The sequence below is a fragment of the Brevibacillus sp. M2.1A genome (assembly GCF_013284355.2).
GTDB lineage: Bacteria > Bacillota > Bacilli > Brevibacillales > Brevibacillaceae > Brevibacillus.
The window spans coordinates 4,111,272-4,226,614 of record NZ_JABSUY020000001.1 but is presented as its reverse complement, the minus strand read 5'-3'; the positions used below and the strand labels follow the sequence as shown (position 1 = coordinate 4,226,614).

General features: G+C 45.5%; 119 protein-coding genes and 2 pseudogenes (2 of these 121 cut by a window edge). 83 read left to right on the top strand and 38 right to left on the bottom strand.

Annotation, left to right across the window (positions count from 1 at the left end):
• The 42 genes from HP567_RS20175 to HP567_RS19970 form a co-directional block, all read left to right on the top strand.
• Positions 1-602, top strand: partial view of a DHH family phosphoesterase gene (locus HP567_RS20175; protein ID WP_173607988.1) — the 3' portion only. Its footprint begins 394 nt before the window's first position; only the last 602 of its 996 coding nucleotides appear in the window; the start codon falls outside the window, past its left edge; the stop codon is at positions 600-602.
• Complete coding sequence (gene truB / locus HP567_RS20170) at positions 595-1,521, top strand: tRNA pseudouridine(55) synthase TruB (protein WP_173607987.1); 927 nt, start codon at positions 595-597, stop codon at positions 1,519-1,521. Before HP567_RS20175 ends, truB begins: the two co-directional genes overlap by 8 nt.
• 3 nt (positions 1,522-1,524) lie before the next feature.
• Positions 1,525-2,466: a bifunctional riboflavin kinase/FAD synthetase gene (locus HP567_RS20165; protein ID WP_173607986.1), complete on the top strand. Its 942-nt coding sequence runs from the start codon at positions 1,525-1,527 to the stop codon at positions 2,464-2,466.
• Between the two features lie 133 nt (positions 2,467-2,599).
• Positions 2,600-2,869: a 30S ribosomal protein S15 gene (rpsO, locus tag HP567_RS20160; RefSeq protein WP_015891708.1), complete on the top strand. Its 270-nt coding sequence runs from the start codon at positions 2,600-2,602 to the stop codon at positions 2,867-2,869.
• A 267-nt stretch (positions 2,870-3,136) separates the two neighbouring features.
• Positions 3,137-5,284 carry a polyribonucleotide nucleotidyltransferase gene (gene pnp, locus HP567_RS20155; RefSeq protein ID WP_173607985.1) on the top strand — a complete coding sequence of 716 codons (2,148 nt, stop codon included), beginning with the start codon at positions 3,137-3,139 and terminating at the stop codon, positions 5,282-5,284.
• Between the two features lie 158 nt (positions 5,285-5,442).
• Positions 5,443-6,420: a polysaccharide deacetylase family protein gene (locus tag HP567_RS20150; RefSeq protein ID WP_173607984.1), complete on the top strand. Its 978-nt coding sequence runs from the start codon at positions 5,443-5,445 to the stop codon at positions 6,418-6,420.
• 112 nt (positions 6,421-6,532) lie between these two features.
• Positions 6,533-7,786 (top strand): M16 family metallopeptidase, encoded by a 1,254-nt coding sequence (locus tag HP567_RS20145; protein WP_173607983.1) that lies wholly within the window; start codon positions 6,533-6,535, stop codon positions 7,784-7,786.
• Between the two features lie 72 nt (positions 7,787-7,858).
• Complete coding sequence (locus HP567_RS20140; protein ID WP_047067819.1) at positions 7,859-8,119, top strand: YlmC/YmxH family sporulation protein; 261 nt, start codon at positions 7,859-7,861, stop codon at positions 8,117-8,119.
• A 137-nt stretch (positions 8,120-8,256) separates the two neighbouring features.
• A complete protein-coding gene (gene dpsA / locus HP567_RS20135) occupies positions 8,257-9,159 on the top strand; it encodes a dipicolinate synthase subunit DpsA (RefSeq protein ID WP_173607982.1) in 903 nt (300 codons plus the stop codon).
• Positions 9,156-9,752, top strand: a complete 597-nt coding sequence (locus HP567_RS20130) for a dipicolinate synthase subunit B (protein ID WP_007719213.1) — start codon at positions 9,156-9,158, stop codon at positions 9,750-9,752. The genes dpsA and HP567_RS20130 overlap by 4 nt, the downstream gene beginning before the upstream one ends.
• Before the next feature lie 57 nt (positions 9,753-9,809).
• On the top strand, positions 9,810-10,850 hold the full coding sequence (locus HP567_RS20125) for an aspartate-semialdehyde dehydrogenase (protein WP_173607981.1): 1,041 nt from the start codon (positions 9,810-9,812) through the stop codon (positions 10,848-10,850).
• Between the two features lie 11 nt (positions 10,851-10,861).
• Entirely contained in the window at positions 10,862-12,088 is a 1,227-nt protein-coding gene (dapG, locus tag HP567_RS20120; RefSeq protein WP_173607980.1) for an aspartate kinase, read from the top strand.
• A 56-nt stretch (positions 12,089-12,144) separates the two neighbouring features.
• Complete coding sequence (gene dapA / locus HP567_RS20115; RefSeq protein ID WP_173607979.1) at positions 12,145-13,011, top strand: 4-hydroxy-tetrahydrodipicolinate synthase; 867 nt, start codon at positions 12,145-12,147, stop codon at positions 13,009-13,011.
• A 145-nt stretch (positions 13,012-13,156) separates the two neighbouring features.
• On the top strand, positions 13,157-14,833 hold the full coding sequence (locus HP567_RS20110; protein ID WP_173607978.1) for a ribonuclease J: 1,677 nt from the start codon (positions 13,157-13,159) through the stop codon (positions 14,831-14,833).
• 121 nt (positions 14,834-14,954) lie between these two features.
• Positions 14,955-15,779 carry a ClpP family protease gene (locus HP567_RS20105; RefSeq protein WP_173607977.1) on the top strand — a complete coding sequence of 275 codons (825 nt, stop codon included), beginning with the start codon at positions 14,955-14,957 and terminating at the stop codon, positions 15,777-15,779.
• Entirely contained in the window at positions 15,776-16,006 is a 231-nt protein-coding gene (locus HP567_RS20100; RefSeq protein WP_173607976.1) for a YlzJ-like family protein, read from the top strand. The genes HP567_RS20105 and HP567_RS20100 overlap by 4 nt, the downstream gene beginning before the upstream one ends.
• A gap of 220 nt (positions 16,007-16,226) precedes the next feature.
• Positions 16,227-18,605 carry an FtsK/SpoIIIE family DNA translocase gene (locus HP567_RS20095; protein WP_304502562.1) on the top strand — a complete coding sequence of 793 codons (2,379 nt, stop codon included), beginning with the start codon at positions 16,227-16,229 and terminating at the stop codon, positions 18,603-18,605.
• Positions 18,606-18,844: 239 nt separating this feature from the next.
• Positions 18,845-19,570: a GntR family transcriptional regulator gene (locus HP567_RS20090; protein ID WP_173608375.1), complete on the top strand. Its 726-nt coding sequence runs from the start codon at positions 18,845-18,847 to the stop codon at positions 19,568-19,570.
• Between the two features lie 57 nt (positions 19,571-19,627).
• Entirely contained in the window at positions 19,628-20,671 is a 1,044-nt protein-coding gene (locus HP567_RS20085) for a BMP family lipoprotein (protein ID WP_173607974.1), read from the top strand.
• Positions 20,672-20,764: 93 nt separating this feature from the next.
• The gene (locus tag HP567_RS20080) at positions 20,765-22,306 is read left to right on the top strand and encodes an ABC transporter ATP-binding protein (RefSeq protein WP_173607973.1); all 1,542 of its coding nucleotides are present in this window, start codon (positions 20,765-20,767) and stop codon (positions 22,304-22,306) included.
• Entirely contained in the window at positions 22,299-23,372 is a 1,074-nt protein-coding gene (locus tag HP567_RS20075; protein WP_015891691.1) for an ABC transporter permease, read from the top strand. The genes HP567_RS20080 and HP567_RS20075 overlap by 8 nt, the downstream gene beginning before the upstream one ends.
• Positions 23,372-24,331: an ABC transporter permease gene (locus HP567_RS20070; protein WP_173607972.1), complete on the top strand. Its 960-nt coding sequence runs from the start codon at positions 23,372-23,374 to the stop codon at positions 24,329-24,331. The genes HP567_RS20075 and HP567_RS20070 overlap by 1 nt, the downstream gene beginning before the upstream one ends.
• Positions 24,332-24,459: 128 nt before the next feature.
• Positions 24,460-25,638: a stalk domain-containing protein gene (locus HP567_RS20065; RefSeq protein WP_173607971.1), complete on the top strand. Its 1,179-nt coding sequence runs from the start codon at positions 24,460-24,462 to the stop codon at positions 25,636-25,638.
• A 53-nt stretch (positions 25,639-25,691) separates the two neighbouring features.
• The gene (locus HP567_RS20060; protein ID WP_007719195.1) at positions 25,692-25,847 is read left to right on the top strand and encodes a hypothetical protein; all 156 of its coding nucleotides are present in this window, start codon (positions 25,692-25,694) and stop codon (positions 25,845-25,847) included.
• Between the two features lie 210 nt (positions 25,848-26,057).
• Entirely contained in the window at positions 26,058-27,353 is a 1,296-nt protein-coding gene (gene yfmF / locus HP567_RS20055) for an EF-P 5-aminopentanol modification-associated protein YfmF (RefSeq protein ID WP_173607970.1), read from the top strand.
• 1 nt (position 27,354) lies between these two features.
• Entirely contained in the window at positions 27,355-28,647 is a 1,293-nt protein-coding gene (gene yfmH, locus HP567_RS20050; protein ID WP_173607969.1) for an EF-P 5-aminopentanol modification-associated protein YfmH, read from the top strand.
• A 7-nt stretch (positions 28,648-28,654) separates the two neighbouring features.
• Complete coding sequence (ymfI, locus tag HP567_RS20045; protein ID WP_173607968.1) at positions 28,655-29,392, top strand: elongation factor P 5-aminopentanone reductase; 738 nt, start codon at positions 28,655-28,657, stop codon at positions 29,390-29,392.
• 100 nt (positions 29,393-29,492) lie between these two features.
• Positions 29,493-29,762, top strand: coding sequence for a DUF3243 domain-containing protein (locus tag HP567_RS20040; RefSeq protein ID WP_048033399.1), 270 nt, complete (start codon positions 29,493-29,495; stop codon positions 29,760-29,762).
• A 108-nt stretch (positions 29,763-29,870) separates the two neighbouring features.
• Positions 29,871-30,650 carry a YmfK family protein gene (locus tag HP567_RS20035; protein ID WP_173607967.1) on the top strand — a complete coding sequence of 260 codons (780 nt, stop codon included), beginning with the start codon at positions 29,871-29,873 and terminating at the stop codon, positions 30,648-30,650.
• 12 nt (positions 30,651-30,662) lie between these two features.
• Positions 30,663-31,559: a helix-turn-helix domain-containing protein gene (locus tag HP567_RS20030; RefSeq protein WP_173607966.1), complete on the top strand. Its 897-nt coding sequence runs from the start codon at positions 30,663-30,665 to the stop codon at positions 31,557-31,559.
• A 111-nt stretch (positions 31,560-31,670) separates the two neighbouring features.
• On the top strand, positions 31,671-33,017 hold the full coding sequence (gene rimO / locus HP567_RS20025; RefSeq protein WP_173607965.1) for a 30S ribosomal protein S12 methylthiotransferase RimO: 1,347 nt from the start codon (positions 31,671-31,673) through the stop codon (positions 33,015-33,017).
• Positions 33,018-33,593, top strand: coding sequence for a CDP-diacylglycerol--glycerol-3-phosphate 3-phosphatidyltransferase (pgsA, locus tag HP567_RS20020; protein ID WP_173607964.1), 576 nt, complete (start codon positions 33,018-33,020; stop codon positions 33,591-33,593).
• 107 nt (positions 33,594-33,700) lie between these two features.
• Entirely contained in the window at positions 33,701-34,945 is a 1,245-nt protein-coding gene (locus HP567_RS20015) for a competence/damage-inducible protein A (protein WP_173607963.1), read from the top strand.
• A gap of 8 nt (positions 34,946-34,953) precedes the next feature.
• Positions 34,954-36,543 (top strand): DEAD/DEAH box helicase, encoded by a 1,590-nt coding sequence (locus tag HP567_RS20010; RefSeq protein ID WP_016743381.1) that lies wholly within the window; start codon positions 34,954-34,956, stop codon positions 36,541-36,543.
• Between the two features lie 168 nt (positions 36,544-36,711).
• Positions 36,712-37,770, top strand: a complete 1,059-nt coding sequence (gene recA, locus HP567_RS20005) for a recombinase RecA (protein ID WP_048033393.1) — start codon at positions 36,712-36,714, stop codon at positions 37,768-37,770.
• Positions 37,771-37,837: 67 nt separating this feature from the next.
• A complete protein-coding gene (locus HP567_RS20000; RefSeq protein WP_173607962.1) occupies positions 37,838-38,479 on the top strand; it encodes a RecX family transcriptional regulator in 642 nt (213 codons plus the stop codon).
• Positions 38,480-38,752: 273 nt separating this feature from the next.
• Positions 38,753-40,294, top strand: a complete 1,542-nt coding sequence (gene rny / locus HP567_RS19995) for a ribonuclease Y (protein ID WP_173607961.1) — start codon at positions 38,753-38,755, stop codon at positions 40,292-40,294.
• A gap of 109 nt (positions 40,295-40,403) precedes the next feature.
• On the top strand, positions 40,404-41,198 hold the full coding sequence (locus HP567_RS19990; RefSeq protein WP_173607960.1) for a TIGR00282 family metallophosphoesterase: 795 nt from the start codon (positions 40,404-40,406) through the stop codon (positions 41,196-41,198).
• Positions 41,199-41,316: 118 nt separating this feature from the next.
• Entirely contained in the window at positions 41,317-41,577 is a 261-nt protein-coding gene (spoVS, locus tag HP567_RS19985) for a stage V sporulation protein SpoVS (RefSeq protein ID WP_003385776.1), read from the top strand.
• Positions 41,578-41,686: 109 nt separating this feature from the next.
• A complete protein-coding gene (locus HP567_RS19980; protein ID WP_173607959.1) occupies positions 41,687-42,625 on the top strand; it encodes a dipeptidase in 939 nt (312 codons plus the stop codon).
• 193 nt (positions 42,626-42,818) lie between these two features.
• Positions 42,819-44,597 (top strand): 2-oxoacid:acceptor oxidoreductase subunit alpha, encoded by a 1,779-nt coding sequence (locus tag HP567_RS19975; protein ID WP_173607958.1) that lies wholly within the window; start codon positions 42,819-42,821, stop codon positions 44,595-44,597.
• Positions 44,569-45,435 carry a 2-oxoacid:ferredoxin oxidoreductase subunit beta gene (locus HP567_RS19970; protein WP_047067761.1) on the top strand — a complete coding sequence of 289 codons (867 nt, stop codon included), beginning with the start codon at positions 44,569-44,571 and terminating at the stop codon, positions 45,433-45,435. The genes HP567_RS19975 and HP567_RS19970 overlap by 29 nt, the downstream gene beginning before the upstream one ends.
• A gap of 46 nt (positions 45,436-45,481) precedes the next feature.
• Here the strand turns inward: HP567_RS19970 and HP567_RS19965 are convergent, their stop codons facing one another.
• The gene (locus HP567_RS19965; protein WP_173607957.1) at positions 45,482-46,516 is read right to left on the bottom strand and encodes a YkvI family membrane protein; all 1,035 of its coding nucleotides are present in this window, start codon (positions 46,514-46,516) and stop codon (positions 45,482-45,484) included.
• 53 nt (positions 46,517-46,569) lie between these two features.
• Between HP567_RS19965 and HP567_RS19960 the strand changes: the two genes are divergently transcribed.
• The 3 genes from HP567_RS19960 to HP567_RS19950 all read left to right on the top strand — a co-directional run bounded on the left by HP567_RS19960 (position 46,570) and on the right by HP567_RS19950 (position 49,177).
• Positions 46,570-47,319: an MBL fold metallo-hydrolase gene (locus HP567_RS19960; RefSeq protein ID WP_173607956.1), complete on the top strand. Its 750-nt coding sequence runs from the start codon at positions 46,570-46,572 to the stop codon at positions 47,317-47,319.
• 33 nt (positions 47,320-47,352) lie between these two features.
• Complete coding sequence (locus tag HP567_RS19955) at positions 47,353-47,913, top strand: tRNA (mnm(5)s(2)U34)-methyltransferase (RefSeq protein ID WP_047067757.1); 561 nt, start codon at positions 47,353-47,355, stop codon at positions 47,911-47,913.
• A 163-nt stretch (positions 47,914-48,076) separates the two neighbouring features.
• A complete protein-coding gene (locus HP567_RS19950; protein WP_173607955.1) occupies positions 48,077-49,177 on the top strand; it encodes a YheC/YheD family endospore coat-associated protein in 1,101 nt (366 codons plus the stop codon).
• Between the two features lie 67 nt (positions 49,178-49,244).
• On the opposite strand, the gene cbpB is transcribed toward HP567_RS19950, so the two are convergent.
• The 4 genes from cbpB to HP567_RS19930 all read right to left on the bottom strand — a co-directional run bounded on the left by cbpB (position 49,245) and on the right by HP567_RS19930 (position 53,434).
• Entirely contained in the window at positions 49,245-49,715 is a 471-nt protein-coding gene (cbpB, locus tag HP567_RS19945; protein ID WP_173607954.1) for a cyclic-di-AMP-binding protein CbpB, read from the bottom strand.
• 265 nt (positions 49,716-49,980) lie between these two features.
• A complete protein-coding gene (locus HP567_RS19940; protein WP_173607953.1) occupies positions 49,981-51,120 on the bottom strand; it encodes an acyltransferase in 1,140 nt (379 codons plus the stop codon).
• Positions 51,121-51,178: 58 nt separating this feature from the next.
• Positions 51,179-52,021, bottom strand: coding sequence for a lipoate--protein ligase family protein (locus HP567_RS19935; RefSeq protein ID WP_173607952.1), 843 nt, complete (start codon positions 52,019-52,021; stop codon positions 51,179-51,181).
• Positions 52,022-52,186: 165 nt separating this feature from the next.
• Positions 52,187-53,434: an S-layer homology domain-containing protein gene (locus tag HP567_RS19930; protein WP_173607951.1), complete on the bottom strand. Its 1,248-nt coding sequence runs from the start codon at positions 53,432-53,434 to the stop codon at positions 52,187-52,189.
• Between the two features lie 332 nt (positions 53,435-53,766).
• Here HP567_RS19930 and miaB point away from each other — a divergent pair, with 332 nt between their 5' ends.
• The 6 genes from miaB (at position 53,767) to mutL (ending at position 62,601) form a co-directional block, all read left to right on the top strand.
• Positions 53,767-55,278 carry a tRNA (N6-isopentenyl adenosine(37)-C2)-methylthiotransferase MiaB gene (miaB, locus tag HP567_RS19925; protein ID WP_173608374.1) on the top strand — a complete coding sequence of 504 codons (1,512 nt, stop codon included), beginning with the start codon at positions 53,767-53,769 and terminating at the stop codon, positions 55,276-55,278.
• Between the two features lie 6 nt (positions 55,279-55,284).
• Positions 55,285-55,728: a RicAFT regulatory complex protein RicA family protein gene (locus HP567_RS19920; protein WP_047067744.1), complete on the top strand. Its 444-nt coding sequence runs from the start codon at positions 55,285-55,287 to the stop codon at positions 55,726-55,728.
• A gap of 136 nt (positions 55,729-55,864) precedes the next feature.
• Positions 55,865-56,425 (top strand): outer spore coat protein CotE, encoded by a 561-nt coding sequence (cotE, locus tag HP567_RS19915; protein WP_173607950.1) that lies wholly within the window; start codon positions 55,865-55,867, stop codon positions 56,423-56,425.
• Positions 56,426-56,536: 111 nt separating this feature from the next.
• Positions 56,537-57,826, top strand: a complete 1,290-nt coding sequence (locus tag HP567_RS19910; RefSeq protein ID WP_173607949.1) for a putative amidoligase domain-containing protein — start codon at positions 56,537-56,539, stop codon at positions 57,824-57,826.
• Positions 57,827-57,915: 89 nt separating this feature from the next.
• Positions 57,916-60,504 carry a DNA mismatch repair protein MutS gene (gene mutS / locus HP567_RS19905; protein WP_173607948.1) on the top strand — a complete coding sequence of 863 codons (2,589 nt, stop codon included), beginning with the start codon at positions 57,916-57,918 and terminating at the stop codon, positions 60,502-60,504.
• Positions 60,505-60,528: 24 nt separating this feature from the next.
• Positions 60,529-62,601, top strand: a complete 2,073-nt coding sequence (gene mutL / locus HP567_RS19900) for a DNA mismatch repair endonuclease MutL (protein WP_173607947.1) — start codon at positions 60,529-60,531, stop codon at positions 62,599-62,601.
• Positions 62,602-62,947: 346 nt separating this feature from the next.
• On the opposite strand, the gene HP567_RS29900 is transcribed toward mutL, so the two are convergent.
• Complete coding sequence (locus HP567_RS29900) at positions 62,948-63,919, bottom strand: globin-coupled sensor protein (protein WP_173607946.1); 972 nt, start codon at positions 63,917-63,919, stop codon at positions 62,948-62,950.
• A 293-nt stretch (positions 63,920-64,212) separates the two neighbouring features.
• On the opposite strand from HP567_RS29900, the gene HP567_RS19885 reads away from it, so the two are divergent.
• The 4 genes from HP567_RS19885 (at position 64,213) to hfq (ending at position 67,729) form a co-directional block, all read left to right on the top strand.
• Complete coding sequence (locus HP567_RS19885; protein WP_173607945.1) at positions 64,213-65,415, top strand: hypothetical protein; 1,203 nt, start codon at positions 64,213-64,215, stop codon at positions 65,413-65,415.
• Between the two features lie 303 nt (positions 65,416-65,718).
• Positions 65,719-66,504: a class I SAM-dependent methyltransferase gene (locus HP567_RS19880; RefSeq protein ID WP_173607944.1), complete on the top strand. Its 786-nt coding sequence runs from the start codon at positions 65,719-65,721 to the stop codon at positions 66,502-66,504.
• On the top strand, positions 66,501-67,460 hold the full coding sequence (gene miaA / locus HP567_RS19875; protein ID WP_173607943.1) for a tRNA (adenosine(37)-N6)-dimethylallyltransferase MiaA: 960 nt from the start codon (positions 66,501-66,503) through the stop codon (positions 67,458-67,460). Before HP567_RS19880 ends, miaA begins: the two co-directional genes overlap by 4 nt.
• A 29-nt stretch (positions 67,461-67,489) precedes the next feature.
• A complete protein-coding gene (gene hfq, locus HP567_RS19870) occupies positions 67,490-67,729 on the top strand; it encodes an RNA chaperone Hfq (RefSeq protein WP_007719110.1) in 240 nt (79 codons plus the stop codon).
• 115 nt (positions 67,730-67,844) lie between these two features.
• Here hfq and HP567_RS19865 read toward each other — a convergent pair whose 3' ends face one another.
• The 4 genes from HP567_RS19865 to HP567_RS19850 form a co-directional block, all read right to left on the bottom strand.
• A complete protein-coding gene (locus HP567_RS19865; RefSeq protein ID WP_173607942.1) occupies positions 67,845-67,988 on the bottom strand; it encodes a hypothetical protein in 144 nt (47 codons plus the stop codon).
• A 97-nt stretch (positions 67,989-68,085) separates the two neighbouring features.
• A complete protein-coding gene (locus HP567_RS19860) occupies positions 68,086-68,517 on the bottom strand; it encodes a VOC family protein (protein WP_173607941.1) in 432 nt (143 codons plus the stop codon).
• Positions 68,518-68,638: 121 nt separating this feature from the next.
• Positions 68,639-69,862: a multidrug effflux MFS transporter gene (locus HP567_RS19855; RefSeq protein WP_173607940.1), complete on the bottom strand. Its 1,224-nt coding sequence runs from the start codon at positions 69,860-69,862 to the stop codon at positions 68,639-68,641.
• A 47-nt stretch (positions 69,863-69,909) separates the two neighbouring features.
• The gene (locus HP567_RS19850) at positions 69,910-70,377 is read right to left on the bottom strand and encodes a MarR family winged helix-turn-helix transcriptional regulator (RefSeq protein ID WP_217366854.1); all 468 of its coding nucleotides are present in this window, start codon (positions 70,375-70,377) and stop codon (positions 69,910-69,912) included.
• A 200-nt stretch (positions 70,378-70,577) separates the two neighbouring features.
• Here HP567_RS19850 and infC point away from each other — a divergent pair, with 200 nt between their 5' ends.
• On the top strand, positions 70,578-71,063 hold the full coding sequence (gene infC, locus HP567_RS19845) for a translation initiation factor IF-3 (protein ID WP_173607939.1): 486 nt from the start codon (positions 70,578-70,580) through the stop codon (positions 71,061-71,063).
• A gap of 21 nt (positions 71,064-71,084) precedes the next feature.
• Positions 71,085-71,837, top strand: a complete 753-nt coding sequence (locus tag HP567_RS19840) for a DUF4184 family protein (protein WP_173607938.1) — start codon at positions 71,085-71,087, stop codon at positions 71,835-71,837.
• A gap of 35 nt (positions 71,838-71,872) precedes the next feature.
• Here HP567_RS19840 and HP567_RS19835 read toward each other — a convergent pair whose 3' ends face one another.
• On the bottom strand, positions 71,873-72,823 hold the full coding sequence (locus HP567_RS19835) for an AAA family ATPase (RefSeq protein WP_173607937.1): 951 nt from the start codon (positions 72,821-72,823) through the stop codon (positions 71,873-71,875).
• Positions 72,824-73,327: 504 nt separating this feature from the next.
• Between HP567_RS19835 and hflX the strand changes: the two genes are divergently transcribed.
• The 4 genes from hflX (at position 73,328) to glnA (ending at position 77,854) form a co-directional block, all read left to right on the top strand.
• On the top strand, positions 73,328-74,620 hold the full coding sequence (hflX, locus tag HP567_RS19830) for a GTPase HflX (RefSeq protein ID WP_173607936.1): 1,293 nt from the start codon (positions 73,328-73,330) through the stop codon (positions 74,618-74,620).
• 7 nt (positions 74,621-74,627) lie between these two features.
• Positions 74,628-75,905: a methionine gamma-lyase family protein gene (locus tag HP567_RS19825; protein WP_173607935.1), complete on the top strand. Its 1,278-nt coding sequence runs from the start codon at positions 74,628-74,630 to the stop codon at positions 75,903-75,905.
• 168 nt (positions 75,906-76,073) lie between these two features.
• Positions 76,074-76,484: a MerR family transcriptional regulator gene (locus HP567_RS19820; protein WP_015891641.1), complete on the top strand. Its 411-nt coding sequence runs from the start codon at positions 76,074-76,076 to the stop codon at positions 76,482-76,484.
• Between the two features lie 35 nt (positions 76,485-76,519).
• Positions 76,520-77,854, top strand: a complete 1,335-nt coding sequence (gene glnA / locus HP567_RS19815; protein ID WP_047067708.1) for a type I glutamate--ammonia ligase — start codon at positions 76,520-76,522, stop codon at positions 77,852-77,854.
• Between the two features lie 118 nt (positions 77,855-77,972).
• On the opposite strand, the pseudogene HP567_RS19810 reads toward glnA, so the two are convergent.
• The 3 genes and pseudogenes from HP567_RS19810 to HP567_RS19800 form a co-directional block, all read right to left on the bottom strand.
• Positions 77,973-79,096: pseudogene (locus tag HP567_RS19810) on the bottom strand (tyrosine-type recombinase/integrase).
• Positions 79,097-79,148: 52 nt separating this feature from the next.
• The gene (locus tag HP567_RS19805; protein WP_173607934.1) at positions 79,149-79,352 is read right to left on the bottom strand and encodes a helix-turn-helix domain-containing protein; all 204 of its coding nucleotides are present in this window, start codon (positions 79,350-79,352) and stop codon (positions 79,149-79,151) included.
• Positions 79,353-79,654: 302 nt separating this feature from the next.
• A complete protein-coding gene (locus tag HP567_RS19800; protein WP_173607933.1) occupies positions 79,655-80,341 on the bottom strand; it encodes an aspartate/glutamate racemase family protein in 687 nt (228 codons plus the stop codon).
• A 70-nt stretch (positions 80,342-80,411) separates the two neighbouring features.
• On the opposite strand from HP567_RS19800, the gene HP567_RS30040 reads away from it, so the two are divergent.
• From HP567_RS30040 to HP567_RS19790, 3 genes are all read left to right on the top strand, one after another.
• Positions 80,412-80,552, top strand: a complete 141-nt coding sequence (locus HP567_RS30040) for a methyltransferase (protein WP_370648024.1) — start codon at positions 80,412-80,414, stop codon at positions 80,550-80,552.
• A 134-nt stretch (positions 80,553-80,686) separates the two neighbouring features.
• Complete coding sequence (locus HP567_RS30120; protein WP_441299787.1) at positions 80,687-80,860, top strand: sunset domain-containing protein; 174 nt, start codon at positions 80,687-80,689, stop codon at positions 80,858-80,860.
• Positions 80,861-81,177: 317 nt separating this feature from the next.
• Positions 81,178-81,585, top strand: a complete 408-nt coding sequence (locus tag HP567_RS19790) for a YolD-like family protein (protein WP_229088085.1) — start codon at positions 81,178-81,180, stop codon at positions 81,583-81,585.
• Between the two features lie 67 nt (positions 81,586-81,652).
• On the opposite strand, the gene HP567_RS19785 is transcribed toward HP567_RS19790, so the two are convergent.
• Positions 81,653-81,946, bottom strand: a complete 294-nt coding sequence (locus HP567_RS19785; protein ID WP_173607931.1) for a hypothetical protein — start codon at positions 81,944-81,946, stop codon at positions 81,653-81,655.
• A gap of 107 nt (positions 81,947-82,053) precedes the next feature.
• On the opposite strand from HP567_RS19785, the gene HP567_RS19780 reads away from it, so the two are divergent.
• Positions 82,054-82,641, top strand: coding sequence for a YiiX/YebB-like N1pC/P60 family cysteine hydrolase (locus HP567_RS19780; protein ID WP_173607930.1), 588 nt, complete (start codon positions 82,054-82,056; stop codon positions 82,639-82,641).
• Positions 82,642-83,384: 743 nt separating this feature from the next.
• On the top strand, positions 83,385-83,645 hold the full coding sequence (locus HP567_RS19775; protein WP_173607929.1) for a helix-turn-helix domain-containing protein: 261 nt from the start codon (positions 83,385-83,387) through the stop codon (positions 83,643-83,645).
• A gap of 274 nt (positions 83,646-83,919) precedes the next feature.
• Here the strand turns inward: HP567_RS19775 and HP567_RS19770 are convergent, their stop codons facing one another.
• From HP567_RS19770 to arsR, 6 genes are all read right to left on the bottom strand, one after another.
• On the bottom strand, positions 83,920-84,213 hold the full coding sequence (locus tag HP567_RS19770; protein WP_173607928.1) for a hypothetical protein: 294 nt from the start codon (positions 84,211-84,213) through the stop codon (positions 83,920-83,922).
• A gap of 156 nt (positions 84,214-84,369) precedes the next feature.
• The gene (locus HP567_RS19765) at positions 84,370-84,897 is read right to left on the bottom strand and encodes a hypothetical protein (protein WP_173607927.1); all 528 of its coding nucleotides are present in this window, start codon (positions 84,895-84,897) and stop codon (positions 84,370-84,372) included.
• A gap of 307 nt (positions 84,898-85,204) precedes the next feature.
• Entirely contained in the window at positions 85,205-85,615 is a 411-nt protein-coding gene (gene arsC / locus HP567_RS19760) for an arsenate reductase (thioredoxin) (protein ID WP_173607926.1), read from the bottom strand.
• Between the two features lie 25 nt (positions 85,616-85,640).
• Complete coding sequence (gene arsB / locus HP567_RS19755; protein WP_173607925.1) at positions 85,641-86,678, bottom strand: ACR3 family arsenite efflux transporter; 1,038 nt, start codon at positions 86,676-86,678, stop codon at positions 85,641-85,643.
• An 18-nt stretch (positions 86,679-86,696) separates the two neighbouring features.
• A complete protein-coding gene (locus tag HP567_RS19750) occupies positions 86,697-87,134 on the bottom strand; it encodes an ArsI/CadI family heavy metal resistance metalloenzyme (protein ID WP_173607924.1) in 438 nt (145 codons plus the stop codon).
• Positions 87,135-87,198: 64 nt separating this feature from the next.
• The gene (gene arsR, locus HP567_RS19745; protein ID WP_217366852.1) at positions 87,199-87,513 is read right to left on the bottom strand and encodes an arsenical resistance operon transcriptional regulator ArsR; all 315 of its coding nucleotides are present in this window, start codon (positions 87,511-87,513) and stop codon (positions 87,199-87,201) included.
• 359 nt (positions 87,514-87,872) lie between these two features.
• On the opposite strand from arsR, the gene HP567_RS30035 reads away from it, so the two are divergent.
• Complete coding sequence (locus HP567_RS30035; protein ID WP_173608370.1) at positions 87,873-87,989, top strand: hypothetical protein; 117 nt, start codon at positions 87,873-87,875, stop codon at positions 87,987-87,989.
• A gap of 153 nt (positions 87,990-88,142) precedes the next feature.
• Here HP567_RS30035 and HP567_RS19740 read toward each other — a convergent pair whose 3' ends face one another.
• Both HP567_RS19740 and HP567_RS19735 read right to left on the bottom strand, forming a co-directional pair.
• Complete coding sequence (locus tag HP567_RS19740; RefSeq protein ID WP_173607923.1) at positions 88,143-88,352, bottom strand: hypothetical protein; 210 nt, start codon at positions 88,350-88,352, stop codon at positions 88,143-88,145.
• Between the two features lie 79 nt (positions 88,353-88,431).
• Positions 88,432-88,650, bottom strand: a complete 219-nt coding sequence (locus HP567_RS19735) for a hypothetical protein (protein ID WP_173607922.1) — start codon at positions 88,648-88,650, stop codon at positions 88,432-88,434.
• Positions 88,651-88,899: 249 nt separating this feature from the next.
• On the opposite strand from HP567_RS19735, the gene HP567_RS19730 reads away from it, so the two are divergent.
• Positions 88,900-89,466, top strand: a complete 567-nt coding sequence (locus HP567_RS19730; RefSeq protein ID WP_173607921.1) for a DUF4062 domain-containing protein — start codon at positions 88,900-88,902, stop codon at positions 89,464-89,466.
• A 465-nt stretch (positions 89,467-89,931) separates the two neighbouring features.
• A pseudogene (locus HP567_RS19725) lies at positions 89,932-90,752 on the top strand (serine hydrolase domain-containing protein).
• Positions 90,753-91,174: 422 nt separating this feature from the next.
• Here the strand turns inward: HP567_RS19725 and HP567_RS19720 are convergent.
• A complete protein-coding gene (locus HP567_RS19720) occupies positions 91,175-91,999 on the bottom strand; it encodes a DUF6492 family protein (RefSeq protein WP_173607920.1) in 825 nt (274 codons plus the stop codon).
• An 852-nt stretch (positions 92,000-92,851) separates the two neighbouring features.
• Entirely contained in the window at positions 92,852-93,181 is a 330-nt protein-coding gene (locus HP567_RS19715; protein ID WP_173608369.1) for a DUF1259 domain-containing protein, read from the bottom strand.
• A gap of 96 nt (positions 93,182-93,277) precedes the next feature.
• Here HP567_RS19715 and HP567_RS19710 point away from each other — a divergent pair, with 96 nt between their 5' ends.
• Positions 93,278-93,655, top strand: coding sequence for a PH domain-containing protein (locus HP567_RS19710; RefSeq protein ID WP_173607919.1), 378 nt, complete (start codon positions 93,278-93,280; stop codon positions 93,653-93,655).
• Positions 93,656-94,370: 715 nt separating this feature from the next.
• Here the strand turns inward: HP567_RS19710 and HP567_RS19705 are convergent.
• From HP567_RS19705 to HP567_RS19695, 3 genes are all read right to left on the bottom strand, one after another.
• A complete protein-coding gene (locus HP567_RS19705) occupies positions 94,371-95,168 on the bottom strand; it encodes a putative protein N(5)-glutamine methyltransferase (RefSeq protein WP_173607918.1) in 798 nt (265 codons plus the stop codon).
• A gap of 275 nt (positions 95,169-95,443) precedes the next feature.
• Entirely contained in the window at positions 95,444-95,728 is a 285-nt protein-coding gene (locus HP567_RS19700) for a GNAT family N-acetyltransferase (RefSeq protein WP_229088084.1), read from the bottom strand.
• 307 nt (positions 95,729-96,035) lie between these two features.
• Entirely contained in the window at positions 96,036-96,674 is a 639-nt protein-coding gene (locus tag HP567_RS19695) for a flavin reductase family protein (RefSeq protein ID WP_173607917.1), read from the bottom strand.
• Positions 96,675-97,015: 341 nt separating this feature from the next.
• On the opposite strand from HP567_RS19695, the gene HP567_RS19690 reads away from it, so the two are divergent.
• Positions 97,016-97,963, top strand: coding sequence for an ABC transporter substrate-binding protein (locus HP567_RS19690; protein WP_173607916.1), 948 nt, complete (start codon positions 97,016-97,018; stop codon positions 97,961-97,963).
• A gap of 595 nt (positions 97,964-98,558) precedes the next feature.
• Here the strand turns inward: HP567_RS19690 and HP567_RS19685 are convergent.
• The 3 genes from HP567_RS19685 to HP567_RS19675 all read right to left on the bottom strand — a co-directional run bounded on the left by HP567_RS19685 (position 98,559) and on the right by HP567_RS19675 (position 100,559).
• The gene (locus tag HP567_RS19685; RefSeq protein WP_173607915.1) at positions 98,559-98,963 is read right to left on the bottom strand and encodes a hypothetical protein; all 405 of its coding nucleotides are present in this window, start codon (positions 98,961-98,963) and stop codon (positions 98,559-98,561) included.
• A gap of 803 nt (positions 98,964-99,766) precedes the next feature.
• Positions 99,767-99,853, bottom strand: a complete 87-nt coding sequence (locus HP567_RS19680) for a YjcZ family sporulation protein (RefSeq protein WP_083261501.1) — start codon at positions 99,851-99,853, stop codon at positions 99,767-99,769.
• A 568-nt stretch (positions 99,854-100,421) separates the two neighbouring features.
• Positions 100,422-100,559 carry a hypothetical protein gene (locus tag HP567_RS19675; RefSeq protein ID WP_173607914.1) on the bottom strand — a complete coding sequence of 46 codons (138 nt, stop codon included), beginning with the start codon at positions 100,557-100,559 and terminating at the stop codon, positions 100,422-100,424.
• Positions 100,560-100,795: 236 nt separating this feature from the next.
• Between HP567_RS19675 and HP567_RS19670 the strand changes: the two genes are divergently transcribed.
• From HP567_RS19670 to HP567_RS19655, 4 genes are all read left to right on the top strand, one after another.
• Positions 100,796-101,302 carry a TetR/AcrR family transcriptional regulator gene (locus tag HP567_RS19670; RefSeq protein ID WP_173607913.1) on the top strand — a complete coding sequence of 169 codons (507 nt, stop codon included), beginning with the start codon at positions 100,796-100,798 and terminating at the stop codon, positions 101,300-101,302.
• Positions 101,303-101,413: 111 nt separating this feature from the next.
• A complete protein-coding gene (locus HP567_RS19665) occupies positions 101,414-102,379 on the top strand; it encodes an SDR family NAD(P)-dependent oxidoreductase (RefSeq protein ID WP_173607912.1) in 966 nt (321 codons plus the stop codon).
• Between the two features lie 173 nt (positions 102,380-102,552).
• Positions 102,553-102,897 carry an ArsR/SmtB family transcription factor gene (locus tag HP567_RS19660; RefSeq protein WP_173607911.1) on the top strand — a complete coding sequence of 115 codons (345 nt, stop codon included), beginning with the start codon at positions 102,553-102,555 and terminating at the stop codon, positions 102,895-102,897.
• Positions 102,898-102,928: 31 nt separating this feature from the next.
• The gene (locus HP567_RS19655) at positions 102,929-103,444 is read left to right on the top strand and encodes an SRPBCC domain-containing protein (protein ID WP_173607910.1); all 516 of its coding nucleotides are present in this window, start codon (positions 102,929-102,931) and stop codon (positions 103,442-103,444) included.
• A gap of 59 nt (positions 103,445-103,503) precedes the next feature.
• Here the strand turns inward: HP567_RS19655 and HP567_RS19650 are convergent, their stop codons facing one another.
• The 4 genes from HP567_RS19650 to HP567_RS19635 form a co-directional block, all read right to left on the bottom strand.
• Positions 103,504-104,142, bottom strand: a complete 639-nt coding sequence (locus HP567_RS19650) for a FusB/FusC family EF-G-binding protein (protein WP_173607909.1) — start codon at positions 104,140-104,142, stop codon at positions 103,504-103,506.
• 157 nt (positions 104,143-104,299) lie between these two features.
• Entirely contained in the window at positions 104,300-104,563 is a 264-nt protein-coding gene (locus HP567_RS19645) for a CD3324 family protein (RefSeq protein WP_007718970.1), read from the bottom strand.
• A 315-nt stretch (positions 104,564-104,878) separates the two neighbouring features.
• The gene (locus HP567_RS19640) at positions 104,879-105,043 is read right to left on the bottom strand and encodes a hypothetical protein (RefSeq protein ID WP_173607908.1); all 165 of its coding nucleotides are present in this window, start codon (positions 105,041-105,043) and stop codon (positions 104,879-104,881) included.
• A 42-nt stretch (positions 105,044-105,085) separates the two neighbouring features.
• Positions 105,086-106,324, bottom strand: a complete 1,239-nt coding sequence (locus tag HP567_RS19635) for a YncE family protein (RefSeq protein ID WP_229088082.1) — start codon at positions 106,322-106,324, stop codon at positions 105,086-105,088.
• Between the two features lie 526 nt (positions 106,325-106,850).
• Here HP567_RS19635 and HP567_RS19630 point away from each other — a divergent pair.
• Together HP567_RS19630 and HP567_RS19625 are read left to right on the top strand one after the other, a co-directional pair.
• Entirely contained in the window at positions 106,851-107,741 is an 891-nt protein-coding gene (locus HP567_RS19630; RefSeq protein ID WP_173607907.1) for a GNAT family N-acetyltransferase, read from the top strand.
• A gap of 82 nt (positions 107,742-107,823) precedes the next feature.
• Positions 107,824-108,513, top strand: coding sequence for an SOS response-associated peptidase (locus HP567_RS19625; RefSeq protein ID WP_173607906.1), 690 nt, complete (start codon positions 107,824-107,826; stop codon positions 108,511-108,513).
• Here the strand turns inward: HP567_RS19625 and HP567_RS19620 are convergent.
• Positions 108,510-109,085 carry a DUF4269 domain-containing protein gene (locus tag HP567_RS19620; protein WP_173607905.1) on the bottom strand — a complete coding sequence of 192 codons (576 nt, stop codon included), beginning with the start codon at positions 109,083-109,085 and terminating at the stop codon, positions 108,510-108,512. The two genes, HP567_RS19625 and HP567_RS19620, sit on opposite strands and share 4 nt — an antisense overlap.
• 108 nt (positions 109,086-109,193) lie before the next feature.
• Between HP567_RS19620 and HP567_RS19615 the strand changes: the two genes are divergently transcribed.
• Positions 109,194-109,679 carry a DUF456 domain-containing protein gene (locus HP567_RS19615; protein WP_088907929.1) on the top strand — a complete coding sequence of 162 codons (486 nt, stop codon included), beginning with the start codon at positions 109,194-109,196 and terminating at the stop codon, positions 109,677-109,679.
• Positions 109,680-109,729: 50 nt separating this feature from the next.
• Here HP567_RS19615 and lexA read toward each other — a convergent pair whose 3' ends face one another.
• Positions 109,730-110,353 carry a transcriptional repressor LexA gene (gene lexA, locus HP567_RS19610; protein WP_007718939.1) on the bottom strand — a complete coding sequence of 208 codons (624 nt, stop codon included), beginning with the start codon at positions 110,351-110,353 and terminating at the stop codon, positions 109,730-109,732.
• 162 nt (positions 110,354-110,515) lie between these two features.
• Here lexA and yneA point away from each other — a divergent pair, with 162 nt between their 5' ends.
• The 4 genes from yneA (at position 110,516) to HP567_RS19590 (ending at position 113,876) form a co-directional block, all read left to right on the top strand.
• Positions 110,516-110,851: a cell division suppressor protein YneA gene (gene yneA, locus HP567_RS19605; protein WP_173607904.1), complete on the top strand. Its 336-nt coding sequence runs from the start codon at positions 110,516-110,518 to the stop codon at positions 110,849-110,851.
• A 76-nt stretch (positions 110,852-110,927) separates the two neighbouring features.
• Positions 110,928-111,125, top strand: coding sequence for a DUF896 domain-containing protein (locus tag HP567_RS19600; protein ID WP_007718933.1), 198 nt, complete (start codon positions 110,928-110,930; stop codon positions 111,123-111,125).
• A gap of 96 nt (positions 111,126-111,221) precedes the next feature.
• The gene (gene crcB / locus HP567_RS19595) at positions 111,222-111,587 is read left to right on the top strand and encodes a fluoride efflux transporter CrcB (protein ID WP_173607903.1); all 366 of its coding nucleotides are present in this window, start codon (positions 111,222-111,224) and stop codon (positions 111,585-111,587) included.
• 39 nt (positions 111,588-111,626) lie between these two features.
• The gene (locus HP567_RS19590; protein WP_173607902.1) at positions 111,627-113,876 is read left to right on the top strand and encodes a HelD family protein; all 2,250 of its coding nucleotides are present in this window, start codon (positions 111,627-111,629) and stop codon (positions 113,874-113,876) included.
• 61 nt (positions 113,877-113,937) lie between these two features.
• Here HP567_RS19590 and HP567_RS19585 read toward each other — a convergent pair whose 3' ends face one another.
• Positions 113,938-114,240 (bottom strand): HesB/IscA family protein, encoded by a 303-nt coding sequence (locus tag HP567_RS19585; RefSeq protein WP_015891593.1) that lies wholly within the window; start codon positions 114,238-114,240, stop codon positions 113,938-113,940.
• 124 nt (positions 114,241-114,364) lie between these two features.
• Here HP567_RS19585 and ltaE point away from each other — a divergent pair, with 124 nt between their 5' ends.
• Positions 114,365-115,343 carry the 5' portion of a low-specificity L-threonine aldolase gene (ltaE, locus tag HP567_RS19580; protein WP_173607901.1) on the top strand. It continues 47 nt past the right edge of the window, so 979 of the gene's 1,026 nt are visible here — the first part of the coding sequence; the start codon lies at positions 114,365-114,367; its stop codon lies beyond the right edge, outside the window.

Sequence of the window (115,343 nt, the reverse complement as noted above, 5' to 3'; positions counted from 1 at the left end):
ATGCAGCCGCAACAGCAGAAATTTTGTTTGATGTTGCAGAAGCAGCAGGGGTTTCTTTCAACGAAGAGCTTGCGCTGTCTATCTATACCGGCCTTCTGACGGATACTGGCGGTTTCCGTTATTCCAATACATCACCACGCGTCATGGAGATCGCAGCTCGATTGCTCGGATATGGTGTGAAGCCAGGAGACGTAGCAGAGCGGTGTCTGGAAGAAATCACATTTGCCCATGTGAAAGTACTGCGACGCGCTCTCCAAACGTTGCAACTGACCCATCAAAATTTGGTTGCCTCCATCACTGTTGCAGCCGCAGATTTTGCCGAAGTGGGTGCAGAGCGGGAAGATGCTGGTGGATTGGTGAATTACTGCCGTAACATTGAAGGAGTCGAGGTCGGCGTTTCTTTTGTGGAAGCGGAACCGGGAGTGGTAAAGGTGAGCATGCGCGCTCGCGATCGGGTTGACGTAGCTGTCATTGCGAAGCAGCTCGGTGGCGGTGGACACGCAAAAGCAGCAGGATGCACGATCAAAGGACCACTTTCAGAAGTACAGCAAAAAGTTTGGACTGTGCTGGACGATGCAGTAGGAGTGAAATTCGATGAGTAACGTGAACGGCGTGCTGGTTATCGACAAGCCAGCTGGTATGACATCCCATGATTGTGTAGCACGTATTCGTCGATTGTATGGAACGAAAAAAGTGGGGCATACGGGTACACTTGATCCAGATGTGACGGGTGTACTCCCCATTTGTGTGGGACACGCAACGAGGCTAGTTGAATATTTGCAAGAGCTGCCTAAGCGCTATGATGTAGTCATGCGACTCGGCTCAACTACCACGACGGAAGATGCTTCTGGAGAAGTGGTGGAGCATGACATAGTAGATGCAGCATCGATTACGACGGAGCGTATTCAAGCGCTGTTCGCATCCTTCTTGGGTGAAATGGAGCAGATACCTCCGATGTTCTCTGCGGTTAAGGTAAACGGCAAGCGGCTGTACGACCTGGCTCGTGAAGGCACGGTAATTGAACGGCAGGCACGGAAAGTGACGCTCTATGAGCTGACACTTCATAAGATTAGCGTAGATGGGGACACTGTCGATGTTGCATTCACGTGCACGTGCTCCAAAGGCACATACATGCGCACCTTATGTGTTGACCTCGGACGCGCTCTGGGTTATCCTGCCCATATGAAGCTGTTGCGGCGAATAAAAAGCGGCCCGTTCCAGGAGCAAGAGGCAATCCCGCTCCAGCAAATTGAGGAACAGGCAGCAAGCGGGGAAGACATTTCCCACTACTTGGTCTCCATCCCTCAGGCAATCTCGTTCTTACCATCGTTTCAGGTCAAGCCAGAACGGATCAAAGCAGTACGTAATGGACTTGCGACTGCGCTTCCGGGCGTCACTGCGGAGGAAGGAAGTTTGATTTGCTTGTTTGCGGGGGAAGAATTACTTGGCATTCATCGCATATGCCGTGGAGACAAAGGACTTTTCGCCAAGCCAGAAAAAGTCTTTCCAGCCGAGGTGTAATCCGTGAAAACGATCTACCTAACATACCCGTTTCCGTCTGACCTGCAAGCGAATCCTTGTGCGATTGCACTGGGGTACTTTGATGGTGTACATATTGGGCATCGCCGTGTAATCCAAAAGGCAATTGATACAGCGAAAGCAAACGGATGGCAAAGTACGGTAGTGACCTTTGATCCGCATCCTCGAGAAGTTTTGGGGCAAAGCGGTTATACCCGCTATTTGACACCACTTGAAGACAAGCTCGAGCAATTCGAAAAGATGGGCGTAGACACCACATATGTGATGAAGTTCGATATCAGCTTTGCGGCTATTTATCCAGAAGATTTCATCGCAGAGTGCCTTCTTCCATTGGAATGCCGCCATATTGTCGTTGGCTTCGACTACACCTTTGGTTATCGCGGGATGGGGACTGCCCATACCTTGCAAGAAATGAGCAAAGGTCGCTATGGGCTCGACATCGTGGGTCCGGTAAATCGCTTGGGTGAAAAAGTGAGCAGTACAATCATCCGTGAATATCTTCATCATGGGGATGTCGAGCAGGTTCGCCATTTGCTAGGCCGCTCCTACAAAGTGCGTGGAACAGTCGTGCATGGCGACAAACGCGGTCGAACCATTGGTTTTCCTACAGCGAACGTCCAAGTAAATCAGCCGTACTTAATCGGAAAGAATGGGGTCTACGGCGTTCGCTTTACCGTGGATGAACAAAGCTACTATGGTGTCATGAACGTTGGGATCAAGCCTACATTTGAACTGGAGAAAAAAGAAAAGTCACTAGAAGTGCACATTTTTGAGTTCTCTGGTGAAATTTATGACAAAGAAGTAGAAGTAGAGTTTTTGTTCTACATCCGGGAAGAGCAGAAGTTTGCTGGAGTCGATGCACTCATCGCGCAAATTGGACGAGATGTACAAACGGCGAAGCAAAAATTCGCAGAGGGAATCTCGTAAAGGATTCTCTTTGCTTTTCACAAAATGGTATGCTATAATTCAAAACGTTGTACAGATAACCGTAGCTTGGCTGTCCGATTCTCACCGACGGCAGACTCGGCGAACGGTATAAAAAATGAGGAGGTGAGTCATGATGGCATTGACTCAAGAACGTAAAACTCAACTGATTCAAGAGTTCCGTACTCATGAGAACGACACCGGTTCACCGGAAGTGCAAATCGCTATCTTGACCGAAAACATTAACAATCTGAACGGACACTTGCGTACGCACAAGAAAGATCACCACAGCCGTCGTGGTCTCTTGAAAATGGTTGGTCAACGTCGTAACCTGTTGACATACCTGCGTGAAGCAGATGTTCAACGCTATCGTTCGGTTGTAGACCGCCTGGGTCTGCGCCGCTAATCAGCGTTTTGTAGAAAGCGGGTTCTGCCCGCTTTTTCTATCGTGTGGGAGGGTTTAGCGCAAGAAATGCGCTAAGCCTATCCTAACGAGTAAAGGCTTAGAAACAAATGGTTTGCTTACATTAGCTTCACAAAAGAAGCTTTTTTTATTATCTAGAACGACTGCCAAAGGTACCCATTTAATTTTTATCATGGCAGGAAATAATACATATAGGTAGAAAACAAAGTGTGTAAACGCACATTGTTGTGAAGGAGGACTGCTAGCATCATGGAGCAACAATACCGTACATATGACTTCGAACTGGCAGGCCGAAAACTGACCCTGGAATTTGGCAAAATGGCTAAACAGGCGCATGGTTCGGTCTTGGTTCGTTACGGCGATACAGCAATCCTGTCTGCAGTTACAGTCTCGAAGGAGCCGAAACCACTTGACTTCTTTCCACTGACTGTCAACTATGAGGAACGTCTCTATGCGGTTGGGAAAATTCCTGGCGGCTTTATTAAAAGAGAAGGACGTCCAAGCGAAAAGGCGATTTTGGCTAGCCGCTTGATTGACCGCCCTGTCCGCCCTCTTTTTGCAGAAGGATTCCGTAACGATGTACAAATCGTAAATACTGTTCTGTCTGTGGATCAAGACTGCTCGCCTGAAATCGCTGCGATGATCGGTACTTCCGCAGCGCTATGCGTCTCGGAGATTCCTTTTGAAGGTCCGATTGCAGGGGTAATCGTAGGTCGAATTGACGGTGAGTTCGTCATTAACCCTACTGTAGCTCAAGCAGAGAAAAGCGATATTCACCTGACTGTCGCAGGTACGCACAAAGCGATTAACATGGTGGAAGCAGCTGCGAACCAAGTACCGGAAGCGGTCATGCTTGAAGCGATCATGGCTGGTCATGACGTGATTAAGCAATTGGTAGAATTCCAGAACATGATCGTAGCAGAAATCGGCAAGCAAAAAATGGAAGTCATCTTGCATGAGGTTGATCCTGAAATCGATCAAGCTGTACGTGCATATGCGGAAGCTCGCTTGAAAGAAGCTGTTCGCATCGAAGAAAAACAAGCGCGCTACGATGCTATTGATGATATCAAGGCAGAAACCAAAGAGCATTTTGCAGCCAAGGACCCTGAGGCATATCCAGAACAGGAAAAGATGATTAGCGAAGTACTTGGCAATATTGTCAAGGATGAGGTTCGCCGTCTGATTACTGACGAGAAAGTTCGCCCTGATGGACGAGCTTTGCACGAAATCCGTCCGCTGTCCAGTGAGACAAACATTCTTTCCCGTACACATGGCTCTGCTATGTTTACCCGCGGTCAGACGCAAGCGTTGAGCGTTTGCACATTGGGCGCGCTGGGAGATGTTCAAATTCTCGATGGACTCGGTCTGGAAGAATCGAAGCGTTTCATGCACCACTACAACTTCCCGCCGTATAGCGTGGGTGAAGCACGTCCGTTGCGTCCTCCGGGTCGTCGTGAAATCGGACACGGTGCGTTGGGTGAGCGTGCTATCGAGCCGATCATTCCATCTGAGACAGAGTTCCCATACACGATTCGTCTCGTATCCGAGGTCATTGAATCCAATGGTTCCACATCGCAAGCATCGATTTGCGCGAGCGTACTTGCCTTGATGGATGCAGGTGTACCGATCAAAGCACCGGTAGCAGGTATTGCGATGGGCTTGATCATGAGCAAAGATGAGAAATCTTTCTCGATCCTGACTGATATTCAAGGTATGGAAGATCATTTGGGAGACATGGATTTCAAAGTAGCGGGTACAGAGGCTGGTGTAACAGCTATCCAAATGGACATCAAAATTTCCGGTATTAACCGTGAGATTTTAGAGTTGGCCTTGGAGCAAGCGCGTGTTGGTCGTTTGCACATTCTGAACCATATGATGAGCACGATTTCCGAACCGCGTAAAGAACTGTCTCCTTATGCACCAAAAATCATGACCATGACGATCAATCCGGAGAAAATTCGCGATGTAATCGGTCCACAAGGTCGTGTCATCAATAAGATTATCGAAGAAACCGGCGTAAAAATCGACATCGAACAAGATGGAAGAGTCTTCATTGCATCCATCAACCACGAGGCGAATCTGCGCGCGAAACAAATCATTGAAGATCTGGTTCGTGAGGTAGCTGTTGGTCAGGTATACCTGGGAACAGTAAAACGCGTAGAGAAGTACGGTGCGTTCATCGAGTTGTTCGCGGGTAAAGAGGGCTTGTGCCACATCTCTCAACTGGCTGAAGAGCGTGTAGCCAAAACAGAAGATGTTGTCGCAGTTGGTGATAAAGTACAAGTGAAAGTGACCGAGATCGACGACCAAGGTCGTGTGAATCTCTCTCGCAAAGCAGTTTTGAAAGAACAAGCTGCTGCGGCACAAGCTGCTGAAACGCCAACAAAAGCAGAATAAAGGAAACCAAAAGGCTTCGTCACTCGAAGAAATTCGTGTACGGAAGCTTTTTTCTTTTCTATACCAGATGCTTCTGATTCGTATGTCTAAGTCGTTCCCTCCCTTCATACATTGGACAAGAGAGACTCGTACGATTGATAGAGGAGGGCGACGCCCTAATGACGAATAGGACCAGGAGACTTTTGTTCATCGTTATATATGGAGCTGCGCTGATTGTTCTCTTGAATTATCAGCCTATTCATCATTACATTAGCACGCTCAAAAATGTCCAGGTAGCAAATGGGGATCGAAACGACAATGAAAAAGCGCGTTTACGGGCGCAGATTGAAAAGTGGAAAGAGGGCAGAGAGGAAGAACCAATCGATGCCGTCGTCGATCAGACGTGGAAGGCGATTCCCGGCTATAATGGACGTGTAGTCGATGTAGAAGAATCACTCAATAAAATGCTGGCTGCGGGTGTGTCCAGCCCAGATTTGCTGGTATACAAGGAAGTACCTCCAGCGGTTTCGCTTGAGCAATTGGGAGCACAACCGATCTATCGAGGAAATCCAAATAAACCAGCGATTTCTTTTATGATCAATGTGGCTTGGGGAAATGAGTATCTCGATTCGATGCTCAATACACTCGATAAACATAAGGTAAAAACAACGTTCTTTCTGGATGGCTCTTGGGTAAAACGTTACCCAGAAGAAGCGAAAAAGATTATGGCACGTGGCCATGAGATTGGGAATCATGCGTATTCGCATCCTGATATGAACACACTGGGAACACAGAGGATTCATCAAGAGATAAGTCGTACGCAAGATGTTATTTTTAAAACGCTGGAAGTAAAGCCTTCCTTGTTTGCACCGCCATCTGGTGCTTTTAACCAACGCGTTGTACAAATCGCGCATTCGTCTTATCAAATGAAGACGATACTATGGACGGCAGATACCATTGACTGGCAGAAACCTTCGCCTGCTTATGTGATCAATAAAATAAGCCGGAAAATGGAGAACGGCGTCCTCGTACTCATGCACCCTACTTCTACCTCCGAGGCCAGTTTAGACCAGCTTCTGACGATCGCCAAAAAGAAGGGGTTACAGCCGACGACTGTTTCGGAGGTTATATCGAGTCGTAGACTCCCGTCACCGTAAATACATGTTCATTTATTGTGGAGACAAAGGAAGTTTGCTATAGTTAGACGTGTTTACAAGAAATTCCCCGAGGTTTCGGGTAGAGACAGATGAACAACCGAGGAGGATTTACGTGATACAACGTCATACGTGTGATAACGGTCTTCGAATCGTGACGGAACGGATTCCGTCCGTTCGCTCCGTTGCCTTAGGCATCTGGGTAGGGACTGGTTCGAAATATGAAAACGAGAAAAACAACGGGATTTCCCATTTTCTCGAGCATATGTTTTTCAAAGGCACAAAAACTCGTTCTGCAAAGGAAATTGCGGAAACCTTTGATGAGATTGGCGGGAACGTGAACGCCTTTACTTCGAAGGAGTATACTTGTTATTACGCAAGGGTGCTCGACCAACATGCTCCGATCGCTCTCGATGTTCTTTCCGATATGTACTTCAACTCGGTATTTGATGCAGATGAGTTGGAAAAGGAAAAGAACGTCGTCATTGAAGAGATCAGCATGTATGAAGACACACCAGATGATTTGGTGCATGATTTGATTGCACGCGCTTCGTACAGCACACACCCGCTAGGCTATTCGATTTTGGGTACGGAAGATGTCCTGCGTAGCTTGAAACGTGATGATTTGATCGGTTATATTGATCAGCACTACCTGCCAACGAATACGGTGATTACGGTAGCGGGAAATTTTGAAGACAGTTTGATTGAAGATATTCAAAAGCGCTTTCAAGCTTTCTCTCGTCCAGGCGCTATGCCGACCTTGTCTACTCCTGACTTTGCTGGAAATGTTATTGCACATCACAAGGCAACAGAGCAAGCGCATTTGTGCCTGTCTTTACCTGGGTTTAAGGTAGGACATCCCGAAGTATATTCCTTGATTTTGCTGAACAATGTGCTGGGTGGCAGCATGAGCTCGCGTCTATTTCAAGAAATTCGAGAAGAACGCGGCTTGGCATACTCCGTGTATTCCTATCATTCGTCCTATAAAGAAGCGGGTACGTTCCACGTGTATACAGGAACGGCACCAGAGCAAGTGGGACAGGTTTTTGATATCGTCTCGCGCGTCCTGCGCGATGTCGCTGATCATGGAATTACGGACAAAGAGCTGAACAAAGGAAAAGAGCAGCTGAAAGGCAGCCTGATGCTCAGCTTGGAAAGCACGAATAGCCGTATGAGTCGCCTTGGCAAAAATGAGCTTTTGCTGGGCCGTCATCTCAGTCTAGATGAGATCATCGCCAAAATTGACCGTGTTTCCCATGAATCTGTTTTGGCTGTGGCGCAGCAGCTGTTCCGTTCCAAGATGTCTATGGCGATGGTGAGTCCACTCGATGGCTTCCCTGAAAACGTGAATAACGATATTTTGTTGTAGGCAAAAATCCGGCATAGCCCGGATTTTTTTGCGTATATCAACAGTAAATGAAAGGACAAAGGGGGCTTCTCCATGCGCTTAAGCGAGTTGGGTGGGAAGGAGATTATCGGACTGGACAACGGGGAGAAAATGGGAGTCATCAGTGATTCCGATTTAGTCATCCATCCCGAAAACGGTGCGATTCAATCCATCATCTTGCCAGGAGGTAGTTTCTTTGGGTTCGGCAAGAAGCGAGAGGACCTCGTGATCCCATGGAGTTCCATCGTAAAAATTGGGCCAGATATGGTCATCATCCAGCTTCAAGCGCCTGAGGCACAAGCTTCTCAAAAGTAGGCGCTACTGTCACCGAAGTAGCAGGAGCGGAATAGGATGGGGGTAGACCGCATGGATTTCCGTCAACTTTTCCAAAAGGAAAACCTTTGCGTTCCGATCATTTAATGCAGTAAAATGTGTGGAAAGGGGAACGCAGCATGCTAACGGGCATACATGTTGCCTTCATCGGCGGAGACGCTCGCCAGTTGGAAGTCATTAAGCGATGCATACAACTGGATGCTAGCGTCACGTTAGTTGGCTTCGACAACCTGGAAAGTAATTTTACAGGGGCAACGAAGAAACCATTAACATGCGATGTGTTGAAAGACGTGGACGCCCTCATCCTACCCATCGTAGGGACCGATGATCAAGGATACGTGGAAAGTATTTTCTGCTCCAAACAACTGCAGTTGCTAGACGAACATGTGGCAAGTCTGCCGGGTCATTGCGTGGTTTACACGGGAATGGCAAAGCCTTATCTGAAAAAACTGTTGGCTTCCACACAGCTTCCTCTCGTGGAGCTTTTGGATCGTGATGACGTAGCTATCTATAACTCTATCCCTACTGTAGAGGGAGCGTTAATGATGGCGATTCAACATACGGATATTACGATTCATGGATCACAGTCAATTGTTTTGGGATTGGGCCGAACAGGTTTGTCCATGGCTCGAGCATTGCATTCGTTGGGAGCCCGCGTAAGAGTTGGAGCCAGACGTCAAGAACACTTGGCACGCATTTATGAGATGGGATTGACTCCCTTCCATATAAGCGAAGTAAGGCAACAGGTTACGAATGCTGATTTCATTTTTAATACCATCCCGCAATTATTACTCACGGCAGAAGTGATTGCTCAAATGCCTCAATCGGCGTTTATACTTGATCTTGCCTCCAAGCCAGGGGGAACAGATTTTCGTTACGCTGAGAGACGAGGTATCAAAGCTCTTCTTGCTCCCGGATTGCCTGGAATCGTTGCACCTAAAACCGCTGGACAAATTTTAGCCCAAACATTGTCTCGTCTGATTGCGGATCAAAGGAAAGCGCCAGGAGGGGATGCAACATGAGTAAGCTTCAGGGAAAGACCATTGGATTTGGTTTGTCTGGATCGCATTGCACCTTTGAGGAAACGATGCCGCAAATTAAGCGATTTGTGGATGCTGGAGCACGGGTGGTTCCGATCGTATCGAACACGATTATGACCACGGATACACGCTTCGGTACTTCGCAAAGCTGGCAGCAACAAATCAAGGAACTGACGGGGGAAGAGCTTATTTCGACTATTCCACAGGCTGAGCCGTTGGGACCTTCCAAGTTGTTGGATGTCATGCTGATTGCGCCTTGCACAGGGAGTACGACGAGTCGACTGGCAAATGCCATTACGGATAGTGCCGTACTGATGGCGGCTAAGGCGACCATGCGTAATTTGCGACCCATCGTGATTGCCATATCCACCAATGATGGTCTGGGATTAAATGCAGCCAATATTGCCAAGCTGTTGGCTGCGAAAAATATGTATTTCGTTCCGTTCGGGCAGGATGCTCCGGATAAAAAACCGAATTCGCTTGTAGCTCGTATGGATCTACTATTAGAAACATGCGAAGCAGCTTTGGAAGGTCGACAATTGCAACCCTTGCTCATCGAAAGATTTAACTACTAATAAGACTACAGAAAAAACAATTAACCTGCTTTTTCGCGATTAGGAGGAGAGTAAGAGATGGCAAACCAACTGACTTTCAATGTTGCTGTAGTCGGTGCGACTGGTGCAGTCGGACAGCAGATGATTCAACTATTAGAAAAGCGCAACTTCCCAATCAAACAGCTTAAGCTGCTTGCTTCTGGACGTTCTGCAGGAAAAACAGTCACCTTCAAGGGGCAAGAAATTGTACTGGAAGAGGCGACTCCAGACAGTTTTGCAGGGGTTGATTTCGCCCTGTTTAGTGCTGGCGGATCGGTCAGCAAGGAACTGGCTCATCACGCAGTACGTCATGGCGCGGTTGTCATTGACAATACCAGTGCATTCCGGATGGACCCAGATGTCCCTCTCGTTGTGCCAGAAGTAAACATGGATGCTGCGCTCGCTCATAATGGAATCATTGCGAATCCGAATTGCTCTACGATTCAGATGGTTGCCGCTCTAAAGCCCCTTTATGATCGTTTTGGTATAGACAGAATTATCGTTTCTACTTACCAGGCAGTATCCGGTGCAGGTCAATCTGCGATCAATGAATTGCTCGACCAGAGTCGAGACATTTTGGATGGGAAAGAACCGCAGTGTAACGTACTTCCCGTAGGCAAATTGCCTGTGCATCATCAGATTGCGTACAACGCGATTCCGCAGATTGATGTGTTCACCGACAATGGTTTTACTTATGAAGAAATGAAAATGGTCAATGAGACCAAAAAAATCTTCGGTGATGACACTGTACTTGTTTCAGCTACTTGCGTACGTATTCCAGTGGTCTACGGCCACAGCGAGTCGGTATATGTAGAGCTGAAACAGGATTACGATCTGGCAGAAGTAAAGGCCCTGCTGAAAGACGCTCCGGGTATCGTGTTAGTAGATGCGCCAGAGGAACAGCAGTATCCACTCGCTACTGATGCAACAGGCAAACTGGAAGTATTCGTGGGCCGGGTGCGTCGTGATCTCCATCATCCTCGTGGACTGCATATGTGGATCGTTTCTGACAATCTTCTCAAGGGTGCAGCATGGAATACAGTACAAATCGCTGAAGAACTCATAAAAGCAAGAGTATAGGGGAGAGGTTAGTGAAGATTCTCGTCCAGAAGTTCGGTGGTTCTTCCTTGACGACGGAGGATTGCCGGATGCGGGCAATCTACCATATGGAAAAAGCAATTGATGAGGGCTATGCCCTCGTCGTTGTCGTATCGGCGATGGGACGCAAAGGCGATCCATATGCAACCGATACACTTTTGCAGTTGGTTCGAGCGAACGGGAACCAACTGCCGAGTAGAGAAATGGATATGCTGATGCATACCGGAGAAATCATCTCTGCTACAGTCATGTGCAGCATGCTGAATGCACGGGGAATTAAAGCGACGATTTTGACAGGCGGTCAAGCAAATATAGTGACGAGCGACGACTTTACAAATGCACAAATCATGTCGATCGATCCAAGTCGCATTTTGCAAGACTTGCAGGAAAATCAAGTTGTGATCGTTCCAGGATTTCAGGGGCGTACAGCCGAGTGGGAAATTACGACACTGGGACGGGGCGGAAGCGATACGACTGCTACCGCTCTCGGTGTCGCCTTGAAGGCTGAAACGGTGGATATTTTCACCGACGTGGAAGGCATCATGACCGCAGACCCGCGTATCGTTGAAGAAGCGCAGCGGCTCGGTATGGTGACCTACACGGAAATTTGCAACATGGCTCACCTGGGTGCAAAAGTTATTCATCCTAGAGCGGTGGAGATCGCGATGCACGCAAACGTGCCGATTCGTGTTCGCTCTACGTTTTCGGACGACCCCGGTACACTTGTTACGACGATGCTGGAGATCGGGAAGATGGGCTACACTGTAAACGATAGAGTCGTTATGGGAATTGCTCATGTACCGAACATTACCCAAATCAAAGTCGCGAACAAAGAAGGGTCTTATGATACACAGCTACAAGTCTTCAAAACGATGGCAACCAATAACATCAGTGTAGATTTCATCAATGTGAACCCAATGGGTGTTGCTTACACGGTCCATGATGAAATGGGAGAAAAAGCTGCTCGTCTGTTAACAGAAATGGGATACGAGCCGCAGCTTTTGCCGCATTGCGCAAAAGTGTCCGTGATTGGTGCAGGGATGACGGGCGTGCCCGGCGTGATGGCGAGAATCGTGGAGGCACTTACACAAGAAGACATTCAAATTCTTCAATCGGCAGACTCTCATACTACCATCTGGGTACTCGTGCATGAAATGGATATGGTGAAGGCGGTTCGCGCTCTTCATCAGCAGTTCAACCTGCATGTTCAACATATGTAAGAGCATATCCTGACTTTAAATACCTACTGATCACGATAAGAGGAGTTGGAGAGGTAGTGGCACGTTTTGGTCGACTGGTTACCGCTATGGTAACGCCTTTTAATGAGCAGCTACAGGTCGATTACGATAAAACAGAGCGACTGATTGACCATTTGATTGCAAATGGTTCAACTGGAATCGTATTGAGTGGTACCACGGGTGAATCACCAACTTTATCCCGTACGGAGAAACTCGACCTTTTCCGACATGTGGTTTCTTACGCAAAAGGAAGATGCCACATCATTGCAGGAACAGGCAGTAATGATACAGCCTCAAGCATTGAGTTCACCCAAGCTGTACAATCCATTGGCGTAGACGCTGTCATGGTCGTTGCTCCTTATTACAGCAAGCCATCACAGGAAGGACTATACGCACATTTCAAGGTATTATCGGAAGCGACCGAGCTGCCCGTGATGCTTTATAATGTGCCAGGAAGATCCGTCGTCAATATGACTGCTGAAACGACACTTCGTTTGGCAAAACTGCCTAATGTAGTATGCATCAAGGAAGCCTCCGGCAATTTGTCGCAGATGGCGCAAATCATTGAGCATGCACCGGAAGGCTTTGAGCTGTACAGTGGCGATGATGGATTAACCTTGCCGATCCTGTCTATCGGGGGAGTGGGCATAGTCAGTGTGGCGAGTCATGTAGTTGGCCGTCTAATGACAGACATGATGGACGCCTTTTTTGCCGGTAACTTAACGGAGGCAGCAAGACTCCATCGCAAGCTGTTGCCGATTTTTGAGGGCCTCTTTGCATACCCGAGCCCAGGACCGACCAAGGTCGCTTTAGAAAAGCTCGGCGTTCAAGTTGGAGGCGTTCGACTGCCATTAGTCGAGCTGAACGAACAAGAAAAAGCATTCGTTCATTCTCTGCTTGTTTAACTCCATAGAAGATCAAGAGCCATTCCTGCCTGGGATGGCTCTTTTTCCTTGTGTTCATGATTTCACTTCGGGTATAATAAGAACAAGTGATTTGGGGCGGTTTTTTTGAGTGGACATGACAACTAAATATAGGAGGTTACACGTTTTGGCAAAGTCGAATCACTCTGTTCTCGTTTTCGCCCTGGGCGGAGTCGGCGAAATTGGGAAGAATATGTACGTGGTACAAAGCGGTGACGACATCGTAGTGATTGATGCCGGATTGAAGTTCCCAGAAGAGGAAATGCTGGGGATTGATATGGTTATTCCGGATATCACCTACTTGGAGGAACATCGCGACAAGGTTCGGGGTATTATTATTACGCATGGACATGAAGACCACATCGGCGGCCTCAGCTACGTGCTGAAGCATTTGAAAGTCCCGGTTTATGCGACAAAACTTACCCTTGGTTTAATTGATGCAAAGTTAAAAGAAGCGGGTATCCTAAACGAAACAAAACGCGTATTGATCAACAGCGACTCGGAAGTCGTTCTAGGAAAGATGAAGGCAACCTTTTTCCGTGTAAACCACAGCATCCCGGATTGTGTAGGGGTATGCTTGGATACGCCAGAAGGCTACATCGTTCATACAGGAGACTTCAAATTCGATCAAACACCTGTTAACAATCAGGTAGCTGATTTGGCAAAAATGGCGATGATCGGTGACAGAGGCGTTTTGTGCTTGCTCTCTGACAGTACGAATGCAGAACGGCCTGGATTTACCGGATCGGAACGCTCAGTGGGCAAAGCACTCATGGATGTGTTCAGCAAAGCACCTGGACGTATTGTTGTTTCTACGTTTGCATCAAATGTTCACCGCATTCAACAAGTGGTGGACGCTGCAGCACAGTTCAACCGTAAATTGACGGTTGTTGGCCGGAGCATGCAAAATGTCATTACTATCAGCAGAGACTTAGGGTACTTGTTGGTCCCTGAGGGCTTGATTGTTGAGATCGATGAAATCAACAAATTGCCTGCTGAACAAGTCGTTATTTTATCAACTGGAAGCCAAGGAGAGCCTATGTCCGCGCTCACTCGTATGGCCCGATCCGCCCATCGGAAAATTGACATCCTTCCAGGGGATACCGTTATTATTGCAGCCACTCCCATTCCAGGGAATGAAAAATACGTGGCGCGTACGATCGATCAATTATCGCGCATTGGTGCAGATGTCATTTATGGTGGCCATGGACCTAACGGAACCGTCCACGTCTCCGGTCATGGAAGCCAAGAGGAATTGCGCCTGATGCTTAACCTAATGAAGCCTAAATACTTTATTCCCGTTCACGGTGAATATCGCATGCTGAAAACACATGCTTTACTTGCTGAACAGGTTGGAATTCCTGAAGAAAACACATTCTTGCTCGATAACGGCGATACAGTTGAATTCTCAGGGGGCAAGGCCCGTTACGGTGGAAAAGTCCATGCTGGCAATGTTTTGATTGACGGCTTGGGTGTTGGTGATGTAGGAAACATCGTACTTAGAGATCGCAAATTACTGTCACAAGATGGCATACTGGTAGTTGTCGTTACACTCAGCAAACAAAATGGCACGATTTTGTCAGGTCCAGACATCATTTCTCGCGGTTTCGTCTACGTGCGAGAATCCGAAGAGCTGCTGGATGAGGCAAATCGCATAGTGACCCAAACACTTGTCAAATGCATGGAAGAAAATGTGAACGAATGGTCTTCACTGAAAAATAACGTAAAAGAATCATTAGGCCGTTATCTGTACGAGCAAACGCGCAGACGTCCGATGATCTTGCCGATTATCATGGAAGTGTAGGATCACGATAAAGAGCTGGAAATCCTTTTGAAAAAGGGTTTCTGGCTTTTTTTGCCTTTGTGGGCGCATGATTTTTCCTGTCCTTATCCATACTACAGAGGAAAGTGAGGGAGGATCATCCATGTCGAATCAACAATTTAGCGATTTTTTAAATAGGCCGCCGTTTGCAAACACAGCAGTAAATAGTAAGGAATCTCAGCCACAATCACCAACTGATGATCAGGAGCCTTCTGCCTCGCCGCCATCAGAAGCACCCGCACAGGAAGACCCGAAGAAAAAACTGCTGGATTCCATTACGCAACTGGGCCAGACAAACGTTCCACAGCTCGAAAGCAATATTTATTGTATGACCGTCATCGGACAAGTAGAAGGGCATATTCAGTTGCCCCCACAAAATAAGACGACCAAGTACGAGCACCTCATCCCTCAATTGGTTGCGGCAGAACAAAACAGTAAAATAGAGGGCGTACTCGTTATTTTGAATACGGTTGGCGGGGACGTGGAAGCAGGCTTGGCAATTGCGGAAATGGTATCGTCCTTGTCCAAACCGGTAGTCACACTCGTACTTGGCGGTGGTCATAGCATTGGTGTTCCAATTGCTGTAGCTGGTTCGTACTCGTTTATTGCAGAAACAGCCACGATGACGATACACCCGATCCGTTTGACGGGTCTTGTAATTGGTGTGCCTCAAACGTTTGAGTACTTGGACAAAATGCAGGATCGTGTAGTAAGCTTTATCGCCCGTCACTCCAAAGTTTCAGAAGAAAAGTTCCGTGAGCTCATGACCCGTACCGGTGAATTGACACGAGACATTGGAACCAACGTGATTGGTGTAGATGCAGTAAAATACGGATTGATTGATGAAGTAGGCGGTCTTGGTAGTGCACTGAAAAAACTGAACGAACTGATCAAAGCGCAAAAAGGCGAGGAGAGTGTACTCCAATGATCCTATACTCCATCATTCCGATGGAAACGGTGTTTGAGAACATGGAGCAAGTGGAGAAACAAGAGCTCAAAGAGATAGCCGTGGGTCATGCCACGATGCTCATTGAGCAAACCGGACCGTTTGAAGGAAAAATCGTCAGGCTGATTAGTCCCAATCCGCAAGACTACCTGAAGGAACAATACGCACCTGGACAAAAAATTCAGTTTCAACCTGAGTGGCTTGCCTAAGAAGTCCTGTATTTCTATGAATTTCCTGTGTTATACTAGAGAAGTACGAACAGCAGCCGAACACGCGACGGCTGCCTTTTTTAACGAATAGGAATATAGAAATTAAATTCCGGAGCGCATGGAAACTTTCCGCTATAACAGGGTCGCTCTACGTTGAAAAGGCCTCGATAGAGGTGTTCTAACCATTGGATACATAAGGAGTATAATGACGGGAGGAGGCGTGCCATTGAGTAGGAGAAAAAAAGAGCGTTCAAAAGCGGCATTGGCCTCAGTTGTCAAAATAGAGCTGCTGGGACTTCTCATCATCGTGCTGTCCTTGATCGGGCTTTTGGAGAGTGGATGGCTGGGCAAAAATGTACTGGCACTTCTATTTCGGTTTATTGCGGGCTCATGGGATTTTCTCATTCCTGTTCTGCTAATCGGTATGGCCATACATATGATGTTTACCAGAAAGTCACCGAAGCTTACTTACCGCGTCTTAGGCATAGCGCTCATAGGTGTGGCGATTTTGACTTGGGATCACATGATATTGTACAAACAAATTACCGCAGATGGAAAATTTGCAGAGCAAAGCATTATTAAGGTTACATGGGACAGAATTTGGCTCGATCATGGTCAGAAAGTGTCCACCACCGGGGTAGGCGGAGGAATGATTGGTGCCCTGTTTTTTGCGGTGACAAATGGCCTTGTTGGAACAATCGGTACTGGTCTCGTGATTGTGTTCCTTTTCCTCGTGGGACTGATGTTTCTGTTCAATCTCTCTTATGTAAACATTTTGATGTTTGCCAAGGACAAGCTCGCTTTGTTTTACGGAAAGGCGAAGCATACAGTGAAGGACTCTGTACAGCTTTTGCAGGAAGAGAGCGAGAAGAGAAAGAAAGAAGCAAAGGAAGCGGAAGAGGCTCGCAAGCAAAAAGAATCGGAGGCAGAGAACGAGGCCATTGCTGTTACGGCGTTGAAAGAGCAAAAATCTCATCCACAGCCTGTCAATCAGGAGGAAGAAGTACAGCAACTAAACGCCCCATTAATTCGTGATTTTACAGATCGCATTGCGCTGGAAGAGGATGAGGAACCGATTCATCCTAGTCATCAAGCGAGAGCTGCACAACCGAAAACTAATCAGGAAATTACGTTTGCGCTCGAAGGAGAAGAGGAAATCTTCGGTACAATAAATACCGGAGAAGAACAAAATACCATGCCGTATGAGCTGCCAAGTCTGCAAATGCTTGCAAGACCCAAAGCGAGTTCAACAGCTAAAGACGTCGATCATACCTCAAATGCGGCAAAATTAGTGCAGACACTAAAGAGCTTTGGCGTCAATGCAACTGTTTCCGAGGTACATCGAGGACCAGCTGTTACACGCTACGAAGTTCAGCCTGCTACAGGGGTAAAAGTAAGCAGGATTGTTAGCCTGACGGATGATCTGGCTTTGGCATTGGCAGCAAAAGATATCAGGATTGAGGCACCAATCCCAGGAAAATCAGCTATCGGCATCGAGGTTCCGAACTCGGAGGTAGCGGTCGTATCATTACGAGAAGTGTTGGAAGCACCCGAGTATCAAGATGCGCCAGGCAAGCTTACCGTTGCTCTTGGCCGAGATATTTCCGGAGAGCCGATCGTTGCAGATTTGACCAAGATGCCGCATTTGCTTGTAGCGGGTGCGACGGGAAGCGGAAAATCAGTATGTATTAACGGATTGATCATGAGTATTTTGTTCAAGGCCAAACCGGAAGAAGTCAAGCTGATGATGGTTGACCCGAAGATGGTGGAACTGAATGTCTACAACGGAATTCCGCATTTATTGGCTCCAGTTGTTACTGATCCGAGAAGGGCTTCTGTTGCATTGAAAAAAGTCGTGGCCGAGATGGAACGGCGCTATAATTTGTTTGCCAAAACCGGTAGCCGCAATATTGAAATGTACAATGCACAAGTGGAAGGCACGCCACTTCCCTATATCGTCGTTATCGTCGATGAGCTTGCGGACTTGATGATGGTAGCTCCGGGAGAAGTGGAGGATGCGATTTGTCGACTCGCGCAAATGGCTCGTGCTTCCGGGATTCATCTAATCATCGCTACCCAACGTCCTTCTGTAGATGTCATTACAGGTGTGATCAAGGCAAATATCCCATCTCGCATTGCCTTTGGGGTGTCTTCGATGGCGGACTCCAGAACGATTCTCGATATGGGAGGAGCAGAAAAGCTTCTCGGTAGAGGAGACATGCTATCGCTGCCGATGGGGGCATCCAAGCCGACCCGTGTCCAAGGAGCTTTTGTATCTGACAAGGAAGTAGAAGAGGTTGTTCGTTTTGTAAAAGAACAGCAAGAGGCTCGCTACAATGAAGAGATGATCCCGGGTGACGTGCAGGAGGAGCAGCAGCCAGTTGTGGATGATGAACTGTACGACCAAGCTGTCCAAATTGTTTCAGAAGCCCAAACGGCATCGGCATCCTTGTTGCAGCGTCGTCTTCGTGTCGGTTATACGAGAGCGGCACGATTGATTGATATGATGGAAGCTCAAGGAGTAGTCGGTCCTTATGAGGGAAGCAAGCCTCGTGAGGTTCGTCTTCCACGCCCGTCCATAGAAAGTAATATTTCATAAAGAGAGACCTTGCCAGCATTTGTGTTGGTAGGGTCTTTTTTCCTATTTTAGGAGAAAAATCCCTGTCGAAATTAATCATTTTGCATTATTATTCATAAATATTTGGCTTGCATGAAACTCGCCCCTCATGTAAAATTTCTAAGAGATTGACGGAAATTGTTGTTATTAAGTCTCATACGAATCAGAGGTCTGACGTCCTACCTGTTGGGATGGCTGAAGGACAGCAGGAGTGAATGATGATGAGCATCAAAGGGAATGTTCGATCACTGTTTCTCTTGGTAATGGACAAGATCAAGAGTGATATCGAAACCGGACTTCTTCGTCCTGGTGAACGCCTCCCTTCTGAAGCCGAACTATCGAAACAGCTTGGTGTAAGCAGGGCGACGCTTCGCGAGGCACTCCGACTTCTTGAGGAAGAGAAGATTGTCATTCGTAGACACGGTGTAGGTACCTTTATTAATTCAAAGCCTGTTTTTTCGGGTGGGATTGGGGAACTCTTTAGTGTGACGGATGCAATCGAGCGTCAAGGATATACGGCAGGAACCTTGATCCTGAAAACATCCTTTGGCGAATCTGCTGAAGAAGAGAGGAAGCGGCTGGCCTTAAATCCGGGTGAAGGCGTTCTCATCGTAGAGCGAATTCGAACGGCTGACGGTGAGCCTGTGGTTTATTGTGTGGACCGCATTCCTGCACATCTGGTGCCCGAGGGCTATGCGGCAAGTGGAGAGTCTATCTTCAAATGGCTGGAGAGCGTAACAGGGGTAAGGATCGCATACGCAGTAGCCGATATTGAACCCATAGGCTACAATGAAAAGGTTTCCAACCTACTGCATTGCGATAAATCTGCTCCCATGCTCTTGCTCAAACAGATTCATTACGACGAAAGTGAAAAGCCAGTGCTATACTCCCATAATTACTTCAGGGCTGACAAAATTCACTTTCATGTCGTACGGAGACGGTTGTAACAGTGGGGGCAACCTCACTCAACAATTTCATCAACTAAAAACAGGGGGTAATCTCAGATGAAGAAAGTTCTATCCGTGCTTTCTGTGGCAACACTCAGCCTGTCGCTCGTTCTCGCTGGCTGCGGAAGCAAAGAAGCACAGCCTCAAGGCCAAACTGGTAGCAATGGAGGCGCTCCAGCCGCTAAAGCTATCAAAGTAGGTATGGTTACAGACGTTGGCGGTGTAAACGACAACTCCTTTAACCAGAGTGCTTGGGAAGGGCTGCAAAAACTCCAAACCGATATGAATCTCCCGAAAGAAAACGTAAACTATCTGCAATCAAAATCAGATGCTGACTATGTACCAAACCTGACTCAATTCGTAAAAGACGGTTGGGATCTGACTTGGGGTATCGGCTTCCTGATGGGTGACCACCTGAAAAAAGTAGCAGATGAAAACAAAGATGCAAAATTGGCGATCATCGACGCTGAAGTAGATGCTCCTAACGTAACATCTGTACTCTTTAAAGAGCATGAAGGCTCCTTCCTTGCTGGAGTAGTTGCAGCGAAAATGACCAAAACGAAAAAAGTTGGATTCGTGGGTGGCGTTGACATCCCGGTAATCAAACGTTTTGATCTTGGTTTCGAAGCGGGCGTAAAAGCTGTAGATCCAAGCATTCAGGTAGTTAAAGTTTACACGGGTGCTTTTGACAAACCAGACATGGGTAAATCTACTGCTTCCTCTATGTACGGTCAAGGTGTGGACATCATCTTCCACGCTTCCGGCGGTACAGGCGACGGTGTGTTCAACGAAGCAAAAGACCGTAAAGCTAAAGGCGAAAACGTATGGGTAATCGGTGTTGACAAAGACCAATCCCTGACTTTCGGCGACGAAGTCACATTGACTTCCATGGTAAAACGTGTTGACGAAGCAGTTATTCGTGTATCGAAAGACCTGTCTGAGGGTAAATTCAAAGGCGGAGTACAATGGCTCGGACTGGCTGAAAACGGTGTAGGTCTGGCTGACACTTCCACGAAGAACGTTCCTGAAGACGTATTGAAGCTGGTTGAAGAATACAAGCAAAAAATCGTTAAAGGCGAAATCACAGTTCCTGACAAGTAAAAACTAAGGAAGCTGCAATTGGACAAGGCTGGTTCGAGCTACTGGCCTTGTCCTTTACCTTCACACTAGACCCGAAAAATGGGGTGAGCATGCATGAACTCGGTAAAAAAAGTGGTTGAAATGAGAGGGATCACGAAACGGTTCCCAGGCATTGTTGCGAACGACAGTATTACGCTGTCTGTAGGTAAAGGTGAAATTCATGCGCTGCTCGGAGAGAATGGCGCGGGTAAGTCCACACTCATGAATATCTTGTTCGGTCTATATCAGCCGGATGAAGGCGAAATTCTGATTAACGAGAAAGTTGTAGAGATCACAAGTCCAAGGATTGCAAACGAACTTGGTATCGGAATGGTTCACCAACATTTTATGCTCGTAGAAACATTTACAGTCACGGAAAACATTGTGCTAGGAAATGAACCGAAAAACGGGTTGAAGATAGATATTCAAAGCGCTGAGAAAGCGGTAGAAAAACTGTCGAATCAATACGGGCTCAAAGTTGATCCGAGAGCAAAAATTCAGGATATCTCAGTAGGGATGCAGCAGCGTGTAGAGATTTTGAAAACGCTTTATCGCGGTGCCGACATCTTGATTTTTGATGAGCCTACGGCTGTATTGACGCCGCAGGAAATCCATGAACTTATCGAGATCATGCATAACTTGGTAAAAGAAGGTAAGACGATTATCCTGATCACACACAAGCTGAAAGAAATTATGGCTGTATGTGACGCGGTTACAATCATTCGTCGAGGAAAAGTCATTGACTCCGTATTGGTAAAAAATACGAATCCAGACGATTTGGCTGCGAAAATGGTTGGTCGTGAAGTAAACTTCCGCGTCGATAAAACGGAAGCAAAACCAAAAGAAACGATTCTTTCCGTAGAGAATTTGACAGCGATGGGTAACCGTGGTGTGAATGCGTTGAACAATCTCAGCTTAGAGGTTCGCGCTGGTGAAATTCTCGGGATTGCAGGAGTCGACGGAAATGGCCAAAGTGAACTGATTGAAGTTTTAACTGGCTTGCGTAAAGCAACAAGTGGGCGTGTCCTTCTTAATGGCAAAGAAATTACGAATCAAAGTCCACGTAACATCTCGGAATCAGGATTGTCGCACATTCCTGAAGACCGACATAAACGAGGATTGGTTCTTGATTTCACCATGAGTGAAAATATGGTATTGGAAACGTACTTCCATCCAACGTTTTGCAAAAACGGTTTTCTTGATTATGGCGCCATTGACAAGCATGCGGCCAAGCTTATCGAAGAATTCGACGTTCGGACTCCGAGTATTTACACGCCAGCACGAGCGCTCTCTGGAGGAAACCAACAGAAGGCAATTATTGCCCGCGAAGTGGACAAGAACCCGGATTTGCTGATTGCGGCTCAACCTACTCGTGGCTTGGACGTAGGGGCTATCGAATTTATTCATCGCAGGCTGATTGATCAGCGCGATCAGGGAAAAGCGGTTCTCTTGCTTTCCTTGGAGCTAGATGAGGTTATCAATGTATCCGACCGGATTGCGGTTATTTATGAGGGAGCCATTGTGGGGATTGTCGATGCAAAATCGACAACGGAGCAAGAGCTCGGCTTGATGATGTCCGGCGGAAAAGTAATGCAAGGAGGGGGAAACGATGAATAAAGTTATTGCGGTCTTCACGAAAGAATCGTTTCTCGTTCCTGCCGTTGCGATCATTCTTGGTCTTTTGACCGGAGCAATCGCAATGCTGGCAGGTGGATTTGATCCAATCGCTGCCTATACGGCTTTGATTAAAAAAGTATTTGGTAGTGCGTATAACTTTGGTGAAACGATTCGCCAAATTACGCCTTTGATCTTTACAGGTTTGGCTGTAGCTTTTGCTTTCCGTACGGGTCTTTTTAACATCGGGGCAGAAGGCCAATTTATCGTCGGGATGATTGCTTCTACTGTCGTAGGTGTTTCTTTTGACCTTCCAGCTATCATTCACGCTCCACTTGCGATCCTTGCAGGTGCTTTAGCAGGTGGTTTGTGGGGTGCCATTGCCGGTTATTTGAAAGCAGCACGTGGTGTCAATGAGGTTATTACCAGCATCATGTTGAATTGGGTAGCACTTTACTTTGCAAACTGGATCATGAATGCTTTCTTTATTCCAGCAGGAAAACAAACATCGGAAGAGGTAAAGGATTCTGCGATCATTACTATCGGATGGCTCGCTGAAATGTTTGACAATGCTCGTTTGCACTGGGGTACACTCATTGCCGTACTCGCAGCTATTTTCTTCTATATCATCCTTTGGAAAACAAAATCTGGTTTTGAATTGCGTTCCGTTGGTTTGAACCCGCATGCTTCTGAGTATGCAGGTATGAATGTAAATCGTAATGTTGTAAAGGCCATGTTCATTGGTGGTATGTTTGCAGGGATTGGTGGAGCAACCGAGATTTTGGGCGTCTTCCACTATCAAGCGATTATGACGCAGCATACGGGCTATGGATTCGATGGAATCGCGGTAGCATTGATCGGCGGAAATACTCCATTCGGGGTTATCCTTGCTGCCATATTGTTTGGAGTTCTCACATTCGGTGCGAGCGGCATGCAGTTTAGTGCGGGTGTACCGTTTGAGTTAATCCGTGTCGTGATTGCTTCTGTTATTTTCTTCGTTGCTGCACATGGCATCGTGAAAATTTTCGTTAAGCCGATCTTGATGAAGAAAAAGGAAGGTGGAAACTGATGGATTGGGGATTAATTCTCAGCAACCTCGTTCATGATACCATCGTGTTTTCCACTGCCTTGATTTTTGCCGCATTGGGTGGATTGTACTCGGAGCGTTCTGGTGTCGTGAACATTGCGCTAGAAGGTATGATGATTATCGGTGCTTTTACCGGTGCCGTAATGACCTATGCTTTCCAAGATTCACTTGGTGCTTGGGCACCGTGGGTCGGATTTATAGCGGCAGGGATTGCTGGTGCTATTTTTGCACTCCCACATGCCGTTGCTTCCGTTACATTTAAAGCGGACCAGACCGTCAGTGGTGTGGCCCTGAACTTCTTGGCAGCTGGACTTTCCATCTACCTGACCAAAATTATTTTCAACGGAGCAGGTCAAACAACAACATTGACCACTGTATTTAACAAATTCAGTATTCCTGGATTGAGTGAAATTCCGTATATCGGACATGCCATTTTTGAGGCGTATCCTACTAGCTTTTTGGCTTTCATTGCTGTTTTCGTTACTTGGTATGTTGTATTTAAGACACCATTCGGATTGCGCTTGCGTTCAGTTGGTGAGCATCCGCGTGCTGCTGATACGGTAGGGATCAACGTTAAGAGAATGCGCTACACGGCTGTTATGATCAGTGGTATGCTGGCTGCATTGGGTGGAGCGACCATTTCTTTGACGACAACCAGTAACTTCTCCCATAACACGGTTTCCGGACAAGGGTTTATCGCGATTGCGGCCTTGATCTTCGGTAAATGGCATCCAATGGGTGCGATGGGAGCTGCATTGTTCTTTGGTGTCGCTCAAGCGATCAAGTCTTTGGTACAAATCTTCGGATTGACCAATTACATTCCTACTGAATTTATCTTCATGCTTCCGTACGTACTGACGATTCTCGTGATGGCTGGTCTGGTAGGACGATCCAGTGCTCCAGCGGCCCTCGGCAAACCTTACGATACGGGATCGCGTTAATCATTCGTTAACAACATTTGGCGTCTAGAACCTGTCACTTCCCCTGTGCGATAATTTTTGTGACTGCTTGCGGTCAGCAAAAAACGGTCCTGTCCGTTTTTACAAATTGTTTGTGGGGAGGGAAAAAGATGAACCGCTGTCTACATAAGTACAGCAGTTATCGATGGAACAGGATTCTAGGCGCTTTTGTTTTTTGCCTGATGATAGCAGTATCCGGTGGAATGGTTTCAGCAAAAGAGCCAGGACCTGTCATTTCTGTCGTTGTCGATGGAAAGGGAGTCCAATCAGATGTATTGCCCATCCATCGAAATGGCCGAATGCTTGTTCCGATACGGGTAGTAGCAGAGGCAACAGGCTCAGAAGTAAGCTATGATGCCGCCACTCAAAAAGTCATGCTCAACAAAAAAAGCAAGCATATATCCCTTGCGATTGGCAGCCAGACAGCGTACGTAGATGGAAAACGATTGAAGATGGATGTCTCTCCAATCATTGTGAATAAGCGGACGCTTGTTCCGATTCGTTTTATCTCTGAGGCATTTGGCTATCAAGTCCAATGGGATGAGACGTCGGCTGTTGCATACATACAATCCAAACCTGTGGAAGACAAGGCTATGAGTGTGAAATACTCCTTGAATCCCTATGTCGTTCAACAGGGTGATACCTTATCAAAAATTGCAGCTCGCCACGACACGAACATGAATGCCATACAGAAAAATAACCATCTTTCTTCTGATGAGGTACTGGTGGGTCAAATTTTATTTTTGCCAGAAGGTGCCCAAAGAGCTGAGCACCCCATTGCCACAACCGTTGCGGATGATCAATTGATTGGGAAACAATTTCGGTTTCCTTTCCACGATAATAGTTGGTATGAGCCGTATGGGGATAGCTTCGGATCCGATCGAGAGTGGACCGAGACAAATAGCGGCAGTGTTCGTAGTCACGAGGGCATCGACATAATGGCACCGAAAGGAACACCGATTTACTCGGTATCCGATGGGACGATCAACAAAGTGGGCTGGAATACGTATGGTGGCTGGAGAGTAAATATTACAGATGAGAATGGCCAATATCGGATGTATTACGCTCATTTGCAGGCGTATGTACCAGGATTGTATGCAGGGAAAACGATAAAAGCTGGGCAGCTGATCGGTTTTGTTGGAGATACAGGCTACGGTGGAACTGGGACAGTGGGAATGTTTGAACCTCACCTGCATTTTGGCCTCTATCGTAACAGCACGGGGAAAGCAATCGATCCGTATGATTACTTGCGAATTTGGGAGCAAAATAAAGTAGATAGCGCCCTCTAAAATTTGGACAAACTACTACGGAGTACCTTCACGAATAAAAGGAGGCCCTTTGTATGTGGACATGTCCGTACTGTGGGGGAAGTCACGGCTTACCCTTTCACGATGAGCAGCTGGATGGCATGCTTTGTCTCTCGTCTGATTGCGGTCGATTTGTTGAAGAGCATAGCACATCGGATGATCCTCGAGACTGGGATGCAATGGATATGTAAGGAGAAGAGTGAACGGCCTTCGTAAGAAAGGTGCTGTTCGCTCTTTTTTTGTTCCATGGAAGCGCTGTGATTTGCGTATTATGGGACTTGCGTGAGCGCATAGGATGAAGCACTGGGATATATAATGGAAGATTCTGATGCTTGATGCCCTGACAATTGGTTACAATAGAGAAGAGTATGAGTATGCTGATGGAGAAGGGAGATTGGACTATGACTGCTTCTACGACCGAAATTGCATTTCAAAGCTCCCAAATCAATGGGATGAACGTACATATCCTTCCAACCGAAAAGTTCAAGACCACGACAATCGTGACGATGATTGAACAGGCGCTATCGGAGGAGCACGTAACGAAAACAGCATTGCTTGCAATGGTTATGAAACGTGCCAGCGCTCGTTTTCCGGAAACGAAGCAATTGCGAGCACATTTGGATTTCCTATACGGTGCCATTTTTGATGTAGATGTCATGAAAAAAGGCGAGCGGCAAATTCTGCAAATTTATATGGAAGTACCGAATGAAAAATATTTGTCCAATGAAGCCTCGCTTTTGGAGCAGGCCATCGAATTCGTGGGAGATATGCTCGTCAGACCGTATGTACAGGACAACGCTTTTTCCGAAAAGTACTTGGCACAGGAAAAAGAGACGCTACGAAAACGGATAGAGAGTTTGATCGACGACAAAATGAAGTATGCAAACCAACGCGTAACCGAAGAAATGTGCAAAGGTGAACCATTCTCTCTTCTCGTCCAAGGCCGTGTGGCGGATTTGCCGAAGATCACTGGTCAGGAGCTGTATCAATATTTTCAAGAAGTAACGACGACCAATCCGATCAATATGTTCGTGGTGGGCGATGTTGATCAACAGGAAGTAAGCGAGGCTATTCGCAAGCATATCCCGTTGGAGCGCTCCCAAGTAGGGGAACTGCAAATCGCATCGACGGCGAAGGATGTGTCTGCTGAGCGCGAAGTGATCGATCGGCTCGATGTCAACCAGGCAAAGCTCAACATCGGCTGCCGCACGCAGATCACCTATAAGGATGATGATTACCCGACGCTGCTCTTGTTCAACGGGATTTTAGGCGGCTTTCCTCACTCCAAGCTGTTTGTCAATGTCCGTGAAAAAGAGAGTCTAGCTTACTATGCCGTATCCAGGCTAGAGAGCCATAAAGGGATTCTCATGATCATGTCCGGGATTGATGTTAGCAAATATCAGCGTGCGGTTGAGATTATTAAACAGCAGCTGGAACTGATGCAACAAGGAACCATATCGGACGAGGAAATGAGCCAGACGCGTGCCACGTTGTCTAACCAATTCCGCGAGCTTTTGGACAGTGCACGCGGCATGATTGATTTTACGTACAATGGTGTGATTAGCGGACGTCCTCGGAAAATCGAAGAGCTTTTGGCTGGGATCAATCAAGCAACAATTGAAGATATCAAGAAGGTAGCGAGCAAGGTGACGATCGACACGATTTATCTGCTGCGGGACAAGAAGGGAGAGGCATAAGATGCAGACCACTGTCTTTGATCAAGTAAATGAAACGGTATATCATGAAACTCTCCAAAATGGATTGCAAGTCTATCTGGTTCCCAAACAAGGCTTCAGTAAAACATACGCGGTATTCACTACGCGCTACGGCTCCATTGATAGCCATTTCCGCACCCGAAGCGGGGAAGAAATCAATGTTCCCGACGGTATTGCGCATTTTCTTGAGCACAAAATGTTTGAGAAAAAAGATCGGGATGTCATGCACGAATTCAGTAAAAACGGGGCGAGCTGCAATGCGTTCACGAGCTTCAATCGTACAGCTTATTTGTTCTCGTGCACAGATAAGTTGGATGACAATCTGAATCTGCTGCTCGATTATGTTCAGGACCCATATTTTACAGATGCCAGTGTAGAAAAGGAAAAAGGAATCATCGGTCAGGAAATCACCATGTACGATGACAATCCTGACTGGAAGGTGTACATGAACCTCCTAAAGGCCATGTATCAGAAGTATCCGATCAACATTGAAATTGCGGGTACGATCGAGACGATCTCTCATATTACAAAAGAATATTTGTATCAGTGCTATGAAACGTTTTATCATCCTGCCAATATGCTCCTGTTGGTCGTGGGCTCCTTCGAACCTGAAGCGATCATGAAGCTCATTCGAGAAAATCAGGGAGCTAAGGAGTTTCCTCCTGCGCCACAAATCACGCGCGTGTTTCCAGACGAGCCATCAGCGCCAGCAGAGGCGAAGGTAGAAGCGTTTCTAACAGTTGGTCTACCCAAATGCATGATCGGAATTAAGGAAAAGGAAAACGGTCTAACCAAGGAAGCCTTGTTAAAACGCGAATTGACTACTAAACTGGTATTGGACATTGCGTTCGGCACTAGCTCCGCTGTCTATGAGCGTTTGTATGATAGCGAGCTGATTACGGAAAGCTTTGATTTTGACTACAGCAGTGAGCAGGATTATGCGTATACGATCATTGGTGGTGATACACCTGATCCAGAGCGTTTGGTGGAAACAATCAAAGCGGAGATCGAACAATTGAAGCAAGCCGGTATAGCCCAGGATGATTTTGAACGTGCGAAGCGTAAAAAAATCGGAAACTTCCTGCGTTCTCTAAACTCCGTGGAGTTTATCGCTAACCAGTTTACCAGCTTCAAATTTAACGGGAATGATCTGTTTTCCGTAGTGCCGACCTTGGAGTCGATCACACGCGAAGATGTGGAAAAACGTTTGAAGGAGCATTTTTTAATCGAGCAGATGGCTGTTTCCATCGTTCGTTCCGCTTCGCCACAGGAGTAATGTATTCATGTTCAAGCAAGAGACGCCATGGGCGTTAATTACGGGGGCTTCCGGAGAGATCGGGCAGGCGATTGGTGCCTATCTGATTGATGCGGGGGTTCCCCTTTATCTGCATTACAATCGAAATATGGAAAAATTGGAGCCGTTGGCGCAAAAATGCCAGGAGCGGGGCAATCCGTACGTTATCCTCCAGGCTGATTTACGGGACCCACATCAAATTGCCGCGATGTTTGCCCAGATGCAGGTTGCACCACTGTTGATCGTAAACAACGCTTCAGTGGATGATGTCGGCTTATTTACGGATGTGACTGTCGACAAATTCGATGAACTCATCGCACTCAATGTTCGATCCACTTTTTTGGTCTGCCAAACTGCTGTTCCGGCCATGCTGCGTGCAAGGTATGGGCGTATCGTCAACATTTCTTCCATTTGGGGGCTGACGGGTGGTTCGTGTGAGGTGCTTTACTCCATGACCAAAGGAGCAATCAATACGTTCACCAAAGCCTTGGCAAAGGAAATGGCACCAAACGGAATCACGGTAAATGCCGTCGCTCCAGGAGCGATTGCTGGTGGAATGATGAAGCGCTTTTCTCCTGATGAAATGGAAATGATCGCCGAAGAAATACCAGCCAATCGTCTGGGACAACCATATGAGGTAGCCGCAGTCGTGCGCTTTTTGCTATCGGCGGATTCCAGTTATGTGACGGGGCAAGTGATTAGTCCAAACGGTGGATGGTACACGTAGAAGATAAGTATGCATGAATAAAATTCGAGAAATGATGGAATTCTACCTTTTGTGTGGGCAGCAAATCTGTTCGCAACGTACAAAAGGAGGGAATTTCCCTATGTCGATTCTTGACAATTTTAGCGACTGGAAAGCGTTTCTCGGAGATCGGGTAGAACAAGCGAAACAAGCCGGGATGGAAAGCGATACGCTTCAAAATGTAGCTTATCAAATCGGTAGCTACCTGTCTGAGCAAGTAGACCCGAAAAACGATCAGGAGCGTCTGTTGAAACAGCTGTGGGACGCAGGTGATCAACAGCAGCAACAAGCTTTGGCATCACTCATGGTGAAGCTTGTTCAGAATCGCAATGACGCGAACGCTGGCAGCTAGCCATTCAAATCCCCTCCTTTTGGGGATTTTTCTTTTCGCGATTGTCGAATGATACGAACGTGATATACTACATAAGAAGAGAATTCTGGTTGGCGGAGAGGATTGCATATGGAAGCGAAGAAAGAATGGTACATGGAGTATGAGATTGCCCGTAACCGTCCTGGTCTATTAGGGGACGTATCTTCTATTCTGGGGATGTTGAACATCAACATCGTGACGATCAATGGCGTGGATACCATGCGTCGAGGTATGCTGCTCTTGACCGATGATGATGAAAAAATGGAGGTTTTGCGCAACGTTGTGCAAAAAATGGACAACATAACCATAACGAGGTTACGTCCCCCGACAATGCTGGATCGTTTGGCTGTTCGCCATGGTCGCTATATTGAACGGGATAGCGAGGACAAAAAAACGTTTCGCTTTGTTCGTGAGGAGCTGGGCTTGCTGGTCGATTTCATGGCAGAAATCCTGAAGAAGGAAGGTCATCAGCTCATCGGGATTCGGGGAATGCCTCGCGTAGGAAAGACTGAGTCAATGATTGCTGCCAGCGTATCCGCCAATAAACGTTGGACATTTATTTCCTCTACTTTGTTGCGCCAGACGGTGCGCAGCTCCTTAGCCATTGATGAAATGTCTACTGATCATGTATATTTGATAGATGGAATTGTCTCAACGCTGCGATCGACAGAAAAGCACTATACCTTGCTTCGGGAGATTATGAACTTTCCTGCCGCAAAAATCATTGAGCATCCGGATATATTCGTAAGGGAATCAGAGTATCAACTAGATGATTTCCATTACATTATTGAGCTGCGTCATCATCCGGATGAAGAGATTACATATGAGCTTATCAACAATCGCGGCTTTGATAATTTCGAAATGAATTAAGGAGGGGCAGCTGTGTCTGAGCTAGGTCAAGTCCTGCAAAGGGCCCGCGAAGAAAAAGGAATCACGCTCGACGACATCCAACGTATCACCAAGATACAGCGGCGATATTTGGAAGCAATTGAAAGGGGTCATTTTCACGTACTTCCTGGCCACTTTTACGCGCGTGCATTTATAAAGAGTTATGCGGAAGCTGTCGGTCTAGACCCGAACCACATCCTGACTCACTTTCAGTCCGATTTGCCGGCCCAGCCACCTACAGAGCAAGTAGAGCGACTGCGTCGCAGAAGAGTTGCTTCAGCGAACAATCCATTACAAGCGGGGCGATGGGTTACCAAAACCTTGCTCGTATTGTTTATTGCCTTGATTATCGGGGTTATTTATTTCGCTGTCGTCAACAACAACGGTCAGTTGACTCAGCCAATGCCAGGTGGAACAGTTAACCCTGGAGCGGAAATTGTCACGCCTGACACTGGTGGTGGAGCGGCAACATCCCCGATTGCTCAACAACCGAAGCCTCCTTCTATTACCACACCGAATACTGAAACAGGAACAACCCCACCTGAGACCGTTACGGAAACTCCTCAGGCAACCATCACATTTGAATCGCAGCAAGGATCGATGTATAGCTATTCCTTGCAAGGTGGAGAAAAAATCACGGTTTATCTGAAGATAAAAGATGAAACGAGCTGGTTTGGTATTTCGGAAGGAAAAGGCAAAAAGTATGTTGAGCAGGGCACGCTCAAGAAGGATCAGGAAAAAACGATTGAGCTGGGGAAATCCGCTTATATTCGTTTGGGCAAACCGACTGTAGTGGAATTGAAAGTGAACGGAGTCTTGGTAGACACGTCTAAAATGAAGTCAATGCCGTCCAATATTACGATGAAAGTAAAAGAGGCGGTCACCCAGTAGGCAAGCATATGCTTGCCTTTTGTACTTTTCTCTTTTTTGACACTTCCTTTAGGCTTATATTATACTGGATAGGTGTAATATGGGTTGGTGTGACCAATTGGAGGAAAAAAGATGACAGAGAAGGTAGGCACGCGTGAAAAAGTAGCGATTGTTACGCTGGGCTGTGAAAAGAATCTCGTTGATTCGGATATGATGGCCCATCTGATAGATGAAAAAGGTTATGAACTGGTTGATAACCCGGAAGAAGCAACTGTGGTTATCGTCAATACCTGCGGTTTCATCGATGCAGCCAAGGAAGAATCCGTAAATAAGATTCTGGAAATGGGTGAATTGAAGGAAGCCGGCAAACTGAAATCGCTTGTGGTGGCAGGCTGTCTCACACAACGTTACAAAGAGGATATCTTGAATGAGATTCCTGAGGTGGATGGCATTGTCGGAACAGGCGATTTTATGTCAATTACAGGTATTATCGAAGAATCTCTGGAGGGCAAGCGACCGATTTTTGTAGGTAATCCCATTTTTACGTACGAAGATGTCGTGAAGCGGAAAGTAAAACAGGGCACGTACTCCGCATATATTAAAATTGCCGAGGGCTGCGACAACGCCTGTACGTTCTGCTCGATTCCTTTGATGCGTGGAGGATTCCGCAGTCGTACAATCGAGTCCATTGTGGAAGAAGCTCGTCATTTGGCGGCACAAGGGATCGTAGAAGTAAGTCTGATTGCACAAGACTCTACGAACTACGGAACGGATATTTACGATGGAAAATTGATGCTTCCCGAACTTTTAAACCGTCTGGCAGAAGTCGAGGGCATCGAGTGGATTCGTCTTCACTATGCATACCCTGGATTCTTCACGGATGAATTGATCCACACCTTTGCTACCAATCCAAAAGTGTGCAAATACGTAGATATGCCTTTGCAGCACTCGGAAGACCATATTCTGAAAAGAATGCGTCGCCCAGGTAGACAGACGGACATTCGTGCGCTGGTTGCAAAAATTCGCGCGCAGGTTCCAGACGTTGCTCTGCGTACCTCGTTGATCGTAGGGTTCCCTGGGGAAACAGAGGAAGACTTCGAGCGTCTTAGCGAGTTTGTGAAGGATATCCGTTTTGATCGACTGGGTGTATTTACTTACTCCAACGAGGATGACACGCCAGCTTCCCGATTGCCTGACCATGTAGACGAAGAGGTTAAGGAAAAACGTGCGAACATGCTGATGGAAATTCAGCGTGAAGTAGCTGGAGATCGTAACGGACGCTTTGTTGGTCAAGTCTTGGAAGTTTTGATTGAACGCTACGAAGGACGTAACGATATTTATGTAGGTCGAACACAGTATGACGCTCCGGAAATCGATGGTGAAGTATTCGTCACCGGTTTTAAAGGCGAACTGGGTACCATCGTAAAAGTAAAAATAACTCACTCCTATGAATACGATTTAGCCGGGGAGGTAGTCTAGGTGAATCTCGCCAACCGCATCACCCTCGCCAGGATTTTTCTGGTGCCGGTAGTTATGTTTTTTCTGCTGGTGCGTTACAACATCGGGACATTTTCGATTGGCAGCCTGACGATGACGTATAACGAGCTGATTGCGGCTTTGGTGTTTATCCTAGCAGCCAGTACGGACGGACTCGACGGTTATATTGCACGGAAAAAGAAAATCGTGACGAACTTGGGGAAGTTTCTGGACCCGCTTGCTGATAAGCTGTTGATTTCTGCAGCACTCATTTCACTCGTAGAGATGCAGCGTTTGGAAGCGTGGATTGCGATTGTCATTATCAGCCGGGAGTTTGCAGTAACGGGTCTACGGCTAGTTGCTGCGGCAGAAGGACAGGTAATTGCTGCGAGTGCATTGGGTAAACTGAAAACATGGGTGCAGATCGTAGCGATTACGGCTGTCATGATTCGCAACTTCCCATTTGGGTTCTTCGGTATTCCGTTCGACGAAGTAGCTACTTGGGCGATGGTGATCATCACGATTTACTCCGGGTACGACTACTTTGCGAAAAATCGTAACGTGATCCAATACTCGTAATGCGGGTATTGGTCTCTTTTTTCACAAGACTCTTCTCTTGAGCGTTTGCAAGTGATAAACTGTTAGTTTAGAGGCTTTTCTACTCTCAAAGAGAATGGATGAGGAAGATGAGAGCGGAGATTATCGCGGTAGGTACCGAGCTTTTGTTAGGCCAAATCGCTAACACCAACGCACAGTTTCTTTCTCAGAAGCTGGCGGAAATTGGCGTGGGAGTATACTTTCATACGGTTGTGGGAGACAACACGGAGCGATTGCTACAAGTGATTCGATTGGCATCAGGACGATCTGATCTCGTCATTTTCACGGGTGGGCTAGGGCCGACTCAAGATGATTTGACAAAAGAGACCTTGGCGGGGCATGTAGGCATTGGATTGGAAACGAATTCAGAGGCCATGGAGAGAATTGAAAAATTCTTTTCGCAACGTGGGATTGTCATGACGGAGAACAATCGTAAGCAGGCGCTGGTGCTTTCTGGCAGCCATGTATTCTCCAACGATTTCGGGATGGCGCCGGGGATGGCGATCCGTCATGACAGTAGTACGTTCGTGCTGTTGCCGGGACCACCAAGTGAGATGTATCCAATGGTGGAGAATTACGTGATGCCTTACTTGACTGATTTGCTCCCCGAAAAACAAGTGTTTCACTCTCATGTACTCCGCTTCTACGGGATAGGCGAATCCGCTTTGGAGGAAAAACTGCTCGATTTGATCGAAAAGCAGGACAATCCAACGATCGCGCCTTACGCCAAAGAATTCGAAGTAACGCTGCGGATTACGGCAAGAGCTACTACAGTCGAAGAAGGGGAAGCCCTGATTTTGCCTGTAGAAAAAGAAATTCTCAGCCGTGTTGGCCAGTATATGTACGGGATGGGCGAGAACTCGTCGCTGCATGATGTGCTGGTTGCTGAGCTGAAAAAAAGAAATGAGACGATTGCTTGTGCAGAAAGCTGCACAGGAGGAGCAATTGCCTCGTTGATTACCTCTGTACCGGGAAGCTCGCATGTGTTTCGTGGCGGGGTTGTCTGCTACACCAATGAAGTGAAAAACCAGCTACTCGAAGTACCTGATTCCATTTTGCAAACAGATGGGGCAGTCAGTGAGAAAACAGCTCAATTGCTGGCTGAGCATGTACGAGAAAAGCTGGGAGCTACTTACGGGATTTCTGTCACGGGAGTAGCTGGCCCCGATCCATCCGAGGGCAAGCCTGTTGGCCTTGTTTACGTAGGGATCGCGGCAGAAGGAATACCCACAGTTGTAAAAGAGCTGCGCCTTGCCGGAAGAAGGCATGCAATTGTTGGGCGTGCCGCTAAATACGCGTTGTTTTATGCGCTGCAAATGCAAAAAGAAAGGTGATTTTTTTCATGACGATTTTTTCTGATTTTCCTTTACATAAATCTATTCTGCAAGCGATTCACGATATGGGCTTCGAAGAGCCATCACCGATTCAGGCAGCTTGCATTCCAAAAGTTCTGGATGGCGGAGACCTGATTGGTCAAGCGCAGACAGGTACTGGTAAAACTGCTGCATTCGGGATTCCACTTGTAGAAAAGATTACGCCTGCCAATCGTGTTCAAGCGATCGTGCTGACACCCACTCGTGAGCTGGCTATCCAGGTTGCGGGAGAGCTCCTGCGCATCTCCAAATACAACAAAGTTCGTACGCTGCCAATCTATGGCGGACAATCGATCGGACATCAAATTCGTGCACTCCGTCAAGGTGTACAAATCGTCGTAGGTACGCCTGGTCGTGTCATGGATCACTTGCGCCGCAAAACATTGAAGCTGGATCACGTACATACACTCGTTTTGGATGAAGCGGATGAAATGCTGGACATGGGCTTCATCGAAGATATCGAAACGATCATCACACATATGCCGGAAGAGCGTCAAACCTTGCTGTTCTCTGCGACGATGCCGCCAGAAATCAAGCGTTTGGCTACCCGTTACATGAAACAGCCGCAAACGATCGCGGTGAGCCGTGAAGAAGTAACGGCGCCATTGATTGAACAGGTATACTACAAAGTGTTTGACCGTAACAAAGTAGAGAGCCTCTGCCGTATTCTGGACAGCGAGGATGTAGAGTTGGGAATCATTTTCTGCCGTACCAAGCGCGGTGTAGATGAGCTGTCCGAAGTGCTGCAATCCCGCGGATACCTTGCAGATGGTTTGCATGGCGACTTGTCACAGGCACAACGTGACAAGGTCATGAATGCGTTCCGCGAAGGCTCGATTGAATTCCTGATTGCAACAGACGTAGCAGCACGTGGTATCGACGTAGGAAACGTTTCTCACGTAATCAACTACGATATTCCACAAGACTCTGAGAGCTACGTGCACCGTATTGGCCGTACAGGTCGCGCTGGTCGCAAAGGAATTGCGATGACGCTGGTTACGCCTCGTGAAGTAAGACAAATGATGTTTATCCAAAAGCAGACAAAAGCACAAGTGCTCTCTCGCAATGTTCCTTCCCTGGAGGAAGTGGCTGAGCGCAAACAAGAGCAATTGCGCGAACAGTTGACTAGCCTTTTGGAAAGCGATGCAATCGCGGATATGTATCAAAAAGTAGCGGATGCTCTCGTAGGTCAATACCCGGCTGAAAAAGTAGCTGCTGCTGCATTACACCTCGCATTCCATACCGAAGCAGGACAAGGGCAGGAAGTAGAAGCGTACAACTTTGGTGAGACGGGTGCAGCAAAAGGCATGGTTCGCTTCTTCCTGAACGTAGGTCGCAATGCGAACATGAAGCCACAGGATCTGGTAAGAGAAATCTCTGAATCTGTTGGTATCCCGGGAAAATCAGTAGGTCGCATCGACATTTTCGAGAACTTCACATTTGTTGAGGTTCCAGAAGAGGTAGCGGCATTCGTATATGAGTCACTGCGTCAAACACGCATCAACGGAAAACGAATCAATCTGGAGCCTGCAAAGCCTCGCGGAGCGAAGCGTTCCTAATTAGGGTGCATGACACAAAGCAGCCATTTCACTGGGAATAACCAGGAAATGGCTGCTTTTTTACGATGCGAATATTTGTTCGTAAAAAATACTTGGCAAACACTTCTGTCTCGAGGTATGATGAAGACAAGCAAAACAGAAGCGAAAAATTGAAAGGGTGTGTACCATTTGTCAGATCGTCGCGCAGCTTTGGAGAGTGCATTGCGTCAGATAGAAAAGCAATTCGGAAAAGGTTCCATTATGAAGTTGGGGGAAGTATCCAACGTTCAGATTTCTACTGTATCGAGCGGAGCGCTTGCTCTTGATATCGCACTTGGTGTGGGCGGATTCCCACGTGGACGGATTATTGAGATTTACGGACCAGAGTCTTCTGGTAAAACAACAGTAGCACTTCATGCAATCGCAGAAGTACAAAGACAAGGCGGACAGGCTGCGTTTATCGATGCTGAGCATGCCCTGGATCCGGTTTACGCTGCAAAGCTGGGTGTGAACATCGACGAATTGCTCTTGTCCCAACCAGACACTGGTGAGCAAGCGTTGGAGATCGCGGAAGCATTGGTGCGTTCGGGTGCAGTAGATATTATCGTAGTGGACTCCGTTGCGGCACTCGTGCCAAAAGCAGAGATCGAGGGCGAGATGGGAGATTCCCACGTAGGTTTGCAAGCACGCTTGATGTCCCAAGCACTTCGCAAGCTGTCCGGTGCCATCAACAAGTCCAAAACGATTGCGATCTTCATCAACCAGCTTCGTGAAAAAGTGGGAGTTATGTTCGGTAACCCGGAAACAACTCCAGGTGGACGCGCTTTGAAGTTCTACGCGAGTGTTCGTTTGGATGTTCGTAAAGCGGAATCTATCAAAGTCGGCAACGACATTTTGGGTAGCAAGACAAAGATCAAAGTTGTCAAAAATAAAGTGGCTCCACCATTTAAGGTTGCAGAAGTGGACATCATGTACGGTGAAGGTATTTCCAGAGAAGGTAGCATTCTCGACATCGGTTCTGAGATTGATGTCGTGCAAAAGAGTGGTGCTTGGTATTCCTTCAACGAAGAACGTCTCGGCCAAGGTAGAGAAAATTCGAAAGTCTTCCTGAAGGAAAATCCGCACATTGCATCACAGATTGAAACGAAAGTGCGCGAATACTTCAGCCTGAACCCTGGTTCTGTTCCAGAAGTAGAGGCAGAGCATGACCCAGAGCAAGATGAAGAGCCTACATTTGATCTGGAGTAAGAAAGTAAAACAGCAGCCTGTCGATGAGACAGGCTGTTATTTTAGCTTTGCGAAGGAGTGAATCATCATGAAGAGCGGCCTGATCACTGCCGTTCATCGAGATATCAAACAAAAGCAACGCTACCATATCGATGTAGAAGGCGAGTATGCCATTACCGTACATGAAGACATACTGGTAAAGTACAACCTATTTAAGGGAACAGAATTAGATGAAGCTTTTTGCCGAGAAGTCCTGATAGCAGAAGAAAAGCATAAAGCGTATTTAGGAGCTTTGCGATACCTCGGTATACGCCCACGGACAAGCAGTCAGCTGCATTCTTATTTGGTAGAGAAGGGATTTTCTTCGCAAATTGCCGAAGAGATATGTCAACGCTGCAAGGATCACGGTTACATCGATGATGAAGCATTTGCGAAGCAATGGGTAGACGAGCGGTTGCGTTTGAAGCCGAGAAGCTCGTATATGCTGCGTATGGAGCTTACGCAGCGAGGAGTGGACAGAGCGATTGTAGAGGACGCAGTAAGTGGCGTGTCTAGGCAGGCTGAACTAGATGCTGCCCGCGCATTGATAGAAAAGAAGGCGCGACGCATAGAGGGTGCCCCGAACCCCGAGGAAGAACGCAAGCTGCTGTCCATGCTGATGCGCAAGGGATTCTCTCATGCGATCATTCAACAAATGCGTGAAGAATTGCGTCATAGAAGCGATAGTTAGGGCCAACTCTATTTGCATGATCTTGACAATTCTTGTTCACAAATAATAAAATAGGTTTGTATTTACTTGGTGTATCATAACTTTTTGTGATTTGCTCACTCGATGCCTATGAAACAACTGAAAAACCGTGCGAAAGCAGTACGGATTCAGCGGACCGAGTAAAATCGGTCTTGTTTTTTAGCCGAATGTTCAAATGTGAGAGCACTCCATGAAAAACAAATGCTTGGAAAGCGGGGAGATGTCTTACAATAAGGAGGTGAAACGAAAAAGCCTATGGATCCTATAATTACTGTTGTCATTGTGCTCGTTGCCCTGCTGATCGGCTTGGGTGCTGGCTACTTCACTCGTAAATCGATTGCCGAAGCGAAGATCTCCAGTGCAGAAGAAGCTGCACGACAGATCGTGGAGGAAGCCAAACGGGACGCCGAAGCCGTTAAGAAGGAGAAGGTGCTGGAGGCAAAGGATGAAGTGTTCAAGCTTCGATCCGAAGCGGAAACCGAATTGCGTGAGAGACGCAATGAGATCCAGCGTCAGGAACGACGAATTCTACAAAAAGAAGAATCGTTGGACCGCAAGATGGAACAGTTGGAGCGCAAAGAAGAAGAATTGTCTGAGCGTGACCGTGCCATCGCAGAACTGCAAAGCAAGGTAGAGCACTTATATAAAGAACAAGTATCAGAGCTAGAACGAATCTCCGGTTTGACGCAGGATGAGGCGAAGACGATCATTCTCACAGATGTGGAGAATACCGTCCGTCACGAAATGGCTGTGATGATCAAGGAGATTGAGACTCAGGCCAAGGAAGAAGCGGACAAACGTGCTCGTGAGATCATTACGACCTCCATTCAACGTTGTGCAGCAGACCACGTAGCAGAAACAACCGTTTCTGTGGTTACGCTGCCAAATGATGAGATGAAGGGACGTATTATCGGACGGGAAGGACGTAACATTCGTGCCCTGGAGACGTTGACTGGTATCGATCTGATTATTGACGATACTCCAGAAGCAGTCATCCTGTCTGGCTTCGACCCGATTCGTCGGGAAATCGCCAAGACAGCGTTGGATAAACTGGTCGCAGACGGTCGCATTCACCCAGCTCGCATCGAGGAAATGGTGGAAAAAGCGCGTCGCGAAGTAGACGAGCGAATCCGTGAATACGGTGAGCAAGCAACGTTCGAAACAGGCGTTCACGGCTTGCATCCAGATTTGATCAAGATTCTCGGACGCTTGCGTTACCGTACGAGCTACGGTCAAAACGTACTGAAGCACTCTATGGAAGTGGCACATCTCGCCGGTTTAATGGCGGCAGAACTGAAAGAAGATGTGAAGCTGGCCAAACGTGCAGGTTTGCTGCATGATATCGGAAAAGCGATTGACCATGAAGTAGAAGGTTCACACGTGGAAATCGGTGTAGAACTGGCTAAGAAGTACAATGAGCATCACGTTGTAGTGAACAGTATTGCGTCTCATCACGGTGATACCGAACCAACTTCCGTCATTGCTATGCTCGTGGGAGCTGCCGACGCTCTGTCTGCCGCACGCCCAGGTGCACGCCGTGAGACATTGGAAACATATATCAGACGTTTGGAGAAACTGGAAGAAATCTCTGAGTCGTTCGATGGCGTAGAAAAGTCTTATGCGATTCAAGCAGGACGCGAAATTCGCGTGATGGTTCAACCTGATAAGATTGACGATGCGGAAGCTACCCGTCTGGCACGGGAGATCACGAAACGAATTGAAAATGAACTCGACTACCCAGGTCATATTAAAGTAACGGTTATCCGTGAAACAAGGGCAGTTGAGTATGCAAAGTAAAGTGGCTGCGTGCCACTTTACTTTTTTTGTAGCACACCAGATGCTTGACGAAGTCAAGTTTTCTAATGAGCAGAGGAATTGTGTATACTAGCAATGAGGTGATTTGGTAATGAAGTTGTTATTCATTGGAGATATTATGGGCTCGCCTGGCAGAGAGATCGTGAAAACATATCTGCCGTTACTGAAACGAAAATATAACCCAACCTTTATCGTAGCGAATGGAGAGAACGCTGCGCATGGTCGCGGGATCACAGAGAAAATTACCAAGGAGCTTTTCGAGTGGGGTGTTCACGCGATTACGCTCGGGAATCATACGTGGGACCAAAGAGAAATTTTCGATTTTATCGATGATGAGCCGCGGATGATTAGACCGGCGAACTTCCCGGAAGGGGCTCCTGGAAAAGGGATTACATATATCAAACAACCTGAAGGGGAACTAGCCGTCATTAATTTGATGGGGCGTACGTTCTTGCCACCTCTCGACTGTCCGTTCCAAATGGCTGACAAGCTCGTAGAACAAGCACGAAAACGCACGAAGCTGATTTTTGTAGATTTTCATGCCGAAGCCACATCCGAGAAGCAAGCAATGTCATGGTACCTCGATGGAAAGGTAACAGCGGTCGTGGGGACACATACCCATGTGCAAACCGCTGATGAGCGTATTTTGCCTCAAGGAACCGGATTTTTGTGTGATGTAGGAATGTGCGGCCCAAGTAACGGCATTTTGGGAATGGAACGCGAAGCTGTTATTAAGAAATTTTTGACGCAGCTCCCTGTTCGATTTGAGGTAGCGCCAGATCCAGCGCAGTTGAATGCGGTGCTGATTACCCTGGATAAAGCGACAGGCCATGCGAAAAAACTAGAACGAATCAGAATTGACTCTGACCATCCGTTTATGGAATAATGGGAATAAGATTAGAATTTTTTGAATCTTTCAAGCAAGTTAGCAGGAATTTTTAGGGGTTATGCGAATATCATACTAATGATGACAGGATTCCTATCAGACGGGAGGTTCAAAAAGGATGGAAGTATTAAAAGTTTCAGCAAAGTCTAACCCCAATTCCGTTGCTGGTGCCCTTGCCGGAGTTCTTCGTGAACGAGGAGCGGCTGAGATCCAAGCCATTGGCGCTGGGGCGCTTAATCAAGCTGTGAAGGCAGTAGCAATCGCACGAGGGTTCGTAGCGCCGAGTGGAGTTGACCTCATTTGTATTCCAGCCTTTACCGACATCGTGATTGATGGAGAAGAGCGAACTGCAATCAAACTAATCGTAGAACCCAGATGATACAACTGCAAATGCATCACCTGCCTGTTTGTTCGAAGAATGAACAGGTTTTTTCGTTTGTCCAGAAGTATGACCCTCCGAAGTTATCGAAGAGAAGGAGCGTTTCCATATGAAAATCTTTGATGCGCATTGCGATGTATTATGCAAGCTATGGCAGAATCCCGAGCTGGACTTTTATAAAGAAGACAAGCTCTTGCAATCTGGTTTTACCGCTCTTGAAAAAGGGAATGTAGACATACAAGTGCTTGCCTGTTTCGTCCCATCTCAGGTGCCGTTTGGACGACGTTTTCATACTGTGCTAGAAATGATCGATATTTTTTATCAAAAGGTGGCAGGTGATCAATTCCGTCCCATTTTTACAAAGGCAGATTTGGCTGAATGCGTATTAAAGGGACAGAAAGGGGCTATTCTGTTTGTAGAAGGTGCGCATGCATTAGAAGAGAGCCTCGTTCAGCTACGTACGTGGTATCGGCTTGGTGTACGAGGAATGACACTGACCTGGAATCATGGCAATGCTCTAGCGAGTGGAAATGGAGAGCCGAATCCAGGTGGACTTACTTCATTTGGACGAGAAGTCATTGATGAAATGAATCGGCTGGGGATGATTATTGATGTTTCGCATTTAGCCGATCCAGGATTCTGGGATGTACTAGAATGCTCGAAAGCACCCGTGATCGCTTCACACTCAAACGTGAGAAGCCTATGTCATCACTCTCGCAATTTGACGGACGAGCAAATTCGAGCGTTAATCGCCAAAGATGGCGCGATTGGCTTGACGTTTGTAGACTTCTTTACCGTATCGGAGAAGCGCACGGTCTGGATCGACGACTTGTTGCGCCACTTGGATCATATCTGCGCATTGGGTGGCGTAGACCACGTAGGTTTTGGCTCCGATTTCGATGGGATTACCGAGACGTTTGGAGATATGGTATCCGCAGCAGATTACTCCCAGTTACTAGAAGCTTTGTTAAAACGTTATAAAGAGGCGGAAGTATTGAAATTTGTGCAAGGAAATTGGTTGCGTGTTTTCGGAAACGTGCTACAATAAAGCATGAGGATATTAATGTACCAAGTTCAACATTAAAATTCAGGTCAAAAGTAAGTTGAGTAAAAGCACTTGCAATTTGACATGGACAGGACTACAATTGTTACTGTCTATGCACAGAAATGTCACATCTTATCAGTCTTTTCAAGGTGTGATAGGCAGCTTTTCTCACAGTCACTGAAAGGGTGGAATCTGAATGATTAGTCAACTTTCCTGGAAAGTTGGAGGACAGCAAGGGGAGGGCATCGAGAGTACTGGTGAGATTTTCTCGATGGCGATGAACCGGATGGGGTACCATCTGTATAGCTACCGTCACTTCTCTTCCCGTATTAAGGGTGGACACACGAACAATAAAATTCGCGTGAGCACAACGCCTATGCGTGCGATCTCTGACGATCTGGACATTCTCGTAGCGTTTGACCAAGAGACGATCGATTTCAATGCGCATGAGCTTCGTGAAGGCGGTATCATTATCGCGGATGCGAAATTTAATCCAAAGTTGCCGGACGGCTTGAAGCCAGTTCGCTTCTTCACTGTACCACTGACTGAGATCGCTGATGAGCTGGGAACTTCCCTGATGAAAAACATGGTGTCGATTGGTGCTTCCAGTGCCATCCTCGGCATTGCAGTGGAAAGCTTCCGTCCCATCGTTGAAGATATGTTCCTCCGCAAGGGCGAAAAAGTGGTTGAAAAGAACATGGATGCCATTCGCCGCGGTTTTGATTTTGTAAATGAATTGACTGGTGGTCAACTGCCTGAGTTCCAAATGGAAAAGGCTGACCCACAAAAACAACTGTTCCTCATCGGTAACGATGCGATCGCTCTGGGTGCTGTAGCAGCAGGCTGCCGTTTCATGCCAGCTTACCCGATCACACCTGCTTCCGAGGTAATGGAATACTTGATTAAAAAGCTGCCTAAATTGGGCGGTACGGTTATCCAAACAGAAGATGAGATTGCTGCTATTACAATGGCAATCGGTGCTAACTTCGCAGGTGCTCGTTCCTTGACTGCTTCTGCAGGTCCTGGTCTGTCCCTGATGATGGAAGCAATTGGTCTGGCTGGTATCACGGAACAACCTGTTGTAATCGTGAACACACAGCGTGGTGGCCCATCCACTGGTATGCCTACTAAAATCGAGCAATCCGATGTGAATGCTATGATCTATGGTACGCATGGTGACATTCCAAAAGTAGTTATCGCGCCAAGCACAGTAGAAGAGTGCTTCTACGATGCAGTTGAAGCGTTTAACATTGCGGAAGAATACCAACTGCCTGTTATCCTGATGACAGACTTGACGCTGTCCTTGGGCAAACAAACTGTTGTTCCATTTGACTACAGCAAAGTAGAAATCCGTCGCGGAAAACTGCTTGCTGGACAAGAATTGCCAGAAAAAGAGCAAAACGACCTGTTCAAACGTTATGAAGTAACAGAAGACGGCGTTTCTCCTCGTGTAATTCCTGGTCAAAAATACGGTCTGCACCACGTAACTGGTGTAGAGCATGATCAAACTGGTCGTCCATCTGAGAATGCTGCAAACCGTATTCAACAAATGGATAAACGTATGCGCAAAATGGAAGGCGTCCTGAAAAACTTCAAAGGCGCTGTAACTGCAGATGCTCCTCACGCTGATGCGGATGTCCTGGTTGTGGGTATCAACTCTACAATTGGTACGATTCAAGAAGCAAAAGGCCGTCTGGAACAAGAGGGAATCAAAGTAAACCATGCACAAATTCGTTTGCTGCATCCGTTCCCAACTGAAGAAATCAAAGCACTCGTAGACAAAGCGAAGAAAGTTGTTGTTGTAGAGCACAACGCCCAAGCGCAAGTAACAAGCTTGCTCAAACAACACGTTGGAAACGCTGAAAAAATCGAATCCGTGCTTAAATATGACGGTAACCCATTCCTGCCGAAGGAAATCTATGCTGAAGTGAAGGAGCTGGTAAAACATGGCGACTATGAAAGAGTTTCGAAATAACGTTAAGCCAAACTGGTGCCCAGGCTGTGGAGACTTCTCCATCCAAGCGGCTATTCAACGCGCCGCAGCGAACGTAGGCCTGGAACCTGAAAATCTGGCGGTTGTTTCCGGTATCGGTTGCTCTGGTCGTATTTCCGGCTACATCAACTGCTATGGTTTCCACGGTATTCACGGACGTTCCCTGCCAATCGCACAAGGTGTGAAAATGGCGAACCGCGAGCTGACAGTTATCGCAGCTGGTGGTGACGGGGATGGTTTCGCGATCGGTATGGGCCATACTGTACACGCTATCCGTCGTAACATGAACATCACGTACATCGTAATGGATAACCAAATCTACGGTCTGACAAAAGGTCAAACCTCCCCGCGTTCTGCGACTGGTTTCGTGACTAAGTCTACACCGGCAGGTTCCATCGAGTCCTCCATTTCTCCAGTTGAACTGGCGCTGTCTGTTGGTGCGACATTCGTTGCTCAATCCTTCTCCAGCGATCTGAAGGGCTTGACTGAACTGATCGAAAAAGGTATCCAACACGAAGGCTTCTCCTTGATCAACGTATTCAGCCCTTGTGTAACCTACAACAAGGTAAATACGTACGACTGGTTCAAAGAGAACATCGTACCAGTAGACACGATCGAAGGATACGATCCACATGACCGTATCAAAGCAATGTCTACTTCCATGCAACACAAAGGCCTGATTACAGGTCTGATCTACCAAAACACTGAGCAAAAACCTTACGAAGCTCTCGTAAATGGCTTCAAAGAAGAAGGTTTGGCTAACCAAGACATTCGTTTGTCTGAAGAAGACTTCGAAAAATTGGTTAAAGAATTTGCTTAAGTTTGATAGAGTGAAAAACCTCTCCTTAACGGGAGAGGTTTTTTTGTTACATGCGATCGCGCCACTGCCTGTACACGAGCATGACAAGGAAAAAGACAACCAATTGACCAAAGAGTGGGTATAGAAAACGTAGAAGTGAGCTAAACCCGATAAAACTGATCAAATAGCAAATGAGCAAAATCCCTAGTAAAATAGTCGGACCTCGAAGGGGGATAACTTGTCTAATCTGTTGGGCAAGGCCAAATACGTTTGCCACAAGAGTCGAGAAAATTTCGGCGTACACCAATAGGGAGAACAAAAAGGGAATAGTTGGTCCCAAGCCTTGCAGGACAGCGATCATGGGCATTTCCGCGTGATGGATTCCCGGCATTTTTACAGACAGAGAGGCGAAAGCGAGCAAGAGTAGAAGGCCTATTCCTAACCCTCCTATGATTCCCCCTAGGATAAGAGGCTTCTCGCTGGGACTCTGTCTGCCCATCGGAATCAAAACAGCTTGTGTAAGTGTGACATTTAAGGCAACATAATAAAAGGGAGAACTAAGCCACGCCCAAGGCCGTAACGATTCAACGACGACATTCGTATCTAACCATGGCTTCGTGTAAAGGAAGACAAGTACAGTAAAGGCAATGAGCATCGGAACAAAAATGCTGTTCACTTGATGGATGGCAAACAGCCCTTTTTTCGTCACGAAAAAAATCAAAATCATGCTAAACCAAATGCCAATTTGGGGAGATAATCGAAAAGACTCCCAAAAGATCGCACCGGTGGCAGCGAGCATGACGGAGGTAGTGCCTAGCAATACGGTTAAAAGCAAGGTATTAAATACAGTGCCAAACGGATGCCCAAATAAATAGATGCTGACTTCTTGATAGGAATCGGCCTGAATTCGATAGGCAATCAGCATGACGCGGATGCCGGCCCAAATAAACAGCGTCGTCGCCAGAATGATGCCTACCAAGCCTTGTGTTCCATATTGAACAAAGAACTCTACAATTTCTTTGCCTGAGGCAAAACCAGCTCCTACGACTGTCCCAATATACGTAAAAGCGATCTGCCATGCGGCTCTCCATGTTCCTTGCATCCCAGACCTCCTGTCCCACCTTACTCCATCCTATGAGAGGAAGTGAACCGAATATGCGCGTTACCGTGTTAGGCTATCAATCTCCTTATCCTGGCCCAGGAGGTGCTACTCCGGGTTACCTGATCGAGACAGACCAAGTCAAAATTCTTCTCGACTGCGGCAGCGGTGTTCTTGGGCAGTTAGGCAAGCATTTGCCCATTTATGAGCTGGATGCCATGTTCTTATCCCACTATCATCATGATCATGTTGCGGATGTAGGAGTCATGCAGTACGGTTTGATGGTTCATCAGTTATTTGGCCAAAGACCTGCTGACAAGCCGCTTCCGATCTACGCCCCTGCGTTGCCAGTGGCTAATGCTCAGACATTGGTGTATCGAGATGCGACCACATTTACCCCCATCACCGAAGAAACGTCTGTTGCCATTGGGGATGTCTCGATCACTTTTTTACGGACAGACCATGGTGACGGAGATCCATGCTACGCCATGCGTTTGGAAGCGGAGGGACATGTCCTCGTATACGGAGCTGACAGTGGACCAGGAACAGGTTGGGAGGGCTTTGCCAATCAAGCGGATTTGTTTATTTGCGAGGGGACCTATCTGGATTACAATTTACCAGCGAAGCCAAATGGGCATCTGTCTGTTCGCCAAGCGGCAGAGTTGGCACAATCCCTATCCTGCCGCTCGCTATTAATTACACATTTGTTTTACGGCTATGAGGAGTCTCAAGTAATCGCGGAGGCAAATGCCTTTGTCGCAGGTCCAGTTTATGCGGCGAGCATCGGTCTGCAAATTGATTTATAACGCTATTTGTGTACATAGAGAGGAGAGGTGACTTTGTTTCCAAATGTATTAGAAGTCGCACGCAAATTAATTCGCGAACGCGTACAAGCAGGAGAAACCGTTGTTGACGCCACGATGGGGAATGGAAATGACACCTTATTTTTAGCGCAATTGGTACAAGAAGAAGGGAAAGTAATTGCCTTCGATATCCAGCCGCAGGCGATCGAGAAAACGCGCGAGAGACTCGAGAGAGAAGGTCTGGCAAACAGGGTAGAAATGAAGCTCGCCAGTCATGAGGAAATTGACAAGCTGGAAATTAGTGCCGCGGCGATCATGTTTAATTTGGGCTATTTGCCGGGTGGAGACAAGGAAATCACTACACAAGCGAGCAGTACCATTCAAGCGATTCAATCAGGGTTGAGGGTACTCAGACCAGGCGGAATCATGACAGTCATGATTTATTGGGGGCATCCGGCGGGAGAGACGGAAAAAGAGGCAGTGGAAGCATTTTGCCACGAGCTAAGTCAATTGGATTATTTGGTTTTAAAATACCAATACATTAATCAGCAAAACCAAGCGCCATTTTTACTTGCCATCGAACGCAGGGGACAATAGAAAGAACGCAACGCGATCCTTTCCCGGGCAAGCGCAGCATCCGACATCATTCCGATGGAAATGCAATATTTTGTCGTGTCGCTGATAGGTGTACAAAAATAGGCACGCTCTTGCCATTTCTGGCACATACCCTATGTAGAGCAATGTGGCAAGGGGGATCTACGTGGACAGAATCGGGATAATGTTGGATTGGGCCCTTATGGAGAAAGGAATTCATGGCATCAAGTCATATGAGCGTCTGCCTTATTATGTTGAAATCGGTAAAGAGCTTGGATTGGAGCCTGTTTTTTTCCATCCGCGGCATGTGAGGCCAGGAGATGAACGGGTTAAGGGATATTTTTGGAACGGAAACCGACTTGTTTCACAACTGGTTTCAGTCCCGCGAGTCATCCACAATCGTGTTTTGACAGGGGATGCAAAAGCGCGAAATGTGATTCGAAGATTGAGCCAAAAGAAGACGGTATTCAATGGCTTGGTTGTACGGGATAAGAGAAAAGTACATCAGATGCTCTGGAAAAACGAGCAGATTCGCAGCTATCTGCCGCATACAGTGCCTTATTCCATGGAGCAGTTACGTCTGTTCTTGGATAAATACCAGGTGGTGTACGTCAAGCCGTCAATTGGATCTGTTGGAATTGGGGTAGCACGTATTGAACGGCACGGAGGCAGTTATCACTTCATTGCATCGAAAAAACGGCAGATCTTATCTCGTTCGCAGTTACTCTCCACGGTGCGACGTTGGGTCGGCAACAAAAGATTTTTGATCCAACAAGGAATTCCTTTGGCGCACTATGGAGGAAAAACGTTTGATATTCGTGTTTCGGTACAGAAAAACAAAGAGAAACAGTGGACTGTGAGCGGGATGGTTGCCAAGGTTGCCAATAAGAAAAACAAGCTGAGCAATCTCTCTCGAGGAGGGACAGCAGTACCATTTTCGGAAGCTTTGGCCCCCATCTTTCCTGAGGTGAAACAACAACAAGCGGTTATCGAAAGAGTGAGCATAGCGGCGGTGGAAATTGCGAAGCAGTACGGTCGCCATTTTTCATCATTAGCAGACTTAGGGATGGATATGGGAATTGACGACCGAGGCAAACCGTATTTAATCGAAGTCAATGTGCGTGATCAACGCTATTCTTTTTTCAAAGCAGGAGAGAAGGCGATGTTTAAACAAACGTACCGTCATCCGCTGGAATATGCCCAGACATTGCTCGCTGAAAAAAAGAAACGGAAGCATCAGCTTCTAGCACCGAGCCAATTGCTCTAAGAAGAAATACAGAAGAATGTGAAAAAGACGGTGGCATTTAATGCCCCGTCTTTTCGTATACGGTGACCTACGATTCTGCCGGCTGTTGCTGGTCAGCCAAAGGAAAGGGCAGGTTGCGAAAGTGGCGATATACCAAAGCCAATATCGATTTTCGAGTCAAGATTCCTTGAAAATAGTGCTCGTCGTCTTCAATACAAACGAACGGGTGATTTATCGACACTTCTAAAGCTTTCAAAAATTCATCGGTGTCACGCAATCGAGGGACCTTCGTATCCATCACATCATCTACTGTATGTTCGGACATACGCTCAGTCTCGAAGCGCTCCAAACCAAGAGTCTTATTCATGATCATATTCGTGCTGATTAACCCATGCAACCGATACTGATGATCCAGTACAGGAACGGCTGAATAGCCTGACTTGATTAGAACTAGCAGGGCGTGCTCAAGCGAATTACCTAGCTGCACATGTGCGACCTTTGTGGACGCGATTATGAGGTCTTTGATCGGAATATGTAACAAAGGGATCTCTTGATTCATTCAGATCCACCACCTTTTCTTTCTGTCGTCTATAGCAGTAAGAACTGCCTGTGGTCCCCTTCTATGATACCGTAAGAGAGATACAAACGGTAGGGCTACATTTAGAAAACTTGGCGTTGCCAAGGCTTTGGAGAGGCTTCAAACAAAAAAAGCCCGGCAGTTACGCCAGGCAAGTAATCGAGGTGTGGAACAATCGTCCCTAGTTCTAGTATGCGAGATCCTGTTGTTTTTTACATTAGGAGCTTAGAGGAAACCAGTTCCTCCCTTACGCTTTATACGTTTGATTTTTAAAAATGGGTTTGGCTTCCACCCGTTTTTTTCGATTGAACCAAAAGGACATCGTCGTCAACTCGTAAAGGAAAATACAGAGTGGCGGTGTAATCACGAACATGCCGAGAACCATTGACGGCGTCGACCAGCCAAGTCGATGAATGACGTAGCTCTGCAGTAAAAACAAGATCAACGGATGGACCAAATAGATAGCCATATTTTGTTTGGCCAACCGGGCAAGCCATGGACCGAGTTTAGGCAGTTTGCCTAGATAACTGGATACAGGGTAAAAGCTGATGATTACACAGAGTGTGTAGACCAAGTAAAGCGGCTCGAAAATATTCATGCTCTCGTAATAGCTCTTGTACCCGGAAAGATAGCTGTAAGCCAGCCAAACGGCTGCACTTGCCATCACGACGATAGAAGGTATTTGAAGTCGTTTCACCCATGTTCGCCATTTATCCACATTCATCCCGGCATAAGCGCCGAGTGCAAAAGTAAATACGTACATGAAAACATAATGCTGTCCGTAAACATAAGTGTGCTTCATGAGGGACAAGAATGGGTTTGCTGCCCAATCAATAGCCCATAACGGCGTAATGAACAAATAGTGGTAGAGAACGTACAAACCCGCTTGTCCAATAAATAGAACGATGATCCAACGGAAATTCAAGTACCGTTCCATCCACGGTTTAATCAGGCAAAACAACAAGCTTAATTGCAAGTAAAGCGGAATGTAGTACAGGTGGTAGAAAGAGCTACCCGTAAACAGACTATCGAAAAACGGTTCTACCAGCACGGCAGGGTCAAAGGTTTGATGTTTAAAATAGGTGAAAATGGCTGTCCAAATTACGTAAGGCAAAATAACCGCGCGCCAACGTTTTTTCCAGAAAGCACGCCAATCCAATTGTCGGTTTTGATACCAGTAAAACAGCAACATTCCCGTTGCAAAGATAAACAAGGAGCGACCGAATTTTAATAAGATAATTAGAACGGCTTGCAAATCACTATTCCACGGATACGTCTTCTCATTTGCGAGAAAAAAACTGAGGATGTGAATCATCAAGACAGTAAGAGCCCCAAAAACAAAAAGGGCATTCAGATCCTGAAACGTCCCCTTTCGATTGCTATTCATAATTCCTCCAGAATTTTACCGGCAGCACCTGGAGAATCAAAAGCAAGTAAAATGCCCGTTATTCGGGTAAGTGCCAGTCAGGTGCGGCCAGTTCTTTTGCGGTATAAGAAAATAAGTGTAATCGCTGCGACAAATGTTGCCTCGACTCTGTCACTAACTCATTTTGCACATAAAAGGGGGTAGGTGATACAGCCCACTCAGAACGGATTGTCTCCAATAGACGTGCTTTTACATCATCCATGGTGGCCAATTTTCCAGTCAAACTTGCAATGCTGCCAACGGTCGAAGCATCGATGGAAGGAATTGGCTTATGACTCTGCATTTCATCCAAGCCGGCGAGACGGTAAAAGCGCTCCATCCATTCCCCGCGAGGTCGATCGTCTACGTTAATGCATAATTGCAAAATAGAGCCGTGTCGCGTGCGTCTTTGTGCCATGCCTCCGATTTTTTTACCGTGAATGGAAAAATCGTATTCCCCTGCACAGTACGAACCCGTCACTTCTCCAAATTCCAGCTTTCCGTAATCACGCAGGCCCACATTAAGAAGCTGGGCAACAAACGAGAAGAAGGAGTCAATGGAAATCGACGTGTCGGGCAATAAACAAGCCATATTGAGTACGCCAGCATCAAGCGGAACACAAGCGCCACCAGACGAGCGAAGAACACAACCAAAGCCATCTTGACCGAACTTGCGCAAGGCCTGCTGGAGATGGGGAAGCTTGGCGTCTCTGCGGCCGAGATACAGCGCCTGATCGTACACCCAGAGATGAATGACAGGTGTTGCTGATTCATGTTGCATACTTGCTGCCAACGCTTCATCACGAATTAAAGGCTCAAGTGGACTATCCTGGTAAGTACCGGAGTCCATCCAGCGGAACGGTTGATTAACAGAAAATGACATAGGAAGGCTCCTTCACAGGACAAGAATAGCTACCATTATAACATCTGAAATGCGTCTATTTCTACGTTTTCGCTATCTTTTTTCCATTTGGTAGAACATGCATATGGAGTAGAGTGAAAAATACCCGACAGGCCAAGATAGCTTGTCGGGTCAAAATATGGTTCTTTATTTGGTCTCTTTAAAGGAGAAATTGTCCAGGTAAGTCGTTTTGCGAGGTGCACCTTTCGTCGCATCTTCTTGCAGGTACAGACCGAGCTTTGTGCCTTCTTGTTTCACGTACTGTTGACCGAACAAGTATTGATCGTTCAGATAAATGGAAACAGTGTTCTCGTTAACTTCTACTTTTAAGCGATTGCTGGATTTCAGCTTGTAGGAGCTAGAAGTAATGATGTCAATATCGTCTTCTTCGACATCATTCACTTTTCCTAAAACAACACGATCTTTTTGGACGAATACAACATTGGCTTTTCCGTCTTTACCGTTGAAGTAAAGGCCTCCTAAACCTTCACTACCTACGACATTAACATCGACGCTCAATTCGTATTTTTTTACTTTGTCAGACTCGTTCCAATTCAATGGCAGGAAGTAGTGATCCAGATCATCGTCATCGGATTCAGCTGTCACTTGTTTGCTCGCGACCTCCCAGTTTCCTGTTGCTTTGTCTGTATTCCAGTTTTTCAATTTGGAATCAGAGAAGGAGTCGCTGATATTGATTCGCTCTGGTTCTGGCTGTGGTTTCGGTTGACCAGGGGTAGGGAAAACAATTTTGATCTCATCATCATCGTCGCGATCCAAAATAGCGCGATAGAGCAGAGAAGCAGCTTCCGCACGTGTAATTGGATCTTGTGGACGGAAATTGCCATTGTATCCTTTCATCAGATCGGTTTGGATTGCAATCGCAATATACGGACGCAGTGCTGACGAAATATCATCGTAATCACGGAACTTTTTCAATTGATTCAAGTCGGCTTTGTACTTTTGATCGTAGCCCAACAGGCGTACCAATGCGACAGCAATGTCTTCACGTACTGCCGCTTGATCTGGCTTATACGTGTAGGTAGAGCCGGATTTGTAACCAGTCAAGTAAGGCTTGGCGTATTCCACATACAGAAATGCCCAGTGATGACGCGGTACATCTTTAAAGGTTTGGTCGACGTAGCTTTTGTTTATATCTACATCTGCTGCTGCGATCATAATTTTTGCAAATTCGGCGCGGGTAACTTCATTGTTCGGTCTAAATGTCCGATTGTCGTACCCTTTGATGATCCCTTTTGCCGCCATCTCCGTAATTTCCTTGTATGCCCAATGGCTACGTGGAACGTCTGAGAACGAAGGGGTGGAAGCGGCACCGACGACCGGGATAACCGTTAAGAACATCAACACCGACAGGAATACGGCTAGTGCTCTTTTCATGTTAACCTCCTCAAAATGGCAATGTAGTTTTTGTTGACTGCTATTCAGACGGCTAGTGGGCTTGTATTGTTGCAGGAGAAAAAAATATTATGGTGAAAATAGGAAAAAAGACGGAGTTTCGAAAAAATTGGCGGGTAAGGAGGAGCATGTAGAAATGGAAGGACATGCTTCTTTGATTTGGATGGAACGCTTTTCGATCGGGAACGGTCTCTCGCCGTTTCGTACATATTTTGCCTCATAATGGTTATTATGCATTGGCTTTTGTAACACCCAAAATGATATAATTCTTTATTGGTTACTTATGTAGATGATTATAGCTGAGGTGATATATGATGAAGGAAACGAAAGAGGCGACTGTGGACTTAAAATCCGTTAAGTCTCCAAAGAAAACGGAAGACTATGCGAAATACTTCCAGGCCCCCTCTCTGAAAGATGCGAAAAAGCGTGGTAAGGAAGAGATTTTAGTCCATTACGATTTTAATATCCCAGAAGATATGCAGAACATCGGAAAAGGAAAGCGTTATCACGTTCGTACGTATGGCTGCCAAATGAACGAGCATGATTCGGAGACGATTTCTGGTATTTTGCAGGCAATGGGTTATACTTCGTCTGATTCTGTCGAAGATGCGGATGTCATCCTATTTAACACCTGTGCGATCCGCGAAAATGCAGAGGATAAAGTATTTGGAGAGCTCGGCCACATGAAGCGGCTCAAGAATAACAACCCAAATCTGATCCTCGGTGTTTGCGGCTGTATGTCCCAAGAAGAGAAAGTCGTCAAGAAAATCCTGAAAAGCTACCAGCAGGTCGACCTGATTTTTGGAACGCACAATATTCACCGACTGCCAGAATTGTTGCGCGATGCGATGTTCAGCAAAGAAATGGTGATTGAGGTTTGGTCCAAGGAAGGCGATATCGTCGAAAATATGCCGAAGCTCCGTGAAGGAAACACCAAGGGATGGGTTAACATTATGTACGGCTGTGACAAGTTCTGTACGTACTGTATCGTTCCGTATACCCGCGGAAAAGAGCGCAGTCGACGCCCGGAAGATGTCATCGCAGAAGTGCGTGATCTCGCTCGCCAAGGCTTTAAAGAAATCATGCTTCTTGGACAAAACGTCAATGCGTATGGGAAAGATTTTGAGGACATCGAGTACGGCTTTGGGGACTTGATGGACGAGATCCGTAAAATTGATATCCCGCGTGTGCGCTTTACGACAAGTCATCCGCGTGATTTTGACGACCACTTGATCGAGGTTCTTGCAAAAGGCGGCAACCTGGTTGAGCAAATCCATTTGCCTGTCCAATCCGGTTCGACAGAAGTGCTCAAGCGGATGGCGCGCAAATATTCGCGTGAACATTATCTGGAGCTCGTTCGCAAAATCAAGGACGCGATCCCGAATGTCTCGCTTTCTACCGATATTATTGTTGGCTTCCCAGGCGAAACCGATGAGCAGTTCGAAGATACCATTTCGATGGTGGAAGAGGTCAAATATGATTTTGCCTATACCTTCATTTACTCCCCACGTGAAGGCACACCGGCTGCTGTCATGGAAGACAACGTTCCGATGGAAGTGAAAAAAGCGCGCCTGTATCGACTCAATGAAGTTTTGGCTCGCATCGGACTGGAGCAGAACAAAAAACTGCAGGATCAGGTTGTCGAGGTACTCGTGGAAGGCGAATCGAGGACGAATGCGGAAGTGCTTGCGGGTCGTACGCGTACGAACAAGCTGGTCCATTTCACCGGCGACAACTCCTTGATCGGACAGTATGTTCACATAAAAATTACAGATGCGAAAACGTGGACACTCCACGGTGAACTCGTATCCAAAGTTGAGGTGTAGGTCATAATGGAACAAACAAACGTATATACCCAGAAAGAAATTCTCGATAAAGCTCGTGAGCTTGCAGCCATGATCGCGCGTACAAATGAAGTTGATTTCTTCAAACGTGCCGAACTGCAAATCAAGAACAATGAACGTGTGCAAGATTTGATTGATACATTGAAGCAGAAACAAAAGCAAATGGTGATGTTTGAATCCATCAACAAGCCGGAACTAGTGAAAAAAGTGGAAGGCGAATACAACCAATTGCATGAGGAGCTGGATTCCATTCCAATCGTTACGGAATTCAAGCAATCGCAGGTCGATGTGAACGATCTTTTGCAAATGGTTACGAACGTGATCACGAACACCGTTTCGGAGCGTATTATTTTGGATACAGGCGGAAACCCATTGACCGGAGAGACGGGTGGCGGGCCTGAAAAGAAAAAATCTGACGGCTGCTGCTCCTAATTCTTGATAGAAAGCCTTCCCGGCGCTGTTTTGATGAATACCCAACAACTTTCCCAAATATAAGGTGGTTGTTTGCACGCTAGTCGAATGCCCTGCATACAAATGTACAGAAACGTTGTATGGAGGAGGTAACGAAATGTCGGGTATAGACAAAGATCTACAGTGCCGGGAACTTATCGCGAAAGCAGTCTGCGGCAAAGGCCATAAATTTTCTACTACCACCCACACCATCATACCGTCGCAAACTCCTTCGACGATCCTCGGATGCTGGGTTATAAACACGAACTTCCAAGCAGAGAAAGTCGGAGATGCCGTTGAAGTATCTGGTACGTATGACGTCAACCTGTGGTTTTCGTTTGCTAATAACACGCAAACCGAAGTCAAGCGGGAAACTGTTCAGTTCTCCGTACTCGTACCGCTTACGTTCTTCGACAAAAACTGCAGAGGCGATCTGGAAATCGTTGCACGCGCCGTGGAGCAACCGAAGTGCATAAAAGCGGAGTTAAGTGGTGGTAGCACAATCACGGTCAGAGTTGAAAGCGAATATGCAGTAGAGGTCATTGGAGAAACAAAGGTGTGCGTTGTTGTCTGCAATAGTTGTGATGACAAAGAATTCCATCTGGTTGACGACTTTGAAGATAACAGTGACGAGTATGATGACTTTGATTCCGCTACGCTACTCGACGAGCTCGACTAAAGAGGAGAAATTATCTCCTCTTTTTTCTTTTTTTTCGGATACGTACCATTCACACGTTTTTCTGGGCGCATTCATAAGATAACGAGAGAATAGCGGGGGAGTGTGGAAGGCATGATTCTACGCACAAGGGCGAGTCAGCGAGCAAACAAGCAGGAAACGCCAGCAACACAACCGATGACGGCCAACGCTAAAGAAGTGGTAGCGTATTTGCATCGTCCTGAAATCGGTCGCTGGTTGCTACGGCAAGGGAGAATACCTGTAACAACAGGAAAAGCAGCGCGACCGGGCTGGCGAACATATAGGATATGCCTTTACCAAGACTATGTACTGGATATCGCCAGAAGCGAGGAGCAATCACAATGGCTACTGCACCGCCTACAGGAACCCGAGTGGCATTCTGTCTCCTTGCCTTCCGCTGAACCAGAGATTCAGGTGGTGCAAGGGCTGGCTGTGCGCAGTTTGTATGCCGCCGGAGCCGATGCGGGTCAAGTGACGGTCATGGCGGCCTCTCCCCATCGACTTAAGGTCGTCGAGGTAGAACCGAATTGGCCAGCCAAGCAAGCTGACGAATATATGCAGCGGGCTCGAGAGTGGTGGGAAGCTCGGATGCGCAAACAGCCGCAAAAGCTGCAAAGTATGGGGGCAGATCCCGAATTTGCTTTACGCAAGCCCACAGGAGAGATGGCACTTGCTTCTGACTTCCTGAGCATCAATGGGACGGTTGGATGTGATACGACACGTTACCGGGAAGAATTAGGTCTCCATCAGCACCCGGTTGCAGAGTTGAGACCTGCTCCGTCGGAGGACCCTGATCAATTATTTATGCATATCTACGATAATTTGGCACTCGCATACAAAAAAATAGGGAATTCGTCTATCGAATGGCTCGCTGGCGGAATGCCGTTTCAAGGTTATCCAATCGGTGGGCATATTCATTTTGGCGGGCTCACACCGACTTTTTCTCTTCGGCGAAAGCTGGATGCGTACTTGGCTCTTCCCCTTGTTCTGATTGAGGATGCAGGCTGTATGAGCCGCAGAGAGCGCTATGGATTTTTGGGGGATGTAAGGGAGAAGGACTATGGTTTCGAATACCGTACACTCCCTAGTTGGCTCGTTGATCCCCTCGTCGCTCGAGGTATTCTTCATTTGGCCCATTTGGTTGCAACCAATCATGGGAAACTACAAGCGATGCCCCATCTAAAGCTCCCACTTATCAAAGCGTACTACCAGGGCGAAAAAGAAAAGCTCCTGCCGTACGTAGTCCAAGTCTGGAAAGAAGTAAAGGAACTACCAGGCTATACGCTGTCACGTATACATTTGGATCGATACTTTTCTTTTTTAATCGAGTGCCAATCTTGGAAAACGGATGAAGACCTGCGCAAGATATGGAAGCTATCATAAACGGATACTGCCATCGGATGTAGGGTCAACATTACCGTTCAATCATGTTATAATAGCGACGAGAATGAGTAGGCTAGGAGAAGAAAATCATGGCTCAATATACCCCGATGATTCAACAGTATCTGGCTATCAAAAAAGATTATCCGGATACTTTCTTATTTTTTCGCTTAGGCGATTTTTATGAACTGTTTTTTGATGACGCCATCCTTGCGTCCCGTGAGCTGGAAATTACACTGACGGGACGTGATGGTGGAGGTTCTGAGCGCATACCAATGTGTGGTGTTCCACATCATGCGGCAGACGGCTATATTGCAGAGCTACTAAAAAAAGGACATAAAGTAGCCGTTTGCGAGCAAGTCGAAGATCCCAAAGAAGCAAAAGGGGTCGTTCGCCGGGAAGTTACACGTGTCATTACTCCAGGTACGATGATGGAAGGCAAATGGCTGACGGATAAGGAAAACAATTACATGGCGGCGTTGGCCCAAGTAGAAGGGCGAACGGGTGTTGCTGCGTGTGATATGAGTACAGGCGAGATGTACGTTACCTCTTTGGTGGGACAGGCAGAGGGTGTTCTGGATGAAGCCTTGCAATATCGCCCCAAGGAGCTCGTCTTTTTTGGCCTCACTGTTTTGCCGAAGACAGCACTGCCATCTACTGTCGTGGATGCGCACCAACTGGACGCATTTGCGGTAGATAGTCAATATGCGGAGCAGGCCAAAGGGTTGGATCTATCCATGCGAGCGGCGGTCAATGCTCTCTTGTTCTACATAGGGACGACGCAAAAACGCAGCCTTGCTCATATGCGCCTGTTAAAGCAGTACGATGCAAAGCAGTTTCTCCAAATGGACGGCTTTTCCAGACGTAACTTGGAATTGACAGAGACTATTCGCGATAAGACGAAAAAAGGCTCTCTGTTGTGGCTGTTGGATCGGACTCAAACGGCAATGGGTGGTCGTCTTTTGCGCAGATGGATTGAGCGTCCATTGCTCAGTCGCGATCAGTTGGAAGCACGTTTGAGCGCTGTGGAAGCCTTGAAGGGTGACATGCTGCTTCGGTCCGATTTGCGGACTTGCTTGGATCGTGTCTATGATTTGGAGCGTCTGGCGGGTCGTATTTCCTACGGGAATGCGAACGCACGAGATCTCATTCAGCTACGGATGTCTTTGGAGGCAGTTCCAGAGCTAAAGCAGTATATGATCCAAACGAATACCCCAGTATTGATGGAACTGGCGCAAGGGATGGATGAGTGTACAGATATCGTCAACTATTTGGCTCATGCGCTCGTGGATGATCCACCGATATCGGTTCGTGAAGGCGGCATGATTCGGACGGGATATGATGAATACCTGGACAAGCTCCATACAGCAAGTCGTGAAGGGAAGACGTGGATTGCCCAACTGGAGCAGGGGGAACGGGAAGCGACTGGAATTCGTTCACTTAAAGTAGGCTTTAATAAGGTGTTCGGCTATTACATCGAAATATCGAAATCCAACATTGCCAACGTTCCGGCTGGTCGGTATGAGCGCAAGCAAACTTTGGCCAATGCAGAGCGGTACATCACGCCAGAGTTAAAGGAACGTGAAGCCCTTATTCTGGAAGCGGAAGAAAAGATGATTGAGCTGGAATACCAACTGTTCGTGGCGGTAAGAAGTGAAGTCGCGAAGCATATACCAAGACTGCAAAACCTCGCGGAGCGCATTGCATCTGTGGACGTTCTTCAGGCGTTTGCTACGGTAAGTGACGAGCGGGGATTTGTACGCCCTGAGCTTGTGGAAAGCGGCGAATACGTTATTACAGAAGGGCGTCATCCAGTAGTAGAAGCCGTTCTGGAGCGCGAAAAATACGTGGCAAATGACGTGGAGATGGATCAGACCAATCGTCAAGTTTTGCTCATTACGGGCCCGAATATGGCAGGTAAGAGTACGTACATGAGACAGATTGCCTTGATCACGGTGATGGCACAGATCGGTTGCTTCGTTCCGGCTAAACAGGCCAAACTGTCGATTGTCGATCAGATTTTTACTAGAATCGGGGCAGCCGACGACTTGGTAGGCGGGCACAGTACGTTTATGGTGGAAATGCTGGAGACCAGACACGCTCTGCAAAAAGCAACAGCGAAGAGCTTGATTCTGCTCGATGAGATTGGCCGCGGGACTTCGACGTACGATGGAATGGCGCTTGCACAAGCAGTCATTGAGTACATTTGTCAAAAAATCGGTGCCAAAACGCTCTTCTCCACGCACTACCACGAGTTGACCGGGTTGGCAGAGACGTTGAGTGGTGTCGTGAACGTCAATGCTCGATGCGAAGAACGGGAAGGAAAGCTCTTGTTCCTTCACAAAATTGAAGAAGGACGAGCAGATAAAAGTTATGGAATTCATGTGGCAGAGCTTGCGGAAATGCCGAGCTGGGTCATTGAGCGGGCGCGCAGTATCTTAACCGGGCTTGAAGCGAATGGAAGCGCAGGGAATGGAAATGCAGCGAGTGACGTGCAAATGTCGCTCGAATCGCTATGGACGGCTCCAGTTGCTGCGGTGCGTGAAGAACCGATGCAGTTTGCGTCAGCGGAGGAAGAAGCGATTATGGCTGAACTGCGCGAGCTGGATTTGAATTCAACGACGCCAATGGACGCCATGATGAAGCTATATGCATGGAAACAGCAATTGAAAAAGCGATAGGGTTCGTCCGGAGGGGAGGCACTCATGGGAACCATTCACGTTTTAGATGAGCATCTCGCTAATATGATTGCTGCAGGGGAAGTAGTGGAAAGACCGGCTTCTGTTGTCAAAGAGCTGGTCGAAAACGCAATTGATGCCAGTGCAACGACAATCGAGATCCACGTAGAGGAAGGCGGTCTGGAGATGATTCGGATCGTTGACAATGGGAAAGGGATGGATCGGGAAGATTGCCAGCTGGCTTTTGAGCGCCATGCCACGAGTAAAATCAGCAACGCTCGTGATTTGTTCCGCATTCGTACGCTGGGCTTTCGTGGAGAGGCACTGCCGAGTATTGCAGCAGTCTCGCGTATGGAGCTGACGAGCAGTACATCCAGCAGTGAGGTAGGTACTCATCTCTTAATTGAAGGTGGGCAGCTCGGAACGATTTCCGATAAAGCCGCTGTTAAAGGGACGGAAGTATGTGTACGCAGCTTGTTTTTCAACACACCTGCTCGCTTGAAATACATGAAGTCGATCGCTACGGAAGTCGGACATATTTCCGATTATGTGAACCGGCTTGCACTCACGCATCCGTCGATCTCCTTCCTGCTGACTCATAACGGCAAGACACTCTTGCAAACATCTGGCGACGGAAAGCTGTTGCACGTCATGGCGGCAATCTATGGTGTGCAAGTCGCGAAGCTGTTGCTTCCAATTGCAGGGGAGACCCTTGACTATAAGTGGTCTGGTTTTCTTTCGAAGACGGAAGTGACAAGGGCGAATCGCTCTTACCTTTCGACACTGGTAAACGGTCGGTACGTGCGCAGCTATTCGATCAACAATGCGATTATGCGTGGTTATCATACATTGTTACCGATCGGCCGTTATCCGATTGTGGCTTTGCAGATCGAAATGGATCCGTCACTGGTCGATGTGAACGTACATCCTGCCAAACTAGAGGCGAGATTCAGTAAAGAAGATGAATTGTGCAGTGCAATAGAACAATCGGTAAAAGAGACTTTGAGACAAGGCTTGGGGATTGTCAGACCCATGATTACGCAACCAAAAGCTAAGGTCGTCACCCAGGTCGTTCAACCGCAGTTTGACCTGCAAATCACCAAGCCTGATACTCCACAATCGCCGTTATTAGCTGCGAGTCCCCGACTCCAGGAATGGATGGCCAAGCAAGAAACGCCAAGTAAGCAAGTAGATGTGGTGGCCCATACCGCGCCATCCATTGAGAACGGTACGGTGAAAGAGACTGCAGCCAACTATGAAAAGCTGGAAGCTGCAAAGGTAGAGACTACCTCGCATGAAATCGTGCAGGCGACTTTGTTGGATCAAACGGACACGAGGGAAGCTTTCCAACCTCACGAGACTCAGATTCCGGTACAATTGGACATTGCCCAGGCACCATCTCCTGTGCATCCATCTAATGAAATCAGCAGCGAGGACAATTCAGCAGTGGCAGGTACTGAACAAGCGCCGCCACTCCTGGAATCCACCAATGAAAATGAAACGGATTCGCCTGTTCCGGTTATGTACCCAGTTGGTCAAGTCCATGGCACCTACATCGTCGCGCAAAATGACGAAGGCATGTATTTAATTGATCAACATGCCGCGCAGGAGCGGATTTTTTACGAGTACTTCATGGACAAGCTTGCAGAAGAGGACATTTCCAGCCAGATTATGCTGTTTCCTCATACGGTGGAATATACGGCTGCAGAGGCAAGCAAACTGGAGAAGCGACTTTCGCTTTTGCAATCGTTTGGTTTGGAGATCGAGGCGTTTGGTGGGCGGACCTTTATCGTTCGCGCTCATCCACATTGGTTCCCAGAAGGGGCTGAGCTGGAGGTCATTGAGGAGCTCATTCAGTTTGTACTGGAAACGGGAGAAAACGCCCAAGCCAATGTCGTGCTGATGCGCGAAAAAGCTGCCATCATGATGTCCTGCAAAGCATCGATTAAAGCGAACCGCTTCCTGACGCATGCAGAAATGGAAAGCTTGCTGAACCAACTGCGTAATACGAGCAGTCCGTATACGTGTCCACACGGAAGGCCGATTGTGATTCATTTTACTGGATATGACTTAGAAAAAATGTTTAAGCGTGTGATGTGAACTGTGCCCTCTTGCGGAGAAATCCGGGGAGGGTATTCTGCTGTAAAAGAAAGCGGAAAAAACAAAAGTCAATAAAACAAATCTCATGCTGGAACAGAGCTTCTTCTATCGAGGCAAATGACAAATGGGATTATTGGATACGAATACAGATATATTTCTTCTTTTATTGAAAAAACGAAAGGTAGGGGAGTATCAGTTTATATAATATTGAGTTCTGTACTTTTGTACGACAGCGTGGAAACGTTTTGAACCAGATAACATGACGGTCCTGGTAGCGTGGGATAGGAAGGAGCTACATAATAGAACACGGCCAAAGAAGTAAGCTCCTTTGGCCGTTCTGAAGCAGTTAATGTTTATTCTGAAGACGACGAGAAATTTCGTCTAGTTTATGGATGATAGAAAATAATTGCTCGGAAGTAGTATCTAATTGCTCAGCGGAAACAGTTGTTAATGAGACCTGTTGATCAATTTTAAGTAATTGATTGTTAATGTTCTGTAGAGATTGGTAAATGTCTTTCGATGAGGCATTTGATTTATCGGCTAATTTACGTACTTCATTAGCAACAACGGTAAAGCCACGTCCGTGCTCTCCAGCTCTAGCAGCTTCAATCGCAGCATTAAGGCCTAGAAGATTGGTTTGTGTAGAAACATCTGCTACGAAGCCGCTAAGTTTCTCAATCTCCTCATTCTGCTCCTTTAACACATTCATGGAATGAGCGATCTCACCATTGTATTCATATAGTTTGGTTGCGGAGTCGGTGAAGACGGAAGAGATTCTAAGCGCTTCCTGGGTTGTAGCTGTCAATTCGGCTGCCATTTGCTCCATATTGTGGCGGTAGCTTACATTTTCACGCATCGTGTCACCGATATACTGTTCAAGAATAATTGCAGAATCAAAAAAAACTCTTTTGATAAGAGCCTGATAAAATGCAGTTGAGTTTTCTAGCGATTGAATTCTTTCTGAAAAAAGACGTAAATACAGTGAGTATCCACCCAAAAACCAAGAAGCAGACAATCCAATTCTCGCGTGGGTTGTTCCAATTCGTTTTCGGCTATTTACATATTCTTCATCAATAACAGGAGAAGAAAGTGTTTCGATATACCAAATCTGCATGTTCTTTAATTGGTCCATAGTTACATTTGTACGAATCAATTGATCCAAGTTGGGATGTTTTTCTAATTCTTCATAAAAACAATCTACGATTTCTTTTGAGTGAGTGCTGAAGAATTCCTTGTGTGAATACAAAAGGTCTAAGTCTTCTTTTGTTAGGCCGTAGAACAGCCTAAGTGAATTCCATTTGTTATCCAGTACAATCATGATACCAACCCCTATTTTCTTTATATGTAATGTGAAACTCTTTCAGATTCTAACAAAAATAAAATGGTAGATTATAATAAAATGTTAAATAAAAATGAAATATTTATGAAATATATACTGATGTGATAAACATAACGTGTTTAAGAAACAAGTATCCCTGCAACTAAGAACATGGAAGATGTATGGGATTTGGGGGTATTAGTTTGGGGATGTTGTTCAGAAAATTCGAAAATTCGGATTGATTTTAGGCAAACACTGACTTATGATTACTTGCAAAAACGAGGTGAAACGAAATGAGTCCATCACGACAAAACGGGATGTTTATTTATCCGTGGGATATAGCAGAGAGTGGTATCGAGGCAGTAATGCAAACCTTGCAAGAAGTCAGATGCAATACAGCAGTGGTCAATAGCAGCTATCATCAGGGGAGATTTTTTCACCCGCGAAGCAAAACGTTTCGCAGGCTGCCGTTTTCAGGAGTATCGTTTACGCCTGATTGGTCGAAGTACAACCGTTTGCGCCCGACTGTACACGAGCAAATCGCACAAGCGGGCATTCTTGCCAAAATGAAAGAGGCTTGTGAGCAGGCAGGGATGGGATTTCATACATGGTGGGTTGGCCTGCACAATTCTACACTTGGTTTGGCTCATCCAGAGCTTTGTGTGCAAAACATCTGGGGGGATACATACACATACTCATTATGTCCATCGCAACCTGAGGTACAGCATTATGCCAAGGCGCTTTTTACCGATACGTTGGAGCAGGTCAAGCCAGAGCGGATTTTGATGGAAGCGACTGCCTTTTTGCCGATGAAGCATGGTGAGCATCATGAAGTATGCCTCCTACCGCTAGGAGAATCACTGCAATGGTTACTCTCGTTCTGTTTTTGCGGGGCGTGCATGGGGCGTGCCGAATCGAAGCGAATTGATGTAGGAGCAGTCCGATTGCTTGTATCGAGGCTAGTCAGTCAGATGGTGGATGCCGATTCTATCTCGCAAGTATCAGCCGAAGCGAGAGAAGTTGCTTTTTTACTGCTGGAATATCCGGAATTGTATCACTATCAGCAATCCCGTTTGGAAGCGGTAGATCAGATATGGAGGAGCCTGAAGGAGATCGCGCAGAGTATGGGGACTGCGTTGGATGGTTTTCCGTCCTCGACACCATTTTTTGTGAACCAGTCTTATTGGGAAGGGGTTTCATTGCGAAAAGCAGCGGCTACTCTCGATCGTGTCGTTCCGCTCGCTTATGGAGACAGTGTCGGTGATGTGGCATATACGTTCCATGCCATCAAGCTTGTAGCCCCAGAAGCTTCGCTGGGAGCGGCTTTTTCCCTGCATCATAGTCAAATCCGGTCAGCAGTCGATTTGGCAGCGAGGGTGAAAACAGCAGTGGACGCAGGCGTTCAATCGATTGTTTATTACAATCTCGGTCTGTTAAATAACCGGAGGCTGGACTGGATCAAACAGGCGAACCTTGCAGTTGAGGAGTGGAGATAGCTTTCTCATTCGCATGGGGTATGCCGACATGTAACAATACCCATAGAACTTCGTGGGTCTCTTTTACATGGGTGAAACTGATGGACTGGAAAATCATACTACAGTCTGACTGGGTTTCATAAAAAATGGTATGATTGTCATAGCGGAGAGGAAAAAAGTTTGGTTCAGATTCTATTTGACCGGCAAATTAATCCTGCTTACAATAATATGATCGTTACCGTTTATGTAAAAACCGTCGAGTCGCTTTTCTAGAACAGCAGTTCTTATTAAAAAGGGCGAAGACGTAAGGAAGGGAACAAAGGCGTGATTGTTACGACAGGACTTGAGCCTGGTGAAGAAACCTTGCGTCACGCAGCTGAATTGGCTAGTACATTGGGGCTACAAGTTGTGAATCGACGCGATTTTTCATTGGGTCAAATGCGCAAGCGATATGGGGTAGAAGAAGTATTGGTGGTTTCCGCTCTCGGAGCACGTCTGGAAGTGCCGGGAAAAAAACCATTCTTTTTTCATCCGAACACATCTGCTTTTCGTATAAAGCGGCTCATGCGCGGCGATACTGATACTATGCTTGTTGCTTGCCAAATTCATCCAGGGGATGAAGTGTTGGACGCCACCTTGGGTTTGGGTGCAGATGCGATTGTATTTTCGCATGCGACTGGCGCAAATGGGAAAGTCGTTGGCATCGAATCAGAGCGACTGCTAGCCATCTTGGTAGAAGATGGGTTACGGCACTGGTCATCTGATGCGGAAGAATTGGAGCAAGCCATGCGTCGTATTGAGGTGCGATGTGGCAACCATTTAGAAGTACTGAGAGGACTGCCCGCCCGTTCCTTCGATGTCGTTTATTTCGATCCCATGTTCGAAGTAACTGTACAAAGTTCGTCGGGGATCGCCGGAGTCCGTGAGCTCGCCAATCCAGATGCTCTTTCCGAGGAGGCTGTTTTGGAAGCGCAGCGAGTTGCGAGAAAACGTGTGGTAATGAAAGAAGGAAAAGAAGGTAGGATGTACGAGCGCTTTGGTTTTACGCCGTTTCGCTCCCGCGGCCAGCAGGTCGTGTACAGCTACAAAGAGATAGGTGGAGGGGAGTGACCTTGCAACAGAGAGAAAGGCTAGTCGTGATTATTGGCCCAACAGCGGTCGGCAAAACCCAGCTTAGTCTGGAGCTGGCCGAACAGTTCGACGGTGAGATTATTTCCGGAGATTCCATGCAAGTATACCGTGGGATGGATATTGGCACCGCAAAAGCAGAACCTGAGGAGCTTGCGAGCATACCGCATCACCTCATTGATATTAAAAATCCAGACGAGGAATACTCTGTTGCGATGTTTCAGGAAAGTGCCGCAGGATTGATTACAGACATCAACCAACGTGGCAAACTTCCGTTTATCGTCGGCGGAACAGGTCTGTACATAGAATCGGTTACCCATCGATTTCAGTTTTCCACCACTTCTCAAGACCCTGAGCTGCGTGATCGACTGCAAAGATTGGCTGACAGTGAAGGCGTGGAAGCACTACACGCCCGATTGGCCGATGTCGATCCGATTACAGCCGAACGCTTGCATCCCAATGATGTAAAGCGGGTGATTCGCGCACTGGAGATTTATGAAAGCAGCGGGTACAAAATGTCCGACTTTCAGCTGCGGGCGCAGCATTCCCCTTATGATTTGGTGATGATTGGTCTCACGATGGACCGCGCAAAGCTGTATGAACGAATCAACCACCGGGTCGAACTCATGATCGAAGCGGGACTGGTTGAGGAAGTGAGGGAGCTTTTGGATGCTGGCTATGACGCGTCACTGGTCTCCATGCAAGGCTTGGGGTACAAAGAGCTCATTCCTTATCTGTATGGAGAAATCACCCTAGAAAAAGCGGTGAATGACATACAGCAGCGAACGCGGCATTTTGCCAAACGCCAACTTTCCTGGTTCCGTCGCATGGAAGAAATTCAATGGTTTGACATGACTGATCCAGCTGAACAGAGGAATAACGTGGAAACTATCAAGCGAATATTGGCAGGAAAGTTTCAACAATTGCCGAATATATAACATACAAGTCCTTTTAGGGGGTAGTGTACATGAAACAGACGATCAACATTCAAGATACGTTCTTGAATCATTTGCGGAAAGAAAACATCGCGGTTACCATTTACCTTGTGAACGGATTTCAATTGCGCGGGTATATTAAAGCATTCGATAATTTCACGATTGTGATTGATAGCGAAGGCAAGCAACAATTAGTATACAAGCATGCGATCTCCACTTTCACTCCGCAACGCCCTGTATCGCTCATGTCTCAGGAGAACAACCAACAGTAAGCGAAGTAACACCAACAGCCAGGATACATGTGATCCTGGTTCTTTTTTATAATTTGGCTCGAATGAGGGTAGGGATGATGGAAATCAATAATGATGCTGATTACAAAACGTACTTTTATCGCAGGATATTGACGACCACGGCCATCATTCTGTTCATTTCGACTTCAGTGGATGGATTTTGGAGTTCTGAGTCCGGAGAGAATACGTGGGGGATGATTTTATTTTCTGCTGTTTGGTACTCTGGCGCATCTTTTTTCATTAGTGCATTTCTCATCAATCAGAGGTGGAAATACCTTCAACGCAAAAAGTATCAATAAAAAAGCCCTGACGCCGTTGAAGCGAACAGGGCTTTCACATTACTCCATGCGATGATTATTCGTGTAAATTTGGAACGTGATGCCGAACTTGTCCTTCACATTGCCGTATGCCGGGCTGAAGAACGTCTCTTGCAGAGGCATAATCACTTGACCGCCTTCTTGCAGGGCATCAAAAATCTTATGCGATTGCTCTTTATCATCGGTCGAGATGCAAATGGTCACTTGATCACCAAGCTGATGCGGTTGTCCTGGAAAGGTATCGGAAAACATCAGTTCAGTTTCACCAACGCGGATAGTAGCATGTCCGATACGATTCTTGGCTTCTGCTGGTAATGGGAACTCCGGATTTTCCGGCATTTCACCGAAGGTTTGCTTGAACAGCACTTCAGCACCTAACGCACCCTCGTAAAAGCTAATCGCGTCACCAGCAGTACCATCCAAAACGATGTAAGGAATCAAACGCAATGCCATGTGTCAACATCTCCCTTGGTTTTCATATGACCAACTTGTCAAATCCACTTACTATTATTGCCTATAATTTGATTGTAATGCACAGAACGTATGTTTGCAAGTGGTGAATTGATCACGACGCTCAAGAACTCCGGCGAACCATAACTACGTAGCAGACAATGGCGCCGATCGTAGAAAGAGCAATGATGATCCCCATCGGTACTGCTGTATGTTCGCCGCTGATTCCCACAAGTGGCGCGACAATGCCGCCGCTAATGAAGGAGAGAAGCCCCTGAAGAGCAGATGCGCTTCCTGCCGCCTTGCTTTGATTTTGCATGGCGAGAGAAAAGCCTGTTGCCCCGACAATCCCTACGCTGGATACGACAAAGAATAAGGGAACGAGCACAGCAATAAGACCAGCTTGTAGGAGAATCATTGCCAGAAGGAGGATTCCGCCGACCCCGGCAATGGTAATCCCTGCAATGAACAAGGAAGTTTCTTTCACTTTCCCTGCAAGCTTCCCTGTGATTTGACTCGCAATAATAATACCTACCCCATTAATCGCGAAAATGAGACTAAACGTTTGTGGAGACACTTCAAATATTTTTTGAAAAACAAATGGAGAACCGGCGATGTAGGCAAACATAGCAGCAGTCACCAGCCCCTGTGCCATGGCGTAACCCATGAAAACGCGATCCTTTAACAAGGTGCCAAACGTCGCCAGTGTGTTGCCGATTCCCGCCTTGGATCGGCGATCTTGTGGCAATGTTTCTGGAAGAGCAAGCAGCACGACGAGGAACATGATAGCGCCGATCAGGCCCAGGACGACAAACACGCCGTGCCAGGTAGTGAATTCCAGAATTTGTCCCCCTAGGATAGGTGCCGCAATCGGAGCAATCCCGTTAATGAGCATCAAGAGGGCGAAAAACTTCGTCAGTTCTGTCCCCGCGTACAAATCGCGAACCGTAGCGCGAGCGATAACAATTCCAGCAGAACCCGCAAGGCCTTGTACGAAGCGAAGCAAGACGAACGTATAAATAGAGGGAGCTACCGCACATAAAAAGGAAGAGACGGCATACAAAATGAGTCCAATAATCAAAGGGATTCTTCGACCGCGTACGTCGCTGATCGGCCCCGCGAACAATTGACCAATGGACAGGCCGAGCATGCATGCTGTCAAACTCAGTTGGGTCATGGAGGTGCTCGTTTGCAAATCATCGGCAAGCATAGGAAGTGCAGGTAAATACATATCTAAGGATAGTGGGCCGAATGCAGAAAGCGATCCTAGTATCGCAGCCATCCACAGTCGGCGTGATTTGTTGCCGGTAAGGGACGTGGAATCAAGTTCTTTTGCTAGTTTATTCACGGCAAGCTGTCAAACCTTTCTCATTATTTTTCCGGAAAAGAAGCTTTTTACAACGCAGAAGTGGGCTGCGTATTTTGCGAGTAAAAAGCTTGGAGGTTGCTGTGCATGCGATCGAGCAAGCCACGCAACACATCCTTTTCTTCCTCAGAGAATCCGATGAAACAGTTTTCCTCAATGACGCGTAATACTTCTTTGACATGTTTGGTAGCCATCCGACCTTTGTCGGTAAGATAAACGCGGGAGATACGTTGGTCCCGTTCGTCTGCTCGGCGCTCGACAAGTCCCGATTTGGCCATCCGATTAATCATGACGGTAAGCGTAGCGGGCTTTACCCCGATTTTCCGGGCCAATTCTCTTTGGATCATTCCATCTTTTTCAATCAAGCGCATCAAGAGTATAGGCTGACCGGGATAGACGTCGTATTTTTGAATCAGAAATTCTACATTTTGCCGATGCAATTTCATCACATGCGACGCAGAATGGGTTAATGCGGTTGCATAACTAAACTCCACCAAAGTACCCCCAATTAATTAGTTTGCTAATGAATATTCTGTTAAAGACGTCCGTAAGTTCACACCTTGTCCTATTATACAAAAACGATGGGTCTTCGTCATGAAAATGATTTGCATGTACGAGCTTTGGAAGGATACGCTGCATTCTTTGGAGAAGTAATAATGTCCTTGAAAATCGAATGAACAGGTTAGGTGAGATCAAGATGATCCTGAATGAAAAAATAAAAGCGGCAGTCGTACAATTAACAGGAGTAAACGGGGAAGATCTTGGAATCATCTCCACAAAAGAAGCGCTTCAAATGGCAAAAGAACAGGGAGTGGACCTGGTCTGTCTTTCTTTGGCTTCGAGTCCGCCGCCTTGTCAGTTAGTGAATCGAACGAATTATAAGGAACAGCTAATCAAAGAAAACGCCAAAAACCGAAAAGCAGAAAAAGGCGTAAAAGTAAAAGAAATTCGACTAAGTGCCTACATCGAAGACCATGATTACGATACGAAAAAAAGACAGGCAGAACGAATTCTTTTATCTGGGGATGCTGTGCAATTGATTGTAAAACTGGAGAAAAAGGAAAATCAGGAAGCCAAGCGATTACTTGAGCAGCTCATCAAAGATCTGAATCATTGTGGAAAACAGGATAAAGGGATTCAAGTAAGCGGCAAGCAGGTAGTTGCCAATCTATTGCCGCTCTAATCAAGAAAAGGGAGTAAGCGCATGCCTTTTACTTTTGCTCATCCGGCTATTGTTCTACCGTTACGCAAATGCAAGTGGTTTTCGTTCTCTGCCCTCGTTTTCGGCAGTATCGCACCCGATTTTGAGTATTTCTTGCGGATGCAGCCATTCAGTGTGTACAGTCACACCATGCCCGGATTGTGGCTGGTTGATTTGCCAATCGCGATCCTATTAGCGTTTTTGTACCAGCACGTGGTCAAAAAGCCGTTGCTTGCACGTTTGCCGGAGTGGATGGGACGAGGGCTCGACTACACAAACAATGGGAGCGGAATGCCAGCGTGGCGAACAGCAATTGTATTTATATACTCCGCGATACTCGGTAGTCTGAGTCATATCGCATGGGATGCCTTCACCCATGACGGTGGTCGTATGGTTGACCACTTTTTGTTCTTGCAACAATCCCTCTTGATCGCTCATTATCAAGTCCCAGTTTACAAACTGCTGCAGCATGGTAGTACCCTTCTCGGCGGGTTGGCCATTTTGTATGTTATTGGACAAAGGGCGCGGAAAAACAGACAGATCGTCATGAGACAAGTACCTGTCTTGGAAAAATGGTTGTTCTGGTTTGGTGTAGGGTTGTTTGGTATCGTGACGGTCTTTTTGCACGCATTCGTGGTAAAAGGAATTTCACCCTTCGTCCATCCTATGCAGCAAGTCGTCCCGTTTCTCTCTGGATCACTGCTTGGAATCGTGGTGCTCTGCTTCGCCTTGGACAGGCTCAGGTTGAAAAAGTAGAATCCCTCAATATGATATGAGGGATTTTATTGTTTCTAAATGGAAAAATCCTCAGACTTCAAATTCATTAAATCATCACGGGTTGGGTCAGGAATTTTCAGCAATCTAACCGCTTGCACACGTATTGCCTTTTCAATATTATTTCGTACATATCTTGCATTACTGAAATTTACTTGAAACGGATCACTCGTTACTGTTATCAGTCTTCTTCTCAGTTTTTCACTTGCTTCAGCAGAGATTCTATACTCCTTGTTCTTTGCCATTACATTTGCAATTTCCATCAACTCATCCACCTCATAATCAGCAAAGTTGATGTGGACGGGAAAACGGGAAGGCAGTCCCGGATTTAACTCAAGAAATGTATCGATTTCATCATTGTACCCGGCAATTATACAAACGAAATCATTGCCAAAGTCCTCAAGGCATTTTGTAAGGCAATCGACAGCCTCTTTTCCAAAATCTTTTTCACCGCCGCGAGCTAATGAGTAAGCCTCATCGATAAATAGGATTCCTCCCATGGCTTTCTTAACAAGATCACGAGTCTTTTGTGCCGTGTGCCCAATAAATTCACCAACGAGGTCTGCACGTTCAACTTCAGTTAGATGGCCCTTCGTTAAAACACCCATTTCCTTAAAAATCTTTCCGAAAAGGCGTGCAATTGTTGTTTTCCCAGTACCGGGATTTCCTTTAAAAACCATATGGAATACTTGCTTCTCAACTTTAAGTCCGTGTCGTTCCCTTGCTTTATTCATTTTGATGAGCGCATAAATTTCATAAATCGTTTTCTTGGCTTCATGTAAGCCAATCAGACTTTCTAATTCTTCAAAAACGGTTGTTAAATTTGAACTCGACGTGGTGCGAACTATTTCAGGTAAAGTATTTAACTGCTTAACACTTACTGGTCGATTGAATACAACTTGAATTCGATTATTACTACTTGAAGATTCGAGCACCTCCGTTTGAGGAATAGCTCCTGCTTGCTTCACATGTTTCACCTGCCTTGACCTTCATACAGAAAGTATACTCAGGAACATCGGAAAACCTGCCAATTTTTACGCGAGAGATTGAATAGGACAAGTCTTTGAAGGGGTTGTTGTGAAAGCCAGAAGATTTCGCATAAATGGGATCAGTAGATAAACGACCATTACTCCGTTAGCGAAGAGTGATGGTCGTTCTGTTTTCATCAAGGAATGCCGTTCAAAATTCCACAATATGATATAATCTTCCAAAACAAAGGACTTTACCAAACCTACAAATTGATTGATTTCATGAAGATCTCCTCAAGGAAGAGGAGGATACCTTGCCTGATGGATATGATGACAAGGAACTTCGCAAAGCAATTAGCAAAGTGATTCCGCTTTTCGTCAAGGAGATTTTCTCAGAGAAAGCGGCAGGTAACCCATGACATATGTTGATTTCAGTTGGCATGCCCCACTGCCGTAACGTTTTGGGCAAAATGTGGTATGATAGTCATGAAGGGGCGTGAATCGGTGAACGATCTGATCAAAACGCAAGAAACAGCCATACTGGTTGGTTGCTATTTAGATAACCGGGATGAAGAAAGAACCCGTCTTTCCATGGAAGAGTTGCATGAGCTGGCTGATACTGCTGGTGTAGAAGTACTGGACGTCATCACGCAAAATCGGGACAGGGTTGATTCTGCCTGGTATTTGGGGACTGGAAAAATTGATGAAATCGCGCAGAGGGCTGAAGAGCTTGATGTGGACGTCATCATTTTCAATGATGAGTTGTCTCCGAGTCAGACTCGTAATTTGGATAAAGTGTTTGATTGCAAAGTGATTGATCGCACGCAGCTCATTTTGGATATTTTCGCAGGACGTGCACAGTCGCGTGAAGGGAAAATCCAGGTAGAGCTGGCGCAGTACAACTACTTGCTGCCGCGGCTTGCCGGGCAAGGGAAACAGCTTTCCCGACTCGGAGGCGGTATCGGTACACGTGGCCCAGGTGAAACCAAGCTGGAAAGTGACCGCCGTCATATACGCAAGCGCATCAGTGAACTTAAGCAGCAATTAGAGGATACTGTTCGGACGAGACAATTGCATCGGGAGCGTAGGAAGAAAAACAACGTGTTCCAGATTGCGTTGGTCGGTTATACAAACGCCGGGAAGTCGACGATCCTCAACAAGCTTACGAATGCAAACACGCTGCAGGAAGACAAACTGTTTGCCACTTTGGACCCGACGACCAGGCAATTGGAGTTGCCGAGCGGACTGGATGTGCTATTGACGGATACGGTTGGCTTTATTCAAGACTTGCCAACGAGTCTGGTTGCTGCATTCCGTTCGACGCTGGAAGGTGTAAAGGAAGCAGACCTCATCCTGCATGTGGTGGATAGTCATCACCCTGATTTCCAAGTACACATGGAAGTCGTAGACAAGATCTTGCGCGAGCTAAAAGCAGAAGAAATTCCGCAGCTAGTCGTTTTCAACAAGGCAGACATGCTTGCAGAAGGCTCTTATTTGCCGCGTGCAGAAGAATCGATTTTGATTTCTGCCATGCGGGATGATGACCTGAAGCAACTGCTCACCCGGATTGAGTCATTTGCGCTGCAATCATTTAATGAAATGAAGCTGCGCGTTCCTGTCGAGCGCGGAGATATTCTCTCCCTCCTGCATCGGGATGGGGTAGAGATGGAACAAGAGTTTAATGAAGAGGAAGCGGCCTACTTGATCACCGTCCGTGTGAACAAGGAAAATCCGATATACGGAAAGATTGTTCCTTTCCTCCTGGATAAACCAGAGACTGTTGAAGAGAGTTGGTAAGTAACAGATGTTTTCATATTTTTCCCATGGAGAAAAGCTTCGTCCCCTCGTGATGGAGGTGGAAGCGACGATCTCAGAGAGACATCGTCAAATTTCCGCTTTGGTGGATACGAATCAACTGAAAGTATTGCGTTCCTTCCAAAAGCACGAGGTCAATGAATTTCATTTTTCAACATCCACAGGATATGGCTACGATGATTCTGGACGGGCAACGTTAGAATCGATTTACGCCGAAGTATTCGGTGGAGAAGCGGCTTTGGTGCGCAACCATATCATCTCGGGTACACATGCGATTGCGATTTCTTTGTTTGGCATTCTTCGTCCGGGCGACGATCTTCTCTATATTACGGGCAAACCGTACGATACGCTTGAAGAGGTAGTAGGTGTGCGCGGCGAAGGGCAAGGTTCGCTCAAGGATTACGGCATCGGTTATAGCTACGTGCCTTTGACGCCAGAAGGAGAAATTGATTTTGTGGCAGTTGCACAAGCGATTACGCCTAATACGAAGGTCATTGGGATTCAACGTTCGCGAGGCTATGCAGACCGTCCTTCTTTCACCATCGCGAAAATCCAAGAGATGATTCGGGTTGTAAAAGAAATCAAGCCTGATCTGATCGTATTTGTAGACAACTGCTACGGAGAGTTCACGGAGGAGCAGGAGCCATTGCACGTAGGTGCAGACATCATGGCTGGCTCTCTCATCAAAAACCCGGGTGGCGGCTTGGTCAAAACAGGCGGTTATATAGTAGGACGCGAGGATTTGGTTCAGCTTGCTTCGTATCGGATGGCAGCACCGGGAATTGGCGCAGAGGGGGGCGCATCGCTCTACTCGCTACTGGAGATGTTCCAAGGCTTTTTCTTGGCTCCACATGTCGTGGGAGAAGCTCTCAAGGGAGCGGTATTCTCTTCGGCAATGCTGGAGCGTTTGGGCTTCAAAACAAATCCACTGTGGCATGAGCCGCGAACCGACCTGATTCAATCCGTGGAATTCGGCAGTGCTGAACGACTGATCACGTTTTGCCAAGGGATACAAAAAGCAGCACCAGTCGATTCACACGTTACTCCGTATCCAAGCGAAATGCCTGGATACGCTGATCCTGTGATTATGGCAGCCGGTACGTTTATTCAAGGGGCGAGTATCGAATTCTCGGCAGATGGTCCGATTCGTCCACCTTACTTGGGCTTCGTTCAAGGCGGTTTGACGTACTCGCACGTAAAAGTGGGGATTTTGACAGCGTTGAATGGGATGCTGGAAAAAGGCTTACTCGAAATACCGGGTGAATAGGATAAAAGTGCAAGGAATGGACGGCATTCTCTGGATGATGGGGGATGTCGTTTTTTATGTAAAAAAACTGTACATAACTTTCTATGTAATATTATCTAACATCTATTGACAGGGATTTTGTTATAAAATAGAATAAGACTAAGAAATACGAAACAGGAGGGACAAGTCATGAGTGATGACCTTCGCCGGAATATGGCCCTCTTTCCCATTGGGATCGTCATGAAACTGACGGATCTCACTGCGAGGCAAATCCGTTATTACGAACAAAACGACCTGATTCAGCCCGCCCGCACAGAAGGGAAGCAGAGGCTCTTTTCTTTCAACGACGTAGATCGCTTGTTGGAGATCAAGGCTCTGATTGAAAAAGGACTGAATATTGCAGGGATCAAGCAAGTCCTGCAAATGCAAGAGCCTGCTATGGAACAAACAGAGATTACCACCACGTCCGAAGAGAAACGCAAGGACATGTCCGACAAAGAGCTGCATCAGCTCCTAAGGCAGCAGATTATGTATCGCGATGCCACTCGCCATGGCGAGGGTGCATTGATACGTGGAGAGCTTTCCCGCTTCTTCCACTAGATAGAAAGCCGAAATAGAGACTGGAGGAGAGAAATGTGAGCAAGTTTACAAGAGAAGACATCATGCGCATGGCCAAAGAAGAGGACGTAAGGTATATTCGACTGCAGTTTACCGACCTGATGGGGATCATTAAAAACGTAGAAATCCCGCTGTCCCAATTGCCAAAAGCACTCGATGGCAAAATGATGTTTGATGGTTCTTCCATCGAAGGCTTCGTTCGCATCGAGGAGTCCGACATGTACCTGGTGCCTGATCTGGATACATGGGTTGTATTCCCATGGGGCAATGAGTTTGGTAAAATTGCACGTCTGATCTGTGATATCCACATGCCAGATGGCTCTCCGTTCGAAGGAGACCCGCGCTACATCCTGAAGCGTGCCTTGAAAGAAGCCGAAGAAATGGGCTTCACAGCTTTCAACGTAGGTCCAGAGCCTGAGTTTTTCCTGTTCAAGCTGGACGCAAAAGGTGAGCCTACGCTGGATTTGAACGACCAAGGCGGATACTTCGACTTTGCTCCACTCGACTCCGGTGAAAACTGCCGCCGTGATATCGTATTGACGCTGGAAAAAATGGGCTTTGAAGTGGAAGCATCTCACCACGAGGTAGCTCCTGGTCAACACGAAATCGACTTCAAGTATGCAAATGCACTCCAAGCCGCTGACCAAATCTTGACGTTCAAACTGGTTGTTAAAACCATCGCGCAAAAGCATGGTCTGCATGCGACCTTCATGCCAAAACCGCTGTACGGTGTAGCTGGTTCCGGTATGCACGCGAACCAATCGCTGTTCCGTGGGAAAGAAAATGCTTTCTATGACGAGTCCGATGTAATGGGACTGAGCCAAACAGCGAAGCATTACCTGGCAGGTATTTTGCAACATGCGCGCAGCTTTACTGCGATCACGAACCCGCTCGTAAACTCCTACAAGCGTTTGGTTCCTGGTTACGAGGCTCCTTGCTACGTAGCGTGGTCTGCGAAAAACCGCTCTCCATTGATCCGTATCCCTGCTTCCAGAGGTTTGAGCACGCGTATTGAAGTGCGCAGCCCAGACCCTGCAACGAACCCATACTTGGCGTTGGCAGTGATGCTGAAAGCTGGTTTGGACGGAATCAAAAACAAGCTTACACCACCACCTGCTATCGATCGCAACATCTACGTGATGACCGAGCAAGACCGCGAAGCAAACGGAATCGAGAACTTGCCTGCTACTTTGAAGGAAGCAATCGAGTGCCTGAAAGCAGATCCGGTGATTTGTGAAGCATTGGGCGAGCATGCATTGGTACACTTTATTGAAGCGAAAGAAATTGAGTGGGATATGTTCCGCACACGCGTTCACGATTGGGAGCGCGAGCAATACATGACTGCTTACTAATAAGCGAAACCCCTTGTGCCTGTAGGTGCGAGGGGTTTTTTCTATTTGGTGGGTGCGGCTGTAAAAATCGTTTCACCCACAAACGCACCCACAAACGCACCCACAAATCACCCACAAATTACTCATAAATTTTCTCCATATGGTCTTCAAATTTTCTCATGTTGTCGCTTTCGATTTTTTTAGAAATATGGGCATACACATCTGCGGTAATTTGCATGCTGCCATGACCTAGACGCTCCTGGATGTATTTCATATCTGCACCGGTTTCCATGAGCAAGACTGCATGTGTATGTCTTAATGAGTGGATAGGCATTGAGGGAATGTTCACTTTTTTTAACGTTCGTGAAAATGCGTTAAACAGAGAGGATTTTGGTATAAAGTTTCCATCTTTCCTGCACAATACTAGATTTAGATCATGGTGGTAGAGTTCCCCGAATCCTAATTTGTTTTGGTTCTGGTAGGATAAGTGATGCTTCAGATCATTGACTAGTGATTGACTAATTTTGATTGTTCTATTCGAGTTAAATGTCTTAGTATCACCAAAAAGCTCGTTTTTATTTTTTGCTCCGAAGTCGAGAGTCTTATTAATGCTAATCGTATATTTTTTAAAGTCTATGTCTGTCCACTGTAAAGCAGCTGCTTCACCTTTTCGCATACCTGTTTCAATTAATACTTTGAAGAATATCCAGTAGATGTAATCGTATTGGCGGGTTGCCTGTAAAAATTTTGGGATATCATTTGATTCCATAAATTTAATACCATCATTTTGGGACTGACCTTTGATTGTAACCCCTAAGCACGGGTTTTTTTCGATTTTAGCTAATGTTACTGCTTTTTCCATAGCGTTATTCATAGTTGTGTGGACGATTTCTACAGATCGTTTGCTGTAGTTATTCTCTGTAAGTTGGTTTAAAAATTCTTGATACATAATAGGTTTTACGTCTCTAAGCATGATGTTTTTAAAGTGTGGGAGAATATGGTTTTCGATATTTCTTCTGTGCAATTCGTAAGTGTTTTTGCGTACAGTCTCCTTTTTATATTCCTCAAGCCAGACCGTTAAATAATTCTATCGCCTTGTTCATATTGTTCTAGTAGTCTCTTTTGGTGTTCGGCTGCTGCTAGCTGTGCTTCCTTTTTAGTTGCGAAGCCACGTTTGGACTTTTCTTTGTGTTTCTGTGTAAAGGGGTCTTTATACCGAAATCGATATTCCCACTTTCCCTCGAACTTTCTGAAACTTGCCATGTAATCAACTCCTTTAATCGAATTCAAAAAAGCGCATCCAGCTGGGTGCGTTTTATTTGTTGTCAGGAATGTGTTCAATGATGTCTTCAATGCGGCAATTTAAGTGATTGCATATCTTGTCCAAAACATCCATAGCTACAAACTCGTCTTTTCCCATTTTTGCTACTGTTGCCCCTGATAGAAACTCCCGTAACTCCCCTTTTTTTATTTCTCTCTCGATCATAAGTTTCCATAGAGGCTTGTAACTAAAAGCCATATAAATGCACCTCCTTATTAGATGTATTATAAAACAAAAGTTTTACTAAGTAAATTTATGTTCGCGTTCACAAACAAAGTTATTGACGACTAGCAAGTTATGGATAATAATATGTTTAACTGCAAGGGGTACCGCCAACAAAATGCGGACTAAGCCCCGTTTGATCAAAAAAGGGCCGGTATCCTGTACGCTAAGGATTACCGGCTATTCCTGTTATGGCTACTTCATTTGTGTTCCCACAGTGGTTTGATTTAGGGCCGAACGGAGACCATGAACTAAAAACTTTCATCTAATAAGAAAGATTAACCTCTGTCCATTAATGATAAATATTTATGTACAACGGCTTGAGCGAGACAAGTTGATGAATCAATAAAGGCAATATCATTGGATTTTTTATCTGTAACAACATTTAAATCTGTACATGCAATGATAGCGGTATCAATCGTTTCAGCTAATTCTGAATAGAATTCATCCCATAATAGAAGGGACTCATCGATTTGACCTTGTTTAATCTTTGCTATTATTTGATTCACGCAGGTTTGCCAACGATCTTGATGTGAAAAATCGTAACCTTCTCTTACTAAAGCATCTTGAAATATTCCAGACTGAACCGTTGGATTGGTGGCTAAAAGAGCTACCTTTTTTGAGTTTTTTGGTATTTCCCTTATTGTTTCATCAATCATGTTTAATATGGGAACTGAAACTGAGTTGTTTATTTGGTTAAAATAGATATGTGCCGTATTACATGGGATGGCAATAAAATCAACATCTGTTTTTTCAAGTCTGCGAGCCCCATTAATAATTGCCATTTCCATGTCCGTATGGTTGAGAGGTTTATCAATGTAGAAAGGCGTTGGACATGAATAAATCATCATGTGAGGGAAATCAATGTCATTTATTGCTCCATATATCTTTTGGCACTGGTCTACAACTTTATCTACAAATGGCCCAGTAGATTTTGGACCCATTCCTGCTAATATTCCAATCATAGTTGTACCTCCTAAAATAATGTCACCATCTTCTCTATAACTTTAACATAAGTATCCAATTTCCTTCTATGTGCTTAAGTACATCATGCATAACTGGCCCGACGAGCAGGCAACTCAAATCTTGCGACGTTGTTGGGAGGCGATGGCTCCTGGCGGTCGGGTGCTCATCATGGACCCAGTTCTCCCTCCAGGAGATACGCCACTAAATTAATGGATGTCCTTTGCATGGCGATCTACGAAGAGGTCGAGAACGTACGGAAGAGGAATTCCGCCGATTGCTGGCTGGGGCTGATTTACGGTTTTATCGCGTCATCGATACCGGTTGCTATGTTTCGATCGTAGAAGCTGTGGCCAACTGAGACTCGAATCCAGGAGACTTCCCAAGACGATCAGCCTTTCACAAGGCCCACTTACCATGTTCTCGGCGGGATGTCCTACGAAAAAACTACTGCAAACATTGAATTGTTCTGTACAGAAGCGGAAGCACAGGCTGCAGGATATCGGAAGGCAAAAACGTAGTGGTAAACAACCCGTCTCCACATTAAAAGGAAACGGGTTTTCATTAGTACATGTCTAGCTAAACATATAGATGAGTTTATAAGCTACATGCGTGTTCTTGTTTTGTTCGCATATAATACAAACAAACGTTCTAGTTTCTTCGGGGTGGTTACTTTGGCCTTGTCTGACATCGAGCGGAAGGTATTAAGAGTGATCGGCAACTATTCGGCAGGGAGGCGCAGAACTCCAACAGTAGACTAACTGTGTATTAAGACAGGTCGAACTCGCGGTGGCATATTGGAAATTTTAGAGGTCCTTGCAAAAGAGGAATACATTGAGTGGAAGAGATCGGAACCCGACAACATCGAAGTAATTACATCGTGGGAGCGAAAGGAACGATAACAATGGCGAAGAAAATCGATAACTTGTTTGCATCAATGCGGATGGTGTTGCCAGAACACAGAACGGAGCTTCTCAAACACAACGAAGAGCGCAACCTAATTAAGCGCCCGGAAGTCGACGACGATGATTTCGGGGAGATGTGTTTTCGCATCTATGACAGCACGCAATACGACTACGCCATCACCGTGAAATGGTTCGTACCGAAAAAAGGCGAGCTTGGAATGATAGAGGAAGCATGGGGGGTAGTGCGTGAGATTGACGCAAGACGCAAACAATTCAAACTGGTGAGCGATTGGGCAGCAGATTGGATCGATGTAAAGAACCTCGTCAGTGTAGTGAAGTGATTGTAAATAAATGGGCATTTAAAAAACAAAGGAGGCATGTTGTTTAGACACATCCCCTTTGTTTTTTTTAATTGTTTTGAAGTTGTTTTTTTCTAAATGTAAGTGCTAAGTCAATTAACAGTCCAAACAAGAAGTAAGTAATGACGTGCAGTAAATACCCAGTAGGAAGAATGGTACTATTAGCATCCTGATGTACTTCAATTATCCAATGTTTGAATGGTTCGATATAAACAATTTCATTGAGGATAGGATTTGTTATCGAAAGCAAGATGTGTTTTTCATCATTCCCTAAAAAATCGAAAAGGCAAATCAAAATACTGACCAAAGTTAGCCAAAAACTAAACTTTTTAAGCAGGGTCATTTTGTTCACTCTCCTAAATATGGGGTGCTAGTTATTATTATATACCAAATATATTGAAAGTAATGTCATTTTATGGTAAAAATAATAAAATACTATTTAAGGGAGAGATGGAAGTTTTTACCAAGAAAAGTTCGACTATCCTGCTTCTCTTTATTATGATTTTTACTTTATGTACATCTGTTAGTTTTGCGGCCGAAGCGAAACCGCTAGCCGATGATCCAGGTGTCTTTTACCCCGGTACATACACTAAAGCAAAGCCAGGTGATATGTTAGTTTCTAACTCTACCTCATCCAAAGGATTGACAGGACATGCTGCAATTGTAACTGATAATTTAACTGTCGTGCATATAGGAGGAATCGGTGAGAATCCAGAAGAGATATCCCTTTCCAGATTTTTTAAACGCTATGATAATAGCGTGAAAGTAATTCGATATACTAGTAGCCGAGATGCAAAAAAAGCTGGTGAATGGGCTAGAACATATGCAGAGGAATATTCAGATGCAAAGTACGATTTAGCAGTTAAATTAAGTGGATTTACCCGCACCTATTGCTCGAAAATAGTCTGGCAAGCCTATTACTACGGAGCAGACGTTAATTTAGGGAATAAAAGACCGAACAGCACACAGTTATTCGAACCTTACGCTATTTTAGATCTTGACGACACTCGTGAAGTTGAGGGAACTGGAAACTGGTAATTAAATTACTGACAATTGACATTAAGTAGACTTTATTCTAGCTGCATAAAAACAACCCGCCTCTTTAAAAGGGAGACGGGTTGTTTTCTTACACAAGCATCTTGGCTAAAATACTTTTAAATTCCGCGATATCTAAATGAACTTTGTCGAATGTCTCTATCTGATCGTCCTTTACATAATGGCTCTGGCACATGATAAGTTTGTCATAGCTTATGATGGCAACAGTTCTCCGGGAAGTGTTGTCACGTTCATCTACCTGGTCGAAGATTTTGCGGAGGTGGCGATTCTCTATTTCTAAGTTCCTTGTCATTTCCTCCAACTGTTTAAACATCATCTTATCTCCCTTAATTTACTAATTGTGTATATTGTAACCTACTTATATGCCGAGCAACAAATAGTTTGTAAAATTAGTACCTGTCCAAGTAATCAGAAGTATATACGAAATGCTTTCCACTGGCGATCATGTACCGTTTCAACCTCTCCCGAAAAGAATGGTCTGCAAGTGCCAATTCAACAACAAACGCCTGGGCACTCCCTAATGACTGATTCCGTTTCGCTCTTCCATGAAATGTGGGAGTGTCCATTTTTTCGCGAATGAGGGCTTGAATAATCTTTAGAGTCCTTGTCTAAACTGCTGATAAGGTCAGTTAAATAATTTTAAAAGGTGAATATAATTGAACAAATCCGTAGATATTTTCGAAGTAATACTTCTTCAACTATTAGAGGATGATAGGCTGGTAAGGATGTTGATACCGAGATTACTAGAAAGGATGGAGACGAGAGGCGAGCCTACGATTGAAAAGTGGTTAACTGTTAACGAAGCAGCCAAATACCTGAATATTTCTTCTGACACGATCTACGTTATGGTACGTGAAGGTACATTACCAGCATCTCGACTCGGATCATTAAGTTCACGAAAACCAGCACTTCGCTTTCAACTCAGTAAATTAAATGATTGGATGGAAGCTGGAGGGGTTCGCGATCCTGTTAACAAGCTTGCATGATAGAGAAAACAAATACTAAATGAAGACAAAAGCCCTCCAATTTTGGAGGGCCAATTCAGCATTATATCGGGCATTTCTATATGTATAGCCCACCCACAAACGCACCCACAATTCACCCACAAAATCATGAAATCATTTGATGTCATTTGAAACAGCAGTAGGTAAAACTGTTGATATTATGCGGTTTCATGGAGTTTTAAAACTGATTGAAAGCCAAGAATATGTTGCGCACACGCGTTCATGACTGGGAGCGCGAGCAATACATGACTGCTTACTAATAAGCGAAACCCCTTGTGCCTGTAGGTGCGAGGGATTTTTCTACATCTGATGCAATACACAGATAAGTACTGAACGGTAACGACCAAATAAAAGGTACCAAGATTAACGGTGCGGCTACAAAGGACGTAACTAAAGCGCAAATGGCAGGAAGCAAGATCAGCAAAAATAGCAAGAAGTCGAGACCTTTAAAGGACTCACAAAAAATATAGTCATAGCAAACAATTAATGACATCAATGATCCACTAAGACCAACCAATAAACCTCCAATGGAGAACCAATTCTTTAGCATCGTATCAACCCTCCTTTATGGACCAAATAGTACCATCCGAAACTTTAGGAGGAAAGAAAACGAGCTCAATCGCTTTACAAAATGTTTAATGAAGAAACGCAAATAGCCGTTTTCGTTACCGAAACGGCTTAGAAACAACGTTGTGTAATATATAACTTAAAAGGCTATATACTTCATTTCCTGGTTCGATAAAAGGCTGGCAACCTGATGGAGATTTAAGGGGATTGCAAATCGTTCCATATTAGATCTGTCTTCCCAGTCCATTGCATTCCCTACCCATGTATTGGTTGTTCCACAATAGGCTACACGACCACCGAAACGAACAAATGTTAGGGCCCATTCTAATATATTCTTTGGATTGTCACCGTAAAGAAATTGTGGAATTTCCATGCCTAATTGTTGAGTGACAGTTTGTTCGGTATTAGGACTACCGATCATTTTAACAAGCCTTCCTTTCACCAAGCCATTTACCCCCTCTCCATTAAAAAACATAGTGGTTTGGATACCGAGACGTTGCCAATATGCTGCTGAAATAAAGCTAGAGAAATACTTTGCCCCTTGATCCGGGGGTGAGGAAAGATGGATTAAAATTGGAGTTTGCGTAAAGGAATTTTCGTCACGATAAATGGGGTGGTTAACAGAGCGAGCCCAATAATGAGGCAGGGAATATTCATGAAATATCATGTTAGTTCCTTCCTAAGTCATATTTTTTGTATGGTATGTTATTAGGTCGGAATAGGTGTGTGTCTTGTAGCAAGCGGAGGAAGGTATGAGCCTGGTATTCCAGGAGGCAAGGGGAGCTAGATGCTAAATTGAAGCGATTGAGTCTCGAGCTTAACACATCGGTAATTGAGATGAACGGAGGCAAGACGGTGTACAGCCCAATTAATGCTTCGGTAATGTCTAGGGGTAGCCTCGCCTGCCAAAGAAAAAAGAGCCGCAAGGTAGCTCGGCTCTTAATATAATCTTAATGGTCTCTCTAATATTAAATTTATTCTCCGGTCTCGTTGAAACTCTTAATGCGAGCGCCGATTTCATCACGAACTCGTTGAAACTCAGACCATTCTTTTCCCGCAGGATCGTCAAATCCCCAATGGACGCGTTTTACATGAGAAGGAGTAGCTGGACAAACGGAATCTGCATGGCTGCATAATGTCACGACGAGATCCGTATTGTTCAATATATCAGGGTCAATGACATCAGATGTTTGACTGGAAATGTCTATGCCAACTTCTTTCATCGCTTGAATGGCATTTGGATTGACCCCATGGGCTTCAATACCAGCTGAAAAGACGTTCCACTTGTTGCCCAAGTATTTCTTTCCCCATGCTTCTGCCATTTGGCTTCGGCAAGAATTTCCTGTACATAAAAAGTAGATTGTTTTTTTGTTTTTGTTTTCCATGATGTACCCACCTTTTCAGCTTCAATTAGGAAATGCTGGCAAAATACTTGCGCTTGAACCATAAAGCTACATAAACCAATGCAATCATCACAGGTACTTCAACAAGAGGACCGATGACGGCTGCAAAGGCGGCGCCTGATTGAATCCCAAACACGCCGACTGCCACAGCGATAGCTAATTCAAAGTTATTACTGCCTGCTGTGAAAGCAAGCGTCGTAGTAACGGGATAATTTGCGCCAATCTTTTTCCCCATATAGAATGAGATAAAGAACATGAGGATGAAATAGATAAGAAGTGGAATGGCGATGCGAACAACATCAAGAGGAACGCTTACGATGTTTTCTCCTTGTGTTGAGAACATGACAATGATGGTAAAGAGTAAGGCAATCAGAGTCATAGGGCTAATTTTTGGGATGAACACTTTCTCGTACCATTGTCTGCCTTTCACTTTTACAATAGTAAAGCGTGTCAGCATCCCAGCAAGAAAAGGAATACCCAGGTAAATAAACACCGATTTTGCCACTTCCGCCATCGTAATGCTAATGACTGCCCCCTGAATCCCAAGCCATTCCGGAATTACGGTGACAAAGACATAGGCATATACTGAAAAGAAAAGCATCTGAAACACAGAATTGAAAGCCACAAGCCCCGCAACATATTCTGTATCTCCTTTTGCGAGGTCATTCCACACAATTACCATAGCGATACATCGTGCCAGCCCAATCATTATCAGCCCAACCATATATTCTGGTTTATCTGGCAAGAAAATGATGGCTAGTAAAAACATCAAAACCGGGCCTATCACCCAGTTTTGAATAAGGGATAGTACAAGAACCTTAAGGTCTTTAAAGACACGTCCCATTTCTTCATATCGAACTTTTGCTAAAGGGGGGTACATCATTAGGATTAAGCCAATGGCAAGCGGTATGGATGTTGTACCAATTTGTAAGCTGTTTAATCCATTTGTGAAAGTAGGAAAGAAAGTTCCGATAATAATCCCTACTGCCATAGCAAGAAAGATCCAAAGGGTCAAGAAGCGATCTAAAAATGATAATTGTTTCATTGGGCCTCCCACTTTGTCTTAGCAGCAAGAATTGGTTGCTTCTGTTTTTGAATCTACGCAGCAGGATGTGGATTCGATTTTATGAATGTCACTGTCAGACTTTGTGTAGAAAAATTCCCACTCATTACCGTCTGGATCAGTAACCCAAAATTTATCCTGCACAGCATAACAACATGTCGTATCCATCTCGTCCCGAGCGAAAAAGCCTTCTTTTTCTAGTCTTTCCTTATGAGTTAGGATTTCATTTGCAGTTTCAACCTGGAATCCGAAGTGGTTAACCTGATTTCCACTTACTGTATCCCGAACATTCAATGTGAAATTTAGTCCTGGGGTTTCAAGCAAGAACTTAGCATAATCAGGTTTTACCTTTACAGGATTAACTCCAAAAACCTTCTGATAGAACTCAATAGATTTCTCCAGAGTGGTAACGTTAACGCCAACATGTACATACTTCATTTCATAATCCTCCTTTAATTAAAAACTATTAATCAAAAAAAGTTGATGTAAGGTCTAAAAAAAATTAGCAGCAGCTTCCTTTACCTGTTTTCCTGAAAATACAGCAAAGCTCTTCCGATAACAGATGATTCACTTCACCATCATTTAAATCATAGTAACTCCATGTGCCTCTTGTCTCTTTCATAATCAGATTAGCGTCCAATAAGATTTTGAGATGGTAAGATAACTTTGATTGAGGCATGTCAAAAACCTCGGTAAGGTCACACACGCATGTTTTACCTCTCTGGCAAAGCTCATACATAATTTCTAAACGTTTCTGATCGGCGAGAGCTTTGAATTTTTTCTCATATAGCTCCAAATTATGCTTGATGTCATTCATGGATTACGACCTCATTCATCAATTTTTCTTGATGCATTTATTATATGTATGATTACCAAGAAGATGCAATAATTAAATCAACTTTTTTTGATGTAAGCTTTTTTTCATTTAGTATCGATCCATGTAATCGGATAAATAAACGAACTGTTTTCCACCACCAATAAACTGCGGATAAGGTCAGTTACATAATTTTAAAAGGTGAATATAATTGAACAAATCCGTAGATATTCTCGAAGTAATAATTCAGCAACTATTAGAGGATGATAGGTTGGTACAGATGTTGATACGGAGATTACTAGAAAGGATGGGGACGAGCCTGCAATTGAAAAGTGGTTAACTGTTAATGAAGCAGCAAATACCTGAATATTTCTTCTGACACGATCTACATTATGGTACGCGAAGGTACATTACCAGCATCTCGACTCGGATCATTAAGTTCACGAAAACCAGCACTTCGCTTTCAACTCAGTAAATGATTGGATGGAAGCTGGAGGGCGCCGCGATCCTGTTAACAAACAAGCATGAAGGAAAGAAATTATTCCATATAGTAAAGTGCACCCAGGAGTTTGATGCCTCACGGGTGCAGTGATGGCTGATGGGGATTCTAACTACCTTTACAATCTAGCGCCTTATCTTACATCGTTATCCTTTGCAATTGGATAGGTTCCACTATCTTCAGACGAATTGGTTAGCGTTTGAAAACCATTGAGGATACTCTTCATCTGTTTTATGTCCTCGCTTAGTTCATTTGGGGAGTTTACATGCTTTTTAATATTCGAAGCAAGACCCTCCATTTGGTCAGCTAGCCTGTGAACCAATCCAACATCGAATTGAGTCATTCTAATCACTCCTTCATCTGTTTTTACATTCCTTGCTTATAATACTGGTGTGAGAAAGAAAATCCCCGAATCTCGAGGGTTACAGTCTACCAATATGCTTGCTTACTTCAAAGCCGCTTAGACTTACCTTGGTCCCAGATTGGTTCGCTTCATAATTCGACGGAATCCCAATGTCTGGTCCAAATTCCTCACTTGCTCCGGCGGGGAGCGACTGTTCCAACGCCTCGACGTAGTCGACATCTGACTGAAATATACCCTTTTTATCGCTTTGATCTTTCGTTTCTTTTTGGTTAGTCATCGAAGCACTCCTTTCTAACGTAGTTTTTCCAAGCAAATAAAAATGAATTCCTTCTAGACCCGTTGTAACACAACATTACGCTTATACATGGGGGAAGAGAATAGCATGGAGACTCAAGCGCCTAGAACTGTTTATAGTGGCATATGGCACAGGTGCAACCTTGCTGCATGAAAACATCAGTCAATTTTGACAAATAAAGTGAGTGAGTGGTAGATTTTATTTATACTATTTCTTAATATGGGTGGGCTTATGAGAAAAAAATTACAAATATACATATCGTCTACTTACTACGATCTTATTGAGGAAAGACATACCGCTGTTGAAGCCGTACTCCAAGCCGGTCATATCCCTGCTGGAGTCGAGCAATTTTTCAAGGAAAGTCCAATGAAAATTAGGAAGAGATGGATCGACGAGTCCGATGTATATATCCTGATTCTCGGAGGATTCTATGGTTTAACACTTCCTGATGAATCCAAGAGCTATACGCAATGGGAATATGAGTATGCCGGAGAAGCGGGCAAACCTAGATTTGCTTTTGTTGTCACAGATGAAGCATTAAGACAAAAGCCTTACGACTTCGCAGCAATTGAATATTATCAGAAATTTCAAGAGTTTAAGCAATCGGTCATGGAACAAATTCCTATCTACTATGTTGAAGATGTACGGCACATTAAAATGGTACTTCGTGATCAATTGCCAGAGTATGCAGCAAGAGACGATTTGTATGGCTGGTTTTCCGGCAAGGATGTCCCGGACGTTCAAAAGCTGTTGGAAGAGAATGCAAGATTAAAGGCGGAGTTGGAGAAAAAGAAATGAAAGAGGGGCTGGCAATCAGCCCCTTTCTTCTGTCTTCGCTTAATGTTCTCCTTTAATGACAAAGAACGAACCCCGAATGGTCCCTGTAGTTTTACCGTGTAAGATATGTAGACTACAATGATGGTTTCGATGAGTGATTAATCTCATCACTTGCTTATCTATGTGTAATCGTTTTATTTGAATTAAGAAATAAAACAGGCAAGAATGCCTCTGGTGATTAGGGGAACTTGCAACCGAAAAGACCCAACTCCTTAATCGTAGGAGTTGGGTCTTTTCCATTATTTCGGGGGAGCGTCGCCGGCGTGGTTTGCATCAGCTTCACACTCGATCACATCTTTATCAATAACCGTGCTGCCCATCTTTATTGTTTCTACCCGTTCCTGAAACGCTGTTGCTACAAGACCCATCCCATTTTGCTTTAGCTTGTGCTTCCTGAATTGCTCGGTCTTGAGGAAACGGCATCTGATGACGCATAACGCAGGCTTAACTTACCGTTTCTTCCAGGAAGAAAAGAGAACTTATGAGCTTGCCGGGGTATCGGACGGCATGGATCTGACGGGAATTACACTTGAAGAGAATCTGCAAAGACTTGCTTCTGTCCCGCTTCTATATGAGCCGGGGAAAATGTGGAGGTATTCCATAGCAACAGACGTGCTCGGAGCGGTCATCGAAAAGGTTACTGGAATGCCGCTAAGTGAAGCTGTACGGATGCTTGTAACTCATCCGCTTTCCATGATGGACACGGATTTCAAGGCCGTGGACACGGACAGATTGACTACGGCTTACGCAGACAGCGCTGGAGAGCCCCGGCGCTTGCGCGATTTTGATACCGTTCCATTCGTGGAGGGGACGGCAGGATTCCTCCTTTCCCCAAACAGGTTTACCGATAAGACAGCTTATCCTTCCGGGGGAGCTGGCATGATTGGCAGCGCAGAAGATTTCTCAAACTGCTGGAAGCTTTGCGGCAGGGAGGAAATCCGATTTTGCCGGAGGCTCTTGTGACGAAAATGACAACCAATCAAATTGGTAACCTTGTAATGCCCTACTGGCCGGGGAGAGGCTTTGGACTTGGTTTCACGCTGCTTAAAGACCCAGCGGCTGCTAATACACCGGAAGCGCCGGGAACTTGGCGGATGGGCGGCACCTATGGTCACTCATGGTTTGTTGATCCGAGAGAGGAGCTTAGTGTTGTAGGGTTCACCAATACGGCGCTTGAAGGAATGTCAGGCAGGTTTACAGCAGAGCTGTGCGAATCTGTCTACAAGGGTATTCGAGGAGTTAAGTAAAGAGTAAGAGGGTTATCTTGAACAAATATTCGGAGTATGCAGACCCTAGATGGCTATCAGATTACACTTACAAAGTTAATTTGAGATGAGAATTTATCATGCAGTACAATCGGTCGTTCAATTTAACGGAGAACGAGTTCAATAAACCAGCCGCAGTCTAGGACTTGGTTTTGCAATGCTTGGATGGAAGCGGGGGAGTTCGCGATTCTGTTAACAAACAAGCTTGAGAGAAAAGGCCATTTACTATAAAGCAAAGTGCACCCAGGAGCTTGGATAGCCACCTGGGTGCACTTAGTTGAAGAATAGTTCTTTCGAATATTGCCCACTATTTTTTTCTGAGTACACAAATTCCATGTAGCTTCAAACTTGTCCATGTTATCTAATTCAACTTTCTTTGAGAAGTGGGCATACACATCAGCTCTTTATTTCCTCACGTTCTTCTTCTTCCGGATATACCAGCCGCGTTTATGAAAGGAGATGGACCTGTATTTCTGGGCCAGTCTGATGATTCGTTTGCGAGTAAGTGATGCCGGTTTTGAAGATAAGCTTTTGTTAAGGGAACTTCTTACAACCAGATGACCGGGGTAGTGAGCTTTCACGAAGTTACCGTAAGTTTCGAACTCGGAAAAGCCGGCATAACTCTGCTTGTTTGTTTTCTTGATAATCGCCCAATACCATCTAGTCTTATGCCTGGCCTCAATTTTAGACTTTAGCCGGGAGAGCTTCGATTTGTCGAACAGCATATAGTGGGCAACGAAAGAGCGCGAAGCGGTTGGTCTGGTGCCCATTAATTTCTTATAGGTGCGAAAATACTCGGGACGACTCCAGTTACGGCAGTAAAAAATGGTTTTCCCGTTGACGAGAAAGACATGAGGTCGAATAAGAATGGTGTCGGCGTCAATCACAAGATAATACCTTTGCTTGGTCAAGTTTCCTCCCGCCAGCTTCAACAATTGTTGGAGCAGCCAGCCTGATCGATTGGTGCGTTTGGTTTGGTAGTGAATGTCTTTTTTAGTAATCGGTAGGACGCGTCTTTCATTGATGAAGGTGCAGTTTTTACGCCGGCAAAGGGCTTGGATTCGTTTGCTTGGCGGCGATACAACCATGATCTTGCCGATCGGATGCTTCACTTTCTTACGGATACTGTCAATGACATAGGGAAGAGTGCCAAGATCTTTCTCAATAGCTGGGATCAGGACATCAATTTTAATAGAGCTGTTGAAGGTGCTTTTCGCTGAACGTGTCAACTTCTCAACTCCTTTTCGCTAAGCAGTTTCAAGCATATTTGTCTGAAAAGGTTGGCCAAAGTGTCCGACTTTCCAGATAGGATATGATTTTTTTTCTTAGCGGGAATATGACAGATATGGAAATCCTGCGAAATGTGTGTTTGTCAAACCTACTTGAGTCATGGAGCAACTCCTCACTCACTTTGTCTCGTCGAAATTGTTGATCTATAACAATGGCAGTTCAATCCGACTCAGATGGTACTGACTGGATAAATACGTTTCTCTGAAGGTAGACGGGAACACATGGAGTTGGCAGAAAACCAGGAGCGCTATGATGGCCGAGATGAAATCAGAGGAAACAAGCAAAAGGGTCTTTGACCATGAAAGACCTATGCCAAATTCATATCGGGATGATTTCATTCATTCTGTGTACAAAGTAAAATAGCCGTTCGAGTAGAACGGCATGTCGGATGGATTAGTTACGGTTACGTGGTGAAATGATGATTCTTTTGTGGTCAATCCGCCTATCTGGGTCAGGAAACGCAAGCATTACCAAGCATCGGGATTCTTACCTATCGGGACTTAGAACATGATGTGATAAATGAAGAAAAAGAAGATAGAAAGCTACTTTTATTGTCCCAGTATTGAGAGTCTTGTAAAAGTAGAGCTTAATACCGAGGGTGAGCCCTTTGAAACGTAAAGTATGCACGAAATGCCTGTCAAAGCAAAAAGACGGCCAAATGAGGACGTCTCGCTGTATTTATCCCGATACGTATATATGTTGATCAAAAAAGCTTGACTTAGCGTTTCTAGGATTACGAGGAAAACCTTCGAAACGAGAATTCGTAAAAATACCCGATAAAGGGGTAAAGATTAATGCTTCAGGACTGAAAGGGCGTGACGAACTTTATAGGCAAATTGGACGGGCTCGTCTATTGATTCGAAGTGTATAAACATGATGCCAGGGTTGTTAAAAAGCCAGTGATTGTGAAGGGCAGTAACCAGTATATCGTAATGGCGAAGAACAGAAATGAATGGGTTAATCTCTTCTGGGAGAATTACTGTTTCCCCCAAACAAAGCGCCTTCCCATTTTGATCCATTGATTCAAATGAAAACATCATCGGTACCGTTAGTGCTGAACGAGAAGGACGTCTTAAAATGGTTACGGGAATATTCCTAACTGTTCTGAATGTCCAGGTAATCTCTGCCGCCTTGAGGCTATAGTAACCAATTCAGTAGGAATTTTGAGCTGCTTCGAGAATATGATTTATCAATTAGTTGAATAGGGGGACGTTAATGTGGGTTTCTTAGACGGTCTAATGGGTAACGCTTCGGAAGTTAACATTGCAGATGTTCAAAAGGAGTATGCTCAAATCTTAGCGAACAATGAGAGAATAGAAAAGGCGTACAAATTAATTCGTGATATGTTCATCTTCACCAACAAGCGGTTAATACTGGTTGATAAGCAAGGCATTACTGGTAGAAAGATAGAGTACCATTCCATTCCTTATAAAAGTATTAATCATTTTAGCATTGAAACAGCCGGAAATTTTGATTTGGATGCGGAATTGAAAATTTGGGTTTCTGGAAGTTCAGTACCGATCCAAAAGCAATTTAACAAGAACTTGAATATTTACCATATACAGAGTGTGTTGGCCGATTACATTTTGGATTAGTATCGCTTGATAAAGGGACTGCCCAAATCATTATGCTACATCATTCTTGGACATGATGAAGAGTATCTATGAGTAAGGGATTATTACAAACTATTTACCAATATTTATACAGGAAATAGCCGCCCAATCAAACCGATATAAGTAATGTAAGATGAAATCTAGTGTAGACTCTCTTGGGGATAAGGCGTGTGACTCAATCTGTGCAGATGAGTCTGCGCTATTTTTTTTGGCAAGAGAAGGTATGCATACCTATATATACTTGTAGTAAATATCGAGCGGATATCCTACTATATGGATAACTACTTTTTTATTCACGTATTACTTCTTGTGTGTCCCAATTTGCTTAAAGCAGTTGGGGCTTTTTTTTATCGAGATGACCACCATGTTTATTTCCCCGATGTTGCTTACCATACATGACAAGCAGCATTTAATTTGTACATAATATCATGCGGTACCAAATTAGCCTGAATGAGCAGCTATTTTTGTACCGTTTTTTAAAATAGGGCGATGGTAAACTTTTTTGCTCGCCGCTGCATTTTGACTCAGGCGTTCATAGACTAAGTGACTTCAATTTCGAAGATTCGAATTATCTGCAGCCTCTTACAACAAATGGGAGGCGTATGGGCAATCCACACCATGTAGCGGGTTCTCCGTACACCCCGGTACCATCGTCACTGAGCTCTCCCTGTGGACAGGAGTGCACTCCTAAACCATTTTAGGGAGTCGTTTTCGTTCCGATTACGACGGTAGCATCGAGCTCGTCAGACCGTGTAACCCGTGTTTTCAGCCCGCAACGAGTGAAGATAGCGACTGTCTGTGGTGTCTGACGCTCGCTTGTTTCAACGAGTAAGTGTCCACCAGGAGCCAGCCAGAGTGGTGCTGCAGCAACTACTCGTCTCTGAACGTCAAGCCCATCCGATCCCCCGTCGAGTGCTATTCTCGCCTCATGCATGCGAGCTTCAGGTGGGAGAAATTCGATGGATTTGGTGGGAACGTAGGGAGCATTGGCAACGATGACGTCAACGCGCCCCGTAAGTATTTTTGGAAGAGGCTCAAATAAGTCTCCTTCGTATACGTGACCGTCTGCGGTAATAATATTGCGACGGGTGCATTGCACCGAGGCTGGATCAATGTCTGTAGCATACAATTCGATCTGTTTTATGTGAGCAAGAACCGCACCCACCGCCCCTGAACCGCAACATAGGTCAAGCACAACGGACTTTTGACGGATGAGGTCGGTAGCCTGTCTAACGAGAAATGCTGTACGCTGTCTGGGAACGAAAACTCCCTTATCCACCGTAATCCGCAGCCCACAGAACTCCGCCCAGCCGATAATGTGTTCGAGAGGCATGCCAGATGTCCGTTGTTCTACCATGTCCGAAAGTTCAGCCGTACCTTCTGCCGAGGCGATGAGGAGTCTGGCTTCATCTTCAGCGAAAACACACCCAGCTCCCTGAAGTTTAGTGACGATGGTAGAAAAAAATTGCTCGCCATGAATCCAATCATTTTTCAAATACTAATTTCCCTCACTTCAGAATTGATGTAATTTTATGTATTTGATTTTATTCTATGCTTAGGGGCAACACAACAAACGATTTGAAAAATGGGAGGAATTGCATGGGTGAGTGAATGAAGAAAGAAATTTTCATTCCGAATATGTCTTGCGACGACTCGAAACAACTCTATTTAAAAAATGAAATTGATAAGTGCTCATATAGAAAGAGGAGCCGATTGCTGGCTCCTGATGCTTCACTTTAGAAAAGGTGGACGAAGTTGATATTTATTACGCTATTTCCTCCAGAGTCCACCAGGGCAAGCAGTAAAACCACCTTTTTTATAAAACTCAGTATGTTCGGAGGCATAGGTTACCGTTACAATACCTAAGCCAGTACGTTCTGCTTCCTCTAACAGTTTTTTTACTAAGGCTACACCAACCCCTTGCTTTTGATGATCTGGATGCACAATTAAATCTTCCATATACCCATGTAGTAATCCAGTACCACAAACATACCCGAAGGCAATGAGTGTTCCGTTTTCATCCCGGAGTCCTGCCCAGTAATTGCATCTTTCCAATAACGTTGGGAAATCTCAATCTCGTCTCTCCCAACCAACTAACTCTCTTAAGTCTGGTACTTCATTATTATGAATGGGGAGGTTGATTAATACAGCATGCATTACTTTCGCTCCATTCTATCAAAATAGCTTATTCTGATTTTAATATCACTCGTTTTGAGACATGAGACTAATGGTTGACTTGGAACAGGTGAGCTGATTTCTAGAGGATCAAGGCGAAGACTGCTTATATATAGCGAAACCTCAACGTTTATTCATTTCTTTTGATAGCTTGATTCAAGGGCGCTCAATAGCACCCTAGTGATGTTTAATTCGATTTGCTAACAGAACTTGGAGATGGACCAAAAACTGGTGCTAATCTTGACGGGTGCAGCTTGGTGCTAAGGCCAAAAAACTCACAGAAGTTCATAATCAGTGGGCTCCACTTCTCAGGATCGATGTAGTTCTTCTCGCCAGTCATTAGGATTTGTTCATCAATGTGAACGCGTACGATCTTTACTTCAATAGCTTTTAAAGAACTGGGCAATTCAAAATTATGGACCTGCTCTAATCGTGCCTCCAATTGAACTGGGCACTCAGCAACGCGTGGAGGCCGAATCAGGTCTGAATCTTGGGGGGTGAGCCTAGCTGTTCCGAATTTATCCGGTTCAAATTGGTATCCCACATTAGCCTTGCGCTCTGGGACAGGATTTCGCCCAGTAAGCAGAGCTAGACGGTCTACCGCATGAGCAAGATCGGACGAAGGAAGATTTAAAACACATTCGCGTTCGCGCAACAAATTGGCAACGGTTTGAGATGAACTACTCATTCCAAGCATACATGATTGATTCAGCCACCAGGCAGAAGACATGGGGGCCAGGTTGACAGAATTGTCCTCATTTAAAGTGCTGATGAGTACAACCGGCGTCCCAAAGTAAAGAATTTTTGGCTCAACTACCTTATGCATAATCGCGCTCCCTCCACTTCGAAAAGAAAAGTTTTCCATCGCCTCAGATATGAGACCTAGTTCAAATTATAATCACTATCCATTTCGTTATTTTGCTATTTCATTTCGAGTGAACTTTGCACTACATTGCTGATGAGAAGGGGAGGAAGGGGACGTACATCAAGCACAACTCGCATTCATGAACCAAGACGATAAACTCATTTTTTATATATACACAAAAAATATAAAAATCATTGACATGAGAGCTCAAATATGTGATTATCTTTTCTGTCACTTATAATGATAATCATTATCAAATAATACCTCACACCAAACATCACGTGACAAGGAGAAATGAGCACATGAAAAAAGGAACACGAATTGTACTGGCCTGCTTGGTCGCCGTAGTTACTGCCGTATCCGCGGGTTGTGGAAGCAGCCAAACGGCTTCGGAAGCACCGAAAAAGCCTGAGACACGCGTAGTCAAGCATTTGATGGGGGAAGTGACGATCCCTGCGGAGCCAAAGCGAATTGCAGACGTATCGGGAGCAGCGGAGGAGCTTTTAATTTTGGGACACAAGCCGGTTGCTACGGCCAATACATACAAAACAAAAATCATGTCCCACGTTGCGGATAAGCTGACAGATGTAAAACCAGTTGGCTGGATGTGGGATGACTCCATTAATCTCGAAGCTGTGGTAGAAACAAAGCCAGACCTGATTATTATGAATAACCGCCAGCAAAAGGTGTACGAGCAACTGTCCAAAATTGCGCCGACGGTCGTTCTGGAGACAGACATGGACAAATGGCGTGATAAGTTTAAAGAAATCGGTCGCCTGTTTGGACAAGAAGAGGACGTGAACAAATGGCTGGCTGGGTATGACGAGAAGACGAAAGGAATGCACGAGCAACTTAAGCAAGCTTACGGCGACGAGACTTTTATGTTCCTGGCCGTAACGCCAAAATTGTTCCGCGTGTACGGGAATTATGGATATGCAGATATCTTGTTCACTGATCTCGGCCTGAAGCCAGCAGCCGGAACACCTGCTGATAAAACAATGGAAATGATCGAACTGGAGGGACTGACGAATTTTCAGCCAGACCATATGTTCCTCGTCAATTTCGGCGGAAAAGCGGATGATGTATACGCAGAACTGAAAAAGAGCCCAGTATGGAAAAGCAACAAGGCAGTTCAACAAGGCCATCTCTATGAGGTAAGCAATGAAACATTCAACATCAAAGCCTTTGGCCCAATTGGAAAGGAAATGCTCTTAGAGGAAATTGGAAGCATGTTGCTGAAAAAGCAATAGCGATGCGATCAACACAGAAAAGCGAAACTCCTTGTGCATGTTGTCACGAGGGGTTTTTTCTTTCGTGGGTGCGTTCAAAAAATAGAGGTCATCCAGACGGCACCCACGAAACAAGACGTAAACAGGAAAAACGACCTATCCACAAAACAGCACGCTATTTTCTTAGAGCGTATGATGGGAGATTGGGACAAAAAAGTCGGGTACGCCAAACCTCGTGCTCAATAGGGCACCTGACAAATGTGATCACAAATCCCGTGAGATCTCCAACGGCGGCAACGATCGTAACACTCTTCATCCAATCGTACTCTTCTTGAGTCAAGATATGGAAGACATAGCGTTTCACAATCTTCATGAGGCGGACTTACACGTCTACATTCGTTCATACATTCTTGAAAACTAGGAAGAAATTCAACCAATTGACCATTTACTTTCGTGAATCGCTTAGACCTAGATTTTCTCTTTTTCAAGTGATATCACCTCTTGATGACGATCTAAGATAGTGTACGAATACAAGTGTCCATTTGATTGGTCAAATGTACCCCATGTATCGAAAATGTATGTGGATTAGCATTCAGGAACGTCACCAGGGCATGTTTTACTGAATCGTATAAGTAGCGACGATTACATTTTGATCCTGATAAGAATAGGGCGCTTGAAATTGTACGTAGTGATACCCGTCCGCATCAGCCTTAATAATGATACCTGTTGTGCCGCTCCAAATCTGTTTATTTTGAGCATTATAAACTGTGTAATAAGCAAAGCTACCTTTTGCACCGATACGGAGTTCCTGCCCTTTTTTTAGATAAATCGCTTCTTTTGGACTTAACTGCCCAGGAGTAAGGTAGTAATATTTGGTGAATGATTCTGCTTGCGTTTGTTGCTCAACGGTGACTGTGTTTGGTCCACCTTGTACATGAGCATTGGTAGAAGCGGAGGCATATGCAGGTGCGCAAGAGAGGAGTAAAGCGAACATCGAAATAGAGAGAAGCTGTTTTTTCATACCTAGTACACTCCTTTTAATCAATTCTGACCAAATTCTAAATACATAAGCTAAAGGTAATTATACTCAAATCAAATCAAATGGTAAATATTTACATTGTTATGAAAATCCACCCAGAATAAATTTTGCTAAGGCAAATGCCTACAGTTCAATCCACCTAGCAGGTGAGCTTACAGGAAGCATCGTATAAAAATTAATCGCAACGATCACGGTCATTGGCAATATTCACGATGCGAAAAACAGGGGGATGGTCTTATAGGAAGCAAAAAGTGAGTTTCAGTGGTTTATGGAGATGGAGGGGGATAATGAACTTTCATTTGATGATAATGACAGATGCAAAGCAAGTCGCAATTTGGAAATATCCGCAGGAATATTCGATATCGGGCTCGGAATGAAACCGGATCTGAAAGGGAAGGGGATAGGCTTATACAAAAACGAGATTCAAAGAAACGGCCTCATTCGTAAACAACCGGACCCCCTTTATTATGATGACGACGGAAGTGGAAAGCGTAAAAGAAATACTACTCTGAAGTATGTAGTTGGAACAAAATTCCTCACATGAAGACATTTAGCCGCTCGGAGAAAGAACCGGGCGGCTCTTTTGTTGAAATGGTAAGTGAATGAAATACCAAAGAAAAAGTTTTGTCGTAGGACAGGGCGTCCTAATCTAACCTCTCCACCATACTACACTCCTTCTACCAAAGCGTAACGTGGGAGGATTGGACAAAAGAAGGGCTCAAAGCTCCGAGATGTCATAGAGGGAGAAAGAGGGCAGCCTAGCCGCCCATCACATTGGACAGATATTAACAATCATCACAGCTGCAAGCAACAATTGTTAATAAAACGAAAAGAACCAAGACCAAAGCAAAATTGTCGTCAAAGAATCCCATCGATATCACCCCTTTGAAAAGTATGAGGAAGAACCTCAAACTCAAGCTATGCAAATTGAGGAGCTATGTAAGGGCGATACCACAGTAAGTAAAAAATTTGGGCATGTTCCAGCCATGTCCAAGCGCTCAAAAATGTTAAATCAGCAGGGGATATACGACCAAAAAAAAGGCTATCCCCTAGCCACATTCATGGCATTTGGGACAACCTTCTTGCTCTATCAAGTACTCATCATTTTCATAAGGTCTTTCATACTTTCTTCTCCCTGCTACATACATTTGTATATGAAAACGAGGAACAGAAAGAAAACGATTCAATAGAAAATGCAAATGAAACCAGTTCTTTTACCACTAAAGTGGACTTACAATGAATCCAAAAAAAGAAAAACATCATACCGATAGTTTATCAGTCGGTAGATGATGTTTGATTAATAATACAAAGTAGAAATTACGAACCTATTAATATCCCTTAGCACCTTTGTCGCCAAGATCGTTTGCAATTGTGTTGGCAGTCGTCGTTTTATACAGGAATTATCGTTGGTTCTTTCCAACTTCATTGGAATGGTTGGTGTTAAACGCTATAGGTCGGCCATCCGCAATACCCGTCAGCTTCACATGGTACACGTTGTTCTTTTGCGCTGCTAACACCAGGAAATGAAAGCGCTAGAAATAATGCAGCAGCAATACCAAACAGAGTAAATTTTTTCATAAATCTTCCCCCTCATTAGTTTGCCTTCCAAAAAAGTATACGCTTGGGAACAACATATATTCTGAATAAATGGAGTAGATGAAAAGGACACAGTTAATCCCATCTGCAGAGGGGACCTGCCACGTCCATCATCAATCGCGAAGTTTGTTGAGTGATATAAGTCATTTGAAACCCATCACAAACTGACGTATAATCAGATATTATTGATGAATCACTAAAAGGGAGGCGATCCTGCAATGACGTCAGTCAATCGTAAAACGGAAATCATTTCTGCGGCCATTGAGGTTTTTGCTGAAATCGGATATTTTCGGGCAACGACAGCGCAGGTTGCAGAGCGTGCAAAGATTTCCCAGCCGTATATTTTCAAGTTTTTTGCATCGAAGGAAGCGTTGTTACTGGCAGCATTAGAGGCGTCATGGGAACGGATCATTGACTCTTTCCGTCTCGTTGTGGAGTCCGCATCCAAAGAGCAGTTGGAAACAGATTTAATCAAGACATATGAAAAGATTTTGGCATCCCATCAAAATGAAATACTGCTTCAAATGCAGGCTCAGACGATTCAAGAGCCTTTGATTCGTGAGGCAATGCGCGAAGCATTTCGGGAGGTTCGTCAGATTGTCCTAACAGCTTTTCGCAAAGCGGGCATCGCGAATCCGGAAGAGAGAACGCTTATTTTCCTGGCAAGAGGAATGCTGTGTAACATTTCAGTGGCTTTGGACATGCCAGAATTGATGGAGGTGTAGCTGAGAAAAATTGCGAGAATTAGTTATTGACTAATCACTAACTAAAGCGTTATAGTTCAAATTAGTTAGTGATTGATCAATCACAAAATAAAACGAGTGGAGATGATCCGAATGAAAAAAGCGATTGTAGTCGGGGCAACAGGCGGAACGGGAGCCGCAATTTTGGAAGAGCTCATCAATCGAGGGATTGAAACGATTGCTTTTGGGCGATCTCGACAAAAGCTAGAACAAATGGCGTCAGACCTGGGGAATCCAGTACATTTGTCACTGGCCGTCGGAGATGCATTCCGGTCTCAAGACATCGTAGCTGCATCGGAAGGAGCGGATGTACTCTTCCATTGTGCAAACGTCCCTTACCACGAGATGGTGAATAAGCTGATCCCACTTGGCGAAGCGATCATGGAAGCCGCAAACAAGAGAGGTTTGAAGGTTGTAGCAGTAGACGGCATTTATCCATACGGGAGAAAGCAGATGGAACCAGTGACGGAGGAGCATCCAAAGCAACCGCATACGAAGAAAGGAAAAATCAGGTTGGCATTTGAACAGATGCTGTTTAGCAGTCGGTGGGATCATGCGCGAACGATGATTGTCAGATTACCGGATTATTATGGACCCACTGCTAATCAAGCATCGTATTTAGGTTCCACACTTGAGGCTATTGCGGCTGGAAAACCGGGTCTTTTCATTGGGAGCATGCATGTTCCTCGCGAGTTTGTTTACTTACCGGATGCGGCGAAGATGATCGTAGAGTTGGCCTGCCGTGAGTTTGCTTATGGACAAAATTGGCACATCCCAGGTGGAGGCATCCTTTCCGGTCGAGATATTGTCCGAATCGCCCAAAAAGCAAGTGGCACCGCAAAACCTGTCATTCCACTTGGGAAAATTGGTTTGTCTTTGTTAGGGCTGTTCGTCCCGGTGATGAAGGAGGTTGTCGAGATGCTGTACTTAACTGAAAAACCTTTGATCCTTAGCGGAGAAAAATATCAACGGCTGATTGGACCGATTCCAGCGACGAATTTCGAGGAGGGAATAACAGCAACGATCCAGCATTTGCAGAATCGTGCTTCCATCAAATAAATGTTGACCGTTTGTGATTGATTAATCACTAATGAAATAACCTGTGAAATCCCTTAAAATATTCCTTTACAGGAATATTCCCTTCGGTGTATATTTTACCTAACAAGGCGATCACAATAACGCTGAAGGGGATGAGATGAACGTAGAATCCATCATGTAACGAGGTGAGTGACATGTCAGGGATGAATCCGGGCATGGACATGGCGACGCTGAGTGCTTTGGCTGAACCAAATCGTATGAAAATCGTCGAACTTTTGCGCGAGGGCCCTCTGACTGTAGGGGAAATCGCTGACCAACTGGGGCTTCGCCAGCCCCAAGCCTCGAAGCATTTGAAGGTGCTTAGTGACAACGGTATCGTGGATGTGAAGGCCGAAGCCAATCGCCGATTTTACAAACTCAGGCCCGAGCCCTTCCGAGCGCTGGATTCTTGGGTGAAGTCATTCCAGCGTGTTATGGAAGAGAGATTCGATAATCTGGAAGACTATTTGCGGGAACTGCAAAACAAAGAAAATGATTGAGATCCATTCTAATGAATGAGGAGGAATTACTATGACAAGAAACGCAATGATTTCAAGGGTAGAGAACGACCGGGTGCTGGTACTGGAGCGTGTATTCGACGCGCCTAGAGATCTGGTGTTCAAGATGTTTAAGGAGCCTGAGCATCTCAAGCGTTGGTGGGGACCGAAAGGCTGGGAACTCCCGGTTTGTCATGTTGATTTCCGACCAGGCGGTGTTTGGCACTACTGCATGAAGTGTGTCGATAAGAACCAAGGTGATTTTTACGGAATGGAATCTTGGGGCAAAGGCGTTTATAAGGAGATTGTTGAGCCAGAGAAAATTGTCTATACCGATTACTTTTCAGATGCAGAAGGCAACATAAATGATGCCATGCCTTCGACAGAGGTTATGATGGAATTCATCGATTTGGGTGGCAAGACGAAGCTGGTCAACCGTTCTGAGTATGTATCTGCGGAAGCTCTCAAAACTGTTATGGACATGGGCATGCTAGAGGGCATCACCCAAACATGGGATCGTTTGGAAGAAAGTCTCACCGAGATCAAGTAAGGAACATAGGAAAGGCCGCCTGGCATGGACCAGACGGCTTTTTCATTTTCGTTGCAGACTTATTTCACCATAAGAGAGATAAAATCGTTCAGCTTATCCAGCGAAATGATATTTTGATTGCACGTCACACTGTCTTGGCAAATGTAGTTTCCTTTTTTCAAATACGTTCCATCCCCAGAACCTTTGGCTTCAAGGACGAACATGCCGATTTCCTCAAAGCGATTACAGAGCGCACAAACGCCTTTTTTGTTTACGCTTGTAAACTGTCCGTGTATGCCAACCAGTTTTCCTTCGTGGTAAGCAACAATAAATTTCTTTTCCGTAGAAGTGTCTAGCCAGCTCACATAAGAGATTTCGGAAAAATCGATCTCAGCTAAGTTCGAGACTTTCAACTTCTTTACTTTCGGAAAGAGCTTCTTAATGGAAGACTCTGTGAGAGCAGGGAAGGGAATCACAAATGGTGAAAGTTGATGTAAAAATTGTTTTCCTTCTGCCTTTTCTTTAATCGAGTCAATCGGTTGCAAAATCTCTTTTTGTTCTTCCGTCATGTTTGGGAACAATTGGAAGATTTCTTCGTGGGCGATTTCTTTGCGAGCACGAATCACGTTGACATCGGTACTGGTCGCATAGGCGTTCATGATTGCTTGAACGCGTGATTTAATGAAGTGATATTGATGCGTATGGATAAAAGGTTCCATCTTGCGGTTCCTCCTGTTTCTGTCTTGTTAGGTGGGTTCTTCTTTACTTTAACGTGTTTGCAAGCGAAGAGAAAGGGAGAGGACATTTCCCAAAAAAACTCGCCATAAAAAAGCACTGACAACTTAAATGGAAAAGTCGTCAGTGCTTTATAAACGTCTATTTGGTATACACGATTTTTTTAATCGTCTCGGTAGACAAAAAGTATTCCTCCGCTAACTGAGAAATAGCCGTCCCGGCCCGAAAGCTGCTTTTAATAGCCGTATTCCGCTCATCCAGGAGCTTTCTCCCGCCGGTGCGCGTCCCCCATTTTTGATGGGTTACTTTTGTCTTTGGAATATAGATGGTTTCTCCTTGCACGTACTTTTGAATTTCCGCGAGTAACGATTCAGGAAGGATTAAGTTTGCTTTTACACATTTCATTTCTGCTCGCTCCTTATTTATAGATAGGCAAATAAGGGGCAAAGCCAAGAAATAGGAAATGAGATACGCAAATGAAGGCGATGATTCGTTTAAACGGAAGACCACCTCATGCAAAGTATCGCCTTACTATTTCTAGGCTTTGCATGAGCCGCTGCGGTATGTGGCAAATTGAGTGCATTCGCCATTCGTACACCCCCCTCGAGGTCCATTTTAAAAACGGTGTCCCCCTTTTTTGAAAGGGGCTATTTGAATTATATAAGAAAATGGCCTGTTTGTGTAACGATACCTACAAAAATGACAGAAAGAAAGGCAGATTTATGGTCTGCCCTCTTTTTTATATAACAGGTTTTTGAGCTTAATTTGATAGATTTCAGCGAGAATAAACGGGATATTGTACTTTTGCGAGATTGCCAAGCTAGTTGCTTCAGAATTTTCCTGTAACTCCTTCTCGATAAACCGGAGAATGTCTTGCTTTTTCATTTCCCTTCCCTCCTTCACGGGAGACAGTAAGTAAAGATACATTTAGAGGCAATTCGGAGTGATCGCGATTGCGAATGGGAAATCACCAACCGGAATCCGTGGCAGGATTTCGGTATTGGTCACAATGTTGATCACAGAGACCGTATTCTCATCAATATTTGTCACATAAGCACGCAGACCATCTGGAGTGATCGCAATACGAATAGGACTTGAGCCCACTGGAATTGGAGCCCCAATGACTGTGTTAGTAGCAGTATTAATCACGGAAACAGTATTGTCGAACAAGTTGGTAACATACGCACGGGAACCATCTGGTGTAATCGCGATCCCTCTGGGAGCATCCCCAACCGGGATGGGGTTCTCCGAAACATTGTTTGTGGCAGTGTTAATGACGTAGACGAAATCACTAATCCCATCACCAGCGCCAGTTGTCACATAGGCGTGCAAACCATCTGGAGTGATCTCAATACATATGGGCAACGTACCGACAGTGATTCGTGGCAGGATTTCGGTATTGGTAGCAGTTCTGATTACGGAGACGTTATCACTAAAGGAATTCGTCACATATACACGTGATCCATCTGGAGTGATTGCGACATCAACCGGGTTCGTTCCGACCGGAATCCGTGGCAGGATTTCTTTATTAGTAGCGAGATTGATCACGGAAACATCATTACCAAACAAATTTGCTACATAAGCACGCGAACAATCAGGAGTGATGGCGATACCGAATGGGAAGTCTCCTACAGCGATTCGCGGCAGGATTTCCGTATTTGTAGCGGTGCTGATCACCGAGACAGTGTTATGAAACGAATTCGTTACATACACACGGGAACCATCCGGTGTAATTGCAATTCCTACAGGGTTGTCTCCAACAGGAATGCGAGCTGCCATTTCCGTGTTCGTTGAAGTATTAATCACGGATATGGTATCATCATTCGGATCGTCTCCTGAATTTGTGACATAGGCAATAAAGATAGGGGAAAAGGAAGTGACCTCAGAGATAAGGATCACGTGGCTCGCATCTAAAATGAGGATGCCTTTTTCAACATTTGTCAAACGCCCTTCGATAGGTTCACAGCATCCTCTAATCATTAAGGATATGATTTGTCCAATACAGTGGACAAGTTTTTTACGCAGGTTTTGAAAACCAATTGTTTCGGGAGTGGAGCAGCGAGAGTGTCCCTTTACTTTTCCTGTTTTTATCTCCACTTCCTCAGCGTATACATAGATTTTGTTGTCTTCCCTTTCTTTTCCTTTCTGTTTCTTATGATGTTCCACGTATAACCCTCCCTTTAACAACATCGTTAACACAGTTTATGAAAGAGAGGCTGCTTTGAAATGGATGATTGACAAGTAACAGAAGCACAAATGGCAGGACGTATTTTTTCTCTTTTCCATTCAGAAAAATCATGAAGTGATAAAACATTTACAGTCCATGGAAACTGCTATATAGTTACAGTAATGAACGTGAAAAGAGGTTTTGATTGAGTATGATGAAACTGATAATCGCTAAGTAAAATTCGAATGAATTTTATATGGGAAAAGGTCAAATGAAGGGCGCCCCTTTGTTTCTTTTTTTATACCTTTTTTCAAAAGCGATTAGAAGGCATTGTATCTCATTTAAACAAATTTCACGTTTGAGCACGGTATCTATTCTGTTCGGGATAGGTATCTTCATCACAACGATTAATTTGACCATGAGAAGAGAATTCTTCTTGTGGTCTTTTTTATTTGGAAAGAAGGGATTGCTGAAGAGGAATGAATGATGACAAACAGCACAAACAATGGAATGGGAGGTTTTTACATGGGTGAATATCGATTGATTAGCGACTACAAGCATATCGAAACATACAAGGAAAGCTTTAATGACCTTGCCAAGCAGATCTTTCAGCTCGATTTTAAAGAATGGGATAACAAGGGTTTTTGGAACGCCAACTATGTTTGCTATTCCTATTTGGATGGGGAACAGGTTATTGCGAACGCTTCTGCCAGTAAGATGCTCGTGACATGCAATGGGAAAGAGTATAAGGCACTTCAGATCGGAACGGTCATGACGCATCCTGCCTATCGCAACCAAGGCTTGGCAGCGAAATTGATGAATCATATTCTTGAAACACGTGAGAAGGAATACGATTTTATATATTTATATGCCAATGATACCGTGCTCGATTTTTATCCGAAGTTCGGGTTTGAGAGAGCACTGGAAAGTAGTTTTCGTTTATTGGCGTCCGATCTGAAAAAGCAAGTGGGACAAAAATCGGTCTTGCGTAAGCTGGATGTCGATAATGAGGCTGATTTTAATATTATGAAGGAATTTGCTGCTAAAAGAATCCCCGTTTCATCGAGACTAGGCGTGAAGGATAGCGAGCATCTGTTGATGTTTTACTTTTTGCTTGTTTTTCGGGATGCGATCTATTATCTCGAAGAGGAGGATGTGATTGTCTTATTTGAACGAGAAGACGACCAACTGCGTGTATTTGATCTTGTAAGCAAAGAACCAGTTGATATAGAAGCGGTCATCTCTCATTTGGTAACGGCTGAGACTTCAAACATTCAATTTCACTTCATGCCGGATAGTGAGAATAAAAAGATCCAATCTGCATGGATGACAACGACCGATGATGTCTTATTTGTTCGACCCTCGTTAAAAATAGAGGCAGAACATTTTCGTTTTCCGCTTACTTCACACGCATAGAAGGTTTGAAATGACGCGTCAGGTGAAACAGTAAAAATAGAAGAGAAAAGCAGGCATCCAGGGAAGGATGTGAGGGAAAAGCATGTGCGGTCGTTTTACTCTCGTAACGAACTTGGAAAAATGGAAGGAACGGTTCCAAATCGAAGTCATTCCATTTGATGCAAAGCCACGGTACAATATTGCACCGGGTCAGTTCATTCCAGCGATTATTGCAGATCGCGGCGAACGGCGTATGGGTCAGTTGAGATGGGGGCTAGTACCGTCGTGGTCTGCCGATGAGAAGAGCAGCTACAAAATGATCAATGCGCGTTGCGAGACATTAAATGAAAAGCCAGCATTCAAACAGCTTTTCGCCCGAAAGCGATGCATCCTTCCTGCCGACAGCTTTTATGAGTGGATGAACACCATTTCAGGGAAACAACCGATGCGGATCATGTTGAAAACCGGGGAACCATTCGCTTTTGCTGGCCTGTTTGATACGTGGACGAATCAAGAGGGAGAAAAAGTACATACCTGTACGATTGTTACGACAAAGGCGAATGAGCTCATGGAGAATATTTATGAGCGAATGCCTGTCATCTTAAAGAAAGATGGCGAGGACTTATGGCTTGATCGGGAGAAGTATGATCGGTTGCAGCTCCAGTCACTGTTTACCCCCTATGATTCCAGCGAGATGATGGTGTATCCGGTATCTACCAAAGTGGGCAGCCCCAAAAATGATGATCCTTCCTGTATTGAAGAAGTAGAGGTCGGCTCTTTGCTTGAAGATTAATCCTTTCGTAGGAGATGAACTCTTTCACGTAATTCCTGTTCGGTTAACGATTCCAATTGCAACAAGGCCTCATATGGATCACTACCTGGAATATGAAAGTATCGAGCAAATGCAGGCTCGGTTTTGATGCCGCTTTGCTTCAGAGCTCTGATGTGTTGGTATGCATCCATGCCCCCTATTTCTAGCAATCGTGCTTCGATGTCCATATGACGATAGGCATTTTGCTTTTCGACAGCTAACGGTTGAGCAAACAATTCAAACCAAAAGTCAGCTGTGAAAAAAGAGATAACGCACGTGGGAATACTTTTTATATCTAGTTGAGTCACTTCAAATCCAGGCAAACAGCCAAACGCTTTACGAACAACCTGCTCAAACTGATGCAAATCATGACTCTCGCAAATAATATCCAGATCACTTCCTACAACGTCAATGTTCAATGGGATGGTTCCGGCAAGCACTGGACGGTAATCGGATAGTACTTCCATGATGTGCGTCTGTTGAATTGCTTCCAACGCCGCTTTTTGGCGCGATGTTCCTCTGCCCAGGTAAGAGAGATCATGCCAATTTCTCATGGGACAACCTCCATGTCTAGTTTCTTTTAAAATAGTTTAGACAAAAGTGAATAAGTACGCAACGAAATCGGTAATCACTCGTATACCTAAATGAAGGGAGTGTAGTGGATGGAAATATTTTTGTGGGTCGTAGTTGTGTTATTGTTCTTGCTTAGCATCGCAGGAATTTTCTTACCCGTTTTACCTGATACGATCTTGCTGTGGGCGGGCTTTTTACTCTATCACTTTTTTATTGCAGATCCGGGAGCGGGATTGCCGGCATCCTTTTGGTGGGGAATGGTCGTTCTAAGCATTCTACTTTACGGTGCTGACTTGCTGACGAACATGTACTTCGTGAAAAAGTATGGGGGGTCAAAATGGTCGTCCATTGCCGCTGCGGTCGGAATTATCCTCGGGATTTTCGTGTTTCCACCGTTTGGTATGCTGATCTTGCCGTTTGTATTCGTCGTTCTCGTAGAGTTAATGGTGCAGAAGCAATCGATGGAGCGAGCAGTGAAAGCAGGGGTAGGTTCACTGATCGGATTTTTGGGCAGTGCGGTCGTAAAAGTCATCTTGCAAGTTACGATGATCATCTGGTTTTTTATCGCCAGATAACATATAGAAAACGAAAAGGACAGCCGAGGCTGTCCTTTTTTACGTGGAAACTAGTGAATGAGGCGATAGACACCGATGACTTTACCGAGAATGGTGACATGCTCCAGAATGATCGGTTCCATTGTGGCATTCTCCGGTTGGAGTCGGAAGTGGTTCTTTTCTTTGAAAAATCTTTTGACGGTCGCTTCGTCTTCTTCTGTCATGGCTACGACAATGTCACCATTGTTCGCTACGTGTTGTTGGCGAACAATGACGTAATCTCCGTCGAGAATTCCGGCATCAATCATACTGTTCCCGGAGACACGCAGCATGTAGACCTTGTCTGAAGTCACGATATTGTCTGGAAGCGGGAAGTATTCTTCCACATCCTCAATGGCTGTAATCGGTTGTCCAGCAGTTACTTTTCCGATTACGGGCACACGGACGACAGAGTCTTCGAAATTGTCTTGAAAACGATCTTCATCTGATAGCAATTCGATGGCGCGAGGTTTGGTAGGGTCTCGACGAATGAGGCCTTTTTTCTCTAAACGTGCCAAATGACCATGTACCGTTGAGCTGGAAGCGAGTCCGACAGCCTCTCCAATTTCACGTACAGAAGGCGGATATCCTTTATCACGAACTTCCTTTCGTATGAACTCGATGATGGCTTGTTGTCTACTCGATAATTTTGACATAGAAAGACACCCCTGATTTCTCGAACATATTTTCCTATATTATACCATGGGAGCTTGCGTTCGACAAACATAAGTTCGATTCATTGTTGACATGAACATACGTTCTCATTTATTATGAGTTTACAAAAGGACAGAACGTATGTTTGTAAGGGGGCCATTATCATGAATTCATCGACAGTACGTAATCGTTTCGAGAAAAAAGAAGAACGTCGTGTTCGTTTTGGTATCACGAGAGGTCAAGCTCTCTTGTTTCTTATTACATTTATTCTCTTTTTTTACTTGTTGACCGAACTAGTGTTTGCTTCTTCGCCAATGGAGGAGCCACAAGGCATTGAGGTAACCGTACAATCCGGAGATAGCCTATGGTTGTTAGCCGTTCGCTACTCAGATCAGCATACAGATGTTCGTGACTATATCATAGAAATCAAGGAAGCGAACGGTTTGGATAGCAACAGGATTTACCCGGGTCAGACTCTGATCATGCCTGATATGCCGTAAGTGTTCGGCTGTCTTGCGGGATCATTCGAATGTGGTATAATGAAGCGGCACTACTACAGAGTGGGAGGAACCAGCAGTGGTATCTGACGCAGAAATTAAACGCATTAATGAATTGGTCAAAAAATCTCGCGAAGAAGGTTTGACTGAAGAAGAAAAGCTCGAACAAAAAGCATTGCGCCAAAAGTACATTGACGCCGTTAAGCTTTCATTGAGAGCTAATTTGGATTCCATCCGTTATGTGGAAGACCTTGAAGAAAATAAGCCAAAACAGTAAGATAACAATTACTGATACGACAGACATCCTCGCTTGACGCTAGGGTGTCTTTTTCTGTGACATACATAACGCTTTGATTGCCAGGGAGGGAAAGCGATGGCGTGGATAGCTGTAGCGGTTGGAGGAGCAGTTGGCTCTCTTTTGCGCTACCTATTGTCTTTGCTTGCGAATCAGCCGGGATGGCCATGGGGAACCTGGATCGCCAATGTTTGTGGATCGTTGATCATCGGCATCTTGTTCGTGCTGGGGAAAGAACGTGGCATATTATCTCCAACACTCTATCTCTTATTTGCAACGGGGGTCATGGGAGGATTTACGACTTTCTCTAGCTTTTCCTTGGAAGTGGTCACTTTTTGGGGAGAAGGCCACCTGTTGCGTGGCACTTTGTACGCTCTTCTCAGTTTGGGAGTCGGGCTACTTTCTTGTGCGGTTGGAATATGGCTGGGTAGGCAATGGTCCTGATACGTTCAATGGACACGATACATGTGAGGGGGAATGAAGGTGAGTACACAGCATCGTGATTATGAATGGGAACAAAAAAAGCTGGATGAAACAATTTCGGCGATTGACGAAGAAATGGAGCAGCTTCGCAATGATATTCGCGAGGCGACAGATGACTATGTGAAACAGGTCGTTAACTATAAAAAGGCAAAGGATTTGCGTTACCTGGAAGATCAGGGGCGAGAGAAGCCTTATTTCGGCAGAGTGGACTTCTTGAAAGATGAGATCTACGAGCTGGATCAGGTCTACATAGGAAAACGGGGAATTGTACGCAGCGATACGTTTGATTCTGTCGTCGTGGATTGGCGTGCGCCTATCGCCAGTCTTTATTATTCCGGTGAGAGCAAAGACGCGTTTTATCGAATGGGACGAGAGATCGTGCGAGGTGAAGTTCGCTTAAAGCGTAATTTTGCGATTGAAGACGGTAAGATCGTCGGCATCTATGATGGAGCGGTAAAAGAAACGATTAACCGCGAAATGGGGCATCCTGACGAGTTTTTGCAAGAGGGCTTCATTGATGAATTTTTGGCAGCCAATCTGAATCAGGCGAACGATAGCAGGCTAAAAGACATCGTCGCTACGATTCAATCCGAGCAAAATGATATTATCCGGGCGGAAAAAGAACGGCCCATCGTTGTGCAAGGAGTAGCGGGGAGCGGAAAAACGACCATTGCGCTGCACCGACTCTCCTATTTGATATATAACTATCAGGATTCCATGATGTCCAAAAAATTCATGGTGTTCGCACCAAACCGGATGTTTCTTACCTATATATCCGAGGTTTTGCCTGAGTTGGGAGTCGATGACGTTCAGCAGTCTACCTTTGTGGATTGGGCAGCGCGTCTCGTGAAACCTCTGCTGCCAAAAGGATGGAGAATCGTGAGTCCGGATAAGCCTCTGCAATTGTTCTTTGAAGAGGGGCAGGATGAGCGCCAGCAAGAAATGACGCGAAACAGGCTTCGCTTCAAAGGATCGCTCGCTTGTCGGGAGGCGCTGGAGCAATATATCCGGCATATCGTCGAAACGAGAATTCCTTTTAAGAAACTCAGCTTTTTATACAATAAAACGAAACAAGTCTTTTCCATTCCGGGTGATTTTATTCGCCAATGCTTCCTGGAGCAATTCGCCAATATGCCGTATCATCGACGGGTAGAAGCTCTTCGTAAGCATTTGAAACAAGAAATGAACAAGCAATTATTTGCCCATTTGCGAGAACGAAAAGTCGATTTGGACAAAGAAGGCTTGTACAAATTCGAGAAAATGCTGGAGCAAATCCTGGATACGTACCTGACTTCATTTCCAAGACTGGAAATTTTCGCAGCTTATCGCGAATTGATTGCTGACGAGGAATTGCTGCGCAAGCTCGTACCTGCTGATATTTCAGACGAAGTGGTGCGTGATGTGACGCAGTCAAGTGCTGCGCTGTTTGCAGAGGAGAGATTGGAGCCGGAAGATATCGCTCCACTGCTATACTTGCAGCATATTGTTGAAGGAATGAATAAAGCGGAGCATTTTGATCATACGGTCGTGGATGAAGCACAAGACTTGAGTGCGTTAGAAATAGCCGTCATTGCATTGGCAACCAAGCGAAACTCGCTCACAATCGTGGGAGATATTGCGCAAGGCATCCATAGCTACCGGGGGATTCATGCCTGGGAAGAGTTGACGAAGGGGATTTTTGCCCAGCTGTTTCCTTCCTATTATACGTTGTCGCAAAGTTATCGTTCGACAATTGAGATCATGCGCTGCGCCAATGAAGTGTTGCGGCAAATTGAATTGCCCGAGACGGTATTGGCAAAACCGGTTTTGCGACATGGTGAAAAACCAATCATGGTCAAGGCTCGTTCACGAGCGCAACTATGGGAGGACATCTCTTCACGTGTGGCTGCCTACCAGTCGGAAGGCTTCAAAACGATTGCCATTGTAGCGAAAACCATACAAGCGAGTAAAAAAGCCCATAAAGGCTTGCAAGACAAAATAGCTGATCTGACTCTGTTAGGCAGCAAGGATAACCAATTTCCCGGTGGCGTAACCGTCATGCCTGCTTTTTTAACAAAAGGCTTGCAGTTCGATGTGGTCATTATACTGGATGTGGATGCCTATCAAAATAATGAATGGGATGCGAAACTGTTGTACGTCGCGATGACACGTCCGGTCCATCGGCTTGTTATGACGCAGGTTGATGATGTTTCTTCACCGTTGCTGAAAGATTTACCGACAGCGCTGTACACCATGGCTACTGACGAATAAGAATCGACTCATCAAAGAAAACCCTCTGCCTGTAAAAAGCAGAGGGTTTATCTGTACAATCTTAGTGGTCGCCTGTGTTGCCTTTGGAAGGGTTGGTAATCACAAAACCTTCTTGCGGCAAGAAGAGGTAATCAATGACAACGCCATCCAGTAATGGCTCATCTTTTTTCACGATCACATCGATCTCTTTGTCAGTCGAGATCACCACATCTTCTTCTGTTGGCTTGTCCAGAGCGAGTCCGTAGTGGGCATGATCACCATGAGCGTGAGTAATATAAACGCGCAGTTTCAATTCTTTGTCTTCTTCTTGCTCGATAATTGGAGCCAATTGTTTGGCAGCGTTACGAGTGATTTTTAGTTTCACAGGTCAAATCCCCTAACTGTATGTAAGTTACCCTTCCATCTTAGCAAGAGGGAATTCAGGATGCAATGTTGAAAGTGTTACGACATGTGTAGAGAATGACAACGGGGTGGAAGGAGAGTCATCTATGAAAATTGATTTGCGTAGTGATACCGTTACGAAACCAACCGAGGAGATGCTTCGGGCAATGGCGGAAGCGGAGGTTGGTGATGATGTTTACCGAGAGGACCCAACTGTCAATCGTTTGGAAGTAATCGCGGCTGAAATACTCGGAAAGGAAGCGGCTCTGTTCGTAACAAGTGGCACGCAAGGCAATCAGGTCGCTGTTTTGACACACTGTGTCAATGGAGACGAGGTCATTGCGGAAGCGGATTCGCACATTTTTTACTATGAAGGCGGCGCTATGTCGGCATTAGCCGGCGTACAGACAAGGACGCTGGTTGGCGAACGGGGTGCTTTGCGTGCTGAAGAGGTAGAGAGGGCGATACGGGGCAACAATATCCATTTTCCTCGCACAAAATTGATCTGTCTCGAAAATACACATAATCGCGCTGGAGGGGCGGTAATCTCTGTCGCGCAAATGAAGAGTGTTTATGCTATCGCGCAAAAACAAGGTATTCCCGTTCATTTGGACGGTGCTCGTCTCTTCAATGCAGCTGTCGCCCAAGGTGTTGCAGTCAGTGAGCTAAGCGCTTTTGCCGATACCGTTCAGATTTGTTTGTCGAAAGGGCTGAGTGCTCCGGTTGGTTCCATTTTGGCTGGGGATCGTGCGTTTATCGAGGAAGCGAGATGGTGGAGAAAAAAATTAGGAGGCGGGATGCGTCAGGCAGGGTATTTGGCAGCACCGGGCATCATCGCTTTGACACGGATGACCGAACGATTGGCAGAAGACCATGAACGGGCACAGCAATTGGCAAAAGGCTTGCGCCAGCTATCGCTTCAGGTCGAGCAAGTCGAGACGAATATCGTGCTGGTAAATACAGACTCGATTGGACAAACAGCTGTTGGCTTCTTGGAACGTTTGGAGGAAAAAGGAGTGCTCGCTGTTGATTTTGACGAGTATGTCATTCGCTTTACGACGCATCGACACATTACCGATCAACATA

Bases quoted from the DNA above. Each gene is read 5' to 3' on its own strand.
- truB (WP_173607987.1), top strand. From the start codon at position 595: ATGAGTAACGTGAACGGCGTGCTGGTTATCGACAAGCCAGCTGGTATG.
- rpsO (WP_015891708.1), top strand. From the start codon at position 2,600: ATGGCATTGACTCAAGAACGTAAAACTCAACTGATTCAAGAGTTCCGT.
- pnp (WP_173607985.1), top strand. From the start codon at position 3,137: ATGGAGCAACAATACCGTACATATGACTTCGAACTGGCAGGCCGAAAA.
- HP567_RS20150 (WP_173607984.1), top strand. From the start codon at position 5,443: ATGACGAATAGGACCAGGAGACTTTTGTTCATCGTTATATATGGAGCT.
- HP567_RS20140 (WP_047067819.1), top strand. From the start codon at position 7,859: ATGCGCTTAAGCGAGTTGGGTGGGAAGGAGATTATCGGACTGGACAAC.
- dpsA (WP_173607982.1), top strand. From the start codon at position 8,257: ATGCTAACGGGCATACATGTTGCCTTCATCGGCGGAGACGCTCGCCAG.
- HP567_RS20130 (WP_007719213.1), top strand. From the start codon at position 9,156: ATGAGTAAGCTTCAGGGAAAGACCATTGGATTTGGTTTGTCTGGATCG.
- HP567_RS20125 (WP_173607981.1), top strand. From the start codon at position 9,810: ATGGCAAACCAACTGACTTTCAATGTTGCTGTAGTCGGTGCGACTGGT.
- HP567_RS20105 (WP_173607977.1), top strand. From the start codon at position 14,955: ATGTCGAATCAACAATTTAGCGATTTTTTAAATAGGCCGCCGTTTGCA.
- HP567_RS20100 (WP_173607976.1), top strand. From the start codon at position 15,776: ATGATCCTATACTCCATCATTCCGATGGAAACGGTGTTTGAGAACATG.
- HP567_RS20090 (WP_173608375.1), top strand. From the start codon at position 18,845: ATGAGCATCAAAGGGAATGTTCGATCACTGTTTCTCTTGGTAATGGAC.
- HP567_RS20085 (WP_173607974.1), top strand. From the start codon at position 19,628: ATGAAGAAAGTTCTATCCGTGCTTTCTGTGGCAACACTCAGCCTGTCG.
- HP567_RS20080 (WP_173607973.1), top strand. From the start codon at position 20,765: ATGAACTCGGTAAAAAAAGTGGTTGAAATGAGAGGGATCACGAAACGG.
- HP567_RS20075 (WP_015891691.1), top strand. From the start codon at position 22,299: ATGAATAAAGTTATTGCGGTCTTCACGAAAGAATCGTTTCTCGTTCCT.
- HP567_RS20070 (WP_173607972.1), top strand. From the start codon at position 23,372: ATGGATTGGGGATTAATTCTCAGCAACCTCGTTCATGATACCATCGTG.
- HP567_RS20065 (WP_173607971.1), top strand. From the start codon at position 24,460: ATGAACCGCTGTCTACATAAGTACAGCAGTTATCGATGGAACAGGATT.
- HP567_RS20060 (WP_007719195.1), top strand. From the start codon at position 25,692: ATGTGGACATGTCCGTACTGTGGGGGAAGTCACGGCTTACCCTTTCAC.
- yfmF (WP_173607970.1), top strand. From the start codon at position 26,058: ATGACTGCTTCTACGACCGAAATTGCATTTCAAAGCTCCCAAATCAAT.
- yfmH (WP_173607969.1), top strand. From the start codon at position 27,355: ATGCAGACCACTGTCTTTGATCAAGTAAATGAAACGGTATATCATGAA.
- ymfI (WP_173607968.1), top strand. From the start codon at position 28,655: ATGTTCAAGCAAGAGACGCCATGGGCGTTAATTACGGGGGCTTCCGGA.
- HP567_RS20040 (WP_048033399.1), top strand. From the start codon at position 29,493: ATGTCGATTCTTGACAATTTTAGCGACTGGAAAGCGTTTCTCGGAGAT.
- HP567_RS20035 (WP_173607967.1), top strand. From the start codon at position 29,871: ATGGAAGCGAAGAAAGAATGGTACATGGAGTATGAGATTGCCCGTAAC.
- rimO (WP_173607965.1), top strand. From the start codon at position 31,671: ATGACAGAGAAGGTAGGCACGCGTGAAAAAGTAGCGATTGTTACGCTG.
- HP567_RS20015 (WP_173607963.1), top strand. From the start codon at position 33,701: ATGAGAGCGGAGATTATCGCGGTAGGTACCGAGCTTTTGTTAGGCCAA.
- HP567_RS20010 (WP_016743381.1), top strand. From the start codon at position 34,954: ATGACGATTTTTTCTGATTTTCCTTTACATAAATCTATTCTGCAAGCG.
- HP567_RS20000 (WP_173607962.1), top strand. From the start codon at position 37,838: ATGAAGAGCGGCCTGATCACTGCCGTTCATCGAGATATCAAACAAAAG.
- rny (WP_173607961.1), top strand. From the start codon at position 38,753: ATGGATCCTATAATTACTGTTGTCATTGTGCTCGTTGCCCTGCTGATC.
- HP567_RS19990 (WP_173607960.1), top strand. From the start codon at position 40,404: ATGAAGTTGTTATTCATTGGAGATATTATGGGCTCGCCTGGCAGAGAG.
- spoVS (WP_003385776.1), top strand. From the start codon at position 41,317: ATGGAAGTATTAAAAGTTTCAGCAAAGTCTAACCCCAATTCCGTTGCT.
- HP567_RS19980 (WP_173607959.1), top strand. From the start codon at position 41,687: ATGAAAATCTTTGATGCGCATTGCGATGTATTATGCAAGCTATGGCAG.
- HP567_RS19975 (WP_173607958.1), top strand. From the start codon at position 42,819: ATGATTAGTCAACTTTCCTGGAAAGTTGGAGGACAGCAAGGGGAGGGC.
- HP567_RS19970 (WP_047067761.1), top strand. From the start codon at position 44,569: ATGGCGACTATGAAAGAGTTTCGAAATAACGTTAAGCCAAACTGGTGC.
- HP567_RS19965 (WP_173607957.1), bottom strand. From the start codon at position 46,516: ATGCAAGGAACATGGAGAGCCGCATGGCAGATCGCTTTTACGTATATT.
- HP567_RS19960 (WP_173607956.1), top strand. From the start codon at position 46,570: ATGCGCGTTACCGTGTTAGGCTATCAATCTCCTTATCCTGGCCCAGGA.
- cbpB (WP_173607954.1), bottom strand. From the start codon at position 49,715: ATGAATCAAGAGATCCCTTTGTTACATATTCCGATCAAAGACCTCATA.
- HP567_RS19940 (WP_173607953.1), bottom strand. From the start codon at position 51,120: ATGAATAGCAATCGAAAGGGGACGTTTCAGGATCTGAATGCCCTTTTT.
- HP567_RS19935 (WP_173607952.1), bottom strand. From the start codon at position 52,021: ATGTCATTTTCTGTTAATCAACCGTTCCGCTGGATGGACTCCGGTACT.
- HP567_RS19930 (WP_173607951.1), bottom strand. From the start codon at position 53,434: ATGAAAAGAGCACTAGCCGTATTCCTGTCGGTGTTGATGTTCTTAACG.
- miaB (WP_173608374.1), top strand. From the start codon at position 53,767: ATGAAGGAAACGAAAGAGGCGACTGTGGACTTAAAATCCGTTAAGTCT.
- HP567_RS19920 (WP_047067744.1), top strand. From the start codon at position 55,285: ATGGAACAAACAAACGTATATACCCAGAAAGAAATTCTCGATAAAGCT.
- cotE (WP_173607950.1), top strand. From the start codon at position 55,865: ATGTCGGGTATAGACAAAGATCTACAGTGCCGGGAACTTATCGCGAAA.
- HP567_RS19910 (WP_173607949.1), top strand. From the start codon at position 56,537: ATGATTCTACGCACAAGGGCGAGTCAGCGAGCAAACAAGCAGGAAACG.
- mutS (WP_173607948.1), top strand. From the start codon at position 57,916: ATGGCTCAATATACCCCGATGATTCAACAGTATCTGGCTATCAAAAAA.
- mutL (WP_173607947.1), top strand. From the start codon at position 60,529: ATGGGAACCATTCACGTTTTAGATGAGCATCTCGCTAATATGATTGCT.
- HP567_RS29900 (WP_173607946.1), bottom strand. From the start codon at position 63,919: ATGATTGTACTGGATAACAAATGGAATTCACTTAGGCTGTTCTACGGC.
- HP567_RS19885 (WP_173607945.1), top strand. From the start codon at position 64,213: ATGAGTCCATCACGACAAAACGGGATGTTTATTTATCCGTGGGATATA.
- hfq (WP_007719110.1), top strand. From the start codon at position 67,490: ATGAAACAGACGATCAACATTCAAGATACGTTCTTGAATCATTTGCGG.
- HP567_RS19865 (WP_173607942.1), bottom strand. From the start codon at position 67,988: ATGAAAAAAGATGCGCCAGAGTACCAAACAGCAGAAAATAAAATCATC.
- HP567_RS19860 (WP_173607941.1), bottom strand. From the start codon at position 68,517: ATGGCATTGCGTTTGATTCCTTACATCGTTTTGGATGGTACTGCTGGT.
- infC (WP_173607939.1), top strand. From the start codon at position 70,578: ATGATCCTGAATGAAAAAATAAAAGCGGCAGTCGTACAATTAACAGGA.
- HP567_RS19840 (WP_173607938.1), top strand. From the start codon at position 71,085: ATGCCTTTTACTTTTGCTCATCCGGCTATTGTTCTACCGTTACGCAAA.
- HP567_RS19825 (WP_173607935.1), top strand. From the start codon at position 74,628: ATGTTTTCATATTTTTCCCATGGAGAAAAGCTTCGTCCCCTCGTGATG.
- HP567_RS19820 (WP_015891641.1), top strand. From the start codon at position 76,074: ATGAGTGATGACCTTCGCCGGAATATGGCCCTCTTTCCCATTGGGATC.
- HP567_RS19805 (WP_173607934.1), bottom strand. From the start codon at position 79,352: ATGGCTTTTAGTTACAAGCCTCTATGGAAACTTATGATCGAGAGAGAA.
- HP567_RS19800 (WP_173607933.1), bottom strand. From the start codon at position 80,341: ATGATTGGAATATTAGCAGGAATGGGTCCAAAATCTACTGGGCCATTT.
- HP567_RS19785 (WP_173607931.1), bottom strand. From the start codon at position 81,946: ATGACCCTGCTTAAAAAGTTTAGTTTTTGGCTAACTTTGGTCAGTATT.
- HP567_RS19780 (WP_173607930.1), top strand. From the start codon at position 82,054: ATGGAAGTTTTTACCAAGAAAAGTTCGACTATCCTGCTTCTCTTTATT.
- HP567_RS19775 (WP_173607929.1), top strand. From the start codon at position 83,385: ATGTTGATACCGAGATTACTAGAAAGGATGGAGACGAGAGGCGAGCCT.
- HP567_RS19770 (WP_173607928.1), bottom strand. From the start codon at position 84,213: ATGCTAAAGAATTGGTTCTCCATTGGAGGTTTATTGGTTGGTCTTAGT.
- HP567_RS19765 (WP_173607927.1), bottom strand. From the start codon at position 84,897: ATGATATTTCATGAATATTCCCTGCCTCATTATTGGGCTCGCTCTGTT.
- arsC (WP_173607926.1), bottom strand. From the start codon at position 85,615: ATGGAAAACAAAAACAAAAAAACAATCTACTTTTTATGTACAGGAAAT.
- arsB (WP_173607925.1), bottom strand. From the start codon at position 86,678: ATGAAACAATTATCATTTTTAGATCGCTTCTTGACCCTTTGGATCTTT.
- HP567_RS19750 (WP_173607924.1), bottom strand. From the start codon at position 87,134: ATGAAGTATGTACATGTTGGCGTTAACGTTACCACTCTGGAGAAATCT.
- arsR (WP_217366852.1), bottom strand. From the start codon at position 87,513: ATGAATGACATCAAGCATAATTTGGAGCTATATGAGAAAAAATTCAAA.
- HP567_RS19740 (WP_173607923.1), bottom strand. From the start codon at position 88,352: ATGACTCAATTCGATGTTGGATTGGTTCACAGGCTAGCTGACCAAATG.
- HP567_RS19735 (WP_173607922.1), bottom strand. From the start codon at position 88,650: ATGACTAACCAAAAAGAAACGAAAGATCAAAGCGATAAAAAGGGTATA.
- HP567_RS19730 (WP_173607921.1), top strand. From the start codon at position 88,900: ATGAGAAAAAAATTACAAATATACATATCGTCTACTTACTACGATCTT.
- HP567_RS19695 (WP_173607917.1), bottom strand. From the start codon at position 96,674: ATGCATAAGGTAGTTGAGCCAAAAATTCTTTACTTTGGGACGCCGGTT.
- HP567_RS19690 (WP_173607916.1), top strand. From the start codon at position 97,016: ATGAAAAAAGGAACACGAATTGTACTGGCCTGCTTGGTCGCCGTAGTT.
- HP567_RS19685 (WP_173607915.1), bottom strand. From the start codon at position 98,963: ATGAAAAAACAGCTTCTCTCTATTTCGATGTTCGCTTTACTCCTCTCT.
- HP567_RS19680 (WP_083261501.1), bottom strand. From the start codon at position 99,853: ATGGGATTCTTTGACGACAATTTTGCTTTGGTCTTGGTTCTTTTCGTT.
- HP567_RS19675 (WP_173607914.1), bottom strand. From the start codon at position 100,559: ATGAAAAAATTTACTCTGTTTGGTATTGCTGCTGCATTATTTCTAGCG.
- HP567_RS19670 (WP_173607913.1), top strand. From the start codon at position 100,796: ATGACGTCAGTCAATCGTAAAACGGAAATCATTTCTGCGGCCATTGAG.
- HP567_RS19665 (WP_173607912.1), top strand. From the start codon at position 101,414: ATGAAAAAAGCGATTGTAGTCGGGGCAACAGGCGGAACGGGAGCCGCA.
- HP567_RS19660 (WP_173607911.1), top strand. From the start codon at position 102,553: ATGTCAGGGATGAATCCGGGCATGGACATGGCGACGCTGAGTGCTTTG.
- HP567_RS19655 (WP_173607910.1), top strand. From the start codon at position 102,929: ATGACAAGAAACGCAATGATTTCAAGGGTAGAGAACGACCGGGTGCTG.
- HP567_RS19650 (WP_173607909.1), bottom strand. From the start codon at position 104,142: ATGGAACCTTTTATCCATACGCATCAATATCACTTCATTAAATCACGC.
- HP567_RS19645 (WP_007718970.1), bottom strand. From the start codon at position 104,563: ATGAAATGTGTAAAAGCAAACTTAATCCTTCCTGAATCGTTACTCGCG.
- HP567_RS19640 (WP_173607908.1), bottom strand. From the start codon at position 105,043: ATGAAAAAGCAAGACATTCTCCGGTTTATCGAGAAGGAGTTACAGGAA.
- HP567_RS19630 (WP_173607907.1), top strand. From the start codon at position 106,851: ATGGGTGAATATCGATTGATTAGCGACTACAAGCATATCGAAACATAC.
- HP567_RS19625 (WP_173607906.1), top strand. From the start codon at position 107,824: ATGTGCGGTCGTTTTACTCTCGTAACGAACTTGGAAAAATGGAAGGAA.
- HP567_RS19620 (WP_173607905.1), bottom strand. From the start codon at position 109,085: ATGAGAAATTGGCATGATCTCTCTTACCTGGGCAGAGGAACATCGCGC.
- HP567_RS19615 (WP_088907929.1), top strand. From the start codon at position 109,194: ATGGAAATATTTTTGTGGGTCGTAGTTGTGTTATTGTTCTTGCTTAGC.
- lexA (WP_007718939.1), bottom strand. From the start codon at position 110,353: ATGTCAAAATTATCGAGTAGACAACAAGCCATCATCGAGTTCATACGA.
- yneA (WP_173607904.1), top strand. From the start codon at position 110,516: ATGAATTCATCGACAGTACGTAATCGTTTCGAGAAAAAAGAAGAACGT.
- crcB (WP_173607903.1), top strand. From the start codon at position 111,222: ATGGCGTGGATAGCTGTAGCGGTTGGAGGAGCAGTTGGCTCTCTTTTG.